101 protein-coding genes and 1 pseudogene (2 of these 102 cut by a window edge) are annotated in these 113,356 nt (G+C 72.2%); 51 read left to right on the top strand and 51 right to left on the bottom strand.

Annotated features, from left to right (window positions below; genetic code table 11):
* The 4 genes in view from M8J73_RS07465 to M8J73_RS07450 are tightly spaced (at most 19 nt apart) and all read left to right on the top strand, a layout consistent with a single transcriptional unit that may run on beyond the window.
* Nucleotides 1–1,561 carry the 3' portion of a putative PEP-binding protein gene (locus M8J73_RS07465; RefSeq protein ID WP_055537348.1) on the top strand. 1,013 nt of this gene lie to the left of the window's left edge, so 1,561 of the gene's 2,574 nt are visible here — the last part of the coding sequence; its start codon lies beyond the left edge, outside the window; its stop codon occupies nt 1,559–1,561.
* Nucleotides 1,558–2,676 carry an acyl-CoA dehydrogenase family protein gene (locus M8J73_RS07460; RefSeq protein ID WP_055537347.1) on the top strand — a complete coding sequence of 373 codons (1,119 nt, stop codon included), beginning with the start codon at nt 1,558–1,560 and terminating at the stop codon, nt 2,674–2,676. The genes M8J73_RS07465 and M8J73_RS07460 overlap by 4 nt, the downstream gene beginning before the upstream one ends.
* 19 nt (nt 2,677–2,695) lie before the next feature.
* Nucleotides 2,696–3,121, top strand: coding sequence for a Zn-ribbon domain-containing OB-fold protein (locus M8J73_RS07455; RefSeq protein ID WP_055537355.1), 426 nt, complete (start codon nt 2,696–2,698; stop codon nt 3,119–3,121).
* Nucleotides 3,118–4,272: a thiolase family protein gene (locus M8J73_RS07450; RefSeq protein WP_055537346.1), complete on the top strand. Its 1,155-nt coding sequence runs from the start codon at nt 3,118–3,120 to the stop codon at nt 4,270–4,272. The genes M8J73_RS07455 and M8J73_RS07450 overlap by 4 nt, the downstream gene beginning before the upstream one ends.
* A gap of 55 nt (nt 4,273–4,327) precedes the next feature.
* On the opposite strand, the gene M8J73_RS07445 is transcribed toward M8J73_RS07450, so the two are convergent.
* Nucleotides 4,328–4,984 carry a TetR/AcrR family transcriptional regulator gene (locus tag M8J73_RS07445; RefSeq protein ID WP_055537345.1) on the bottom strand — a complete coding sequence of 219 codons (657 nt, stop codon included), beginning with the start codon at nt 4,982–4,984 and terminating at the stop codon, nt 4,328–4,330.
* Nucleotides 4,985–5,125: 141 nt separating this feature from the next.
* On the opposite strand from M8J73_RS07445, the gene M8J73_RS07440 reads away from it, so the two are divergent.
* A complete protein-coding gene (locus M8J73_RS07440) occupies nt 5,126–5,737 on the top strand; it encodes a TetR/AcrR family transcriptional regulator (RefSeq protein WP_055537344.1) in 612 nt (203 codons plus the stop codon).
* Nucleotides 5,738–5,818: 81 nt separating this feature from the next.
* Here the strand turns inward: M8J73_RS07440 and M8J73_RS07435 are convergent, their stop codons facing one another.
* The 4 genes from M8J73_RS07435 to M8J73_RS07420 all read right to left on the bottom strand — a co-directional run bounded on the left by M8J73_RS07435 (nt 5,819) and on the right by M8J73_RS07420 (nt 10,042).
* Complete coding sequence (locus tag M8J73_RS07435; protein ID WP_063799160.1) at nt 5,819–7,462, bottom strand: dihydrolipoamide acetyltransferase family protein; 1,644 nt, start codon at nt 7,460–7,462, stop codon at nt 5,819–5,821.
* On the bottom strand, nt 7,459–8,484 hold the full coding sequence (locus tag M8J73_RS07430) for an alpha-ketoacid dehydrogenase subunit beta (RefSeq protein WP_055537343.1): 1,026 nt from the start codon (nt 8,482–8,484) through the stop codon (nt 7,459–7,461). The genes M8J73_RS07435 and M8J73_RS07430 overlap by 4 nt, the downstream gene beginning before the upstream one ends.
* A 4-nt stretch (nt 8,485–8,488) precedes the next feature.
* Complete coding sequence (locus tag M8J73_RS07425) at nt 8,489–9,490, bottom strand: thiamine pyrophosphate-dependent dehydrogenase E1 component subunit alpha (RefSeq protein WP_055537342.1); 1,002 nt, start codon at nt 9,488–9,490, stop codon at nt 8,489–8,491.
* 96 nt (nt 9,491–9,586) lie between these two features.
* A complete protein-coding gene (locus M8J73_RS07420; protein WP_240501023.1) occupies nt 9,587–10,042 on the bottom strand; it encodes a VOC family protein in 456 nt (151 codons plus the stop codon).
* 219 nt (nt 10,043–10,261) lie between these two features.
* On the opposite strand from M8J73_RS07420, the gene M8J73_RS07415 reads away from it, so the two are divergent.
* The 4 genes from M8J73_RS07415 (at nt 10,262) to M8J73_RS07400 (ending at nt 14,511) form a co-directional block, all read left to right on the top strand.
* The gene (locus M8J73_RS07415) at nt 10,262–11,536 is read left to right on the top strand and encodes an aromatic ring-hydroxylating oxygenase subunit alpha (protein WP_055537341.1); all 1,275 of its coding nucleotides are present in this window, start codon (nt 10,262–10,264) and stop codon (nt 11,534–11,536) included.
* The gene (locus M8J73_RS07410; protein WP_240501021.1) at nt 11,533–12,357 is read left to right on the top strand and encodes an SDR family NAD(P)-dependent oxidoreductase; all 825 of its coding nucleotides are present in this window, start codon (nt 11,533–11,535) and stop codon (nt 12,355–12,357) included. Before M8J73_RS07415 ends, M8J73_RS07410 begins: the two co-directional genes overlap by 4 nt.
* 32 nt (nt 12,358–12,389) lie before the next feature.
* A complete protein-coding gene (locus tag M8J73_RS07405) occupies nt 12,390–14,126 on the top strand; it encodes a PEP-utilizing enzyme (RefSeq protein WP_055537339.1) in 1,737 nt (578 codons plus the stop codon).
* A gap of 70 nt (nt 14,127–14,196) precedes the next feature.
* On the top strand, nt 14,197–14,511 hold the full coding sequence (locus tag M8J73_RS07400; protein WP_055537338.1) for a putative quinol monooxygenase: 315 nt from the start codon (nt 14,197–14,199) through the stop codon (nt 14,509–14,511).
* A gap of 306 nt (nt 14,512–14,817) precedes the next feature.
* Here the strand turns inward: M8J73_RS07400 and M8J73_RS07395 are convergent, their stop codons facing one another.
* From M8J73_RS07395 to M8J73_RS07380, 4 genes are read right to left on the bottom strand one after another with little or no spacing between them, the layout of a single operon-like run.
* Complete coding sequence (locus tag M8J73_RS07395; protein ID WP_079055300.1) at nt 14,818–15,849, bottom strand: NADP-dependent oxidoreductase; 1,032 nt, start codon at nt 15,847–15,849, stop codon at nt 14,818–14,820.
* Between the two features lie 4 nt (nt 15,850–15,853).
* A complete protein-coding gene (locus tag M8J73_RS07390; RefSeq protein WP_055543266.1) occupies nt 15,854–16,069 on the bottom strand; it encodes a hypothetical protein in 216 nt (71 codons plus the stop codon).
* Nucleotides 16,070–16,075: 6 nt separating this feature from the next.
* Nucleotides 16,076–16,390 (bottom strand): 2Fe-2S iron-sulfur cluster-binding protein, encoded by a 315-nt coding sequence (locus M8J73_RS07385; protein WP_055543267.1) that lies wholly within the window; start codon nt 16,388–16,390, stop codon nt 16,076–16,078.
* Nucleotides 16,387–17,796, bottom strand: coding sequence for an aromatic ring-hydroxylating oxygenase subunit alpha (locus M8J73_RS07380; RefSeq protein WP_055543268.1), 1,410 nt, complete (start codon nt 17,794–17,796; stop codon nt 16,387–16,389). The genes M8J73_RS07385 and M8J73_RS07380 overlap by 4 nt, the downstream gene beginning before the upstream one ends.
* Before the next feature lie 437 nt (nt 17,797–18,233).
* Here M8J73_RS07380 and M8J73_RS07375 point away from each other — a divergent pair, with 437 nt between their 5' ends.
* Genes M8J73_RS07375 through M8J73_RS07360 form a run of 4 tightly spaced genes read left to right on the top strand, consistent with a single transcriptional unit; the run spans nt 18,234 to nt 23,091 of the window.
* Nucleotides 18,234–19,376 (top strand): sugar ABC transporter substrate-binding protein, encoded by a 1,143-nt coding sequence (locus M8J73_RS07375; protein ID WP_055543269.1) that lies wholly within the window; start codon nt 18,234–18,236, stop codon nt 19,374–19,376.
* Entirely contained in the window at nt 19,373–20,884 is a 1,512-nt protein-coding gene (locus M8J73_RS07370; RefSeq protein WP_063799352.1) for a sugar ABC transporter ATP-binding protein, read from the top strand. The genes M8J73_RS07375 and M8J73_RS07370 overlap by 4 nt, the downstream gene beginning before the upstream one ends.
* 33 nt (nt 20,885–20,917) lie before the next feature.
* Nucleotides 20,918–22,051 (top strand): ABC transporter permease, encoded by a 1,134-nt coding sequence (locus M8J73_RS07365; protein ID WP_055543271.1) that lies wholly within the window; start codon nt 20,918–20,920, stop codon nt 22,049–22,051.
* Nucleotides 22,048–23,091: an NAD(P)-dependent alcohol dehydrogenase gene (locus tag M8J73_RS07360; protein ID WP_055543272.1), complete on the top strand. Its 1,044-nt coding sequence runs from the start codon at nt 22,048–22,050 to the stop codon at nt 23,089–23,091. Before M8J73_RS07365 ends, M8J73_RS07360 begins: the two co-directional genes overlap by 4 nt.
* 68 nt (nt 23,092–23,159) lie before the next feature.
* Here the strand turns inward: M8J73_RS07360 and M8J73_RS07355 are convergent, their stop codons facing one another.
* From M8J73_RS07355 to M8J73_RS07345, 3 genes are all read right to left on the bottom strand, one after another.
* Complete coding sequence (locus tag M8J73_RS07355) at nt 23,160–23,957, bottom strand: ThuA domain-containing protein (protein WP_249828372.1); 798 nt, start codon at nt 23,955–23,957, stop codon at nt 23,160–23,162.
* 3 nt (nt 23,958–23,960) lie between these two features.
* Nucleotides 23,961–24,725 carry an SDR family NAD(P)-dependent oxidoreductase gene (locus M8J73_RS07350; RefSeq protein WP_055542280.1) on the bottom strand — a complete coding sequence of 255 codons (765 nt, stop codon included), beginning with the start codon at nt 24,723–24,725 and terminating at the stop codon, nt 23,961–23,963.
* Between the two features lie 484 nt (nt 24,726–25,209).
* Nucleotides 25,210–26,490 (bottom strand): acyl-CoA dehydrogenase family protein, encoded by a 1,281-nt coding sequence (locus M8J73_RS07345; protein ID WP_055541121.1) that lies wholly within the window; start codon nt 26,488–26,490, stop codon nt 25,210–25,212.
* 194 nt (nt 26,491–26,684) lie between these two features.
* Here M8J73_RS07345 and M8J73_RS07340 point away from each other — a divergent pair, with 194 nt between their 5' ends.
* The 6 genes from M8J73_RS07340 to M8J73_RS07315 all read left to right on the top strand — a co-directional run bounded on the left by M8J73_RS07340 (nt 26,685) and on the right by M8J73_RS07315 (nt 35,507).
* Nucleotides 26,685–28,223, top strand: a complete 1,539-nt coding sequence (locus M8J73_RS07340) for an AMP-binding protein (RefSeq protein ID WP_055541122.1) — start codon at nt 26,685–26,687, stop codon at nt 28,221–28,223.
* A 49-nt stretch (nt 28,224–28,272) separates the two neighbouring features.
* Nucleotides 28,273–28,878: a histidine phosphatase family protein gene (locus M8J73_RS07335; RefSeq protein WP_055541123.1), complete on the top strand. Its 606-nt coding sequence runs from the start codon at nt 28,273–28,275 to the stop codon at nt 28,876–28,878.
* Between the two features lie 61 nt (nt 28,879–28,939).
* Nucleotides 28,940–30,130, top strand: a complete 1,191-nt coding sequence (locus M8J73_RS07330; protein WP_249828371.1) for an acetyl-CoA C-acyltransferase — start codon at nt 28,940–28,942, stop codon at nt 30,128–30,130.
* Between the two features lie 17 nt (nt 30,131–30,147).
* Nucleotides 30,148–31,257 carry a PDR/VanB family oxidoreductase gene (locus M8J73_RS07325; RefSeq protein WP_249828370.1) on the top strand — a complete coding sequence of 370 codons (1,110 nt, stop codon included), beginning with the start codon at nt 30,148–30,150 and terminating at the stop codon, nt 31,255–31,257.
* A 114-nt stretch (nt 31,258–31,371) separates the two neighbouring features.
* On the top strand, nt 31,372–34,599 hold the full coding sequence (icmF, locus tag M8J73_RS07320; RefSeq protein ID WP_055538130.1) for a fused isobutyryl-CoA mutase/GTPase IcmF: 3,228 nt from the start codon (nt 31,372–31,374) through the stop codon (nt 34,597–34,599).
* 47 nt (nt 34,600–34,646) lie between these two features.
* Nucleotides 34,647–35,507, top strand: coding sequence for a 3-hydroxybutyryl-CoA dehydrogenase (locus M8J73_RS07315; protein WP_055538131.1), 861 nt, complete (start codon nt 34,647–34,649; stop codon nt 35,505–35,507).
* 77 nt (nt 35,508–35,584) lie between these two features.
* On the opposite strand, the gene mgrA is transcribed toward M8J73_RS07315, so the two are convergent.
* Nucleotides 35,585–36,583, bottom strand: a complete 999-nt coding sequence (gene mgrA, locus M8J73_RS07310; protein ID WP_055538132.1) for an L-glyceraldehyde 3-phosphate reductase — start codon at nt 36,581–36,583, stop codon at nt 35,585–35,587.
* 127 nt (nt 36,584–36,710) lie between these two features.
* On the opposite strand from mgrA, the gene M8J73_RS07305 reads away from it, so the two are divergent.
* Nucleotides 36,711–37,604, top strand: coding sequence for a LysR family transcriptional regulator (locus M8J73_RS07305; protein WP_055538133.1), 894 nt, complete (start codon nt 36,711–36,713; stop codon nt 37,602–37,604).
* A gap of 85 nt (nt 37,605–37,689) precedes the next feature.
* Here M8J73_RS07305 and M8J73_RS07300 read toward each other — a convergent pair whose 3' ends face one another.
* Complete coding sequence (locus tag M8J73_RS07300) at nt 37,690–39,231, bottom strand: helix-turn-helix domain-containing protein (RefSeq protein ID WP_249828369.1); 1,542 nt, start codon at nt 39,229–39,231, stop codon at nt 37,690–37,692.
* 222 nt (nt 39,232–39,453) lie between these two features.
* Between M8J73_RS07300 and M8J73_RS07295 the strand changes: the two genes are divergently transcribed.
* From M8J73_RS07295 to M8J73_RS07285, 3 genes are all read left to right on the top strand, one after another.
* Entirely contained in the window at nt 39,454–40,107 is a 654-nt protein-coding gene (locus M8J73_RS07295) for a hypothetical protein (RefSeq protein ID WP_055542301.1), read from the top strand.
* A gap of 80 nt (nt 40,108–40,187) precedes the next feature.
* Entirely contained in the window at nt 40,188–40,652 is a 465-nt protein-coding gene (locus M8J73_RS07290; protein WP_055542300.1) for a hypothetical protein, read from the top strand.
* A gap of 89 nt (nt 40,653–40,741) precedes the next feature.
* The gene (locus tag M8J73_RS07285) at nt 40,742–41,257 is read left to right on the top strand and encodes a mycothiol transferase (RefSeq protein WP_055542299.1); all 516 of its coding nucleotides are present in this window, start codon (nt 40,742–40,744) and stop codon (nt 41,255–41,257) included.
* On the opposite strand, the gene M8J73_RS07280 is transcribed toward M8J73_RS07285, so the two are convergent.
* From M8J73_RS07280 to M8J73_RS07260, 5 genes are all read right to left on the bottom strand, one after another.
* Nucleotides 41,239–42,309 carry an adenosine deaminase gene (locus M8J73_RS07280; protein ID WP_055542298.1) on the bottom strand — a complete coding sequence of 357 codons (1,071 nt, stop codon included), beginning with the start codon at nt 42,307–42,309 and terminating at the stop codon, nt 41,239–41,241. The two genes, M8J73_RS07285 and M8J73_RS07280, sit on opposite strands and share 19 nt — an antisense overlap.
* A 197-nt stretch (nt 42,310–42,506) precedes the next feature.
* A complete protein-coding gene (locus M8J73_RS07275) occupies nt 42,507–42,899 on the bottom strand; it encodes a VOC family protein (protein WP_055542297.1) in 393 nt (130 codons plus the stop codon).
* Nucleotides 42,900–43,069: 170 nt separating this feature from the next.
* Entirely contained in the window at nt 43,070–44,335 is a 1,266-nt protein-coding gene (locus M8J73_RS07270; protein WP_055542296.1) for a hypothetical protein, read from the bottom strand.
* A 145-nt stretch (nt 44,336–44,480) separates the two neighbouring features.
* Nucleotides 44,481–45,848 (bottom strand): phosphoinositide-specific phospholipase C-related protein, encoded by a 1,368-nt coding sequence (locus tag M8J73_RS07265; protein WP_055542295.1) that lies wholly within the window; start codon nt 45,846–45,848, stop codon nt 44,481–44,483.
* Nucleotides 45,849–46,143: 295 nt separating this feature from the next.
* A complete protein-coding gene (locus M8J73_RS07260) occupies nt 46,144–47,031 on the bottom strand; it encodes a glycoside hydrolase family 19 protein (RefSeq protein ID WP_055540222.1) in 888 nt (295 codons plus the stop codon).
* A 240-nt stretch (nt 47,032–47,271) separates the two neighbouring features.
* On the opposite strand from M8J73_RS07260, the gene M8J73_RS07255 reads away from it, so the two are divergent.
* From M8J73_RS07255 to M8J73_RS07245, 3 genes are all read left to right on the top strand, one after another.
* Nucleotides 47,272–48,315, top strand: coding sequence for an acyl-CoA dehydrogenase family protein (locus M8J73_RS07255; RefSeq protein ID WP_055540221.1), 1,044 nt, complete (start codon nt 47,272–47,274; stop codon nt 48,313–48,315).
* 89 nt (nt 48,316–48,404) lie between these two features.
* Nucleotides 48,405–49,058: a dihydrofolate reductase family protein gene (locus tag M8J73_RS07250; protein WP_055540220.1), complete on the top strand. Its 654-nt coding sequence runs from the start codon at nt 48,405–48,407 to the stop codon at nt 49,056–49,058.
* Between the two features lie 102 nt (nt 49,059–49,160).
* Complete coding sequence (locus tag M8J73_RS07245; protein WP_055540219.1) at nt 49,161–50,078, top strand: GNAT family N-acetyltransferase; 918 nt, start codon at nt 49,161–49,163, stop codon at nt 50,076–50,078.
* A gap of 7 nt (nt 50,079–50,085) precedes the next feature.
* Here M8J73_RS07245 and M8J73_RS07240 read toward each other — a convergent pair whose 3' ends face one another.
* From M8J73_RS07240 to M8J73_RS45475, 5 genes are all read right to left on the bottom strand, one after another.
* Nucleotides 50,086–51,228, bottom strand: coding sequence for an LLM class flavin-dependent oxidoreductase (locus tag M8J73_RS07240; protein WP_055540218.1), 1,143 nt, complete (start codon nt 51,226–51,228; stop codon nt 50,086–50,088).
* Between the two features lie 50 nt (nt 51,229–51,278).
* A complete protein-coding gene (locus M8J73_RS07235) occupies nt 51,279–52,448 on the bottom strand; it encodes an SfnB family sulfur acquisition oxidoreductase (RefSeq protein ID WP_055540223.1) in 1,170 nt (389 codons plus the stop codon).
* A gap of 163 nt (nt 52,449–52,611) precedes the next feature.
* On the bottom strand, nt 52,612–53,166 hold the full coding sequence (ssuE, locus tag M8J73_RS07230; protein WP_249828368.1) for an NADPH-dependent FMN reductase: 555 nt from the start codon (nt 53,164–53,166) through the stop codon (nt 52,612–52,614).
* Between the two features lie 74 nt (nt 53,167–53,240).
* Entirely contained in the window at nt 53,241–54,380 is a 1,140-nt protein-coding gene (gene sfnG, locus M8J73_RS07225) for a dimethylsulfone monooxygenase SfnG (protein ID WP_249828367.1), read from the bottom strand.
* Between the two features lie 138 nt (nt 54,381–54,518).
* On the bottom strand, nt 54,519–54,596 hold the full coding sequence (locus M8J73_RS45475; RefSeq protein WP_359700135.1) for a putative leader peptide: 78 nt from the start codon (nt 54,594–54,596) through the stop codon (nt 54,519–54,521).
* A gap of 143 nt (nt 54,597–54,739) precedes the next feature.
* Between M8J73_RS45475 and M8J73_RS07220 the strand changes: the two genes are divergently transcribed.
* Nucleotides 54,740–55,693, top strand: coding sequence for a LysR family transcriptional regulator (locus tag M8J73_RS07220; protein WP_055539853.1), 954 nt, complete (start codon nt 54,740–54,742; stop codon nt 55,691–55,693).
* A 24-nt stretch (nt 55,694–55,717) separates the two neighbouring features.
* On the opposite strand, the gene M8J73_RS07215 is transcribed toward M8J73_RS07220, so the two are convergent.
* Together M8J73_RS07215 and M8J73_RS07210 are read right to left on the bottom strand one after the other, a co-directional pair.
* Nucleotides 55,718–57,805, bottom strand: coding sequence for an MMPL family transporter (locus tag M8J73_RS07215; RefSeq protein WP_055539854.1), 2,088 nt, complete (start codon nt 57,803–57,805; stop codon nt 55,718–55,720).
* A 160-nt stretch (nt 57,806–57,965) separates the two neighbouring features.
* Nucleotides 57,966–58,463: a MarR family winged helix-turn-helix transcriptional regulator gene (locus M8J73_RS07210; RefSeq protein ID WP_055539855.1), complete on the bottom strand. Its 498-nt coding sequence runs from the start codon at nt 58,461–58,463 to the stop codon at nt 57,966–57,968.
* A 133-nt stretch (nt 58,464–58,596) separates the two neighbouring features.
* On the opposite strand from M8J73_RS07210, the gene M8J73_RS07205 reads away from it, so the two are divergent.
* Nucleotides 58,597–60,129 carry an SDR family oxidoreductase gene (locus M8J73_RS07205; protein WP_249828366.1) on the top strand — a complete coding sequence of 511 codons (1,533 nt, stop codon included), beginning with the start codon at nt 58,597–58,599 and terminating at the stop codon, nt 60,127–60,129.
* Between the two features lie 126 nt (nt 60,130–60,255).
* On the top strand, nt 60,256–61,623 hold the full coding sequence (locus M8J73_RS07200) for a cryptochrome/photolyase family protein (protein WP_249828365.1): 1,368 nt from the start codon (nt 60,256–60,258) through the stop codon (nt 61,621–61,623).
* Between the two features lie 46 nt (nt 61,624–61,669).
* Here M8J73_RS07200 and M8J73_RS07195 read toward each other — a convergent pair whose 3' ends face one another.
* Complete coding sequence (locus tag M8J73_RS07195) at nt 61,670–62,713, bottom strand: MerR family transcriptional regulator (RefSeq protein ID WP_249828364.1); 1,044 nt, start codon at nt 62,711–62,713, stop codon at nt 61,670–61,672.
* A gap of 99 nt (nt 62,714–62,812) precedes the next feature.
* On the opposite strand from M8J73_RS07195, the gene M8J73_RS07190 reads away from it, so the two are divergent.
* The 5 genes from M8J73_RS07190 (at nt 62,813) to M8J73_RS07170 (ending at nt 67,049) form a co-directional block, all read left to right on the top strand.
* Nucleotides 62,813–63,391, top strand: a complete 579-nt coding sequence (locus M8J73_RS07190) for a sigma-70 family RNA polymerase sigma factor (protein ID WP_055543294.1) — start codon at nt 62,813–62,815, stop codon at nt 63,389–63,391.
* A gap of 312 nt (nt 63,392–63,703) precedes the next feature.
* Entirely contained in the window at nt 63,704–64,162 is a 459-nt protein-coding gene (locus M8J73_RS07185; RefSeq protein ID WP_055543293.1) for an SPW repeat protein, read from the top strand.
* A 200-nt stretch (nt 64,163–64,362) separates the two neighbouring features.
* The gene (locus tag M8J73_RS07180; RefSeq protein ID WP_240501751.1) at nt 64,363–65,565 is read left to right on the top strand and encodes an aminoglycoside phosphotransferase family protein; all 1,203 of its coding nucleotides are present in this window, start codon (nt 64,363–64,365) and stop codon (nt 65,563–65,565) included.
* A gap of 88 nt (nt 65,566–65,653) precedes the next feature.
* Nucleotides 65,654–65,917 carry a GlsB/YeaQ/YmgE family stress response membrane protein gene (locus tag M8J73_RS07175; RefSeq protein ID WP_055542832.1) on the top strand — a complete coding sequence of 88 codons (264 nt, stop codon included), beginning with the start codon at nt 65,654–65,656 and terminating at the stop codon, nt 65,915–65,917.
* Nucleotides 65,918–66,170: 253 nt separating this feature from the next.
* Complete coding sequence (locus tag M8J73_RS07170) at nt 66,171–67,049, top strand: GNAT family N-acetyltransferase (protein WP_249828363.1); 879 nt, start codon at nt 66,171–66,173, stop codon at nt 67,047–67,049.
* Nucleotides 67,050–67,065: 16 nt separating this feature from the next.
* On the opposite strand, the gene M8J73_RS07165 is transcribed toward M8J73_RS07170, so the two are convergent.
* Complete coding sequence (locus M8J73_RS07165; RefSeq protein ID WP_055540392.1) at nt 67,066–67,860, bottom strand: GNAT family N-acetyltransferase; 795 nt, start codon at nt 67,858–67,860, stop codon at nt 67,066–67,068.
* 269 nt (nt 67,861–68,129) lie between these two features.
* On the opposite strand from M8J73_RS07165, the gene M8J73_RS07160 reads away from it, so the two are divergent.
* Nucleotides 68,130–69,308 (top strand): acyltransferase family protein, encoded by a 1,179-nt coding sequence (locus M8J73_RS07160; RefSeq protein WP_055540393.1) that lies wholly within the window; start codon nt 68,130–68,132, stop codon nt 69,306–69,308.
* Here M8J73_RS07160 and M8J73_RS07155 read toward each other — a convergent pair.
* A complete protein-coding gene (locus tag M8J73_RS07155; RefSeq protein WP_055540394.1) occupies nt 69,286–70,134 on the bottom strand; it encodes a GNAT family N-acetyltransferase in 849 nt (282 codons plus the stop codon). The two genes, M8J73_RS07160 and M8J73_RS07155, sit on opposite strands and share 23 nt — an antisense overlap.
* Before the next feature lie 304 nt (nt 70,135–70,438).
* Between M8J73_RS07155 and M8J73_RS07150 the strand changes: the two genes are divergently transcribed.
* The 3 genes from M8J73_RS07150 (at nt 70,439) to M8J73_RS07140 (ending at nt 73,984) form a co-directional block, all read left to right on the top strand.
* Complete coding sequence (locus tag M8J73_RS07150; RefSeq protein ID WP_055540395.1) at nt 70,439–72,019, top strand: alpha/beta hydrolase; 1,581 nt, start codon at nt 70,439–70,441, stop codon at nt 72,017–72,019.
* A 125-nt stretch (nt 72,020–72,144) separates the two neighbouring features.
* A complete protein-coding gene (locus M8J73_RS07145) occupies nt 72,145–72,675 on the top strand; it encodes a DUF4232 domain-containing protein (RefSeq protein WP_055540396.1) in 531 nt (176 codons plus the stop codon).
* A 211-nt stretch (nt 72,676–72,886) separates the two neighbouring features.
* The gene (locus M8J73_RS07140) at nt 72,887–73,984 is read left to right on the top strand and encodes a baeRF3 domain-containing protein (RefSeq protein WP_055540397.1); all 1,098 of its coding nucleotides are present in this window, start codon (nt 72,887–72,889) and stop codon (nt 73,982–73,984) included.
* Between the two features lie 76 nt (nt 73,985–74,060).
* Here M8J73_RS07140 and M8J73_RS07135 read toward each other — a convergent pair whose 3' ends face one another.
* On the bottom strand, nt 74,061–74,474 hold the full coding sequence (locus M8J73_RS07135) for an SsgA family sporulation/cell division regulator (protein WP_055540398.1): 414 nt from the start codon (nt 74,472–74,474) through the stop codon (nt 74,061–74,063).
* Nucleotides 74,475–74,946: 472 nt separating this feature from the next.
* Here M8J73_RS07135 and M8J73_RS07130 point away from each other — a divergent pair, with 472 nt between their 5' ends.
* Nucleotides 74,947–76,371, top strand: a complete 1,425-nt coding sequence (locus M8J73_RS07130) for a PP2C family protein-serine/threonine phosphatase (RefSeq protein ID WP_055540399.1) — start codon at nt 74,947–74,949, stop codon at nt 76,369–76,371.
* A gap of 135 nt (nt 76,372–76,506) precedes the next feature.
* Here M8J73_RS07130 and M8J73_RS07125 read toward each other — a convergent pair whose 3' ends face one another.
* On the bottom strand, nt 76,507–78,003 hold the full coding sequence (locus tag M8J73_RS07125) for a DNA-binding protein NsdB (RefSeq protein ID WP_055540400.1): 1,497 nt from the start codon (nt 78,001–78,003) through the stop codon (nt 76,507–76,509).
* Between the two features lie 234 nt (nt 78,004–78,237).
* Here M8J73_RS07125 and M8J73_RS07120 point away from each other — a divergent pair, with 234 nt between their 5' ends.
* The 6 genes from M8J73_RS07120 (at nt 78,238) to M8J73_RS07100 (ending at nt 85,324) form a co-directional block, all read left to right on the top strand.
* On the top strand, nt 78,238–79,380 hold the full coding sequence (locus tag M8J73_RS07120) for an aminoglycoside phosphotransferase family protein (protein ID WP_249828362.1): 1,143 nt from the start codon (nt 78,238–78,240) through the stop codon (nt 79,378–79,380).
* Nucleotides 79,381–79,531: 151 nt separating this feature from the next.
* Nucleotides 79,532–79,666, top strand: coding sequence for a hypothetical protein (locus M8J73_RS44720; RefSeq protein ID WP_274757650.1), 135 nt, complete (start codon nt 79,532–79,534; stop codon nt 79,664–79,666).
* A gap of 104 nt (nt 79,667–79,770) precedes the next feature.
* Nucleotides 79,771–80,928, top strand: a complete 1,158-nt coding sequence (locus M8J73_RS07115) for a Tn3 family transposase (protein WP_055543203.1) — start codon at nt 79,771–79,773, stop codon at nt 80,926–80,928.
* 43 nt (nt 80,929–80,971) lie between these two features.
* Nucleotides 80,972–81,526 carry an ATP/GTP-binding protein gene (locus M8J73_RS07110; protein WP_206188082.1) on the top strand — a complete coding sequence of 185 codons (555 nt, stop codon included), beginning with the start codon at nt 80,972–80,974 and terminating at the stop codon, nt 81,524–81,526.
* Nucleotides 81,527–82,005: 479 nt separating this feature from the next.
* Nucleotides 82,006–83,118, top strand: a complete 1,113-nt coding sequence (locus tag M8J73_RS07105; protein ID WP_249828361.1) for an ABC transporter substrate-binding protein — start codon at nt 82,006–82,008, stop codon at nt 83,116–83,118.
* A gap of 229 nt (nt 83,119–83,347) precedes the next feature.
* Nucleotides 83,348–85,324, top strand: coding sequence for an N-acetylmuramoyl-L-alanine amidase (locus tag M8J73_RS07100; protein WP_249828360.1), 1,977 nt, complete (start codon nt 83,348–83,350; stop codon nt 85,322–85,324).
* 522 nt (nt 85,325–85,846) lie between these two features.
* Here M8J73_RS07100 and M8J73_RS07095 read toward each other — a convergent pair.
* The 4 genes from M8J73_RS07095 to M8J73_RS07080 all read right to left on the bottom strand — a co-directional run bounded on the left by M8J73_RS07095 (nt 85,847) and on the right by M8J73_RS07080 (nt 89,082).
* Nucleotides 85,847–86,344: a hypothetical protein gene (locus tag M8J73_RS07095; RefSeq protein WP_055543365.1), complete on the bottom strand. Its 498-nt coding sequence runs from the start codon at nt 86,342–86,344 to the stop codon at nt 85,847–85,849.
* A gap of 77 nt (nt 86,345–86,421) precedes the next feature.
* Nucleotides 86,422–87,027, bottom strand: a complete 606-nt coding sequence (locus M8J73_RS07090; RefSeq protein ID WP_079055314.1) for a CGNR zinc finger domain-containing protein — start codon at nt 87,025–87,027, stop codon at nt 86,422–86,424.
* Between the two features lie 29 nt (nt 87,028–87,056).
* On the bottom strand, nt 87,057–88,574 hold the full coding sequence (locus M8J73_RS07085; protein ID WP_249828359.1) for a hypothetical protein: 1,518 nt from the start codon (nt 88,572–88,574) through the stop codon (nt 87,057–87,059).
* A gap of 37 nt (nt 88,575–88,611) precedes the next feature.
* Nucleotides 88,612–89,082 (bottom strand): GtrA family protein, encoded by a 471-nt coding sequence (locus tag M8J73_RS07080; protein WP_055540643.1) that lies wholly within the window; start codon nt 89,080–89,082, stop codon nt 88,612–88,614.
* 92 nt (nt 89,083–89,174) lie between these two features.
* On the opposite strand from M8J73_RS07080, the gene M8J73_RS07075 reads away from it, so the two are divergent.
* Complete coding sequence (locus M8J73_RS07075; protein WP_055540644.1) at nt 89,175–90,173, top strand: glycosyltransferase family 2 protein; 999 nt, start codon at nt 89,175–89,177, stop codon at nt 90,171–90,173.
* Nucleotides 90,174–90,270: 97 nt separating this feature from the next.
* Here the strand turns inward: M8J73_RS07075 and M8J73_RS07070 are convergent, their stop codons facing one another.
* The 5 genes from M8J73_RS07070 to M8J73_RS07050 all read right to left on the bottom strand — a co-directional run bounded on the left by M8J73_RS07070 (nt 90,271) and on the right by M8J73_RS07050 (nt 94,704).
* Nucleotides 90,271–90,519 (bottom strand): DUF397 domain-containing protein, encoded by a 249-nt coding sequence (locus M8J73_RS07070; protein ID WP_055512994.1) that lies wholly within the window; start codon nt 90,517–90,519, stop codon nt 90,271–90,273.
* Between the two features lie 82 nt (nt 90,520–90,601).
* Entirely contained in the window at nt 90,602–91,768 is a 1,167-nt protein-coding gene (locus tag M8J73_RS07065) for a thiolase family protein (protein ID WP_055540645.1), read from the bottom strand.
* Nucleotides 91,765–92,814, bottom strand: coding sequence for a thiolase family protein (locus M8J73_RS07060; RefSeq protein WP_055540646.1), 1,050 nt, complete (start codon nt 92,812–92,814; stop codon nt 91,765–91,767). The genes M8J73_RS07065 and M8J73_RS07060 overlap by 4 nt, the downstream gene beginning before the upstream one ends.
* Nucleotides 92,811–93,752 (bottom strand): Zn-ribbon domain-containing OB-fold protein, encoded by a 942-nt coding sequence (locus M8J73_RS07055; RefSeq protein ID WP_055540647.1) that lies wholly within the window; start codon nt 93,750–93,752, stop codon nt 92,811–92,813. The genes M8J73_RS07060 and M8J73_RS07055 overlap by 4 nt, the downstream gene beginning before the upstream one ends.
* Before the next feature lie 151 nt (nt 93,753–93,903).
* Complete coding sequence (locus tag M8J73_RS07050) at nt 93,904–94,704, bottom strand: crotonase/enoyl-CoA hydratase family protein (RefSeq protein ID WP_055540648.1); 801 nt, start codon at nt 94,702–94,704, stop codon at nt 93,904–93,906.
* Nucleotides 94,705–94,916: 212 nt separating this feature from the next.
* Between M8J73_RS07050 and M8J73_RS07045 the strand changes: the two genes are divergently transcribed.
* A complete protein-coding gene (locus tag M8J73_RS07045; protein WP_055540649.1) occupies nt 94,917–96,536 on the top strand; it encodes an acyl-CoA synthetase in 1,620 nt (539 codons plus the stop codon).
* A gap of 142 nt (nt 96,537–96,678) precedes the next feature.
* On the opposite strand, the gene M8J73_RS07040 is transcribed toward M8J73_RS07045, so the two are convergent.
* From M8J73_RS07040 to M8J73_RS07030, 3 genes and pseudogenes are all read right to left on the bottom strand, one after another.
* The gene (locus tag M8J73_RS07040; RefSeq protein WP_372503912.1) at nt 96,679–97,044 is read right to left on the bottom strand and encodes a DUF6193 family natural product biosynthesis protein; all 366 of its coding nucleotides are present in this window, start codon (nt 97,042–97,044) and stop codon (nt 96,679–96,681) included.
* A gap of 12 nt (nt 97,045–97,056) precedes the next feature.
* A pseudogene (locus tag M8J73_RS07035) lies at nt 97,057–97,890 on the bottom strand (alpha/beta fold hydrolase); the annotation flags it as partial.
* A 70-nt stretch (nt 97,891–97,960) separates the two neighbouring features.
* Nucleotides 97,961–99,460: an acyl-CoA synthetase gene (locus tag M8J73_RS07030; protein ID WP_055540651.1), complete on the bottom strand. Its 1,500-nt coding sequence runs from the start codon at nt 99,458–99,460 to the stop codon at nt 97,961–97,963.
* Between the two features lie 229 nt (nt 99,461–99,689).
* Between M8J73_RS07030 and M8J73_RS07025 the strand changes: the two genes are divergently transcribed.
* Together M8J73_RS07025 and M8J73_RS07020 are read left to right on the top strand one after the other, a co-directional pair.
* Entirely contained in the window at nt 99,690–102,107 is a 2,418-nt protein-coding gene (locus M8J73_RS07025; RefSeq protein ID WP_055540650.1) for a penicillin acylase family protein, read from the top strand.
* An 81-nt stretch (nt 102,108–102,188) separates the two neighbouring features.
* The gene (locus M8J73_RS07020; RefSeq protein ID WP_249828358.1) at nt 102,189–103,007 is read left to right on the top strand and encodes an SAM-dependent methyltransferase; all 819 of its coding nucleotides are present in this window, start codon (nt 102,189–102,191) and stop codon (nt 103,005–103,007) included.
* A 3-nt stretch (nt 103,008–103,010) separates the two neighbouring features.
* Here M8J73_RS07020 and M8J73_RS07015 read toward each other — a convergent pair whose 3' ends face one another.
* The 4 genes from M8J73_RS07015 to M8J73_RS07000 form a co-directional block, all read right to left on the bottom strand.
* Nucleotides 103,011–104,591, bottom strand: a complete 1,581-nt coding sequence (locus M8J73_RS07015; protein WP_274757649.1) for an acyl-CoA synthetase — start codon at nt 104,589–104,591, stop codon at nt 103,011–103,013.
* Nucleotides 104,588–105,700, bottom strand: a complete 1,113-nt coding sequence (locus tag M8J73_RS07010) for an NAD(P)H-dependent flavin oxidoreductase (protein WP_055537891.1) — start codon at nt 105,698–105,700, stop codon at nt 104,588–104,590. Before M8J73_RS07010 ends, M8J73_RS07015 begins: the two co-directional genes overlap by 4 nt.
* Nucleotides 105,701–105,883: 183 nt before the next feature.
* Entirely contained in the window at nt 105,884–106,846 is a 963-nt protein-coding gene (locus M8J73_RS07005; protein WP_079054740.1) for a hypothetical protein, read from the bottom strand.
* Nucleotides 106,843–108,486, bottom strand: coding sequence for a serine/threonine-protein kinase (locus M8J73_RS07000; protein ID WP_249828357.1), 1,644 nt, complete (start codon nt 108,484–108,486; stop codon nt 106,843–106,845). Before M8J73_RS07000 ends, M8J73_RS07005 begins: the two co-directional genes overlap by 4 nt.
* A 201-nt stretch (nt 108,487–108,687) precedes the next feature.
* On the opposite strand from M8J73_RS07000, the gene sigK reads away from it, so the two are divergent.
* Nucleotides 108,688–109,272, top strand: coding sequence for an ECF RNA polymerase sigma factor SigK (sigK, locus tag M8J73_RS06995; RefSeq protein WP_249828356.1), 585 nt, complete (start codon nt 108,688–108,690; stop codon nt 109,270–109,272).
* Complete coding sequence (locus tag M8J73_RS06990) at nt 109,269–110,021, top strand: anti-sigma factor (protein ID WP_249828355.1); 753 nt, start codon at nt 109,269–109,271, stop codon at nt 110,019–110,021. The genes sigK and M8J73_RS06990 overlap by 4 nt, the downstream gene beginning before the upstream one ends.
* A gap of 105 nt (nt 110,022–110,126) precedes the next feature.
* Here M8J73_RS06990 and M8J73_RS06985 read toward each other — a convergent pair whose 3' ends face one another.
* The 4 genes in view from M8J73_RS06985 to M8J73_RS06970 are tightly spaced (each overlapping or abutting the next) and all read right to left on the bottom strand, a layout consistent with a single transcriptional unit that may run on beyond the window.
* Nucleotides 110,127–110,852, bottom strand: coding sequence for an alpha/beta family hydrolase (locus M8J73_RS06985; protein ID WP_055543066.1), 726 nt, complete (start codon nt 110,850–110,852; stop codon nt 110,127–110,129).
* A complete protein-coding gene (locus M8J73_RS06980; protein WP_055543065.1) occupies nt 110,849–111,673 on the bottom strand; it encodes a DUF1295 domain-containing protein in 825 nt (274 codons plus the stop codon). Before M8J73_RS06980 ends, M8J73_RS06985 begins: the two co-directional genes overlap by 4 nt.
* The gene (locus M8J73_RS06975) at nt 111,670–112,986 is read right to left on the bottom strand and encodes a class I SAM-dependent methyltransferase (RefSeq protein ID WP_249828354.1); all 1,317 of its coding nucleotides are present in this window, start codon (nt 112,984–112,986) and stop codon (nt 111,670–111,672) included. Before M8J73_RS06975 ends, M8J73_RS06980 begins: the two co-directional genes overlap by 4 nt.
* On the bottom strand, nt 112,983–113,356 hold the 3' portion of the coding sequence (locus M8J73_RS06970) for a class I SAM-dependent methyltransferase (protein WP_249828353.1). It continues 898 nt past the right edge of the window; the window shows 374 of its 1,272 coding nt (coding positions 899–1,272); its start codon lies off the right edge, out of view — the gene reads right to left on this strand; it ends in the stop codon at nt 112,983–112,985. Before M8J73_RS06970 ends, M8J73_RS06975 begins: the two co-directional genes overlap by 4 nt.

Here is a 113,356-nt window from a genome sequence, read left to right as displayed (position 1 = left end):
CGCCGACCTGGCACGCGACGGTGCGCTCGACCCCGAGGAGGCCGTCCTGCGGATCGGCCCCGCGCAGGTGCAGGAACTGCTGCACCCACAGCTCCGGCTGACCGGCGGGGAGGAGCTGCTGGTGAAGGGTCTGGCCGCCTCCCCGGGCGCGGCGGCCGGGGTGATCGTGCTGTCGAGCGAGCGCGCCCTCGAAGTGGGCGCGGACGGCACCCCCGTAGTGCTCGTCGCCCATGAGACGACCCCGGCGGACGTCCCCGGCATGCTGGCGTCCGCCGCCGTGCTGACCGGCAGCGGCGGTATCGCCTCGCACGCCGCGGTGGTGGCGCGGGGGGCCGGGCGGCCCGCGGTGTGCGGCGCCGACGGGCTGCGCGTGGACCGGGCCGCGGGGACCGTATCGTTCGGGGACCGGGTGCTGCGCGAGGGCGACGCCGTCTCCCTGGACGGCCGTACCGGCGCCGTCTACGCGGGCCGGCTGAGCGTCAGCGTCGCCGCGCCGCCGCCCGAGCTGTCCACCCTGCTGGACTGGGCGGACGGCATGCGCCGACTGGGGGTGCGGGCCAACGCCGACAGCGCGGCGGAGGTGAGCACCGCCGTCGCCCTGGGGGCGGAGGGGGTCGGGCTGTGCCGTACGGAGCACCAGTTCCTCGGTGAGCGGCTGCCGCTGATCCGCCGGGTGCTCCTGGCCGCCGATCCGGCCGCCCGTGACGAGGCCCTGAAGGCGCTGGAGCACGCTCAGCACGAGGACTTCCGGGCGCTGCTGGCCGCAGTCGGGAACCGGCCGGTGACCGTGCGCCTGCTGGACGCTCCGCTGCACGAGTTCCTGCCCGCCCCCGGGGACGCCTCGGACGCGGGTGAGGAACAGCGGGCCGCAGCGCTGCGGGAGGCGAATCCGATGCTCGGGCTGCGGGGGGTGCGGCTGGCGTTGTTGCACGAGCGGCTCTACCCGGCGCAGGCCGAGGCGCTCTTCGCCGCCTGGGCGGATGTCGCCGCCACCGGGGTCCGGCCCGAGCTGGAGGTGATGATCCCGCTGGTCAGCCTGCCGGAGGAGCTGGCGGCCACGGCCGTGTACGTGCGGGAGGCCGCCGCCGCGGTCGCCGCCCGCACCGGTGTGGTCGTTCCGTACCGGCTCGGCACGATGATCGAGACTCCGCGGGCCGCGCTGCTCGCCGGTGAACTCGCCGAACACGCCGAGTTCTTCTCCTTCGGCACCAACGACCTCACGCAGCTGACCTACGGATTCTCCCGGGACGACGTGGAGCGCCAGGTCCTCGCCGGGTACCAGGAGCGGGGCCTGCTGACCGCCAGCCCCTTCGCCCGGCTCGACCCGCACGGGGTGGGCGCGCTCATCGCGCTGGCCGCCGAGCGGGCGCGCGGCGTACGGCCCGGCATCAAGCTCGGCGTGTGCGGGGAACACGGCGGGGACCCCGAGTCGATCGCGTTCTGCGACGGCCTCGGCCTCGACTACGTGTCCTGTTCCCCGCACCGCGTGCCGGTGGCCCGGATGGCGGCGGCGCACAGTACCCCGCGCGAGCGGCACGACGAGAGCGGGAGCACACGATGACGAGCACCGTGACCGGTGGGACGGCCCTGTCGGACACCGAACTGGACGACCTGCGCGCAACCGTACGGTCGGTGTGCGCGGACGCCGGAGGCACCGCGACGGTGCGCCGGCTGTCCGAGCACGCCCCCGGTGTCGACGCCGGACTGTGGGACACCCTCGGCCGGCAGGTGGGCCTCGCGGCCCTCGGGCTGCCCGAGGCCGTCGGGGGCATCGGCGGCCTCGCCGAGATCGCCGTGGTCTGCGAGGAACTGGGCAGGACGCTTGCACCGGTACCGCTGCTGTCGTCCACCGTGCTGGCCGGGCAGGTGCTGGCCGGCTGCGGTACGGCCGACGAGGCGCTGGCCGAACTGGCCGAGGGCGCGGTGCACGCCCTCGCGGTCGCGGCACCGGACGGGACATGGCGGCCCGACGCCGTGCCGGTGACGGTCACCTGGCAGGGCGGGGTCCCCGTCGTCGACGGAACGGCGCCGTTCGTCCTCGACGGCGGCGATGCCCGGGCGCTGGTCGTGGCGGCCGCCGGGACCGACGGCGTGGACCTCTTCCTCGCCGATCCGGGAGGTCCGGGCGTCGCCGTGCGCCGGGTGCCCACCCTGGATCTCAGCCGGGGCCAGGCCGTGGTCACCTTCTCCGGTGCGCGGGTCCGGGCGCTGACCGCCGGGGGCGAGGGGGCGCACATCGTCTCCCGGGCCCTGGACGTGGCCCTGGTCGCCCTCGCCGCCGAGCAACTGGGCGGCGCCCAGGCCGCGCTGGACATGACCGTGGCCCATGTGCGGGACCGTACCCAGTTCGGCAGGCCGATCGGCGGTTTCCAGGCGGTCAAGCACACCTGTGCCGACATGCTGCTCCAGGTCGAGGGCGCGCGGTCGGCGGTGCTGCGCGCCGTCGACGCGGCCCCCTCGCACCGGCCGTCGGCCGAGGCGGCGGCGGTCGCCCAGGCGTGGTGCTCCGAGGCCTTTGTGTCCGTCGCCGCCGAGTGCGTCCATCTGCACGGGGGCATGGGCTTCACCTGGGAGCACGACGCGCACCTGTACTTCCGGCGGGCCCAGTCCGACGCCGTCCTGCTGGGCGGCGCCGCCTTTCACCGGGAACGGCTGGCCGGGCTGCTGAGCTGGTGACGTGAAGGGCGGAACCGGTATGACCACCCGACTCATCGACGACTCTCTGTTCGACTGTGTGGCCCCGCCGCGTCTCGCGGGGGCGCGCTGCTCCGGGTGCGGCACCGTCGTCTTCCCCCGGCAGGACTCGTGCCCCCGTTGCTCGGACGGGTCCATGTCCGGTCATGTGCTGCCGGTGCGGGGACGGGTGTGGTCGTGGACGCTTCAGGCGTTCCCGCCCAAGCCGCCGTACCGGCCACCCGCCGGCGGTCACCGGCCGTATCACGTGGGCTATGTCGACCTCGGTGAGCTGCTGGTCGAGGGGCGGCTGGCGGTTCCCCGCGCGCGGATACGGATCGGGCTGCCGGTCCGGCTCGCCATGGTGCCCGCGTATCACGACGAGGACGGGACCGAGGTGCTGACCTTCGCGTTCCGCCCCGACGACGAGGAGGAGGGGGAGCGATGAGTCGGACCGACGACGTCTACGTGGTCGGCTGCGGGATGCATCCCTTCGGCCGGGACGAGAGTGTCACCGGGATGGACATGGCCGAGCGCGCGGTGCGGGAGGCGCTGGCCGACGCCGGGGTGTCCTGGGAGGACATCGGCTACGCGGCCGGTGGCTCCGACGTGTCCGGCAAACCCGACACGCTCGTGGGCCGCCTGGGCCTGACGGGAGTGCCGTTCGTCAATGTGCAGAACGGCTGCGCGACCGGCGCCTCCACCGTGCTCATGGTGGCCGCGGCGCTGCGTGCCGGGGAGGCGTCCCTGGGGCTGGCGGTGGGCTTCGACAAGCATGAGCGGGGCGCCTTCCACGTGTCCGCGGCCCGCTACGGCCTGGGCGACTGGTACGCCGAGACCGGCATGATGCTGACGACCCAGTTCTTCGCCCTCAAGACACGGCGGTACCTGTACGAGCACGGGATCTCGGAGCGGGCACTGGCGGCCGTCGCCGCGCGCGCCTTCCGCAACGGCTCGCACCATCCTCTGGCATGGCGGCGCAAGGCGTTGACGGAGCGGGAGATCCTGGACTCCGCGGAGGTCAGTCCGCCGCTCACCCAGTACATGTTCTGCTCACCGGGGCAAGGTGCGGCGGCTCTGGTGCTGGCGCGCGGCGACCGCGCCTTCGACCTGTGCGAACGGCCGGTGAGACTGGCCTCGCTGGCGTTCCGCACCCGGCGGTTCGGTTCGTTCGAGGTGTTCTCGCCCTGGCTGCCTCCGGGACCGCACCGCAGCCCCAGCGTCGACGCCGCCGAGGCGGCGTTCCAAACGGCCGGGGTCCGGCCCGCCGATGTCGGCGTGGCGCAGTTGCAGGACACCGACAGCGGCTCGGAGCTGGTCCACCTGGCGGAGACGGGACTGTGCGGACACGGCGAGCAGGAGGAGCTGCTGGCCGGCGGGGACACCGAGCCCACGGGCCGGATCCCCGTCAACACCGACGGCGGCTGCCTCGCCGGCGGGGAGCCCGTGGGCGCCTCGGGGCTGCGTCAGTTCCATGAGGTGGTACGGCAGTTGCAGGGCCGCGCGCCGGGCGTGCAAGTGCCGGGGGCGCCCCGGGTGGGCTTCACGCATGTGTACGGGGCGCCCGGGATCAGCGCCTGTTCGGTCCTGACCGTGTGAGGGCCCGTCGCCGTGTGAGGCCGCGTCGCCGGTGCGGGGCGCGCGCACCGTCGTCTCAACGCTGTGCCGTGGTCGGCTTCCGGTCGGCGGCGACAATGCGCAGCGCCAGCGACCTGACCGCCTCCAGGACGGCCTGCGGGGGCAGCTGGGACAGCGGCCCTCCCTCCGCCCGCAGCGCCGTGACCAGCATGGTGGTGCTGATGAGCGTGCGGACCGCGAGGGCCTGCGCCGCGTGGCGGGCCTTGGCCGCCCGGGGGCCGCGTGTGTTGCCCTCGGGCAGATAGTCGTAGCCGCGCTGGATGTGCCGCTGCTCGAACTCGTCGCGCAGGACCTTGACGTTGCCGTTCGCCGAGGCGATCTGGACCTGGTACAGGCGGGCCTCGTCCGGGTTCTTCTCCACCCAGTCCCACACGGCGTCGATGACGCGCAGCAGTCCCTCGGCGTCGCCCGGCTCGGACTCCGGACGGGCCGCCTCCACCACCGCGTTCAGCTGGTCGAAGACCCGGCGCATGGCGAGTTCGAGCAGTTCCTCCTTGCCGTCGAAGTGGTAGTAGACGGCCGTGGGGACCACCTCGGCCTCGTCCGCGATGTCCTGGATGCTGGTCTCCGCGAATCCGTTGCGGCCGAAGACCCGTACGGCGGCGTCGATGATGTGCTGCCGCCGCGAAGGCCGGTGAGCGGGCTGCTTGCCGTTCTTGGTGGTGGCCATCATGCTCCCCTGCCGACTGCCGTGAACCCGCGGGCGTGGTCCCTGTTTACTGACCATGTTATCCAGTAAGTCGACTCTACCGGCCGCATAATTCCTGCTGTGTGTGGGCCTCCGGAGCGCCCTGGTACCGGCATACTTGACATCATGACGACATCCGGAACCCGCGCCGCCCACCGTCCCTCGCGCAAGCAGTGGGTGATCGAGGCGGCCACGGAGCTGTTCGCCACCCAGCCGCCCGACGAGGTGACGGTGGCCGACATCGCCGCCCGTGCGGAGATGACGTCGGCAGCGGTGTACTACCACTTCTCCTCCAAGGACCAGGTCCTGGTGGAGGGGATGCGGGTGTTCGCCGCCGCGATGTGCGCGCAGGTGGAGGAACTCGCCGAGGCGCACAAGGCGGGCTCGGACGTCGGGCCCACGATCACCGCGCTGGTGGCGTGGCTGGGCGAGCACCGGTCGGCGGCCACGGTGTTCTTCGTGTCGTCGGCCGGGATGAGCCAGGAGGCCGAGGCGCTGCGCCAGGAGAGTCGTTCGGAGCTGTTGGCCGGGCTCGTGCGGTTGATCCGCAAGGCCCGTGCGTCCGTCTCCGACGCGGAGGCCGCGGTGATCGGACTGGGCCTGCTGGCCCTGCTCGAGACCGCGGCGAACTCGCAGGTCCGGGGCGATGACGTCTATCGGTCGCTGGGCCACCGTTCCTTCGTCCGCGAGGTCGGTGACCTCGCGGAGCGGATCGCCGACCCGACCGTGGCCGCGTAGCCGCGGGGCCGGTGGCCGCCGGGCGCCGACCGCCCTCCGGCGGAGACCGGGACGGCGGCGGACGCAGGCGTCGGCGGCGGATCAGACCAGCAGCCGGAGCGGTTTGCGCAACAGCTCACCGACCGTGCGCAGATACTCGGCCGCCGGTGCGCCGTCGACGGCACGGTGGTCGAAGGTGAGGCTCAGGGTGAGCACCCGCGTCCGCCGCGGCCGGTCGTCCAACCACTCGACGCCGTCCCTCAGTCTGCCCACCCCGAGGATCGCCACGTTGCCGGGGTTGACCACGGGGGTGAAGAAGTCGACGCCGTATCCGCCCAGCGAGGTGACGGTGAAGGTGGCGCCTTCCAGGCGGTCCGGCGTGATCCGGCCCTCGCGGGCGGCCTCGGCCAGGGCCTTCGCCGTGCGGGCCATCTCGGGCAGCGGCAGTGCTGCCGCGTCCTCGATCACGGGGACCATCAGGCCACCCGGAACCGCCACGGCGAAACCGAGGTGGACGTCGTCGAGCAGATGGATGCCGTCGTCGCGCACCGTCGCGTTCAACAGCGGATGTGCGCGCAGGGCCAGCGCGGCGGCCTTGAGCAGGAAGTCGTTCAGGGTGGGAACGGGCAGGTCGGTGTCGGCCCACTCCTCCCTCAGCCGGTCGCGCAGGGACACCACGGCGTCCATCCGCACCTCGTAGCCGTGCGTCAGCTGGGCCATCTCCTGGAGGCTGGCGTGCATACGGCGGGCGATGGTGCCGCGCATCCCGGTGAGGGGGAGCACGTCTCCCGGCCGGGGGTCGGCGTTCCGGCGGCGGGGCGCCGGTTCGCGCGCCGGGTCGGCGGCGTCGAGATCGGACCTGCGGATCCGGCCGCCGGGCCCGGTGCCGTTCACCCCGGAGAGGTCGATGCCCCGCTCCTTCGCCAGCCGGCGGACCAGCGGCGACACAGCGGTGACGGATGAGACGGCGGTGACCGGCTGGTCAGGGGCTACCGGCAGGACGGGGCTCGCGGACACGACGGCGGTGACCGGCAGGCCGAAGGGGGCCGCTTCGCCGGGCAGTTCCGCGAGGAACTCCTCCACGTCCTCGGAGACGATCCGACCGCCGGGCCCGGTGCCGCGGACAGCGGTGAGATCGACACCGGCCCCGAGTGCCACCCGTCGGGCGTTGGGCGAGGCCAGGAGCCGCCTGGCAGGACCGGTGGTGGCGCCACCACCGGTCAGGGACGGCGCCGCCGACGCCCGAGAGGCTGTGCCCGTCGGCCGGGCGGGCGCGCCCGCCGCGGCCACCGCCTGCTTCGGCGCCGGGAAGCCCGTGACCGCGCCCGGCGTCGTCGGCCCGGCGGACGCGCCCGCCCCGGGCACGCCCGTCTTCGGCGCCGGGGAACCGGTGGCGGCGCCCGAAGCCGTCGACCACACGGACGTCGGCCCCCCGGCCGTGCCGGCGCCGGCCTCGGACCCGGCGGGCGTCGGCGTACCCGCCGGGTTCGGTGGCTGCTCGCCCTCGGCCAGGAGCCAGCCGATGAGCGCGCCGGCCGGGACGGTCGTCCCGGCCGGGACGACCGGGTGGAGCAGTCCCCCGGCCTCCGCCTCGACATCCACGTCGACCTTGTCGGTGGCGATCCGCAGCAGCGCGTCGCCCTCGGCGACCGCGGCGCCCGTGGGCACGAGCCATTCCTCGATCGTGCCTTCCTGCATGGTCAGCCCGATCTTCGGCAGCAGAACCTCGACCGCCACGTCGTTCACGCCCTTTCGAGGAGACGTCGGCAGCCCTGGACGATCCGGGCGCGGTCGGGCACATAGGCCTTCTCCAGGACCGGGGAGAAGGGCACCGGGGAGAACGGGGCGCCGATGCGCAGGACCGGGGCGTCCAGGTGGTCGAAGGCGGCGTCCTGGATCTGGGCGGCGATCTCCGCGCCGAGCCCGCCGAAGGTGACGGCCTCGTGCACCACCAGCGCCCGGTTGGTGCGGCGGACGGAGGCGAACATGGTCTCGGTGTCCAGGGGCTGCACGGTCCGGGGGTCGATCACCTCGATCTCCACGCCCTCGGCGGCGAGTTCGTCGGCCGCCGCGAGGGCCTCCCCCACCATGCGGCCGAGGGCGATCACGGTGACGTCGGAGCCCTGCCGGGCGGTGTGCGCCCGGCCCAGCGGGATGCCGTAGATCTCCTCGGGCACATGGCCGGTGCTGCCGAGCAGGACCTTGTTGAGCATGACGACGACCGGGTTGTCGTCCCGGATGGCCGAGACGGTCAGACCCTTGGCGGTGTACGCGTCGCAGGGCATCACCACTTTGAGGCCGGGCACATGGGCGAGCCAGGCCTCCAGGCTCTGACTGTGCTGCGCGGCGGCGCCGAGGCCGGCGCCGGAGGCGGTGGTGATGGTGAGCGGGACGGACACGGCGCCGCCGAACATGTACTTCATCTTGGCGGCCTGGTTGACGATCTGGTCGAGGCAGACGCCGATGAAGTCCATGAACATCAGGTCGACGACGGGCCGCAGCCCCCGCGCGGCGGCCCCCACACCGAGGCCGACCAGGGCGGCCTCGGAGATCGGCGTGTCGATCATGCGGCGGGGGCCGAACTCGTCGAGCAGGTTGTCGAACATACGGAAGACGCCGCCGTAGCCGGCCACGTCCTCGCCGGCGACGAAGACGTTCTCGTCCTCGCGCATGGCCTGGGCGAGGCCCTCGTTGAAGGCCTTGACGTAGGTGAGTTTGCGGACCGTGCCGTCCGGGGCGGCGGCCTGTTCCTGGGTGAGGGTGGTCATGGCGTCATCCCGAGTAGACGTTGTGCAGCAGGTCGGCGGTGTCGGGCAGCGGGCTCGACTCGGCGTACGCGATGGCCTCGGCGATCTCGTCGCGGGTGCGCTGCCAGGTGTCGTCCAGTTCAGCGCGGGTGGCCGTACCGTCGGCGACGGCACGGGCCTCCAGCAGGTCGATGGGGTCGCGGGCCTTCCACTCGGCGACCTCCTCGTCCGAGCGGTAGGGGTGGCGCAGCCCCTTGACGCCCTGATGGTCGAAGTAGCGGTAGGTCTTGGCCTCGATCAACATCGGTCCCGCGCCGGACCGGGCGCGTGCCACTGCGTCGGTGGCGGCGCGGTGGACGGCGACCGCGTCCATGCCGTCGACGATCACGCCGGGCATGCCGTAGGCGGCGGCCCGGTCGGCCACGTCGGCGAGCAGCATGTGCCCGGACTGCGGCGTGAACTCGGCGTAGCCGTTGTTCTCGCAGACGAAGACGACGGGCAGGCCGAGGACAGCGGCCATGTTGGCGCCTTCGTGGAAGGCGCCGATGTTGGTGGCGCCGTCACCGAAGAAGGTGACCGCGACGCTGTCCTCGCCCTTGTACCGGGCGGCGAAGGCGGCACCCACGGCGATCGGGACGCCCGCTCCGACGATGCCGTTGGCGCCGAGCATGCCGAGCGAGACGTCGTTGATGTGCATGCTTCCGCCACGCCCGAGGCAGGCGCCGGTGGCGCGGCCGTACAGCTCCGCGTACATCTCCCGGAAGCCGACGCCCTTGGCGACGGCGTGTCCGTGGCCGCGGTGGGTGGAGGTGATCTGGTCGTCGTCGCGCAGCGCGGCCATCACACCGGCGGCCACCGCCTCCTGGCCGACGTAGAGGTGGAGGAAGCCGGGCAGTCTGCCCGCCTCCATGAGCTTGCCCGCCTCGGTCTCGAACAGCCGGATGCGCACCATGCGCTCGTGCAGATCCTTGATGACCTGCGCGGATGTCCGGTGCTCTGCCGTGTCGGCCGGCTTCTTCTGAGCCATGTCCCGCCCCTTCGCCCGAGGGAGGTGTGCCAAGCACCCGTACTTTCTGGTGCTTGTCTACAGTAAGCAGCAGGGGCACCTTACTGAAGAGGGTCTCTAATTACTACGCCCTGAACAGGACTCTCGACCCCGCTCGTCCACCAACTCCACCGCGTTGCCCTCCGGGTCCGCCCAGAAACTGATCCGGCCACCGGGGGTCCGCACCACGATCGGCTCCGACAGGGGCCGCGCACCCGCGGCCACCAGGGACGACACCATCGGGTCGATGTCCTCCACATGGAAGGTGAGGTACGACAGACCCCGGCATCCGGCCGGCGCCGGCGCCGATCGCACGGAGTCCGCGGCCACCTGAGGCAGGATCAGCTTGACCCGCCCCCCGGAGGGCACCTGCAGCCAGACGACCAGGAGCTCACCGCCCAGCCCGGCCGGTACCGCGACGGACTTCGGTACACAGGATCGGCGCACGACAGGGCAGCCGAGCACGTCCCGGTAGAAGCGCTCCATCAGCTCCAGATCCCGTACGACCACGCCCGCCTCGAAGGGCTTCCCCACAGCCGCCACCGCCTCCCGTCGGGAACCCGGCCGCCGTCGCCACGGGGCTGGATCCGGTTTACAGAAAGCAGCGGGGATGATCCCGCGCCCCCAACACGGCAACTTCGCCACTTTCTATTGACAGAGCACACTAAGTCCTGTTGTCGTTTCGGACACAGCCCAGCTGTCGCTCTCCGAAGCCGGTCACCGGCTCGCGGCTGGGAGGATTGTGAGGACATCGTGGTCCAGACCAGTTCGCCGGGGATACGGGAAGCGGAAGCCGGGCACACGCCGCCGTCGGCCCCCGAGTACTCCTCGTGGATCAGCCAGGACCGGTCCACCGACGCCGCGTCCGTGACGATGCGGCGGGAGGCCGCCGAACTCGTCGAACGCGTGGTGGCGCACTATCGCGACGGCACCACGCACCAGGCGGACGGCCAGTGGACGGAACCTGTCGGCCACTACCTCGACGCCGACCGCTGGCGCCGGGAGACGGACGCCGTCCACCGGAGCGTTCCCCTGCCGCTCGCCATGTCCTGCGAGCTCCCCGGGCCGAACACCTACAAGGCGCTGGACGTGCTCGGCGTACCGGTGCTGATCACCCGGGACCGGCAGGGCGCGGTGCACGCGATGATCAATGCCTGCCGGCACCGGGGGGCCAAGCTCATGGAGCCCGGCTGCGGGGTGTCGAGGCGGCTGACCTGCCCGTACCACTCCTGGTCCTACGACCTCACCGGGGAGCTGCGGGGCGTGTACGCGGAGAAGACCTTCGGTGACGTTCCGCGCGAGGGCCGCGGCCTCGTCAGGCTTCCGGCCGGGGAGCGGGCGGGGATCGTCTTCGTCTCGCTGGACCCTGCCGCCGAGCCCGACCTCGACGCCTGGCTCGGTGATCTGCTGCCGCTCCTCGAAGGGCTGCGGCTGGCGGAGTGCCACCACTACTCCACCGGCGAACTGACCAGTCCCAACTGGAAGGTCACCCTCGACGGGTATCTGGAGACGTACCACTTCGCCTCGCTGCACCCGAAGACGGTCTTCGAGACGAACCTCTCCAACATGATGGCCCACGACACCTGGGGCCCCCACCAACGCATCGCACCGGCCCTGCGTCCCATCGCGCGGGCGGTCGAGCTGCCGCCGGACCAGCGGGACCCCGGGGACTGTGTCGGTCCCATCTACTGGCTCTTCCCCGGCCTGGCGATCGCCGGCGGCTGGCGGCAGAAGATCGCCGTCTCCCTGGTGCTCCCCCGGACGGCCACCGAGTCGGTGACCCAGCAGATCATCCTGCTGCGGGAACCGGCGGTCACCGAGGAGGAGCGCCAGGCCGCCGACCGGTTCGGCGAATGGTTCCACGAGGTGGTCCGCGACGAGGACTACGCGACCACCTACGGAGTCCAGCAGGGCCTCGCCGCCCTCGACGGGACCGACTTCGTCTTCGGACGCAACGAGCCCGGACTCCAGCACTTCCACCGCACCATTCACCGACACCTGGAAGACGCCGAAAGAGCCGCCAGGTGACGGACCAACAACACTCGCGGGAGAACAACATGGTGGCTACGGGCAGCCTCGACGGACGTGTCGCGGTGATCACGGGCAGCACGCGCAGCATCGGCCGCGGCATAGCCGAGGCATTCCTGGCCGGCGGTGCCACGGTCGTCCTCAGCGGCCGCAGCGAGATCAAGGGCAAGCAGGCCCTGGCGGAGCTGGACGCCGGGGACCGGGCCGTCTTCCACCCCTGCGACGCCAACAGCCAGGAGGACATCGAGGACCTGGCCGACTTCGCCGCCGAACGCTTCGGCCGGCTCGACATCTGGGTGAACAACGCCGGCGGCACCTCGGGCTTCGCCCCGGTCCACCAACTGAGCGACGAGGCCTGGCACGACGCCCTCAGGCTCAACCTCAACGCCTACTTCTACGGCACCCGGCGCGCGCTGCCGAGGATGCTGGAGGGCGGCTGGGGTCGGATCATCAACATCTCCTCCGTCGAGGGCAAGCAGGCCAACAAGCCCGCGATCAGCCACTACATCACCAACAAGCACGCCATCCACGGACTGACCAAGGCGACCGCCTTCGAATACGGCACCCAGGGCATCACCTGCAACGCCATCTGCCCCGGCGCCGTGGACACCGACCTGATGCGGGCCGCGGGACCGGCCGCGGCCGAGGCCGAGGGAATCAGCTACGAGGAGTGGCTGGGCCGCTTCGCCGAGCACGCCGCCACCAAGCAGATCACCACCGTGGAACAGATCGCGGCGGTCGCCTCACTGCTGGCGAGCGACGCCGGCGCCGGCATTACGGGCACGCTGATCAGCGTCGACGGTGGAACGGCGCAGTGGTAGGCACCGGGACGGACGACGGGAGACCTTCGGCCATGAAGAGCTGGATCACGGACTGGCAGCGCAGTGAGCGACTGCCGCACTACACCCGGGCCAACGCGGGCGAGACCCTGCCGGATCCGGCCAGCCCGCTGGGCTGGACCCTCGTCTGGGGGCGCGGACTGCACGGCTGGCGAAAGGGCTTCGTCGGCTTCGGCATCTACCGCGAGGAGGAGGTGGCCGGCCCTCGCCCGCCCTTCGTCGGGATGTTCGGCGGTTACTTCTACCTCAACCTGTCGCACATGCGGCTGTTCGGCATCCGTATGGGTCAGACGGCGGACCAGATCGACGCCGCATTCGTGGGCCAACGCTCGGACACCCCGGTGTACGTGGCACACCCGGAGGACCAGGACGCCGAACTGACCGCCAAGGCGGGCGGCACCCTCCAGCGGATGCTCGGCCAGAGCACGTTCCCGGAGGCCGACGCCGACCGGGAGCGGCTGCGCGGACTGCGCCGCGGGCGACCCGACCTGACGGAGTTGTCCGACGCCGAACTGGTGGCCCGCGCCCGCTCGTTGCTGGACGAGGTGGAGACGACCTTCCAACGGCACGTCGAGTCGTCGCTGCCCGCGTCCGTCGGACCGGCGATCCTCGGGCCGCTCTGCGCGAGCGTGGACCGCCCCGGCGCCATGCTGGACCTCATCGGGGGGCTCGGCGACGTCGACTCGGCCTCCCCCTCGGACGGGCTGTGGACGCTGTCGCGCCAGGTGGCGGCCTCGGCCGAGCTGACCGCGCTGTTCGACCGGGGCCCGGCCGCGGTGGAGCGGGCGCTCGACGGGGCGACCGGGGACGTGAAGGCGTTCCGTGACGCCTTCGAGGAGTTCCTGGCCGGGTCCGGGGACCGCGGTCCCAACGAGTGGGACATCCACGCGCTGTCCTGGGAGGCGGCGCCGGTCCAGGCGCTGGCCCTGGTCGACCGGATCCGGCACAGCTCCGACGACGACTCCCCGGCCGCCCGGCGGGCGCGCCTCACCGAGCGGCGCGAGCGCACCGCCGGGGAGGTCCGCTCCACGCTGCCCGAGGAGGCGCAGCCGATGTTCGACGCCGGCATGCACGCCTCCCGGGTATGGATCCCGGCCCGCGAGCGCACCAAGGCGAACTGCGTGACCGTCGTCAACGAGATCCGGATGGCGATACGGGAGCTCGGCCGCCGCGGGGTCGAGGCGGGGCGTCTGACCGAACCGGGGGACGTGATGATGCTGCTCGACACCGAACTCGACGACTACGTCGCCGACCCCGAGTCCTTCGGCCCCGTCATCGCGCGGAGGCTCGAGGAGTACGCGCTCCTGCACGAGCTGGAACCGCCGTTCTTCGTCGCGGACGACGCCGGGACCGAGGTCGACACCTGGCCGAGGCGCACCGAGGAGCGCGCCGAGGCCGCGGCCGAGGGTGATGCGCTCAGCGGCGTGGGCGGCAGCCACGGGACGTACACCGGCCGGGTGCGCGTGGTCACCGACCCGGCGTCCTGCGAGGCGCTGGAGCCGGGAGAGGTGCTGGTCGCGCCGATCACGGACGCGGCCTGGACCCCGCTGTTCCTGGTCGCCGGTGCGGCCGTGGTCGACGTGGGCGCGCTCAACAGCCACGCCGTGGTGGTCTGTCGGGAGCTGGGCATCCCGGCCGTCATCTCCGTCGAAGGAGCGACACGCCGGCTGCGGGACGGCATGGTGATCACGGTCGACGGAGACCGGGGCACGGTCACCGTGGAGGCCGTCCCCGCCCCGCTCGGCGTCTGAGACACCCCGGGCCCGTCGCTCCCCTTGACCGGAGCGGCGGGCCCGCGGGCATGACCGCGAAAGGACCCCCATGACCGAGGACATCATCGTCGCCGGCTGGATGGACTACGAGCCCGGCGACCGCGACACCATGCTGAAAGCCCTCGTCGAACTGGGCCGGCGCACCCGCGAGCGGGAACCCGGCTGCCTGGACTACGCCATGACCGCCGACCCCGCCGACGAGCGGCGTATCCGGGTGTACGAGCACTGGACCTCGCAACAGGCCCTCGACGAGCACTTCACGACCCCGCACATCAAGGACTTCCGGGCGGCGGTGGCGGGGCTGACGCGGCTCGGGGTCGGCCTGACGGCCCACACCGTGTCCGCGTCGCGCCCCATGCGCTGAACCCGTCGGCGGCTCCGACACGCTGAGGGGGTGCCCCTGGCCGGGGCGCCCCCTCAGGGGTCCTTTCACCATGCCCGTCCGGGGCGCGCGGCCTGGCACCGGACCGCATGGCCGGCGGCCGTGGCGTGCAACGGCGAGGCGTCGCCGATGGCGCACCTCGCCGCGTTGCCGAAACGCCCACGTGGCTCCTCCCCCACGCTCGGCTGCGCTCGCGCGGGGGCACCCCCATCGAGGGCGCTCCGGCGCCTTGCGATGCACGGCACCAGACCACGCGCCCTGATCGGACGCTCATAGGGAGAGGACCCCTCAGTCGCTGTCGTCGAGCCGCACCAGCATCTTGCCGACGTTGCCGCCGTCCAGCAGGGTCAGCAGGGCGCCGGCGGCGTTCTCCAGGCCGTCCACGACCGTCTCACGCGCGGTGATCCGGCCCTCCGCGAGCCAGCACGCGACCCGCCGCTCGAACTCCGGCCGCAGGTCGTCGTGGTCGCGGACGATGAAGCCGCGCAGGGTCAGCCGTTTGAGGACGGCCTGGATCAACTGGTTGAGGTCCGCGGACCGTCGCTCGCCGCCGAACTGCGACATCATGCCGCACAGGGCGACCCTGCCCCCGGTGCGCAGGGAGTGCAGGGCGGCGGCGAGCTGCTCACCGCCGACGTTGTCGAAGTAGACGTCGATGCCCTCGGGCGCCAGCCGGGCCAGCGCTTCACGGACCGGCTCGGCGCGGTAGTCCGCGGCGGCGTCGTAGCCGAACTCTCGCACCAGCAGGTCGCACTTGTCGGGCCCTCCGGCGGTCCCGACGACCCGGGCCGCGCCCAGCAGCCGCGCGAACTGACCGGCGGCGGTGCCGACGGCCCCGGCCGCCGCGGACACGAGGACGGTGTCGCCGGGGCGGAGTCCGGCGATCCGGGTGAGCCCGACGTACGCGGTGAAGCCGGTCTGCCCGAGCAGTCCCAGCCAGGTGGGCAGCGGGGCGAGGCGCGGGTCGACGCGGTCCGCGCCGTCGGTGTCCACGGCGTCCAGCACGGCCCGCTCCCGCCAGCCCAGTTGGTGGCGTACGTAGGCGCCGACGGGCACCGAGGAGCAGCGGCTCTCCTCGACCACGCCGAGAGCCCGGCCGTCGAGCGGTGCGCCGGGGGTGAAGTTGTGGGTGTAGTGCTTCTCGGTGCTCTCCAGCCGTCCTCGCATGGACGGGTCGACGCTCATGTAGAGGTTGCGGACGAGGAGTTGCCCCTCGCCGACGGACGGCAGCGGCCGCTCCTCGACGGCGAAGTCACCGGGTGCCGGTTCCCCCTCGGGCCGGCGCACCAGACAGACCACGCGTGTGGTCCGGGGTGTCACCGGGTCACTCCCCCGGCCGCGGGGCGCCGCGCCGCCGGGCGAGGCGCCCCACCCAGCCCGCCATCTGGAGATCGGCGTGGCGCAGTTCGCCCGACTGCCACCGGGCCTGGAAGTCGAACACGCCCCGCTTGCCGGTCCTCGGGTCGGTCACCTCGACGAGACCGTCCTCGGTGAGCCGGTACACATGCCCGGTGAGCGGGTGGATCACTTGCTTGGCCATGGGCCCTCACTCCTGCACTCGGCGGCGTACACCGCGCTTGGTCACGGTCACGGGGCCCTCGACCCGGAGCCGGCAGGCGAGCCGGGTCAGGCCGTCCACCGGCATGCGCAGGGCTTCGAGGCCCTCGCGCTCCAGCGGGTCCACGGGGGAGCAGTTCTCGGCACCTTCCTCGATCCGGACGAAGCAGGTGCGGCAGGTGCCCCGGCCGCCGCAGACGGTGGGCCAGCGGTAGCCGAGCCGCCCGGCGGCGCTGAACACGTCCTCGCCGTCGAGGACGTCGAGTTCGACGTCGGACGGCCGGACCGCCACGCGGTGGGTCACTTGTCCATCCAGTGGTCGAGGGTCCGGTTGAAGTGGCGGATGCGGCTCTCCTGGTAGTTGGCCAGGGTGATGCCCGGCTTGCGCATCGTCTTCAGTCCCTGCTGGACGTAGGGGAGGTTCTCGCAGTCCTGGTCGAAGACGGGCCCGAGCACGCCGAGTTCGGGGATGTCCGCGAAGAGCATGTCCTCGGGCACCCAGCGGATGCGGGCCGGAGGGGGGGTCTCGCCGGGCCGCTTCGGGGCCGACATGAAGATGATCTCGGCGATGCAGGAGTCCGGGTCGAGGCCGTGGGGCCGGAACCGGTAGACGATGTTGGACTTGGCGCCGCCCCACGGGTTGAAGTTGGGGAACAGCAGATAGTTGATGGCGTCCAGGAGTTCGGTGTCGGGGGTCTGCGAGAAGTCCTGGTGCGAGGTGGCCGCGAGCTGTGCGCGCATGCGCTGGGCGAGGACCTGGCGGGCGGTGCCGCCGGGCGGGATCGCGGGCAGTTCCTCACCCTCGCCCATCACCAGGTCGCGGCCCTGGGCCGCCGAGTAGAAGGCGCGTGAGTCGTAGAAGGTCTCCAGGACGTCCTCCTCCGTGACGGAGTCGGCCACGTGCGGGCTGGGGGCGCCCTGGATGTTGATCATCCGGTTCCAGTGGGGCTGGTCGGCCATCACGTCGTACTGGGAGTTGGCGTCGGCGAGCCACGGCAGCATCTGCGGGTGTGTGGCGATCACGTGGAAGGACTCGATGAAGGCGTCCTGTGCGACCTTCCAGTTGCAGGGCAGCACCTTGGCGATGTGCAGCGACTTGTAGCGGTTCTCCAGCGGCCAGATGTAGTAGTCGTCGAAGGTGCCGCGGTAGCTGTCGAAGGACTCGGCGTAGGGGTCCATGTTGATGAAGACGAAACCGCGCCAGGTCGCCACCTGGGCCTCGGGCAGTGCGAACTTCTCCGGGCTGACATGCGGGAAGTCCCAGGCGCACGGCGGGCTCTGCATGGTGCCGTCGAGGTTCCAGGCGAAGCCGTGGAACGGGCAGCGGAACTCGCCGACGTTTCCGCCGCCGGTGCGCAGTTTGCGGCCGCGGTGCAGGCAGGCGTTCACGAAGGCGCGGATCTCCCCCGGGGCCGTGCGCACGACGATGAGCGAGTCCTCACCGATCTCGTAGACCTCGTGGTCGCCGACTTCGGGGATCTCGCTCTCCAGACAGGCGAACTGCCAGACGCGGCGCCACACCTGCCGCATCTCGCGTTCGGCCCAGTCGCGGGAGGTGAAGCGTGTGGTGTCGATGTCCTCGCTGCCGAGGGGGTCGTTCCTCTCGTACCTCAGGGCGGCGGGAACGGGCCGGCTGTCCTGGTCGAGGTAGTCCTGGACGCTGGGCCCGGGGCACCGTGCGGTGACCGACTCCGATGTTTCGTCCATCATCTCTCCTCCGGCAGAAACTTTAGAGTGAGTGTAGTTACCAGCCTCGACCGGTAGCAACACTCGCGACGGCGAACCGAGCCGCATCACCCGAGGTCACTCGCGAACACCGGCGGCTCCACCGGGAATTTTTCGACCGCCCCCTCCCCAAGTACGTCCGGTCATGCCACACTCCGACGCACTTGGGGCTGTAGTGCCTCAAAAGTTTCTCGTGCCGGTGCGGCGTCCGCCCGTCCCGGCCCCCGCGCCGCGGGGTCGCTCCGGCGGCCCGCGCCGTGCCCCACGCCGGCGATCGACGCAGCCCTCGTCCCCTCAGCACCCCCCTGCGTGCCGTCCCGTCCGGGCGGCACCGGATCCGCCCGGCCCGAGCCGGTCGCCGCACACGCGCAAGCGACGCGCGGCCCGGCAGCGCGGGCACCTCACCACGGGAGTACTCGACGATGAGTTCCACACCCGGCAGCGCGTTCCGCCGCGCCCTCACCGCACTCGTGCCCGTCACCGCCCTGCTCACCCTGGCGGCCTGCGGGAGCGACTCGACGCCGGCCGCCGACACGTCACAGGCGGCGGCACCCGGTTCGCCCGGCCTCGCTGCGGCCCGCGCGGCCCTGGAGAAGTACTCCCAGCGACCGACCACGATCTCCGTCACCGAGCCCGTCGGCAAGAAGATCCCCAAGGGCAAGAGGATCGACTTCATCCTCTGCGGCGTGCAGTCGTGCAAGGACCTCGCCGACTTCTTCACCGAGGCCGCCGGGGAACTCGGCTGGAAGGTGAAGCAGATCGCGACCCAGGGAACCCCCGAGTCCGTCCAGGCCGCCTACGACCAGGCCCTGCGCGACAAGCCGGACGCCGTCGTCGCCTCGGGCTTTCCGCGTGCCGTCTACGCCAAGCAGCTGGCCCGGCTGAAGGCCGCCGAGATCCCCGTCGTCCAGTCGAACGCGGACGACCTGCTGGGCGACGGTGTCTCCCTGCTCAAGAACGGGCCGGACGACGTCGGCGTCCAGGGGGAGATGCTCGCCTCATGGGTGGTGTCGAACAGTGACGCCAAGGCGAACACGGTGTACTTCGATCTTCCGGCGTACACGATCCTGAAGCCCGTCAAGGACTCCTTCGCCACCAAGTACGGGGAGTGGTGCGACGGTTGCGGGCTGGACAACGTCGATGTGCCGATCACCGCCGTGGGCAAGGACATGCCGGACCGCGTGGTGTCGTACCTCCGGTCGCACCCGAAGGTGACCCATGTCGTCTTCTCCCTGGGCCTGCTCAACGTGGGCGTGCCGGCCGCGCTGAAGACCGCCGGCATCACCGGCAAGCACATCGTCGTCAACGTCGGTGACGCGCAGAACTACCAGTACATCCAGAGCGGTCTCACCGACGGCGCGATGGCGCTCAACTCCCACGAGACGGCCTGGCTCCAGGCCGACGCGCTGGCCCGGCACTTCACCGGCCAGCCCATGGACGTGGACCAGAAGGCCGCACTGCCCAACATGCTCGTCACCAAGGACAACCTGCCCTCGGCCGACGGCGACTTCCCGATCGTCGAGGACTACCAGGCGCAGTTCAAGGCGCTGTGGGGGCTGAGTTGACCAGGCCGGTGCTCCGGGTGGCCGCCCTGTCGAAGAGATTCGGCGAAACCCAGGCACTGGAGGACGTCGACCTGGAGGTCCGGCCGGGCGAGATCCACGCCCTGATCGGGCCCAACGGCTCCGGCAAGTCCACCCTGATCAAGATCCTCGCCGGCTACCACCACGCGGAACCCGGCGCCGTGGCCGAACTCGACGGCGAGCCCTTCGACCTCGGCCAGGTCACGGCTTCCCGGCACGACCGGCTCCGCTTCGTCCATCAGGAGCTGGGACTCGTCGGCGAGTTGAGCGCCGTCGACAACCTCGCCCTCAGCCATGGCTTCGCCCGCACGGCCCTCGGCAACATTCGCTGGCCGGAGATGGAGCGGCGGACGACCGCGCTGGTCGAACGGTTCGGTCTCGGCATCGACGTGCGCCGGCCCCTGTCGGCGGCGACCCCGGTCCAGCGCGCGGTGGTGGCCATCGCCGCCGCGTTGCAGGGCTGGGAGGGCCGGCGCGGGGTGCTGGTGCTCGACGAGCCCACCGCCGTGCTGCCGCCCGGCGAGGTGGCCCGGCTCTTCGACATCGTGCGGGAGGTCCGCGACGCGGGCGCGAGTGTGCTGTACGTGTCGCACCGGATGGACGAGATCTTCGCGCTCGCCGACCGGGTGACCGTGATCCGCGGTGGACGCCGCATCGCCACCCGCGCGGTCGCCGACCTCACCCCACGGTCGCTGGCGGCCCTCATGGCGGGCGAGGAGATGGCGACCGACCACCGGCCCGCCGCCCGTTCCGCCGCCACCGGGGCGGTGCTCGAGGTCCGCGACCTGTGGGCGGGGCCGCTGCGCGGCATCGGCTTCGATCTCGCGGAGGGCGAGCGGCTGGGCATCACCGGGCTGGTCGGCTCCGGCCACGAGATCGTGCCGTACGCGGTGTGCGGGGCCCACGCCGGGCGGGTGAGCGGACGGTTGCGGCTGCCGCAGCGTGCCGAGCGGTGGACCGACGCGCGCGACGCGGGCGGGCTGGGGCTTCCCCTCGTCCCCGCCGACCGGGCGGGCGAGGGGGTGATCGGTGACTTCTCGGTCGGCGAGAACCTCACTCTCCCCCTCCTTCACCGGCTCCGCGCCCGCGGCGGACGGCTGCACCGGCGTCGCGAGTCGTCGCTCGCCGAGGACTGGATCCAGCGGGTCGGGGTGCGTACGGCGGGGCGCGGGGCGCGGATCACCACGTTGAGCGGCGGCAACCAGCAGAAGGTCGTCATGGCCCGCTGCCTGGCCCAGAGCCCGCCCGTGCTGGCGCTGTGCGAACCGACGGCGGGCGTCGACATCGCGACCCGTCTCCAGCTCTACGACCTGATACAGCGTCAGACCGAGGAGGGCATGGGCGTCATCGTCTCCTCGTCCGACACACAGGACCTGCTCACCCTGTGCACCCGTGTCCTGGTGGTACGGGACGGCCGGATCGTACGGGAGCTCGGCGGCCGCGAGATCACCGAGCCCGCGCTCGTGCACGCCATGGAAGGAACCGACTGACATGAGCCCTGGAGTGGGAAGGAGACGAGTGACATGACATCCACCCCGACCCGGACGACGGCGCTCCGGCCATCCGCACCGGACCGGACCGGCGTGCCCGCCGCCGGGACTCCGGTACGGCGGGCTGCGGCCGCCCTGTCGTTCCGGAACATCGGCGCCGTGTACGTGTGGCTGGTCATCGTCGTGCTCTTCTCCGTCTGGGCGCCGGAGACGTTCCCGACCGTCACCACGGTCAAGCAGGTGCTCAACGGCAACGCCGTCGCCGGGCTGGTGGCGCTGAGTGTCGTTCCGCCGCTGGCCGCGCGTGTCTTCGACCTCTCGGTCGCCTACACGATGTCGCTCACCAGTGTGCTGACCGCCTACTTCCTGGTCTCCGCCGGGCTCGGTCCGTTCACCGCGATCGCGCTGGCGATGGCCGCCGCGCTGCTCGTCGGGGTCGTCAACGGGATCGTGGTCGTGGTCCTGCGCGTCGACTCGTTCATCGCGACCCTGGCGACCGGTGCGCTGATCCAGTCCCTGATCACCATGGTCACCGACGACAGTTCCATCACCGGGGTGCGGCTGCTGGCCGAGCCGTTCGCGAGCATCGCCCAGCTCGACGCGGGCGGGATCACGCTTCCGGTGCTGTACCTGCTGCTCTCCGCAGGGGCCATCTGGTTCCTGCTGGAGCACACGGCCACCGGGCGCCGGCTGTACGCGACCGGGTTCAACGCCGACGCGGCACGGCTGCAAGGGGTGCGCACGGACCGGCTGCGCTTCCTGACCCTGGTGTCCTCCGCGCTGCTCTCCGGTTTCGCCGGGATCGTCTTCGCGTCCTCCGTCGGATCGGGTTCGCCGACGGCGGGCAGCCCGTATCTGCTGTCCGCCTACGCCGCGGCCTTCGTCGGGGCGACGCAGCTGCGCGCGGGACGCTTCAACGCCTGGGGCACGGTGCTCGCGGTCCTGCTGCTCGGCACCGGCATCACAGGACTCGGACTGGCCACGAGTGCCCCGTGGGCCGCGAGCCTGTTCACCGGCTCGGTGCTCATCGTCGCGCTCGTCCTCACCGGCGGCCGGATCGCCCTGCCCGCGATGCTGCGCCGTCGCAAGGCACCCCCGCACGCCCGTCCCGAGGCTCCCGCCGAGGGGCCCGCCGTACCCGCCACCAGTGAGGAGAACCGAGGATGAGGGCAGTGCAGTACCGGACGGTGGGCCAGGCCCCCGAGGTCGTCGAGGTTCCCGTACCGGAACCCGGCCCCGGCCAGGTGCTGGTGAAGGTCACGGCGGCGGGACTCTGCCACTCCGACCTGGCGGTCATGGGCTGGCCCGAGGAGCAGTTCCCCTACGCGCTGCCGATGACACTCGGGCACGAGGGTGTGGGCACCGTCGCCGCGATGGGCAGCGGAGTCGAGGGACTGGCGGAGGGCGACGCGGTGGCCGTGTACGGGCCGTGGGGCTGCGGTCGCTGCCGCAGGTGCGCCCAGGGCAGGGAGAACTGCTGTCCGTACGCCGCCGAGCTCGGCATCCTGCCGCCCGGCCTCGGGGCGCCCGGTGCCCTGGCCGAGTACATGCTGGTGAACTCACCCCGCCACCTGGTCGCCCTCGACGGGCTCGACCCGGTGCAGGCCGCGCCCCTCACCGACGCCGGGCTGACGCCGTATCACGCGATCGTGAAGTCGCTGCCGAAGCTCGTGCCGGGCAGCACCGCGATCGTGATCGGCGTGGGCGGGCTCGGTCATCTCGCCGTGCAGTTGCTGCGCGCACTGACGCCGGCCCGGGTGGTCGCCCTCGACCTGAGCGGGGAGAAGCTGGAGCTGGCCAAGTCCGTCGGCGCCCATGAGGTGCTCCTGTCCGACGACACGGCGGCCGGGCGGATCCGGGAACTCACCGGGGGGACGGGGGCGGAGGTGGTCCTGGACTTCGTCGGGGCCCCGACGACCTTGGCGGTCGCCGCCGCGTCGGTGGCCGTCGAGGGCGATGTGACCGTGGTCGGCCTCGGCGGGGGCACGCTGGCGGTCGGCTTCGGCGGCGGACTGCCGTTCGAGGTGTCCGCCACGTTCCCCTACTGGGGCAGCCGTGTGGAACTCGTCGAGGTCATCGCGCTGGCCCGACAGGGCCTCGTCTCCTCCCACGTCGAGACCTTCTCCCTCGAGGAGGCCCCGACGGCCTACGAGCGCCTGCACGCCGGCCGGATCAACGGCCGCGCGGTGGTACTGCCGCACGGCTGAGCACGACCGGGCGGCGGGGCGGCGGGGCGGCGGGGCCGGAGAGTTTCGCCCCCGCCGCCCCGTCGTGCTCAGCGGTACGCCGAAGCCTCCGTCGGGCCCCGCTCCCCCACCGCCCGTGCCACGCAGCGCCGCAGGATCGTCAGGAACTCCGGCGTGCCCCACGGCCCGGTGTCCACGCTCCCGGTGTCCGCCACGCCCAGGTCCTGCATGTCGTAGCGGCCCCGGCAGTGGCCGAGGGTGAAGTAGCAGACCTCGCCGAGGCCGTGCCGTCTCAGATACAGCACCGGCCGGGGAGCGTTGTCGACGGCCGCCGCGTCACCCTCGGCGAAACCGCGGCACGGACCCGTGTACTCGGCGTGCAGCAGCACCTCCGACTCGCCGTGCAGCTCGCACACGTACAGCTCGTCGGTGACCGTGAACGGTTGGATCCCGGCGACCAGCGGATGGCCGGGCCGGGTCACCCGCACCTCGTACGGTTCGATCGGCGGATGTGCCAGGAACTGGCTGCCGAGTACGGCCGCCACGTCACCCAGGAGCCGCGGCGTGCTGAAGACCCGCGGCCCGCCCGGGGCGGGCGGCTCGATCACCGCGTTCGTGCCGTGCAGGGCCAGCCAGCGCCCGCCCCGCGCCACGAACCGGGCCAGTGCCGCCCCCTCGGCCGGGCTTGGCCGGACATCGCAGGTGTAGGTGATCAGCAGGTCCGCCTCGTCCAGCGCGGCGGGACAGTCGTAGTCCTGGAAGACCGTCGTACGCACCTGCGGATGTTCGCCGAGAAGCTCCAGCAGTCGGAGCCGCGCGTAGTCGAAGTCGTGCCATCTGCCTCCGCAGACCAGTACGGCGTCCGCACGGCCGGCCGGGCCCCCCACGGCTCAGTACTGGACGCGGGTCAACAGCCCGCCGTCCACCACGAGGTTGACCCCGACGCAGAAGGAGCCGGTCCGGCCGAGCAGGAACGCCACGGCGGCCGCCACGTCCTCCGCGGTGCCGTAGCGGCCGATCGGCAGTTTGGCGAGGACCTCCTCGTACACCTCCGGCCGGCTGACCCGGATGGTCTCCCAGGCTCCCCCCGGGAAGTCGATGGGGCCGGGCGAGACGGTGTTGACCCGGATGCCCTTCGGGGCGAGTGCGTGCGCGAGGGCCGACGCGTGCTGGACCACGGCGGCCTTGAGGGCGGAGTAGGAGTTGGCGCCGGCGGGTCGGGCGGTGTCGGAGGCGTTGGTGGTGCCTATGGCGACCACGGCGGCCCGGTCGGAGGCCTCCAGGTGGGGCAGGGCCGCCTCGACGAGTCCCGCGAACGGGATCAGGTCGCCACGCAGGCTGGCTTCCCACGACTCCGGGCCCTTGACGTTGCCCGCGGAGACGTTGGACACCAGCAGGTCCAGGCCGCCCAGTTCACCGGCCGCGCGCTCCACGAAGGCGGCGAGCGCGGCCGGGTCGCCCACGTCGACCGGCTCGGCGAACACCGTCGCTCCCTCACCGCGCAGTTCGGCGGCGGTCTTGGCGAGCGCCTCCTCGCCCCTGGCACACAGCGCGAGGGAGCAGCCCTCGGCCGCCAGGGTGCCGGCGATCGCCCGGCCGATACCCCGGCTCGCACCGGTCACCAGCGCCTTCGCGCCTGTCAGTCCCAGATCCATCGGTGTCACTCCTTGGTGATTGCGGAACGGTCCAGAGGGTGTCGAGCCGCCCCGCGGACGCGGAACGGCTCCGTGCGGCCGGGCCACGGCCGGCCCCGAGGGACCGGGACGCGCCGAGTTCTCGGCGGGAACGGCCCCGAGGTCGGAGGAGCGCGCTCGCGACCCGGCGGGCCTGCGGGGCTCGGGGGCCCGGCGGACGTGAGGGGGCTCGGGGGCCCGGCGGACGTGAGGGGCTTGGAGGCCCGGCGGAGGTGAGGGGCTTGGAGGCCCGGCGGAGGTGAGGGGCTTGGAGGCCCGGCGGAGGTGAGGGGCTTGGAGGCCCGGCGGTGGCGAGGCGGCTCGCAGGCCCGGCGGACCCGAGAGTTCTGGAGGACCCGGCGGAGCCGAGGGTTCTGGAGGACCCGGCAGCCACCGGGCGCCAAGGCCCCGGCGGCCTCGACGCCTCGGGCGCGGCACCCACGAGATCCTGCCGGCCCGTGCTGACTCAGTCGCCGGGCAGTTGCGAGAACGGCACCCGGTCCACCCGCGGCTCCGGCGGCAGCTTCAGTACGCGCTCGCCGATCAGGTTGCGCTGGATCTGGTCGGTGCCGCCCGCCAGCCGGTAGCCCGGGGCGCCGAGCAGGTGCTCGGTCCAGGCGAAGGTTCCCGGCTCTCCCGTGTCGGCGCAGATCCGGGCGCCCATGAGGTCGGCGGCGACCTGCCCGGTACGGGTGAGGAGGTCACTGGCCATCAGCTTGGTCAGCGACGCCTCGGGGCCGGGCCGGCCGCCTGCGGCGCTCGTCCGAGCGACACGGTCCACGGTCGCGGCTCGCAGCACGGTCCGGACGTACAGGTCGGCGAGGTGCTGTCGGACCAGCGGGTCGGCGGTGCGGCCGAGCGAGCGGGCGAGGGCGAGCACATCCGTGAAGGTGCCGCCCTTGCGCCGGTTGCCGCTGCCGGAGGCGGTCCGTTCGAAGCCGAGGGTGGCGGTGGCGACCTCCCAGCCCTGGCCCGGGCGGCCGATCCGGAGCCGGTCCGGGACGCGGACTCGGCTGAGGAAGACCTCGTTGAAGGAGGCACCCCCGCTCATCTGCCGGATGGGGCGCACTTCCACGCCGACGGCGTCCATCGGGACCAGGAAGGCGGTGATGCCCGCCTGCTTGACGACGTCCGGATCGGTGCGGGCGAGCAGCAGGCCGTAGTCGGCGAACCGGGCTCCCGAGGTCCACACCTTCTGGCCGTCGATGACCCAGTCCCCACCGCTCCCGGTTTCGTCGGCGCCGGGCTCTCCGCTTTCCTCCTGCCGGGCGCGGGTCCGCAGACCCGCGAGGTCCGAGCCGGCGCCGGGTTCGCTGAAGAGCTGACAGGCCAGCAGGTCGGTACGGAGGAAGGCGCGCGCGAAGTCGAGGCGCTGCCGGTCCGTGCCGAACAGCGAGACGGCCATCGCGACCAGGCGCACGGTGACGCTGATCAGTTCGGTGGACGGCGGCACGTCGAAGGCGGACTCCTCCTCCGCGAAGGCCGCGGCATGGGCGGCGCTCAGGCCCGCCCCGCCCCGGTCGGCGGGCAGGGTCAGCGCCTGGTACCCGGCGTCGAAGCGGGCCCGTTGATAGGCGCGGCAGCGCTCGATGAGCAGAAGTTCCCGGTCCTCGGGGAGGTTGTGGAACACCGCGAGGTCGGCCGGCTCCTCCGCGGACGCCGACGCGGACGGGTCACGCGGTTCGAGCTGCGTGGCCAGCCACTTCCGGGCCTGTGCGCGCCATGTGTCCAGATCCTGCCGGGGCATGGGACCTCCCTGAGAACACTTACCGGATGGAAGCTTGAGTAACGGAGGAGGACGAGAAGGTCGGCTCATCCTTCGAACAGGCGGATAGACCTCTGACTCGCCTCAGAGTGTTCCGCACTTTCTTGAGAAACGCTACAGTCTCGGCATCGTCCCTCCCGTCAGCCGGGAGGGGGCCGAGAGCCGCCGGAGGAGCCATGTCGCAGCTGCCACTCGACCGTCGCGCCCAGAAGACCCCGGACGAGCCCGCCCTGGTGGACGACTGGGAGGTGCTGTCCTGGTCCGGCCTCGCGGACCAGGTGGCACGGGCGTCGCTACGACTGCTGGAGATCGCCCCCGGTCCGCATGACCGGGTCGTGGTGCTCGGCGACAACGCGGCACCGACGCTGGTGGCCCATCTCGCGGGACTCCGGGCCGGTGTGGGAACCGTGGCCGCGTCCCGGCATCTGACGCCGGGTGAACTCGTGGACCAGATCATCGACTCGGGGGCGACCGGGATCGTCACCGGCCCGGCGGGCGCCGGATCAGCCCTGGACGCCGCCCGGGAACTGGGCCTTCCCCTCGTGATGCACGGAACCCCCGCGATCGGACACGCCTTCGACTGGGACCTGTGGCTGGCTGCCGCGCCCGCCGGGGGGACCGTTCCCGGGGACCGGCCCGCCCGTCCGCCCCTCGTCTACACGTCGGGCACCACGGGACGGGCGCGCGGCACCGAGGTGCGCTGGGTGAGCGGCCCGGTGGCCGACAGTTCTGCCTATCTCGCCGCGATGTCCACCCGATCCGGATTCCCTCCGGGACCGCACCTCGTGTGCGGCCCGCTGCAGCACAACGCGCCGCTGACGGCTCTGCGCCATCTGGCGGCGGGACAGCAGGTGGTCGTCCTCGGACGATACGACCCGGCGATCTTCCTGAGCCGGGTCGCGAAATGGCGGGTCACCTCGACGGTCATGGTGCCCACCCACTTCCAACGCCTGCTCGCCCTGCCGGACGAGGTGCGTGCCCGGTACGACGTGTCCAGCCTCACGCAGGTGTCCCACACGGGGTCCGCGTGCCCCCCGGACGTGAAACGAGCCATGATCGAGTGGTTCGGTCCGGTGCTGACCGAGTCGTACGGGGCCAGCGAGGCGGGCACCGTGGCCCGCATCGGCAGCGTCGAGTGGCTGGCCCATCCAGGCTCGGTCGGGCGCGTCCAACCGCCGTTCGAGGTGCTGGTGACCGACGACGACGGCCGGCCGCTGCCGCCGGGCGAACGGGGGCTACTTGCCTTCCGGGCGCCCGAGGACCGGGGCGTGCGCTACCACGCGGACCCGGACAAGACGAGGTCCGCCTATCTCTCCCCTGGTGTCTTCACCCTCGGCGACATCGGCTATGTCGACGCGAGCGGCTACATCTTCATCACCGACCGGGCCGCGGACGTCGTGGTCTCGGGCGGCGTCAACCTCTACCCGGCCGAGAGCGAGGCCGTGCTGGGGCAGCACCCGGCGGTCGCCGAGGTGGCGGTGATCGGCGTGCCCGACCCGGACTTCGGCGAGGCGCTGCGGGCCCTGGTCGTGGCGGCCGGGGACGGCGGACCCGCGGAGGAACTGGACCGGTTCTGCCGTGACCGGCTGGCCGCCTACAAGTGCCCCAAGTCCTACGAGTTCGTGTCCGAGCTTCCGCGCAACGCCATGGGCAAGCTCGACAAACGCACGATGCGCCGCCCCTACTGGCACTCCGAGCGGACCATCGCGGGCTAAGAGCTCCGGGGCGACCGACGCCCCCTGCCCCTCGTACGAAGGATCACCCATGACCGAACTCCTCCTCATCCGGCACGGCCTCCCCCTGGCGGGAGTGTTCGACCCGGGGCTGTCGCCGGAGGGCACCGCCCAGGCCGAACGCCTCGCCGCCTGGCTCACGCACGACGACATCGACGCCCTGTACACCAGCCCCTTCCGGCGGGCACGAGAGACGGTGGCGCCCCTGGAACGGCGCACCGGCATGACGGCGACCGTGCTGGACGACCTCCGCGAATGGGACACGGACGTCTCGCACCCCTACACGCCACCGGAGCAGATCGGCGCCGACGATCCCCGGGCGGCGGCACTCGCCGAGGGGCGGTACGAGGACTTCGTGCCCGATCTGGACTGGAACGCCTTCCGCGCGCGTGCCGTACGGGCCATGGAGACCGTCTTCGACTCCCATCCCGGGGGGCGGGTCGCGGCCGTCTGCCACGGCGGCATCACCAACACCTATCTGGCGACCGTGCTCGGCCTGCCCACGATGTTCTGGTTCCACCCCGGCTACACCTCGATCAGCAGGGTGCGCAGGCTGCCGGGCGGCCGGATCGTGCTGCATTCGGTGAACGAGACGGCCCACATGATCGCCGAACGCGCCCTCGACACGGTCGCCTGAACGCATCGCACCTCTCCCCCTGGGGCCCGACGCGCCCCTCGTTCCGCAGGAGGTCCCGGCCGTGCCCGGATCCGTCATCGTCGCCGGAGCCAGAACACCCATCGGCAAACTCATGGGCGCCCTGAGCACCGCCTCCGCCGTCGACCTCGGCGCCCATGCCATCAGCGGCGCGCTGGCCGCCGCGCGCCTGGACCCGGCCGCCGTGGAAGCCGTCGTCATGGGCCATGTCGTCCAGGCCGGTGCCGGTCCCAATCCGGCACGGCAGGCAGCGGTCCGTGCCGGAATCCCGTTCTCCGTGCCCGCGAGCACCGTCAACAAGCTCTGCCTGTCGGGTCTGCACGCCATCGCCCTGGCCGACCTCATGATCGCCTCCGGGCGGCACGAGGTGGTCGTCGCGGGCGGCATGGAGTCCATGTCGGGCGCCCCGCACCTGCTGCGCGGGGCTCGGGCCGGCTGGAAGTACGGCGCGGCCCCCGTGGAGGACGCCCTGGACCGCGACGCCCTCGTCTGCGCCTTCGACGGCGTCTCCATGGGCGCGGCCACCGAGCGCCACCAGCGGCCGTACGGGCTGAGCCGCGAGGAGCAGGACGAGTACAGCGCGCTCTCCCACCGGCGGGCCGCCCGCGCCCAGGAGTCCGGGGTACTGGCCGGCGAGATCGTCCCGTTCACGGTGACCGGGCGGCACGGCGAGTCGGTGGTGGACACCGACGAGGGCGTACGGCCGGACAGCACCGCCGAGATCCTGGGGCGGCTGAGGCCGGCGTTCTCCGGCGGAGGCACCATCACCGCGGGCAACTCCTCCCCACTGTCCGACGGCGCCGCGGCCGTCGTCGTGATGAGCGCCGAACGCGCCCGGTGGGAGGGCCTCACCCCGCTGGCCGAGATCGGGGCGTACGGCACGACGGCGGGCCCCGACGCCTCCCTGCTGGTCCAGCCCGCCGGGGCGGTCCGCGACGCCCTCTCCCGGGACGGCCGGTCGAAGGCCGCCGACCTGGATCTGTTCGAGATCAACGAGGCGTTCGCCGGGGTCGCCCTCGCTTCCGTGCGCGAGCTGGACATCCCCCTGGAGAAGGTGAACGTCAACGGCGGCGCCATCGCCCTCGGTCACCCGGTCGGCATGACGGGTGCCCGCCTGGTGCTGTCCCTCGCGACGGAGCTGCGGCGCCGGGGCGGGGGCCGCGGAGCCGCAGCCCTCTGCGGGGGCGGCGGCCAGGGCGACGCCCTCCTGCTGCACGTGCCCGCACACACCTGACCCCGGAGCCGACCACCATGAACGACCGCCTGCCCCCCGCCGGCACCCTCCTCGCCCCGACGAACCGCACCCCCGGGACCGCCCTCCCGGCGGCGACACCCACGACGGCCGAACGGGTCACCACCGTGTCGCGCCCCGGTCCCGCCGGGGCCGTCACCGCCGAGGCGACCCCCGACCCCGCCGGGTTCGTGCTCACCGTGGCCACCCGCGTCCTGGCCGCCGACGGTGTCGTCTGCCTCGCCCTGCGGCGCCCGGACGGCGGGGCACTCCCACCCTGGACGCCGGGCGCCCACATCGACGTCTTCCTGGACGGCGCGGACGGCGGCATGATCCGCCAGTACTCCCTGTGCGGGCGCCCCGGGGAGCGGGACGTCTGGCGGATCGCCGTGCTGCGCGAGCCGCGAGGCCGTGGTGGCTCGGCCCACGTCCACGACCAGCTGCGCGAAGGCGACGCCGTCCGGGTCCGCGGCCCGCGGAACAACTTCCCGCTGCGCCCTGCCGCCCGCCATCTGTTCGTCGCGGGCGGCATCGGGATCACACCGATCCTGCCCATGGTCGAGGCGGCCGAGGCCGCGGGGGCCGACTGGCGTCTGCTGTACGGCGGCCGCACCCGCGCCTCCATGGCCTTCCTGGACCGCCTCGCCCCGTACGGCGACCGCGTGCTGGTCCGCCCTCAGGACGCCTACGGCCTGCTGGACCTCGCCGCCTTCGTCGGCCCGCCCGAGCCCGACACCCTGGTGCACGCCTGCGGTCCGGAGCCCCTGCTGGAGGCCTTGCGGGACACGTGCGCCAACTGGCCGCCGGGCACCCTGGGGGTCGAGCGGTTCGCCCCGGTCGAGGCGACGGCCGCGGGCCCGGCGGAGGCCTTCGAGGTCGAGCTGGCCCGTTCCGGGCTCACCCTCACGGTGCCGCCGGGGCGATCAGTGCTCGAAGCGGTGGAGGAGGCCGGTGTGACGGTGGACTTCTCCTGCCGGGAGGGCACCTGCGGCACCTGTGAGACCGACGTACTCGAAGGGACGCCCGACCACCGTGACTCCCTGCTGACGGAGGAGGAGCGGGCCGGCGGCGACACCATGCTCATCTGCGTCTCCCGCTCGTGCGGACCTCGCCTGGTCCTGGACCTGTGAGCGGCACGCTCGCCCACGACCGGAGATCTCAGCACCGTAGTGGCTCCCCATAATTTACTAGGACGTCCTACTATCTGTTCGTCAGCGTTCTCCCCACCCTCCGAGAAGGCCTTCATGACCCTGCACCGACCCGTGCACCCAGTCCGCCTGATCACCGCTTCGGCTCTCTTCGACGGGCACGACGCGTCGATCAACATCATGCGGCGCATCTTCCAGTCCCAGGGAGCCGAGGTGATCCACCTCGGGCACAACCGATCGGTGCGGGAGGTCGTGGACGCGGCACTGGAGGAGGACGCCCACGGTGTGGCGGTCTCGTCCTACCAGGGCGGGCACGTGGAGTACTTCGAGTACCTGACCGAGTCGCTGCGCGAGCGGGGAGCCGACCACATCCGCGTCGTGGGCGGCGGGGGCGGTGTCATCGTGCCCGAGGAGATCGCCCGGCTGCGCGGCAGCGGGGTGACCATCTTCTCGCCGGAGGACGGCCAGCGGATGGGCCTGGCCGGAATGGTCAACTCGGTGGTGAAGGACTGCGACTTCGACCTCTGGGACGACCGACCGGTCGACGCGGCGGACGTCCTGTCCGGGGACCGCTTCGCGATCGCTCGTGCGATCACCGGCGCGGAACTCGGCAAACTGCCCGCGGACCTCCTCGGCCGACTGCGCGCGGCCGCGGGGGCCCGCAGCACGCCGGTCCTCGGCATCACCGGCACCGGCGGCTCGGGGAAGTCCTCGCTCACCGACGAACTGGTACGCCGCTTCCGCGTCGACCAGCAGGACAAGCTGCGGATCGCGGTGATCGCGGTCGACCCGACCCGCCGCCGGGGCGGAGGCGCCCTGCTGGGCGACCGGATCCGGATGAACTCCCTGGACGGCCACCGCGTCTTCTTCCGCAGCCTGGCCACGCGGGGCAGCCGTGAGCTGCCGGAACACCTGTCCGACGTGATCGACGTGGTCAAGGCCGCCGGGTTCGACCTGGTGGTCGTGGAGACCCCGGGCATCGGACAGGGCGACGCGGCGATCGTGCCGTTCGTCGACACCTCGATGTACGTGATGACGCCGGAGTTCGGCGCGGCCTCGCAGTTGGAGAAGATCGACATGCTCGACTTCGCCGACGTCGTGGCGATCAACAAGTTCGAGCGGCGCGGCGCCAAGGACGCGCTGCGGGACGTCGGACGCCAACTGGTCCGCAACCGCGAGGCGTTCGGCATGCGGCCCGAGGACATGCCGGTGTACGGCACGTCGGCGGCCACCTTCAACGACGACGGCGTCACCGCGCTCTACCAGCATGTGCGCACCACCCTGGCCGAGAAGGGGCTGCCGCTGTCCGAGGGCGTTCTGCCGAGGGTCGAGGTGCGTCACTCCTCCGGTATCCGGCAGGTGGTTCCCGCCGACCGGGTCCGCTACCTCGCCGAGGTCACCGAGACGGTCCGCCGGTACCACGCGGCGACCGAGCGGCTGGCGGAGGCGGCCCGGCGGGTGCAGCGCCTGGACCTGGTCCGGGGGGAGCTCGTCGAGTCCGGCACCGACGCCGGGAACGTGGAGTCGCTGCTCGACGACGCCCGGGGCCGACTGCCGCACGACATCGCGGCGCAGATCGAGAACTGGCCCGCGGTCGTCGCCTCCTACTCCGGCGACGAGCAGGTGGTGAAGGTCCGGGACAAGGAGATCCGCACCAGGCTGACCCGCGAGTCCCTCTCCGGCAACAAGATCCCCCGGGTCGCCCTGCCCCGGTTCACCGACCACGGGGAGCTGGTGCGGTTCTGGCGCCGGGAGAACCTGCCCGGACACTTCCCCTTCACGGCCGGGGTGTTCCCCTTCAAGCGCGACGGTGAGGACCCGGCCCGTATGTTCGCCGGGGAGGGCGACCCGTTCCGCACCAACCGCCGCTTCAAGCTGCTGTCCGAGGGCCAGCCCGCCACCCGTCTGTCCACCGCGTTCGACTCGGTCACCCTTTACGGCCGCGACCCCGACGAGCGTCCCGACGTCTACGGCAAGGTCGGCACCTCCGGGGTGTCGGTGGCGACGCTGGGCGACATGAAGGCCCTCTACGACGGCTTCGACCTGGTCGCGCCCACCACCTCGGTCTCCATGACGATCAACGGGCCCGCGCCGACCGTCCTGGCGTTCTTCCTCAACACCGCCATAGACCAGCAGTTGGAGAGGTTCCGTGCCGTCGAGGGCCGCGACCCCTCGCCCGAGGAGGCGGCAGGGCTGCGGGCGCACGCGCTGGCGAACGTGCGCGGCACGGTGCAGGCCGACATCCTCAAGGAGGACCAGGGGCAGAACACCTGCCTGTTCTCCACCGAGTTCTCCCTGCGGATGATGGCCGACATCCAGGAGTGGTTCATCGCCCACCAGGTGCGCAACTTCTACTCGGTGTCCATCTCCGGCTACCACATCGCCGAAGCCGGGGCGAACCCCATCAGCCAACTCGCCTTCACCCTGGCCAACGGCTTCACCTACGTGGAGGCGTACCTCGCCCGGGGTATGCGCATCGACGACTTCGCCCCCAACCTGTCGTTCTTCTTCTCCAACGGCATGGACCCCGAGTACTCGGTCCTCGGCCGGGTCGCCCGCCGGATCTGGGCGGTGGCGATGAAGGAGAAGTACGGCGCGAACGAGCGCAGCCAGAAGCTGAAGTACCACGTCCAGACCTCCGGCCGCTCCCTGCACGCCCAGGAGATGGACTTCAACGACATCCGCACCACCCTCCAGGCGCTCATCGCGATCTACGACAACTGCAACAGCCTCCACACCAACGCCTACGACGAGGCCGTCACCACCCCCACCGAGGATTCCGTCCGCCGGGCCCTGGCCATCCAGCTGATCATCAACCGGGAATGGGGCCTCGCGATGAACGAGAACCCCCTCCAGGGCTCGTTCGTCATCGACGAGCTCACGGATCTGGTCGAGGAGGCGGTGCTCCAGGAGTTCGAGCGGATCAGTGAGCGCGGCGGTGTGCTCGGCGCCATGGAAACCGGCTACCAACGCGGCCGCATCCAGGACGAGTCGATGCTCTACGAGCAGCGCAAGCACGACGGCACGCTGCCCCTCATCGGCGTCAACACCTTCCGCAACCCGCACGCCGGGACCGCCGAACCCGGCGCCATCGAGCTGGCCCGCGCCACCGAGGAGGAGAAGCAGTCCCAGCTGGAGCGCGTACGGGACCACCAGGCCCGGCACCAGGAGCAGGCCCACGCCGCCCTGGCCGCCCTCAAGGACGCGGCGGTGAGCGGCGACAACGTCTTCGCGGTCCTCATGGACGCCGCCCGCGTCTGTTCGCTGCAACAGATCACCGAGGCCTTCTTCGAGGTCGGCGGCCAGTACCGCCGCAACGTCTGAGGCCGCTCCCCCGTACCCCCGCGCAGCATCGTCAGAGAGGACCTCAGATGGATCCCGTCACCCGTCTCGGCGTCGTGGGCTGCGGCCTCATGGGCTCCGGCATCGCCGAGGTCGCCGCCCTCGGCGGCCTCGACGTCCGGATCGCCGAAGCCACCCATGACGCCGTCGAGGCCGGCCGCCGCCGGATCACCGCCTCCCTCGACCGGGGCGTACGGCGCGGCAGGCTCAGCGAGGAGCGGCGGGACCAGGCCCTCGCCGGGCTGTCCTTCACCCATGACCTCAGCGACCTGGCCGACCGCCGGTTCGTCGTCGAGGCCGTCGCCGAGAACCGCGACATCAAGACCGACGTCCTGCGCGCCCTCGACAAGGTGGTGGAGGACCCAGCGGCGATCCTCGCGACCAACACCTCGTCGATCCCCGTCGTCGACCTCGCGGTCGTCACCGAGCGACCCGCGCAGGTCGTCGGCATGCACTTCTTCAATCCCGTGCCCGTGCAGCGGCTGGTGGAGGTCATCCCCGCCCTGACCACCAGCCAGGAGACCGTGCGCCGCACCCGCGACTTCGCCGGGCAATTGGGCAAGCAGGTCATCCAGGCGCCGGACCGCTCCGGCTTCGTCGTCAACGCGCTGCTCGTGCCGTATCTGCTCAGCGCGGTACGGATGGTGGAGTCGGGCGGCGCCCTCCCCGACGACATCGACCAGGGCATGGAACTCGGCTGCGCCCACCCCATGGGTCCCCTGCGCCTGCTCGACCTCATCGGCCTCGACACCGCGCAGGCGGTGGCGGAGTCCATGTACGAGGAGTTCAAGGAGCCGCTGTACGCGCCTCCGGCCCTCCTGCGCCGCATGGTCGCCGCGGGTCACCTCGGCCGCAAGACCGGCCGCGGCTTCTACACGTACGACGCGTGAGGCACCCCTGACAGGAACACGCGGAGGATGCCGTGACGACACCGGTCGTCACGGCCCCCCTCTGCCGGGCCCGGAGGCTACGCCTTGCCCTCGATGATCGCGTCGATACGGGCCAGTTCGCCGGCCTCGAAGTCGAGGTTGCGGATCGCGCCGACGCTGTCCTCGATCTGGCGGGCGCTGCTCGCACCGACCAGCGCGGAGGTCACCCGGCCGCCGCGCAGCACCCAGGCGAGGGCGAGCTGGGTCAGCGACTGACCGCGCGACTTGGCGACCTCGTCGAGGGCGCGCAGCCGGCCCACCAGGTCCTCGGTGACCGCGTCGGAGTTCAGGAACGGGCTGTCGCTCGCGGCCCGCGAGTCCTCCGGGATGCCGTCGAGGTAGCGGCCGGTCAGCAGTCCCTGCTCCAGCGGGGAGAACACGATGGAGCCCCCCTGGAGCTCGTCGAGGGCGTCGAGCAGACCCTCGCTCTCGGGGCGCCGGTCGAGCATCGAGTAGCGCAGCTGGTGGATGAGGAGCGGGGTGCCCAGCTCGCCCAGGATGCGGGCGGCCTCACGGGTCTGCTCGGCCGAGTAGTTGGAGACGCCGACGTACAGCGCCTTGCCCTGCTGCACCGCCGAGTGCAGGGCGCCCATCGTCTCCTCCAGCGGGGTGTCCGGGTCGGGACGGTGGGAGTAGAAGATGTCGACGTAGTCGACGCCCATGCGCTTCAGGCTCTGGTCGAGCGAGGACAGCAGGTACTTGCGGGAGCCCCACTCTCCGTACGGGCCGGGCCACATCAGATAGCCCGCCTTGGTGGAGATGACCAGCTCGTCGCGGTACGGGGCGAAGTCGGCCTTGAGCGCCTCGCCGAACGCGGACTCGGCGGCGCCGGGCGGCGGACCGTAGTTGTTGGCCAGGTCGAAATGGGTGACACCCAGGTCGAAGGCGCGGCGCAGGATCTCGCGCTGGGTCGTGACGGGCCGGTCGGGGCCGAAGTTGTGCCACAGGCCGAGTGAGAGCGCCGGCAGTTTCAGACCGCTGCGTCCGGTGCGCCGGTAGGGCATGTCCGCGTAACGGTCGTGGTGTGCGGTGTACAACGCGACTCCAGAGGGGTTGGCACGGTGGGTCCGGGTTCCCTGAGAACCGGTGTCCACTCTTTCGCGACCTGGGGGCATTGGTCCAACAGAAGAATCCGATGGGATTCAGCGCTTACGCTTCTCAGTCATGGAGCTCCGTCATCTGCAGCACTTCGTCGCGGTCGCCGAGGAGGAACACTTCACCCGGGCGGCCGAACGGCTGCTGGTCTCCCAGTCCGGTCTGTCCGCGTCCATCCGCTCGCTGGAACGGGAGCTGCAGACGCCGCTGTTCGTACGGACGACGCGCCGGGTGACGCTCACACCGGCCGGCCGGGCGCTGCTGACGGAGGCGGAGCGGATCCTGGCGCAGGTGCGGTCGGCGCACGAGGCGGTGGCCGCGGTGCAGGGTGTCCTGCGCGGCATGCTGGCGCTCGGGTCGGAGCAGTGCATCGCCGGGGTGCATGTGGCGGGGCTGCTCGCCGCGTTCCGGCGGCGGCACCCGGATGTGGAGATCTGTCTGCGGCAGGCCGGCTCCGGCGCCCTCGCGGACGAGGTGGCGAGCGGGCGGCTCGACCTGGCCTTCGCGGTGCGGACCGCGCAGGAGGACACCGACCAGCTGCGGGTCGTCCCGTTGACCGGTGAGCCGATGACCGTGCTGTGCCATCCCAGCCACCGTCTCGCGACCGCCGGCGCGGCGGTGACGCCCGACGAACTCGGCGGTGAGGTCTTCGTCGACTTCCACCCGGACTGGGGGCCGCGCCGCACGACCGACGCCGTCTTCGCGGCCGCGGGCGTCCGCAGGACCGTGCCCCTGGAGGTCAACGACGTGCACAGCCTCCTCGACCTCGTCGACGAGAACCTCGGCATCGCCGTCGTACCGCGCCACTTCCGGCACAAGCGCGCGTCGCTCACCGCCGTCCCCGTGAAGGGCACCGACGACACCGTGTACGAGACGGTCGCCCTGCTGCCGCCCCCGCAGGCCATGAGCCCGGCGGCACGGGCCCTGCTGGGGCTGCTGGAACCGCAGATCGACACCTGCTGAGCCGACCGGCCGGCCGGTCGGCCAGTCGGTCGCTCGGTCGCGGGTCGGTCGGTTGGCAAGCGGGGTCGGTCAGCAGGTCGGTCGTTCAGTCAGCCGGTCGTCCGTCCGTCAGGGGCTCCCACTGGTGCTTCCAGGTGGCGTACATGTAGTGGGGCAGGCCCTTGATGCCGGTCGTGCGGAACGGGCGGCCGTGGTCGTCGATCCGGACCGTGCCCGTACGGCCCTCTGAGGACCACTCCAGCTCCAGGTACCAGCGGCAGTCGCACGTCGCGGTCTCCGCGCTGACCAGCAGCACCTCCGGATCCTCGGCCGACACCTTGTACGGCATGCGCACGGCCGGGATCGGCGTCCCCATGTCGCTGCCGCCGACCGGGCGGGCGATGGGCCGGCCCTTGTCCAGGTCGACGTCGAAGTAGCGGGAACTGATCGCTCCGCCGCAGCCCTGGTCCATGGCGTAGACGTTGCCCCCGGCGGGAGCGCTGCGGCCCACGACGCGTACGCGCAGTGCCTTGAGCACGACCGCCTTCGACGACCGCCCCTGCACCGAGATCTCCACGAGTGTCTGCCGGCCGTGCACCGCCTGCTGCGTCGCGGCCCAGGCACCGGCGTCCTGCGGAGGCGGGGGTGGCGGCACCTGCTTCGGCGGCTTCGCGATGACGTAGTCGTGGCTGCAGCCGATCTCCCAGACCTGGGAGTCGGCGGTCCAGGTGAGCGGCACGTCGGCCGCCGCGGGTGGTCTGCGCGCGGTGTCGTCGCCACGGGAGGGGCTGGGCTTGCTCCCCTCGGAGCCGGAGGTGGGCGAGGCCGACGTCGGTTCGGTGGTGGGCTCGGCCGAGGAGGAGGGGCTCGGGGACGGGGACATCAGCCGGTCTCCCCCGGACGGCGTACGGACCGGTACCGGACCGTCCTGCGGGGTACGGCCCGCCGGGGAGCGCTCGGACGACGACAGGGCGGTGTAACTGCCCAGGGTGGTGAGCAGTGCGACGGCCACGGCGGCGGAGGCGAGGATCGGCCGCCGACGGTGCCAGGGACGGCGTGAGGGGGACGCGGGGGAGGCGGCTCCCAGAGCTTCGGTGGGCCCCGTGGACTCGGCCTCGCGGGAGACGGAGTCGGCCCCCACCTCGGTCGCGGCGTGCGGCCCGGCGACGACTCCGACTTCGGCTTCGGCTTCGGCTTCGGCTTCGGCTGCGGCTTCGGCTGCGGCTTCGGCTTCGGCTTCGGCCTGAGCCTCTACACCGGTCTCGCCCTCTGCCCTTGTTTCCGCCTCGGTCTTCGTCTCCGCGTCTGCCGCTGTCTCAGCCCCGGTCCCTGCCCCCTTACTGCCACCGGCCCCGGTGCCCGCCCCGGCCCCCGCGCCCCCCGTCCGCGCCCGCTGGCGGGCCGCGACCGCCAGGAGCCACAGGCGGTGCAGTTCCATCCGTTCCTCCGCGGTCGCCCCGCACAGCGCGGCGAACCGCTCCACAGGGGCGAAGTCCGTGGGGACCGTGTCACCGGCGCAGTAGCGGTGCAGCGTGGACGTGTTCATGTGGAGCCGACGGGCCAACTGGCCGTAACTGCGGTCCGTGCCTTCCTTCAGTCGGGTGAGCCACGCCGCGAATGCCTGGACGTCCTGCGGTGCTGCCGACACTTCTCTCCCTGCCCTCCCCGTCCCGGGACGGCATCCCAGGACTCCATATACCTGCACGTCAGAGGGGCTGGGATGGTTCCACCCCGGTGGACGCGTCCCAGATCGTTGCGCCGGTGTCCGGTGACGGCTGAAGCTCTTGGTGTCGCACCGACCAGACCGGACGGACCACCCGGCGTCGGCGGCACCCGGACATCCACGTACTCGTTCATTGGGGGGACATCCATGCCCAAGCGCACCCGAGCAGGCGTGCTCACCGCACTCATCGCCGCATGCCTCGCGGCGGGCTCCGCGGTCACGGCGACCGCCTCACCCACGACCGGCGCAACAGCGGCCGGCGCACCGGCACCCGCGGCGAAGGCGAGCGCCGCGCCGAAGTTCCTCTCGGCGTCCCAGCTCCCGCCCCACCCGTCGTCCTCCTGGCGTGCGGGCAAGGTCACCGACGGTGTGCCCGAGGAGTTCCAGTACTGCCTGGGTGACGCCCTCCTGGCGTACGACGCCCGGCACCGCGTCTTCCGCACCGACCTGGAGACCAGCGCCAGACAGCTCACCATCGTCGTGGGCAGCGCTGCCAAGGCCAAGGCTCTCGCCGCGCGGCTGAACAAGGACTACCGGAAGTGCGCGGCCCGCATCGACGCCGACCCCGACCTCAAGGCCCAGTACCGGGACTACGGCTCGCTGCCGGTCGAGGAGGGCGCCCGCGTCCACGGGCTGCACGTCCGGACGTCCTGGGGCGCGATGGACGTCCAGCTGCTCTCGGTGGGCCGCGACGGCAGGACCGTCACCGTCGTCGACTGGGCCCAGATGGGCGACTTCGAGAGCGCGCCGGTCAAGGCGTTCAAGAAGACGACGACCACGGCCGTGAACAAGCTCCACTGAGCCCACGGCCGCCGACCGGCACCACTCACCACCCGATCACACGATCACACGACAGCAGTAAGAGAAGACCGGGGAATCACATGAACAGCACGCGCACCCTCCGCCGCACCGCTCTGGGCGCGAGCCTCGCCCTGGCCCTCGGCCTCGGCATGACGGCCACGGCGTCCGCCGGCGGTCCGCGCACCGTCAGCGGCAAGCCCTCCGACGCGGTGACCCGTATCGCCGACTTCTACGGCGCCTACATCGACGCGCAGAGCGGCCCGGCAGGCGGCGGCAAGCTCGCCGAGGAGTTGCGGAAGTACTACCTGACGGCCGATCTGCGCAAGCAGCTCAAGGCCTGGGAGGCGAAGAACAACGCGGACGGCGTTCTGCGCGCCCAGAACGTGCCCGTGTCGTGGAAGGTCACCGACAACGGCACCGCGAACCACACGGAGGCCGGGATCACCTTCACCTGGGGCAGCGGCAAGAAGACCAAGCTCGTCGTCGACATGAGCCGCGACTACAAGATCTTCCACATCGGCGCGAAGGGCGCTTCCGGCAGCTGACGGACGGGGCCACACGGGGCTCAGCGGGGGCCGGCGTGAGCGGGTGCGGGGGCGGTGCGGGCGCGGCGCCGATGGCCGATGGTGGACGTATGGATGTGAAGGACGTTCTCATCGACGCGTTCGGCCGGATCAAGGAGGAGGTCCATGCCGCGGTGGACGGACTCTCCGCCGAGGATCTCCACGCCCGCCCCGCCCCCGGCGCCAATTCCGTCGCCTGGCTGGTGTGGCACCTCACCCGGATCCAGGACGACCATGTCGCCGATGCCGCCGGACTCGACCAGGTCTGGCTCTCCCAGGGCTGGGAGAAGCGCTTCGGGCTGGGTCTACCGCGCCACGACACGGGCTACGGGCACAGCGCGGCGCAGGTGGGGAAGGTGCGGGTGGATTCCGCCGACCTGCTGACCGGGTACTACGACGCCGTGCACGACCAGACCCTCGGGTATGTGCGCGGGCTGACCGGCCGGAGTCTCGACCGCATCGTGGACGAGCGCTGGGATCCGCCGGTCAGCCTGGGCGTCCGCCTGGTGAGCGTCCTGGCCGACGATCTTCAGCATGCCGGCCAGGCCGCGTACGTACGGGGTCTGCTTCAGCGCACGGACTCGTAGCCCGGCAGCACAACGTCACGGATCAGGGCGTTCCGCTCGTCGAACGGGATGAACGCGCTCTTGAGCGCGTTGACGGTGACGGTGCGCAGGTCGTCGAGGGTCCAGCCGGCCTCCTCGACGAGCAGGCCCATCTCCCGGGTCATGGTCGTCCCGGACACCAGACGGTTGTCGGTGTTGAGGGTGACACGGAAGCCGAGGTCCTTCAGGGCGGTGATGGGGTGCTCCGCGATGGAGGTGGCCGCGCCGGTCTGGAGGTTGGAGGTGGGGCACATCTCCAGGGCGACACGGCGGTCGCGGACCCAGGAGGCGAGGCGGCCGAGCTTGCCGTCGACGATGTCCTCGGTGATGCGGACGCCGTGGCCGATGCGCTGGGCGCCGCACACCTGGAGGGCCTGGTGGATGCTGGGCAGGCCGTGGGCCTCACCGGCGTGGATCGTGAAGGGGACGCTCTCGCGGCGCAGGTGCTCGAACGCGGCCAGGTGGTCGGCGGGCGGGAAGCCGTCCTCGGCGCCCGCGATGTCGAAGCCGACGACACCGGCGTCCCGGAAGGCGACGGCCAGATCGGCGGCCTCGCGGACCCGGTCGAACATGCGCATCCCGCACAGCAGCGTGCCGACGCGGACCGGGGTGCCCTGGGCCGCCGCCTTGGCCATACCGGCGGCGAGGCCCTCCTGCACGGTTTCGACGACCTCGGCCAGCGCCAGCCCGCCTCTGGTGTTCAGCTCGGGGGCGTAGCGGACCTCGCCGTAGACGACCCCGTCGGCGGCCAGGTCGAGCACGTACTCCTCGGCGGCGCGCAGCAGGCCCTCGCGGGTCTGCAGCACGGCGAGGGTGTGCTCGAAGGTGGCTATGTACCGCACCAGGTCACCGGAGTTGGCGGCCTCGTAGAACCAGGCGGCGAGACCCTCCGGGTCGGTCTCGGGAAGGGTGTGGCCGACCTCCGCCGCGAGCTCGACGAGGCTCGCGGGGCGCAGACCGCCGTCGAGGTGGTCGTGCAGAACGACCTTGGGGAGGCGGCGGATGGTGTCGGCGTCGATGCGGGGCGCGGTCATGGCGTTCGTTCCTCGGCAGGTGGTGCGGTGGGTGTGCGGCGGGTGCGCCGGTCGGGTCCGGTGGGCGACCCGGCAGACGGCTCGGTCGATGACTGCTCGGCCGGTGACGGTCGAGCCGGGCTGCTCGGTCGGTTGGTGGTCGAGCCGGGCTGCTCGGTCGGTGACGGTCGAGTCGGGGCGGCTCAGTCGACGGTGGCTCAGTCGGCGGGCTGGAGGAGGTCCCAGCGGTTTCCGTACAGGTCCTCGAAGACGGCGACCGAGCCGTACGGCTCGTGGCGTGGCTCCTCCAGGAACCTGACGCCCGAGGCCAGCATCCGGGCGTGGTCGTGGGCGAAGTCGTCGGTGTGCAGGAAGAAGCCCACGCGTCCGCCGGTCTGGTCGCCGATCCGGCCGCGCTGCGCCTCGTCCTTGGCCCGGGCGAGCAGCAGTCCGCTGCCCGCGCCCCCGGTGCCCGGCTCGACGACGACCCAGCGGCTGCCGTCGGGCCTCGGGGCGTCCTCGACAAGCCGGAAGCCGAGCGCCTCGGTGTAGAAGCGGATCGCCTCGTCGTAGTCGTCGACCACGAGGGTGACCAGGGCGACGCGTCTCATCGGAGGGCCTCTCGGGTGGGGCGCGGTTCACGCGCGGGGCGGAGCGGGGATCTACCGAGGTTCGCTCGGGGTTCCCGGGAGGTTATACGTAACACCTGCCGGACGGCAACTGCCGAGCACGACGGAGGCCCCCTGCGGACGCAGGGGGCCTCACCGGCGGGAACGCCGGGTCAGTCGCCCGGCGAGGCCTTGCGGAGGGCGGCGATGCAGGTGTTGAGCGCCTCCTGGAGCTCCTCCAGGCGCTGGAGCATGTCGTCCTCGTAGATCGCGTCGAGGTCCACGGCGTCGTCGAGGGTCAGCTCCTCGAAGACCTTCGTCGCCTTCTGGAGGCTGCTGTAGAACTTCGTGCGGCGCTCCTGGACCCGCAGCTCGGGGTTCGACTCGACGGTCTGGACGACGAGTTCCTTGACGGTGTCGTACGCCTCCGTCGCCCACTCGCCGGTGTCCTCGTCGTCGTCCAGCTCGTCGATGAGGGACAGGTGCCGCTCGGCCTCGGCGCGCAGTTCGGCGGGGGCGTCGATGACCTGGCCTGCGGGGGTCTTGACCTGGCCGTTCTCCACGATCTGCCGGACGTACCCGATGCGGGTCGCGGCCTGGGTCTCGCTGGCGACCGCCTTCTTCAGCTCCTCCGTGCGCGCGATGTCCCGGGCGAGTTCGGTCTGGAGGGACGGGTCCTCCTTGAGCCGGTCGAGGAGAGCGGTGCGGGCCGCCTGGGCAGTGGAGGGGTCGGCGAGGATCGCGGCGCGCAGCGCGGTGGGGTTCTCGGCGACCTCCAGGGCCTTGGTGGGGCGGATGCCCTCGGCCTCGGCGGCCGCGGTGATGGCGGTGCCCCGGTCGGAGGTCGCGCTGGAGCGGGAGCTGTAGTACGACAGCCAGACGTCCGAGTCGGGCAGGTCGATCTCGGCGCCGGGGGCGAGCGCCTCGAAGTGCGGGACCATGCCGTCGTCGGCCGCCTTGTCCCATGCCTTGTAGTAGCGCATGACCCGCTCCGCCGAGCACCCGGCCAGCTCCGCGAACCGCTTCGCGGACACCTTCACGGTCTCCCCGGGCAGTTCCCCGCCGGGCCGCACGCTCCGCGCCACCTTCAGGGCGAACGCCCAGCCGCCGGTGCGGGCGTACACCCCGAAGTCGCGGGCGTCGCGGGCGACTTGCTCGTCCACGATGTCCTCGGCGTCGTCCGCGTCGCCCGGGGTGGCGGTCGCGTCGCCGTCCACAGCGGGCGGGGCCGGTCCGTCGCCCGACACCTGGGCCGGCACCTGTCCGGCGGACACCTCGGACGGGCTCTCACCGCGGGCCCCGTCCGGCAGGGCCCCGGCGTCGGCGGAGGCGCCCGGCTCGACCCAGATTCCCTCGTCCTGCGCCGGAACTCCCCCGGTCGCCTGCGTCTCGTCGGCGGGCGGTACGGCCGACACGGAGTGGGCGGTGGCTACGCTCACGGATGACTCTCCCGAGTGGTGACGAACGACAGGGCAGAACAGGCAGCCTATATGAACCGCTTGGTGCCGCTTTGCGCCCCGATCCCGCGCATGCGTGTCGCCGCTCGCCCCGCCCGGAGGAGTCCGCCGGTGAGGTAATCCCACCTTACGGATAGGTGTACGTGTTCAGGGTCGTGACCGCCGATGCCGCGTTGCCCAGGTTGTAGTGGTCGACCGCGAGGAAGTTCGGCTTCTTGCGGGCGGCCGGCTGGCAGAAGCGCTGGGCGCGGTCGGCCAGCTTCGCGTTGTCGTTGGTGGCGGTGCCGGTGATGCCGACGTCGCGGAAGTGGTTCATGACGAACAGCGGCTTGAACGCGGACTCGGTGCGGGTGAGCGGGATGTTGGTGTTGGCGTCGTACCAGCGGCTGTAGCAGGACCAGTCGGAGGAGCCGATGCCGCCGCCCATGGACCAGTAGTTCTCGACGGTCCACTCCTTCTGGTACATGACGCCGAAGGTGTCGCGGGTGAGCCCGGCGGCCTGGTCGGAGGCGCGGCTGCGGTCGGTGAAGAGGAGCAGGCGGTCGTTCGCGGCGATCAGATCGGCCATCCTCGGCCAGCCGCTGGTGCGCACGCCGGTCTGGTCGGGCCGGTACAGCACGTCGGACAGGCCGTTGACACGGGCGAGTTCGGAGCGCAGGACGGCCGGGTCGACGTAGTCCTCCAGGAACACGGTGAGGAACTGGTCGGGGTTCTGCTTGAGGAAGTCGACCATGCGCTGGATGTCGACCCACAGGGCGACGGGCCGGCTGACGAGGGTGCAGCTGTTGTGGCAGAGGATCGCGCCGTCGGGCGTCTGGTGGATGTCCAGCATGAATCCGCGGACGCCGTCCGACAGTTGCTGGTTGATGCCGCGTGTCTGGTTCGGGACGAGGTTGACGAAGGGGGGTGCGAAGCCGCCGTCGACGCCGTTGGCGTAGGCGTTGTGGGCGGTGAGGAACGTGACCTGGTCCAGGGTGCGCTGCCCGGCGGGCGGCATGGGGTTGGTGGTGGGGTTGACCGGGGTGAGGTACCAGGCGGCCAGGTCGCCCGTCCCGCCGGTGACCAGCGGTGCGGGGTAGTTGGCGCCGGAGGGCTTGGCGCCGACCGTGAGGTAGCGCTCGGCGCCGGGCACCTTCAGCCGGTGGCGGCCGGAGCCGAGGTCGGTGATGTCCCAGGCGGCGTCGCCGCTGGCGCAGGCGACCGCTCTGGCCTGGTCGCCGGAGCGGCCGAGACAACTGCCCGCGGCGTCCACGCTCTCCAGCACGTACGAGGCTCCGCTCGCCCGCAACGTCCACTGCTGACGGTCCTCGTTGCCCTTGGGCCGGTGCTGTTCCACCGCTCCCCCGCTGTCGGCCGCGTTGAGCCCGGTGACGGCGCTCTGCACGTAGTAGGCGCCCGGAGCGGGAACCGCGGCGGAGGCCGCGGGCGCGGGCGCGGCCACGACGGCGGCCAGCGCCACGGCGGCCGCGAGCGAGGTGGTACGGGGACTTGGCATGGGGGTGCCCTTCGTCAGAACGGGGACGGGAGCGGGGCCCGGCCGTTAGGGCCTGTCGTCTGGATCACGCCTGGGCCGCGGGGCTTGGCACGCACATCTGCGGCGTTGTCGTCGGTAGCCAACGCTCCGCGTTGACGCCCTCCTCCGCCTTGCAGCCGCACGCACCAAGCCCCGCTCACCGGCAGCCTTGCAGGTGCCGTAGCCCGAAGCCGGCATGATCCAGACGACAGACCCGAGTCGGGCCGGACCCCGGAGTCGAAGTCAGGTGCATGACATCACGGCGAAGGGGTCGCCGTCAGCAGTACAGGTTGCCGCCCGGCGAAGTCCCGAGGATCTGTACGAACCGCTGGTAAGCGCTCACCCTGCTCTGCACCTGCGCCGGGTTCTTGCCGTCGCACTCCAACGAGCCGTTGATGCTGCGGATGGTGTGACCGAAGCCCGCTCCGGTGACCATCGCGTTGTGGCCGGTCATACTGCCGGGGCCGGTCTGGGTGTTCCAGTACCACAGGGCGGTCTTCCAGGCGACGGCCGCGTCGTTCTGCACCAGCCAGGGGTTGCCCAGCAGGTTGAGCCCCAACGCGTCGCCCGCCGCCTTGTAGTTGAAGTTCCAGCTGAGCTGGATCGGGCCCCGGCCGTAGTAGGCCGCCTGTCCGGCGGGGCAGCCGTAGGGCCTGCTCCAGTCGCAGTAGGTGGGGTAGTTGGCGGTGTTCTGCTCGACGATGTGGACCAGCCCGCCCGTCTCGTGGTTCACGTTGGCGAGGAACGCCGCCGCCTCCTGCTTCTTGACAGTGTCGCTGCCGGTGGTGGCGAAGGCCGGGAACGCGCTCATGGCCGCCCGCAGCCCGCTGTACGAGTAGAACGAGTTCCGGTTCGGGAACATCTGGTTGAACTGCGCCTCGCTCACCACGAACCCGGAGGGGTTGGAGGGGCCGTTCTCGCAGGCGTACGGATCCCAGTACCAGGTGCTGATGGTGGGGTCGTAGCCCGGGTTGGCATGCTCGGCCATGTAGGCCCGGCCGTCGGTGTAGCGGACGATGTCACCGGCGGCGTAGGAGCGGCCCGCCACCCAGTTCGGGTAGCTGGAACAGGGAGCGGCGCTCGCGCTCTGGGCGGGCAGCAGCAGGGGTGTGGAACCGCCGATGACCAGCGCGGTCAGCAGGGCGGAGAGTCGGCGCCTCGACACGGAATCAACTCCTTCGTGGGGCACGGCCGCACCCGGGCGAGGCTCCGCAGGGCATGACGGGGACGGACCTCGCGCGCACGCGCCGGCGGAGCCGGCCACGGTGCGGGGCGGCCGTGGTGGGGGGTGTGGTGGCACACTCAACCGCGTTGGTCTGTACCAGTCAAGGGTGTAGACCAGTCAAAGACACGTCGACGACGCGAAAAGGTGATCTTCCGGTGCGGGGGCGGGGAGAATCCCCCCATGACCACGTCACCGCATCCTCTCGTCGTCCGGGCGCGCAGTCTCGCCGCCGAAGTGCTGGCGCCTCAGGCCGAGCGCGTCGATCAGGAGCAGGTGCCCGCGAGCAGCATCGAGGCGATCAAGAAATCGGGGCTGCTGGGGGTGAACGCGCCGCAGGCGTACGGCGGTTCGGGGGCGCCGAACTCCGTGGCGCGGGAGATCGCGGAGATCCTGGCGGGCGCGTGCTGCGCGACGTGGTTCGTGCAGACCCAGCACTACACGCCCGTACTGACGCTCACCAAGACAGAACTCCCGGCCAAGGAGCGGCTGCTGGCGAAGCTGGCGACGGGCGAGCTGTTGTCCGGGGTGGCGTACGCGCATCTGCGGAGGTATCCGCAGGTACCGGTCCGGGCCGTGCCCAAGCGGGGCGGCTGGCGGTTCCACGGGACGGTCCCCTGGTACACGGGGTGGGGCCTGAACGATGTGATGCTGCTGGCCGGGGTCACGGACGCGGACGAGGTGGTGTTCGCGTTCACGGAGGCCAGACAGCAGTCGGGGTTGAAAGCGTCGCCGCCGATGCGGCTGGCCGCGCTGACCGCAGCCCGTACGGTCTCGCTCCAGCTCGACGGGCTGTGGATCCCGGACGAGGCGGTGGCCCTGCACGCCCCGTACGAGAGCTGGGCGGCCGGCGACCGGCCCAAACCGGCGAACGCCTCGCCGGCGGTGTTCGGCGTCGCCGAGTCGGCGCTGGCGCTGCTGGAGCAGGACGACCCCACGACGAAGGGGCTGCGACTGCGGCTGGACAAGGTGCGGCGGCAGGCGTACGCCCTCGCCGACCATCCCGCGCCGCACGAGCACATGGAGGAGCGGCTGGCGCTCAAGACGAAGGCGTTCGATCTGATGCGGACGGCGACGACCGCCGCGCTCGTCACGGGCGGCGGGCGCGCCCTGCAGCTCGACCATCGGGCGCAACGTCTCGCGCGTGAGGCGATGTTCCTGTTGGTGCAGGGGCAGACGGCGGAGGTGCGCCGGGCCCATCTGGGGGCACTGTCGGCCGCGTACTGAAGGAGCGACGCGTCCCGAGGGGCCATCATCGACCCAGCACCGCGTCGGTCCGACGCGGCTCGAACGGCAGCGGAAAGGAGGCGCCGGCCATGTCCCTCGCCCGCGTCCACAACTTCTCCATCTCGCTCGACGGTTACGGCACCGGTGAGGGCCTGAGCCGTGACGCGCCCTTCGGCCACGCCGGTGAGAGGCTGCACCAGTGGATGTTCGCCACCCGGTGGTGGCACGAGCTGACCGGCGGGTCCGGTGGGCAGGGCGGGCTCGACGACACCTTCGCGCGGCGGTTCGCGCCCGGCATCGGCGCGGAGATCATGGGCGCGGGAAAGTTCGGCTACCCCGGATGGCACGACGACCCCGAGTGGAAGGGATGGTGGGGCCCCAACCCGCCGTTCCACACGCCGGCGTTCGTCCTCACGCATCATCCGCGCCCGTCGCTCGCCATGGAGGGCGGCACGACGTTCCACTTCCTCGACGCCTCACCCGCCGAAGCGCTGGAGCGGGCCCGTGAGGCCGCGGGCGGCCAGGACGTCCGGATCGGCGGTGGACCCACGGTGGTCCGCGACTTCCTCGCCGCCCGGCTCATCGACCATCTGCACGTCGTGGTGGTCCCGCTCCTGCTCGGCCGAGGCGTCCGTCTCTGGGACGGGCTGGAGGGCGTGGAGGAGGACTACACGGTCGAGTCCGTGTCCTCGCCCAGCGGCGTCACCCATCTGACGTTCACCCGGGCGGGCGTCGCACCGTGATGTTCGCGATCCCCTGGAGCCGGGCGCGCCACCGCCGTACCCTCGACCCCGTACCGCATCGCATGGCGGGCTTCCGACACGTTCTCCGACCGGAGGTCCCCCATGCCCGCACCGCAGGTGCGCCCGTTCCGCCGCGCCGACCGTGACCAGCTCACCGATCTGATCAACACGCATGTCGCCGCCGTCGTCCCCGGTGTGTCCGTGTCCGTGAACACGGTGCTCAGCGATCTCGAACGCCGCCCGGAGGAATTCCTCACCGACCCCTGGGTGAGCGAGCGTGTCACCCTCGTCGCCGAGCGGCGCGACCACATCGTGGCCGCCGCCCATCTGTTGCGCTACCGGGCGGACGGGGAGGTCGGCCCGCACTACCGGGACGTCGGCGAGGTCGGCTGGTTCGTCAGCCGGGTGCCGGCGTCCTTCTTGCCGGACACCGAGGAAGCCGCGGACCTGCTGATGAGCGCCTGCCTCGCGCAACTGGCCCGATGGGGCGTGCGTGCCCGGTACGCGGACGGGGGGCTGCCCGCCCCGGCCGTGTACGGGGTGCCACGGGCCTGGCCGCACGTCCGCGCCGTCTACGAACGTGCCGGCTTCCGGCACGTGGGCGACACCGAGATCGTCCTGATCGCCCAAGTCGGCGACCTGCCTTCCGCGGAGCCGAGGCGGGGCATCACGGTCGACCGCACGCTGGGCGAGTGCGGCACCCGCCTCACGGCCCGCGCCGCCGGCCGGGCGATCGGCTTCATCGAGGTGGACACGGCCCTGTTCCGCCCTGAGCGCCACACCCGCGGCTCCGGTCTCGCCGACATCGGCAACCTCAGCATCGCCTCCTCGACGCACGCGGACAATCTGGAGCACTGGCTTCTCGGACAGGCCGCCGACTGGCTGCGCCTGTGCGGCGTGGACCGTCTGCTGGCCTACGAGGCGGCGGCCGACCGGGCGGCGATCGACCGGCTGACCTCGGCCGGCTTCCGCGAACTGACCCGGACCGATCGCCACTGGGAGCACCGCCCGACGATGTGACGTCCCCTCAGCTCGCAAACGGCACCTGGGCCGGCGGCGCGGCCGGCCCGGCGGAGGGGTGCTGCCACAGGCCCTCGGCGGCGAGGCGCGGGAGGACGCCCTCGCCGAACCAGTACGCCTCCTCCAGGTGCGGGTACCCGGACAGGACGAACTCGTCGATGCCGAGGCCGTGGTACTCCTTGACGCGCTCGGCCACCTCCGCGTGGCTGCCGACCAGGGCGGTGCCCGCGCCGCCGCGCACCAGGCCGATCCCGGCCCAGAGGTTGGGGTGGATCTCCAGGCTGTCGCGGCGTCCGCCGTGCAGGGCGAGCATGCGCTGCTGGCCCTCGGACTCGCTGCGGGCGAGCCCGGCCTGGACGGACCGTACGGTCGCCGGGTCGAAGCCGTCGAGCAGGCGGTTCGCCTCAGCCCAGGCCTGCTCGGCGGTGTCACGGGTGATGACGTGCAGCCGGATCCCGAAGCGGAGGGTGCGGCCCCGTTCGGCCGCGAGCTCCTTGATCCAGGCGATCTTCTCGGCCACCAGGGCCGGTGGCTCGCCCCAGGTGAGGTAGACGTCGGCGTGCCGGGCGGCGATCTCCCCGGCGATGGGCGAGGAGCCACCGAAGTACACCTCCGGCACCGGGTCGGGCACCCGCGCCAGCTTCGCGTCCTCGACCCGCAGATGCTCGCCCTTCAGATCGACGGTCTTGCCCGCCCAGAGGTCCCGCACGATCTCCAGGAACTCACCCGTACGGCGGTACCGGTCGTCCTTGTCGAGGAAGTCCCCGTAGGCCCGCTGTTCGTGGCTCTCGCCGCCGGTGACGACGTTGAGGAGGAGCCGCCCGCCGGACTGCCGCTGGAAGGTCGACGCCATCTGCGCGGCCAGGGTGGGCGAGACGAAGCCGGGGCGGAAGGCGACCAGGAACTTCAGGCGTTCGGTGTTCTGGCTGACCATGGCCGTGGTCAGCCAGGCGTCCTCGCACCAGGCACCGGTGGGGGTCAGCGCGCCGACGAAGCCGAGGTCCTCGGCGGCGCGGGCGATCTGGCTCAGATAGGCGACCGTCGGCGGCCGGTCCCGGCCGGACTCGGTGGCGGGGGTGCCGTGGCCGCCGCCGACGACGTGGCGGCTGTCGCCGTTGGTGGGCAGGAACCAGTGGAAGGCGAGGGACACGTGGGGGTCTCCGTTCGGGAAGGTCCGGATCAGGTCGTCGGGGTTGCCGCTCAGAGCAGGCCGTGGCGTGGGGGCCGGGTGCCGCTCAGCACGTACCGGCCGATGTGCTGGACCTTCCAGCGGGCCGGGTCGTGCAGGGTGTGGGTGCGGGCGTCACGCCAGTAGCGGTGCAGGTTGAGGGAGGCGAGGGCGGAGCGGGTGCCGCAGACCTCGAACAGGGAACTCGCGACCTCGACGGCGCTCCGCGCGGCGTGCGCCTTCGCGGCGGCCACGGCGATGGAGGCCTCGGCCGCCGAGTCGTCGGTGAGATCGGCGCGGGCCGCGTCCACGGCGCGGGCGGCCTCCCGCAGCAGCGCGCGGGACGCCCGCGCCCGGACGGCGAGTTCACCGAAGCGCTGGACGAGGAGCGGGTCCTCGGCCGGCGTCTCGACCTCGGCCTCGAACCACGGCCGGCTCCTGGTGCGGACGAAGGCGACGGCCTCCGCGAGGGCCCCGTCGGCGATCCCGACGTCGATCGCCGCGTGCAGCAGCTGGGCCACGGCGCCGTGGAGCTGCGGCCCCCGGAAGGTGAGGTGGTGCGGGACGACCCGGTCGGCGGGCACCCGCACCCCTTCGAGGCGGACGGTGCCGCTGGCGGTCGTGCGCTGACCAAGGCCGTCCCAGTCGTCGACGACCGTCAGACCGGGGGCGTTCCGGGGGACGTAGGCGACGTGCGGGTGGTCGTCCTCGGCGCGGGCGAGCACCGGGATCCAGTGGGCGAACAGGGCGCCCGTGGCGTAGTGCTTGACGCCGTCGAGCCGGTAGGAGCCGTCGGCGAGCGGGGTGAGCCGGGTGCGGATGTCCTGGACGTGCCGGGTGCCCGCCTCGGACTGCGCGTTGCCGAAGCGGCGTCCGGCGAGGAGTTCACCGAAGAAGAACTCCCGCTGCTCGGGCGTCCCTTGACGGCGGATGACATTGACGTACGCGAAGTGGCTCTGCGGGATCTGGGCGAGGCTGGCGTCGGCGGAGGCGAGCAGCCGGAAGATCTCGGCCAGGGTCTCCTGGCGTACGTCCGCTCCCCCGTGCTCGGCGGGAACGGTGACGGCGAGCAGTCCGGAGGCCGAGAGCCGGTCCAACTCGGCCCGGGGCAGCCGTCGTTCGGCGTCCCGCTCGGACGCACCGGCACGGAACTCCTCGGCGAGCCTGGCGGCGACGGCGACGGCCTCGGCGTCGTCGGCGATGACCTCGGCGGCCGCAGCGCCCGCCGGGGCGTCGGTCGGCCCGTCGGTGGGAGCGTCGGTCGGGACGGCGGTCGGTGTGCTGATCTGCGTACCGGTCCGCGTGTCGGTCGGTGTGCCGGTCTGCGTATCGGTCCGCGTGTCGGTCGGTGTGCCGGTCACGGTGTCAGCTCGCCGCGGCCAGGACGGGCACGGGGCCGAGGGCGGTCAGGAACTGGTCGACGACCTGACCCAGCGCCTCGGCCGTGGCCGGGGCGACCGTGACCCTGCCGTCCTCGGCCACGGTGATGTCCTTGTCGAGGGTGAACCAGCCGGGGACGATGTGCCGGGCGCCCATGGAACTGAGGACGGGACGCAGGGCGTAGTCGAGGGCGAGGACGTGGGCGGTGCTGCCTCCGGTGGCCAGGGGCAGCACGGTCTTGCCGGTGAGGGCGTACTGCGGGAGCAGGTCGAGCAGGGCCTTGAGGACTCCGGAGTAGGCGGCCTTGTAGACGGGGGTGCCGATGACGACGCCGTCGGCGCGCTCGAACAGCGCGGCGGCCTCGACGATGGCCGGATGCGTGAAGTCCGCGCCGAGGAGGGCGTCGGCGGGGATGGTGCGGACGTCGAGCGGGACGACCTCGTGCCCGTGGGCGGTCAGGCTGGCGTCGAGGTGACGCAGGAGCCTGGCGGTGCGGGAGGAGACGGAAGGGCTGCCGGAGACGGACAGGACGGTGGCCATGGGGTTCTCTTTCTGGGGAACGGGCGCCGCGGCGAGCGCGACGTGCCGGGAGGTCGAGGGGTCGAGTGGAGCGGTCAGGCGTGCGCGGGGACGGTCACTGCCTCGCCCTCGGTTTCGGGCCCGGTCTCCGGAAGCTGCGCCTCCAGCTCGCGGACGAGGGGCAGGACGCGGCGGCCGAAGCACTCGACCTCCTCGTGGTAGTGGAGGAAGCCCAGCAGGAAGAGGTCGACGCCGAGCCTCTTGTAGGCGACGACGCGCTCGGCGATCTGCTCGGGGGTGCCGATGAGGCCCGTACGGAAGCCGTCGTTGTACTGGATCAGGTCCTCGAAGGAGGAGTCCTGCCACATGCCCTTGCCGTCGGCGGTGGACTGCCCGGCCTGCCGGACCGCTGCGCCGAAGCCCTCGACGGCCTCGCGGTCGGCGTGGGCGACGATCTCCCGGAGGGTGTCGCGGGCCTCGGCCTCGGTGTCACGGGCGATGAGGAAGCCGTTGAGGCCGAACCTCGGTGCCGTGCGCCCGGCGAGGGCGGCGGCGGCGCGTACGTCCGCGATCTGTTCGACGACTCCGTCGAAGTCCTTGCCGTTGGAGAAGTACCAGTCGGAGACCCGGCCGGCCATGGCGCGGGCCGCTGTGGAGTTGCCGCCCTGGAAGATCTCCGGGTGGGGGCGTTCGGGGGTGTTGAGGGGCTTCGGTTTGAGGGTGAAGTCGCGCAGCCGGTAGAAGTCGCCCGCGAGTTCGGTGTGGTCCTCGGTCCAGATCTGCCGCAGGGCGCGGATGAACTCCTCGGAGCGGCGGTAGCGTTCGTCGTGCTCCAGCCAGGGTTCGCCGAGGGCGGTGAACTCGCCCTTGAACCAGCCGGAGACGACGTTCACCGCGAAGCGGCCGTTCGACAGATGGTCCGCGGTGGCGCCGAACTTGGCGAGGACGCCCGGGTGCCAGAGTCCGGGGTGGACGGCCGCGATGACCTTCAGGCGCTCGGTGGCGAGCAGCAGGGCGAGGCTGAAGCTGGTGGACTCGTGCTGGAACTCGGCGCCGTAGCTGGCCATGTAGCGGACCTGGCTGAGGGCGTACTCGAAGCCGTTGTTCTCGGCGAGGACGGCGAGTTCACGGTTGTAGGCGTAGTCCCAGTCGGTGCGCTGCTCGATCTTGCTGGTGACGAGTCCTCCGCTGACATTGGGGACCCAGTAGGCGAATTTCAGGGGTGCGGCGGGCATGCGGAACTCCTGTCGCGGAATGTTTTCGGTCACGCCGAATTCACAGGGCGCGCGGGTGTCACGAAAGGCGTGCGGGCGCGCTGAATTCAGGCGGGAAAAGGGAGGGTTGCGTGGCGGATCGCGAAGTGGGGGAGGCGATCAGGCCGTGGCGCGACAGGAGGCGCTGGAGACGCGTGCGAGGTCGACATGGCGTCGCCGCGTGAGTTCCAGTCGCATCTTCATGCTGTCGATCGTGGCAGCCACCGGTGACGGCAGTCAAGGAGAACCCGACCGGTCTCGTATCGCGGACCATTGAATTTCACGAAGGTGTGACAGGGAAACCCTTGAACGGTCCGGAAATCCGCGCGCATTCTGCTGCGGTGCGAACCGAACAGCTCGAATACCTGGCGGCGGTGACGAGACTCGGGTCGTTGCGCCGCGCGGCCGAGGAACTGCGCCTGTCGCAGCCCGCGTTGAGCGAGACCGTGCGGAACCTGGAGCGGGAACTCGGGGTGGATCTGCTGGAGCGCAAGCGGTCCGGCGCGACGATGAGCGCGTCCGGCCGGGAGCTGCTGCCGCTCATCGTCGAGGTGCTGGACGCGGTGGACCGGTTGCGGGCGGCGGCGGGCGAGCAGCACCGGATCAGCCGGATGGTGCGGGTCGGCACGGTGAACGCGGCCACCGTGCCGTTGCTGATCCCCGTGGTGCGGGAGTTCCGCGCCACGCACCCGGTCACCCAGGTCGAAGTGGTCGGCGCCCAGCAGACCGACATCCACCGGGCCCTGCTGGAGGGCTCCTTCGACCTCGGCCTCGTCAACCATCTGGACGGTGACGACATGCCGGCCGGACTCGAGGCGGTCGAGTTGCTGCGGGGCCGCCCGGTCGTGGTCGTCCGCCCGGACAGCCCCCTCGCGTCCCTGCCCTCGGTGTCACCGGACGATCTGCTCGACGTGCCGCTGATCGGGATGCGTTCGGGGTATGTGATGCACCGCTACGTCCACCGGCTGCTGGAGGGCCGTGCGCCCTCCTTCGCGTACTCCACGGACGGCGCGGAGATGGGCAAGCTGCTGGTCGCGGAAGGGCTCGGGGCCACCGTCCTGCCGGACTTCAGTGTCGTCGGCGATCCGCTGGAGCGGCGTGGGGTGCTCACCCACCGGCCGGTCGCGGACGACCGGACCCGGGTGCTGCTGATGCTCCAGCGGCGCCGTGCGGAGTCGGTGCCGCGGGCGGCCCGGGAGCTGCACGAGGCGTTCGTGCGCCGGGCACGGGAGCTGGGCGCGCGGACCGAACGACAACCCCCAGCGGCCGCCGCGCTCGCCTCAACCGAACCATGACCCCCAAGGGCCCCCGCGGTCACCTCAGTCGCCGTCGGCCACGGTCGTGCCGCGGCTCATGCGGCTCGGCCACCAGGCGCGTTCCCCTATGTCCCGGACCAGGGCCGGTACCAGCAGCGAGCGCACCACGAGGGTGTCGAGGAGGACTCCGAAGGCGACGATGAAGGCGATCTGGGCGAGGAAGGCCAGCGGGATGACACCCAACGCGGCGAAGGTCGCGGCGAGCACGACGCCCGCGGAGGTGATGACGCCGCCCGTGGTGACCAGCCCGCGCAGCACGCCCTCGCGCACGCCGTGCCGCAGGGACTCCTCGCGGACCCGGGACATCAGGAAGATGTTGTAGTCGACGCCCAGGGCGACCAGGAACACGAAGCCGTAGAGAGGCACGGACGGATCGGTGCCGGTGAACCCGAACACGTGCTGGAACACGAGCGCGGAGACGCCCAGCGTGGCGAGGAAGTTCAGGGCCACCGTGGCGACCAGCAGCACCGGCAGCGGCAGCGAACGCAGCAGGCCGACCAGGATGAGGAGGATGACCGCGAGGACGACCGGGACGATCAGGGTGCGGTCGCGTTCGGCGGTGCGCAGGGTGTCGTACTGCTGGGCGGTGTAGCCGCCGACGAGGGCGTCCGCGCCGGATACGGCGTGCAGTCCGGTGCGCAGCCGCGCCACGGTGTCCTTCGCGGCGTCGCTGTCCGCCGCGGCGGTGAGGGTGACGTCGACCCGGACGCGTCCGTCGACGACCAGGGGCCGGCCGCCGGGTCGCCCGGAGCCGCTGACAGCGGTCGCCGAGGCGACCCCGTGGGTGTCGCGGGCCGCGGCGAGCACCCGGTCCAGGCGGTCGACGTCGGCGATGACCACGGCGGGGTTGCCCGAGCCGCCGGGGAAGTGGTCGCCGAGCGTCTGCTGGGCGGCGACGGACGGGGCGTCGTTGACGAAGGTCTCGTCGAGCGGTACCCCCTTGGAGGTGAGCGTCGGCGCGAAGGCGGCCCCGGCGAGCAGGGCGGCCAGGGTCACCGCCCAGACCCGGCGCGGTGCCCGGTCGACGAGGGCGGCGACGCGTCGCCACACGCCCTCGCCGGTCGACGCGGACGCGGGCCGGGCGCCGGGCTTCGCGGGCCAGTAGGCGGCGCGGCCCAGCGCGACGAGGACGGCGGGCAGGAACGTGAGCGTGGCGAGGACGGCGCAGCCGATGCCGATGGCGCCGACGGGTCCGAGCGCCCGGTTGTTGGTGAGGTCGCTGAGCAGCAGGGCCAGCAGGCCCAGCGCGACGGTCGCGGCGCTCGCCACGATCGCGCCCCAGGACTGACGGAGGGCCTCGCGCATCGCGGTGAAGCGGTCGGGTCGGGCGGCGAGTTCCTCGCGGAAGCGGGCGGTGAGGAGGAGGGCGTAGTCGGTGGCCGCGCCGATGACGAGGATGGAGAGGATGCCCTGGACCTGTCCGTCGACGCGGACGACTCCCCGGTCGGCGAGGGCGTACACGACGGCGCAGGCGAGACCGAGGGCGAACACGGCGCCGAGGATGATCAGCAGCGGCAGCAGGACGCTGCGGTAGACGAGCAGCAGGATCACCAGCACCGTGACGAGCGCGACGGCGAGCAGGAGGCCGTCGATGCCGGCGAAGGCGTCCGCCAGGTCCGACTGGCTGGCCGCGGGCCCCGCCAGCCGCACGGTGGTGCCGGGGACGCGTTCGGCGGCGGCCCGGATCCGGTCGAGGGTGCCGGCCAGGTCGTCGCCCAGGTCGGGCCGTAGCGGGACCACGCCCTGGAGGGCCTCCCGGTCGTCGGAGAGCAGGGCGGGCGAGACCGGCCCGGCCAGGCCGGGGCTGTCGGAAAGGGAAGCGAGGGCACGGCCGGCGGAGGCGCGTCGCTCGGGCATGTCCTCCCCCGTCCACACGACGATCACCGGGAGCGTCTCCTCCTGGCGGAAGGCCCGCTGCGCGGCTATGACCTCGGTGGACTCGGCGCTGCGCGGCAGGAACGCGGCCCGGTCGTTGGTGGCGACCTCGCCGAGGCGCCCGGCGTAGGGGCCGAGGACGCCTCCGACGACGAGCCAGACGGCGATCAGCAGCAGGGGGACGAGCCGGCGGGCGCGTCGGGGGGCGGTGGACATGGTGCTCCAGGCGGGCGAGAGATGACTCAACGAAAAACAATCTCAATGATTGAACTTGTTGCGGTTCGCGATCATAGGCGGTGCCTGCTCTTCCGCGGTCACCCGGTCTTCGGATGCACCCGCCGCACGTTCACGGCCTTTGGGTGCACCCGCGGCACGATCAGCGGTGGCGGTCGGCGCCCGTGCCCAGTTCCTCGTTCATCGCCGCGAGGAACCGCAGGACGACGGCCAGTTCCTCACCGGTGAAGCGGGAGCGGGCGGCCTCGGTGGCCTCCGCCAGGGGCCGGAAGTAGGTGCGGGCCGCCGAACGGGCGTCGGCCGCGTAGTACAGGTGGACCACCCGGCGGTCCGCGCTCTCCCGGACGCGGCGTACGTGTCCGGCGCGCTCCAGCCGGTCCACGCAGGCGGTGACGGCCCCGGAAGTCAGTCCGAGGTGTTCGCGCAGGCGTTTGGGAGTCATGGGCTCGTCCGCGTCGAGGATCGCCGCGAGTGCCTGGACGTCCGTCGCGTGCAGTCCGTGGTCACCCGCGAACGCGTGGACGAGCCGGTTGATCTCGCCGTTCATCCGGCGCAGGGCGACGGCGAAGGCGTGCAGATCGGTCGCCGCCGCGGCGGGGCCCTGCTCCCCGTCCTCCGTCTCCCGTCGCGGGTCGTTCACTGTGGCCACGCGGCAAGGGTAGTCGCCGTACCGATCACTCGATCGCGCGGCGCCGGGCCGCCGGTGCATCCGGGACCGGCCCCGAGGGGGAAGTGATGACCGGGGGACGCCGACGCGGAGGACCGAGGGACCGATGACGGGAGAAGCTGAGCGCGGTGCCGGGCCGCTGTGCCTGGTGACCGGTGCGACGGGATACATCGGCGGCCGGCTCGTACCGGAACTGCTGGCGGCGGGTCTGCGGGTGCGCTGTCTGGCCCGCTCCCCGGAGCGGCTGCGCGACCATCCGTGGGCAGAGGCGGTCGAGGTGGTCCGCGGGGACGTGACCGACGCGGAGTCCGTGGCCCGGGCGATGCGCGGGGTCGACGTCGGCTACTACCTGGTGCACGCGCTGGGCACGGGCGACGACTTCGAGGAGACGGACCGGCGGGCCGCGAGGATCTTCGGGGAGCAGGCGCGCGCCGCGGGCGTGGGCCGGCTCGTGTACCTGGGCGGTCTCACCCCGCACGGCGTGCCCGAGGAGAAGCTGTCGCCGCACCTGCGCTCCCGCGCCGAGGTCGGGCGGATCCTGCTGGACTGCGGGGTGCCCACGGCCGTGCTGCGGGCGGCGGTCGTCATCGGCTCGGGGTCGGCCTCCTTCGAGATGCTGCGCTACCTCACCGAGCGTCTCCCGGTGATGGTGACGCCGAGCTGGGTGCACACCCGGATCCAGCCCGTCGCCGTCCGGGACGTGCTGCGCGCCCTCGTGGGCTGCGCCCGGTTGCCGGACGACGTCAGCCGGGCCTTCGACATCGGCGGCCCGGACGTCCTGACGTACCGCGAGATGATGATCCGGTACGCGGCCGTGGCCGGCCTGCCGCCCCGGCTCATCCTGTCCGTGCCGATGCTCACCCCCGGTCTGTCGAGCCACTGGGTCGGGCTGGTGACGCCCGTGCCGGCCTCCATCGCCCGGCCGCTCACCGAGTCGCTGCGGCACGAGGTGGTGTGCCACGAACACGACATCGCGCGGTACGTGCCGGACCCGCCCGGCCATCCGGTCGGCTTCGACGAGGCGGTGCGGCTCGCCCTGCGGCGGGTGCGCGAGGCCCGGGTGACCACCCGCTGGTCGTCCGCCTCCCTGCCCGGCGCGCCCAGCGACCCGCTGCCCACCGACCCCGACTGGGCGGGCGGCAGCCTCTACACGGACCGGCGCGAGCTGTGCGTGGACGCCCCGTGCGCGTCCCTGTGGCGGGTCATCGAGGGCATCGGCGGCGACAACGGCTGGTACTCCTTCCCGCTCGCCTGGGCCGTACGGGGCTGGCTGGACCGGCTGGCGGGCGGGGTGGGCCTGCGCCGGGGGCGCCGGGACGCCACCCGGCTGCGGGTGGGCGACTCGCTGGACTTCTGGCGGGTGGAGGAGATCGAACGGGGCCGACTGCTGCGGCTGCGGGCCGAGATGCGGCTGCCGGGTCTGGCGTGGCTGGAGATGCACGCCGACACGGACGACGCCGGCCGCACGGTCTTCCGTCAGCGCGCCCTGTTCCATCCGCACGGGCTGCTCGGTCACGCCTACTGGTGGAGCGTGGCGCCCTTCCACTCCGTCGTGTTCGGCGGCATGGCCCGCAACATCGCGCGGGCCGCCGTGTCGGACGCCGCCGCCCGCGCGCGGGAGCGAGCCCCCACACGGTGACGCGCGCCGTGACGTGTGTCGCAAGACCACCGGTCACGGCACACGCCCGGCGCATCCGTCGGAGGCCGCTGCCAGGAAGCAACAGGTGATCCGTCTTCTCGCCCCCCGGAGCCACCGGAGCCCCCCATGAACGTCTCGGTCGTCCTGTTCACCTCCGACCTGCGGTTGCACGACCATCCGCCGCTGCGCGCCGCCCTCGACGGGGCGCGCGAGGTGGTCCCGCTGTTCGTACGGGACCGGGCCGTGGCGGATGCCGGGTTCGCGGTGCCCAACCGGCTGGCGTTCCTCGCCGACTGCCTCCGCGATCTCGACTCGGGGCTGCGGGAGCGGGGCGGCCGGCTCGTGGTGCGCTCCGGGGACGTGGTGCGGGAGGTGTGCAAGGTGGCCGCCGAGGCGGAGGCCGACGAGGTGCATGTGGCGGCCGACGTCAGCGGGTACGCGCGGCGGCGCGAGGAGCGACTGCGGCACGCCCTGGAGGCGGAGGGCGTACGCCTGCACGTGCACGACACGGTGGTGGGCGCGGTGGACCCCGGCGCGGTGTCGCCCGCCTCCTCGGACCACTTCGCGGTCTTCACCCCGTACTTCGGCCACTGGTCGCGGCAGCGGCTGCGCGACCCGCTGGCCGCGCCGCGGACCGTGCGGGTGCCGGACGGGGTCGGCTCGGAGGAACTCCCGGCGCGCGAGGGGCTGTCGGGGCTGTCACCGGGGCTGGCCGCGGGCGGCGAGAGGGAGGGCCGCGCGCGGTTCGCGGACTGGCTGCGGTCGGGCATCGCCGCGTACGAGGACCGCCACGACGACCTGGCGGGCGACGCGACCTCGCGGCTCTCGCCCCATCTGCACTTCGGCACCCTCTCCCCCGTCGAACTGGTCCACCGGGCCCGCCGCGTGGGCGGTCCGGGCGCGGAGGCGTTCGTACGGCAGCTGGCGTGGCGGGACTTCCATCGCCAGGTGCTGGCCGCCCGGCCCGCGGCGGCCGCCGCGGACTACCGCGCCAAGCGCGACAACTGGCGGTCCGCGCCGGAGGAGGTCCGGGCCTGGCGGGAGGGCCGCACCGGCTATCCCGTGGTGGACGCGGCCATGCGCCAGCTCCTCCACGAGGGCTGGATGCACAACCGGGGCCGCCTCCTCGTCGCGAGCTTCCTCACCAAGACGCTGTACGTCGACTGGCGGGTCGGCGCCCGGCACTTCCTGGACCTGCTGGTCGACGGTGACATGGCCAACAACCAGCTCAACTGGCAGTGGATGGCCGGGACCGGCACCGACACCCGCCCCAACCGGATCCTCAACCCGGTCACCCAGGCCAAGCGGTACGACCCGGACGGGGCGTACGTACGGCGCTGGGTACCGGAGTTGGCGGACGTGGCAGGACCGGCCGTGCACGAGCCGTGGAAGCTCCGGGGCCTGGACCGCGCCGCGCTGGACTACCCGGACCCGATCGTCGACCTCGCCGAGGGCCGGGAGCGCTTCCTGCGCGGGCGCACGGGAACGCCGTAACTCCCGGACGGCGCGCAGGACACAGGGGCGCGCGGCGCCCGGCGGCTCAGGCCCGACCGTACAGGTCGGCGAGCACGTCCACCGCCTCGCCGAGCGCCGACGGGCGGACCATGCCCTCCGCGGGGCGCCCGTACCAGCCGGGGCCGCCGAGCACGACGACGGGTTGGCGGCGCGCTCCCTTCACGCCCCAGCGCGCGGCGGCGACATGGCGGGCCAGGGGGACGCTCGCCGTGGAGCGTGCCTGCGCCCAGAGGACGACGGCGGTCGGCCCCAGTCGGTCGACCGCCGCTGCCAGGGCCTCGGCGGGGACGGCGGCGCCGAACATCCGGCTGGGCAGACCGAGTTGGCTCAGGACGGCGTTGAGGGCCTCCAACGGAAGGGTGTGCTGTTCGCCGGGGACACAGGCGAGGACCACCGGGCCGGGGGCCGCGGTCTCGTGCCGTGATCCGGCGGGTGCGGCGCAGCGGCGCAGGACCGTGGAGACGTGCCACGACAGCAGGTGCTCGACCTCGACGTAGCGGTCCCCGGACGACTCCCACTTGCGGCCCACCGCGTGCAGCGTCGGCACCATCACCTCCTGCCAGGCGACGGTGACGCCGTACCGCTCGACGACCCCCGCGAGCCGCTCCTCGACCGCCGGCGCGTCGAGCCGTACGGCGGCCCGGGCGAGCCCTCTGCGCTCCTGGCGCACATCGGCGACGGTGGGAGCGGCGGCCCCGGCGGCTGAGGCAGCGGGGGCCGGGGTCTGCGGCCGGGCGGGGGCGGGCGCTCGCCCACCGCCCACGGCCTCACCCAGGAGGTCTCCGTCCTCCTCCCAGTCGTCGGGGCCTCCTTCGCCCGCGCCCTTCTTCGCCGCGCGCGCCGCCTCCGCCGTCGGCACCCCGGCGGAGGTCAGGCGGCACATCGTCTCGACCATCGCGACGTCCTGCGGGGTCCAGCGCCGGTGCCGCCCGTCGGGGCGGACGGCGGGCCCGATGCCGTATCGCCGGTCCCAGGAGCGCAGGGTCGTGGGCGACACGCCCAGTCTCCGCGCCACGGCCCCGGTGGTGAGCCCCGCGTCGACGGGGGTTTCGTCCCTGAACAGACCCATACGACGACTATACGATGCAGAACCGATGCGAGTTGAGGACGTCTTGTCCCGCCTCGCACGATGACGGCATTCCCACCGCCTACGCGAGGAGCCGTCCTCATGAGCCCTGTCCGCACGGGCGCGCCGCCCGCCGCCGATGACGAACTGGCGCGGGGCCTGGCGGCGGGCGACGAGACATGCCTGGCGGTCGCGTACGAACGCTGGTCGGCGCTGGTGCACGCCCTCGCCCGGCGGAGCCTCGGCGACACGGCGGAGGCGGAGGACGTCACCCAGCAGGTGTTCCTCGGGGTGTGGCGCGGGCGCCACGGGTACCGGGCCGAGCGGGGCGCGGTCGGCGCCTGGATCGTGGGCATCACCCGACGCAGGATCGCCGACGCCCTGTCCGCACGGACCCGTCGGGCGGACCTGGCCGCCTCCGCGGGCACCGCGCTGGCACTCGCCGGGCGTCCGGGCCGCGGCAAGGATCCCGAGGCCGTGCTCGACCGCGTACTGATCCGCTCGGAGCTGGCCCGACTGCCCGCACCGCAGCGACGGGTCCTCCACCTGGCCTTCTTCGAGGACCTCACCCAGACGCAGATCGCGGAACGCACGGGCCTGCCCCTGGGCACGGTCAAGAGCCACACCCGACGCGGGCTGCGACGCCTGCAGGGACGCCTGACCGAGAACGACCGCATGTGACCTTCACACGAACATCCTCATTCGCTACATGAACGATGCAGACCGATCCGGCCTGCCCGCGCATTCCTGCATCCGAACCGCTCCCCGCACCGGAAGTGGATGCGGCGGGGCCGAACGGCCGCACCGCCGCCCCCGGTCGGCGCTCCCGGCCGGATCCGTCCCCGGGGAACGGTCGGCGATCCCCGGGGACGGTTTCAGCTGCTCGACGATATCTACACATAAAGGAGAAATAAGAGCAGAATGAGCGTACGCGGCCCTTTCCGCACACCCCCTCGGACGCGGTCAGGCTGCCGAGTTCAAAGGAGTCGAGTCATGGCCAACCTCTCACACAGGAGTGACATCACCAGCCACCCTGATGTAACCGAAATGCGGGCCCGGTACGACCGCATGCTCGGTGGTCGCGATGTGGCGCTCGTCGACGGACCGGTGTTCCTGCTCGGTCTGTACTGCGCCGTTTCCCCATGGATACTCCACTACACCACGAGCCAGCCCTCGCTGGTGCCCCACAACCTGATCGTGGGCATAGCGATCGGCCTGCTGGCCCTCGGCTTCACCGCAGCACCGGAGAGGATGTACGGCCTGAGCTGGGCCATGTGCGCCCTCGGAGTCTGGATGATCATCGCGCCGTGGATCGTGGGCGACAGCCCCGACGCCGGTGTCGTGGTCAACAACATCATCATCGGCGCCCTCGCTCTGGTCCTCGGACTGCTGTGCGCCGGCGCATCGGTGGCGAAGGGCGGCTCCCGGGCCTCCCGTACTCCGCCGATGTAGAACAGAAGACCCGCGAGGGGTACTGACGGCCGATCCGCCCCGGCGGGTCGGCCGTCGCCGTACGGGGAGCCGCGCGGGAGGGCCGCGTGGAGGCTGGGCGGGGGCCGCATGGGGGGGCGGGCGGGGGCTGGGAACGCGCTGCTGTTCCCCGGCCGATATTCGTTCGCCAGGGGGCCGCCCTCGCCCGCACACTGGCGGCCGTGAGTCGAACCGTCAGCGCATGGGTGACCTCGGGTGGCGACTTCGTCGGGGTCACCGGCCCGTTCCCCGTCGATGTCCCCTGGTGGGCCGAGGTCGAGCAGGTCGTGCGGCACCTGGAGCAGATCCTCCACGTGCCCGTCCTGGTCCTGCGTCTCCTCTCCGTCGACGGGGGTGAGGGCGGTCGGGACGGCCATGTGACCTACCACGTCGAGGCGTTCGAGCCGCCGAGGCCCGGCGCGCTGGAGCAGCGGCAGGTGGACCGGGCGCTGTGGAGCGGCGACGAGCCCCTCCGGTCGCCGTGGGCACGGGCCGACGGGCTGCGGGAGTTGCTCGACTGGGCCCGGCGGACACTGTCGGACCAGGGGCGACCGGTGACGGGGCCGGTCGAGCAGCGGCGGACCTGGAACCTGGCGGGGCTGTTCCGGCTGCCCACCGGACGCGGCCCGGTCTGGCTCAAGGCCACCCCTCGTTTCGCCTCCGACGAGGCGACCGTCATCGCCGCGTTCGCCGAGGTCGCCCCGGGGCTCGTCCCCACCGTGCTCGGCGCCGCCGAAGGGCGCGTCCTGCTGGAGCACATCCCCGGCGAGGACTGCTGGAACGCTGATGCCCGCACCGTCGAGGCCGGGATACGTCGCTTCGTCGCCGCCCAGGCCGCACTGGCCGGCCGACGGCCACCGGGACTGCGGGACCGGCGCGACACGACGCTCGCCGGTCTCGTGCGCCGCCTCCTGGACGGCGCCGTCCCGCTGGAGATCAGCGCGCGGGAACGGGACACGGCACGGGAGTTGACGGACCGCTGGGAACTGCTCGCCGCGTGCGGACTGCCCGACACGCTGGTACACGCCGACTTCCATCCCGGCAACTGGCGCGGCGACGGCGGCCCGCCCGTCGTCATGGACTTCGCCGACGCCCACTGGGGCAATCCGGTCCTGGACTGTCTGCGCCTGCAGGACCATCTGCCCGAGGCGGTGCGGGCGACGGCCGTCCGCACCTGGGTGGACGCCTGGCGGTCCCACGTCCCCGGGAGCGATCCCGCGCGTGCGCTCGCGCTCGCCGAACCCCTGGCGCATCTGACGTACGCCGTGCGCTACCAGGAGTTCCTGGACGGCATCGAGCCCTCGGAGCGGCCGTACCACGAGGCCGACCCGTCCACGGTGATCCGGAGGGCGGTGCGATGTGCCGCGCGTCCGGGCGGTTCGTGAAGAACCTGAAACCGAAACGGACTGCGCTCGCGTTCGAAGGGCACTCGCATGCCGCGGGGGTCACGACGAAGGGGCGGAGAACAAACAGATGGAGATCGACGGCATCATCAGTGCCATCATCATCGGCATTGTGATCGGTGTCCTGGGACGGCTGGTCGTCCCGGGTCGGCAGCGCATCGGCATCCTGCTGACGATTCTCGTCGGCATCGTCGCCGCGCTCATCGGATCCGCGATCGCCGCGGGGATCGGCGTGGCCGACACCAACGGCGTCGACTGGGTCGAGTGGCTCATCCAGATCGCACTCGCGGCACTGGGCGTCATGGCGCTGGACCGCGCCAAGGCCCGACACTGAGGTGACGTCGGGCTAGGGCAACGGAACCCGGCGCGACGACGCGGACGTAACCGGGGCGGCACCCGCTACGAACGCCGCCCCGGCGCTGCCGCGCGGTCACAGCCGCCGGTGATGCCAGGCGCCGCAGCGATAGGTGCCGGGTGCGGCCGTAATTCCGTTGTGGGACAGCCGTTGCCCCGGCTAGCGTGCCCCGACTCGGCAGCCGGGGTTACCCGGTTCGCCGCCCGCCTCGCCGACCAGCCTCGGAGCCCTCTTGCCCCCGCGTATCACCCCGCTCGCCGACCCCTCCCCCGCCCTGTCCAGCCGCCGGTTGGCCTGGCTGGCCTCCGGGGGCGACGGTGAGCCCCTCGGCTCGGCCTTCCTGCGACTGTTCACCAAAGAGGGCCAGACACATCTGGCCGAACTCGAACTCACCGTGCACCCGGCCGAGCGGCGGCGCGGTGTGGGCACGGCTCTGCTCGACGCGGCGGTCGGCGCGGCCAGGAGCGAAAGCCGCCGGACCGTCGTCGCACAGGCCCGGCAGGGCTCCCCCGGTGACGCGTTCCTCGCGGCGCGCGGCTTCCGCGACGTACTGACGCTGACGTACGCCCGCCTGGACCTCGCGGACCTGGACCTCGACCACGTCCGCCGCGTCGCGGAGCAGCCCCGCCCCGGCTACCACCTGACCGCCTGGGCCGGTGTCGTGCCCACCGATCTGGCCGAAACCTACGCGGCCTCCCGCCGCGCGATGGACGACATGCCGATGGGCGACACCGACTACGGGACGGTGGTCTGGGACGTCGAGCGGCTCGTGGCGGCCGCCGAGACGATCGAGAAGCGCGGCGACTCGCTCCACACGGTCGCGGCGGTGGACTCGTCGGACGGCACGATCGTCGGTTTCTCGGAGCTCGTGCTGCCCGCCGGCGGCGAGGGCGACGGGCAGCACTACGGCACGGCGGTCCTGCCCGAGCACCGGGGCCACGGGCTGGCGTTGAAGATGAAGGCAAAGGCCGTCCTCCACGCCCACAGCCTGTACCCGGGCATCGCCCTGCTCACCGACACGGCGGAGGACAACGCGCCGATGCGCCGCGTCAACGACCGGCTCGGTTACCGGCCCACGCACCGGGCGGTGGAGTACCAGCTCGGCCTGTGACGGACGCCAGGCGGCGTCACACCGCCCCGGCCCCGCCCACGGCGTACTCGTACGGTGTCGTCGTCGTGAGCGGCTCGAAGCCGAGGCGGGCCAGGATCGGGCGGCTGCGGGCGAGGGCGTCGACCTGGACGTAGCGGTAGCCGCGGTCGGCGGCGACCCGGGCGCGATGGGCGACGAGGGCCCGGTAGACGCCCCGGCCACGCCAGTTCTCCACGGTGCCGCCGCCCCACAGGCCGGCGAAACGGGTGCCCGGGAGGAGCTCCATGCGGGCGGCGCTCACCGGTTCGTCACCGGCGAGGGCCACGACCGCCACGACCGTGTCGGTGTCCCCGCCGAGCTGGGCGAGAAGCTGGTTCCGCATCCGGGAGCTGTCCGTGCCGAACGCCTTCTCATGGACGTCGGCCACCATCGCCACGCCCTCCGCGTCGGTGACGGGCAGGATGCGGACGCCCTCGGGCGGGTCGACGTCGAGGGTGAGGTCGGCGACCTCGGCGACCATCAGCGTCTCTTCCGGGGCGGCGGTGAATCCGGCCGCGCGGAGTCTTCTCCCCAGGTCCACGGGCAGGTCGTGTCCGTACAGCTTCCACTCGAAGTCACGGCCGAGCCCGGAGAAGTAGCGGATCTGCTCGGCGATGGCCGCGTCGGCGCCCGCCTCGTCCAGATCGGACCAGACGACTCCGCTCCAGCCGTTCTCGGAGCCGACCTGACGCACCACCCCGCCCGCGCGCTCGATCCGGGCTCCGGGACTGTCGGGGCGGGCGCCCTCGCGCATGTCCCGGTCGAACAGTGCCAGCACAGCAGCGTGATCCATACGGTCACTCCATCATCACTCGTTCGCCCTGGCAACGGGTGTCGCTCGCGGAAAGGGGTGTGATTCGGACACACGACGGAGGGTGCACCCCGCACAGGGCATTCGAACGGTCCCGAGGACGGGAGTGGTGTCGAGAGCGGGCGCGGCCGACGAAGACGAAGACAGAGACGGAGACGAAGACGGAGACGGTCGTAACCGACGACGACTGAGACTGCCGGAACGGGGCAGGCGGTCCGGGTCCGTCGTCGTTGACCGGAGAACTACTTTCGATGCCTGAAGACGTGGCGCAGCACTCCCGTCCCGCCCTGACGGCCCCGTCCGACCGGGACGGTCCCTCGGTGGGGCGTGGGTCGCGGGACCCGTACTTCGACAACGCGAAGTACCTCACCCTCGTCCTGGTGGCGTGCGGGCACGCCTGGGAGCCGCTGACGTACGGCAGCCGGGCCGCGACGGCCGCGTATCTGACGGTCTACGCCTTCCACATGCCGGCCTTCGCCCTGATCTCCGGCTACTTCTCGCGGAACTTCGACATGGCGCCCGGCCGACTGAGGCGGCTGCTGACCGGGGTGGTGGTGCCGTACGTGGTGTTCGAGACCGCGTACACGCTGTTCTACCGGTGGGCACAGGACGACCCGGGGTATCCGCTGAGCCTGCTGGACCCCTGGTACGTGATGTGGTTCCTGGTCGCGCTGTTCGTCTGGCGGGTGACCACCCCGGTGTGGCTGGCGCTGCGGTACCCGGTGCCGGTCGCACTCGGTCTGGCGACGCTCGCGGCGGTCTCGCCGGACCTCGGCGGGGACATCTCCATCCAGCGCGTCCTGGGGTTCCTGCCGTTCTTCGTGCTGGGGCTGACCCTGCGCCCCGAGCACTTCGAGCGGCTCCGCGGCCGCCGGGTGCGGCTCGGGGCGCTCGTCGTGGGTGTGGGGGCGCTCGTGACGGCGTACGGGGTGGCCCCGTGGTTCGACGCGGGCTGGTTCTACCACCGGGGCAGTGTCACCGGGCAGGGTGCCTCCCGCTGGGCGGGGCTGCTCACCACGCCCGCGCTGTTCGGTCTGGCGGTGCTGCTGACGGCCTGTTTCCTGGCCTGGGTGCCGCGTCGGCACATGTGGTTCACGGCGCTGGGCACGGGCACGATGTGCGGCTATCTGCTGCACGGTTTCGTGATCAAGTGGGCCCGCTTCCGGGACTGGTACGCCGCCGAGTGGCTCCACACCCCACTCGGGCAACTCGCGGTCACGGCCGTCGCGGTCGCCGGCATCACCCTGCTGTGCACGTCCCCCGTACGCGCCGTGCTGCGCTGCGTCGTCGAGCCGCGCATGGAGTGGGCGTTCAAGCGGCCGACCGCCGCAGAACCGTCGGCAGCCGCGCCCTCGGCGGTGGACGCGGCGTCGTCACCATCCTCGCAACGGGCGACCGCCAAGGCCGCTAGCCGAGCTCCAGAGTCGTGACCCCGAAGACGCGGTCGTGGGCGTACGGCCGGATCGGGCCGGTGTACATGCGGGCCGTCTCGAAGGACGGCGTCAGCCCGTACTCCTCGGCCAGGGAGACCGCCGCCGTGTTCTCCTCGGGAATGTCGATGGCGAACACCCGGCCCGCGGCCTCGGCGGCCAGGCCCGCGAGGAGCGCCCGGGCGTCCGCGGCGGTGTCCGCGAAGAGCGGGCCGACGCGCAGCGCGTCCCGGCCGGGTCGGATGACCCCGTAGCCGGTGAGCCGTCCGTCGACGACCCGGGCGAGGGCCCGGTGCCCCTCGGTGGTCAGCCAGCGCTCCAGGAAGCGGGGGCGGTCGGCGGCGCAGCAGGCGCTGTCGTACGCGGCGACGGTCTGAGGGTCCTCGACGGGCCGGACGTCCGCGGGCACCTCCACCCAGGGGGCCGTTCCCGTGTAGCGGAAGGTGCGGTAGGCGAACTCGAAACCGGACTGCCGGTAGTTGTGCTGCTGCGCGACCACCCCGTCGAGCCCGACGGTGCGGCCCCCGGCGTGGGCGAGAGCGGTCTTCCACGTCGTGAGGCCGTGGCCGCGGCCGCGCTGGTCGGGGCGGACGAGGTAGAAGCCGAGGAAGGCGTAGTCGGCGTCGTAGGTGACGACGGAGACGGACGAGACCGGCTCTCCGTCGACCCTGCCGATGAAGAAGCCGTCGGGGTCCTGGGCGAAGAAGCACGGCGCGTCGGAGAGCCCCGGGTTCCAGCCCTCCTCCCCCGCCCATGCGGCGACCACCGCCCAGTCGTCGAGCGTGGCCCGGCTGACGACGAGGTCCTGAGCCCCCGAAGTGGTCATCTGTGCGCTCCGTTCGATGAGGTCGCGAGTGCGGTGGTCGGCCGCACGTCCGCAGCATCCTGGTCGAATCCGGTGGCCGTCGCGACGCGGGATACGGACGAGATCTGTCGGCCATCGGGCTTCGCGGCGGCCGGATTCACGCGGACGGGTGAGAGGTGTCCGACCAGTGCCGACGGGTGTCGCGGCGCAGGCTACGGCAGGTTCGGGCAGCCCGCCCGCCGGGAGGCGTGGGCGCGGGAGCCCGCCTATCGTGATCCGGGGGTCGTCCCCGGTCGCCCCTGGCCGGGTGCCCCTGGAGGCACGCATGCGGTCCACGCGCAGACGGCGTCCGTTCAGCGGAGCCGCGGTCATGGTGCTGGCCCTGCTGGGGGCCGGGTTGCCGGCCGCGGCGGCGGGCGCCGACGAGCAGGACGACGAGCAGCCCGACCTGTCCCGCTTCTACGACCAGAAGATCAAGTGGCGCAGATGCACGGGCGTGGAGATGCCCAAGGATCTGCGCTGCGGCAAGGTCACCGTGCCCCTCGACTACGCGCGGCCCGGGAAGGGGACGCTCGACCTGGCGTTGGCCCGCTACCGGGCGACGGGCGACTCACGGGGCAGCCTGCTGCTGAACTTCGGTGGCCCCGGCGGCCCGGGCGTCCCCGAACTGGCCTACGGCGGCGCGGAGTTCATGGCCCTCACCAAGGGGTACGACGTCGTCTCCTTCGATCCGCGCGGCGTCGGCCGCTCCTCCCCCGTGAGCTGCGGCGAGGGCACCGACGAGGCCATGGAGGCGACGGACGACGGCAACGACGCGAACGACCCCGAGGTCGCGCTCAAGCAGTTGAAGAAGGCCGCCGCGGCCTGCGGCAGGCACTCCGGTCCCGTGCTGCCGCACATCGGCACGGTGAACGCCTCCCGCGACCTGGACGTGATGCGTGCCGCCCTCGGCGACAAGAAGCTCAACTACCTCGGCTTCTCCTACGGGACCCGGCTCGGCGCGGTGTACGCGGCGCAGTTCCCGAAGAAGGTGGGCCGCATGGTGCTCGACGGCGTCGACACCCTCACCGAGCCGCTGGCGGAGCAGGGCCTCGTCGGTGCCCAGGGCCAGCAGACCGCGCTGGAGGACTATCTCGACGCGTGCGCCGAGCAACTGACCTGCCCGTTCGGGCAGGACGCCCGCTCGGCCCGGGAACAGGTCGTCGACCTCGTCGAGTCGCTGGACGAGTCCCCCGTGCCGACGGACTTCGGGCCGGAGTTCTCCGGGCAGGACCTGGTGGGCGCCATCAGCCAGGCCCTCTACAGCGAGCAGATGTGGCCCGCGCTGACGCAGGCCCTCAACATGCTCGTCCACGACGGCGACACCCGGGGCGTCGTGGCGCTCGCGGGCGGTGGCATGAGCAGGCCTCCCCGGTCCGCCACCCCGAGTCCGAGCGGTGGGCTCGTCGACGAGGAGGACGTGCCGCTCGACAACGTCCCCGCCGCGCTGATGGCGATCAACTGCGCCGACGACCCCGACCGGCCCACCGCCGGCCGGATCACGGAGGAGATCGCGGACCTGCGCGCCGCGTACGAGGACGCCTCCCCGGTGTTCGGCAAGTATCGCCTCACGCAGGTGCTGATGTGCTACGGCCGCCCGAAGGGCACCGACTTCATCCGTGAGGAGGTGCGGGACGTGGACACCCCGAGGATGCTGCTGGTGGGCACCCGGGGCGACCCCGCGACGCCGTACCGCTGGACCGTGGAGACGGCGAAGCGCCTCGGCTCCTCGGCGGTCGTCCTCGACAACAAGGGGAAGGGACACACCGGGTACGCGTCGTCGAAGTGCGTGCGCGAGACGGTCGACGAGTTCCTGCTGTACGGCTCGCTGCCCGACGACGGAAGTTCATGCGGAGCCGACGACTGAGCATCAGGCGTGTAACACGGGCGGATCGGCTACAACCCTGCTCGCACCTCGCCCGTCACACTGGGTGTGCGTCGCATTTCACGCGACCCGCACTCGTATGTGACCGAACCTGGGGGAATACACCGATGCGTATCCGTTCCGTCCTCACCGTCTCGACCGTGGCGACCGCCGGCGCCGCGCTGCTCCTCGCGGCCGCGCCGCAGGGTCTGGCCGCCCAGCCGGCCGCCAAGGTTCCCGTCTGCAAGGCGAAGGTCCTCAAGATCGGCGCCAAGCAGGCGAAGGACACGAGGATCGTGCACATCACCGTCAAGAACACCGGCACCCGTACGTGCACGATCGACCGCCTGCCCGTGGTCACCTTCGGCGACCTGGACGGGTCGGCCCAGCCTGTGCCATCGGGCGAGAGCGGGCCGTACAAGCTGGGCGCCGGGAAGACGGCGTATGCGACGGTCCGCACGATCGCCGACCTCAAGGACCCCGAGGCGCGCCGCGTCGACACGATCGGCGTGTCGGCCAACCCGAACCTCGGCGGCCGGCTGTTCACGCTGAAGCAGCTGGGCGCGACCAAGAAGGTGAAGGTCTGGGAGCCGGTGACGACCTGGTGGAAGGCGTCCCAGGCCGCCGCGGACAAGTCGCTGAAGAAGGAAGTCGGCTGACACGCACGGCGGGCACCCGCCGCCACTGAACGACCGAGTCGGGCCCGTCGGGCGCGCACCCTCACCGGTGCGCGGCGGCGGGCCCGACCCGTGCTCGCCGTCGGCCGACCCATCCCTCTCACCCGCGGCCCGGTCCGGACTCCGACCTGCCGCGAAGGGTGACCTGGATACCCCAAATGCCCGACACGCGAATCAGTCCTATCGTGAAGTCATGGAGCATGCCCTCAGCCCCGCGACCCTCACCGAACTGCGCCGTCCGCGGCCGTACCCCGCCGTGTCGGTGCTGACGCCGACGCATCGGCGGGAACCGGAGAACGCCCAGGATCCGGTCCGGCTCCGCAATGTGCTCGCCGAGGCGAAGAAGCAGCTGGACCACGATCCCGCGGTCACCCGTGAGCGGCGCAACGACGTCGTAGAGCAGTTGGACCGCGCGCTGGCCGAGGTGGATCTGACGCACGCCGAGGACGGTCTGGCGATCTTCGCTGCGCCGGGCGAGCACCAGGTGTGGTCACTGGCCCGGCCGGTACCGGAGCGCGTGGTGCTCGCGGACACCTTTCTGACCCGGAACCTGGTGGCCGCGCAGGCCGCCGAGCGCCCCTTCTGGGTGCTGTCGGTCTCCTCCGACCGGGTCGCACTGTGGAGCGGCGGCGGCGACCGGGTCACGCCCGCGCGCGCCGGCGGGTTCCCGCTCACCCGGGACCGCGACAACTTCGACGCGGAGCGGCAGCAGCGGATCGGCGACATGCCGAGCGCCTTCCAGGACGAGGACACCCGGCACTTCCTGCGGGACGCCGACACCGCGATGAGCCGGGTGCTGCGTACGCATCCGCGGCCCCTGTACGTGACGGGCGAGACGGCGGCGCTGTCCCTGCTCGACGAGATCGGCACCGTCACCAAGGACGCCACCCACATTCCGCACGGTGGTCTGGCGCACGGCACCCCGGACGCGGTGTGGCAGGCGATCGCCCCGATGATCGAGGCCGAGAACCGCAGGAACGTCGACACGGTGGCCCGGCGGCTGGAGGCGGCCCGCGGCAGCAAGGCGTTCGCGGCCGGCGTCGACGAGGTCCGGCAGAACGCGGAGCAGGGCCGCGTCCAGCTCCTGGCCGTCGAGGAGAACTACCGGGCGGCCGTCCGCGCCGACGGCGGAGTCCACCTCGTCCCGGCGGAGAGCGGCGAGCTGGACGCCCGCGACGACATCGTGGACGAGATCGTCGAACGGTGCCTCGACACCGGGGCCGAGGTGCGGTTCGTGCCCGACGGCGCCCTCGGCGACGCGCGCGGCATCGCGGGCGTCCTCCGCTACTGAACCCGCCGCCCGCGTACCGAGCCCGTCGCCCCGCACTACTGAGCCCGCCGTCCCGCGCCACCGGGCGCGCCGCCGGTCAGACGCCGTCGAAGAGGGCCGTCAGGCCTCGGTCGACGGCCCGTCCGACCGGCTCGCTGCCGGAGCCGACGACGGCGAAGGTGCGCACCAGGAAGCGCCGGAGGGCGGCGGTGTCGAACCGGAGCAGGGCCATGCCGTGCGGCGAGTGCAGCTCCACGACCGTGCGGGTGCGCCCGCAGGGCCAGATGTGCACGTCCCCGGTTCCGGCGGGCTTCCGCAGCCCCTCGTCGAGCAGCTCGCGGGCGAACGTCCAGGTCACCATGGACCCGCTGAGCGAGATGTCCGCGGGAAAGTCGAGATGCACGGCCAGCGGGTCGTCGGAGGTGTAGCGCAGCGTGGTGGGCACCGGCAGCTCGCGGTCCTCGGCCGTGACCAGGAGGACTCGTGCGGGCTGTTCCAGTGTGACGGTCATGCGCGCTCTCCGTTTCGGATCCGGGTCGGCCCTGCGCCGACATGCCTCATCGGCCTCGCGAAGGGCATTCGCGCGCCACGCTTTCCTGGATTCACCGCTGTGACCCAAGTCACCCGTTTCCCCCGTACCCGAGTCCCTCGTTCCCCCGGCGGACGCCGGTTCTCCTCGGATGTACCGACACCGCTCCACAGGATCAAAGCGGCTCGCACAAACGACCCTCGAACACGGGCTTGATAGCGGCTCGGAGTAGACCCGACCATCCATCAAGTCGCGTACACCGCCTACGACTTGCCCCCTCGGGATGCGTAGCGGGATCCCGCGGCGGGCCCGGTCCGCAAGGACAGCGGCATATACCGGAAGCACCACCGTGTCGTGTCTTGCCAAATCCCTTACAGCGCGTCGCGGGCTGTGCAACAGTCGTAACCGGCCCATCCGTCAGCGTTGGTCGTACCGTCCCCCCTCGGAGTACGTGATGCCGTCCCCTCTCTCCGCGGATCGCCCCGCCGCCCAGCCGCCCCGACGCGGCACGGTCGACGCGCTCATCTCGCAGACGCGCCGACTGCGCGGCGACATGGACGCCGTACGGCGTGGCGCCTCCGCCGACGGTACGGACGCCGAGGGCCGGTGGCAGCGGGCCCTGTACGACCTGGCGCTCCATCAACTGAACGATTTGGACGACCACTTGGCCCAGCTGCGGGACGGTCCCGACGTCCCGGCGGCCGACGCGGACGAGGCCGGCGCTCCCGCCGCACCGGTCGCGGCGCGCCCGCGCGAGTCGCTGCTCAGCCGGGTCGGCAGCGCCGAGTGGAACCTCCTCACGGACGAGGCGAGCTGGTCCCGGGAGCTGTACGAGATCCTCGGGCGCGATCCGGCCGCTCCGGCGCTCACGCTCGACGAGCTGCCGTCGCTGGTGCTGGAGGAGGACCGGCCGCAGCTGACGGCGATGGTGACGGACTGTCTGATCGACGCCCGGCGCATCGACGGCGAGTTCCGGATCGTGCTCCCCGACGGGGCGGTGCGCACCGTGCACATGATGGGCGAGCCCGTACTCGACGACGACGGCAGCACCGCCTCCATGTGGGCGGTTCTGCGGGACGTCAGCGAACTGCGGCGCAGCCAGCGTGCGGTGACCGAGACCCGCGACTCGCTCGAACGCCGACGGCACATCGCCCGGGCCGAGCACCGGATCGCGGTCGAGCTCCAGGAGGCCGTGCTGCCGCCATGGCGTGGCGCCCTGCGGCTCCCGCACCGGGGCCCCGGGACCCTGGACGTGGCGGCCCGCTACCTGCCCTGCTCGACGACCGCGCTGATCGGCGGGGACTGGTACGACGCCCTCGAACTGCCGGGCGGCGAAAGCCTGTTGAGCGTCGGCGATCTCACCGGCCAGGGGGTGACCGTCACCTCGGGCATGGCGACGCTGATCGGCGCGGTCCGTGGGATGGCCATGGCCGGCACCACGCCGGGGCAGCTGATGGTCTGCCTCAACCAGTTACTCGACGCCACCGGGCAACCGGCCCTCGGCAGCGCCGTGTGCTGCCGCTACCGACCGGCGACCCGCACCCTGGTGTGGGCGCAGGCGGGGCACCCCGCCCCGCTGCTGTTCCGCGACGGGACGGGGCGCGTGCTGCCGACGCCGGACGGTGTCCTGCTCGGAGCGACCTCGGGCGCCGTCTACGGGCAGGCCGAGGTGACGCTCCGACCGGGTGATCTCCTGCTCCTGCACACCGATGGGCTGGTCCCCGGGGGCACGGCAGCTGTCCAGCGGCTGCTGGACCTGGGCCCGCGGTTCGCCGAGGCGCGGACGGCCCGGGACGGAGTACGGGCGGTGGTGGAGGAGTTCAGCGAGGGCGAGCGCGAGGACGACGCCTGCGTGCTCGTCGCGAGGGTCCTCGCCTGACGTCAGGATCGTCGTCCGACGTGGGAAGCGGTGGACTCCTGATGCCTGAGCGGTGACCTCGGTATGCCTGAGCGGTGACGTCGATGCCGAAGCGGTGACCCCCTGCTGATGCCGTGGGGCACCACCGGTCGGCGGTCACGCCGGTGCGATGCCGCCCCTGTTCCTCGACTGCGGCTTCGGCAGGGCGAGCTTGATCTCCTCCCGAAGGTCCTGGATCTTCGGATAACTGGAGTACTGACCGGTCAGTCGGTACATCTGACGCAGCCGGTCCCAGGTGCGTCCCGACGAGTTCGACCCCATCGACATCAGGGCCAGCCGGGCGTACCGGTTCGCCTGCTCGGGGTCGTCCGCGATGAAGCAGGCCGACGCCATGGAGAGATGGTCGAAGATCTTCGACCGCTCCCGGCCGTCGTTGCGCAAGGCCAGGGCCTTCTCCGCGTAGTGCTGGGCGTGCGCGGCCGCGCCGGGCTCGAACTCGGCGAGGGTGCGGTAGGCGAGGGCCTGCATGCCGTACAGATCCTCGTCCTTGAAGGTCTGCATCCAACTCGGCGGCGGTGTGTCGCCCTTGTCGGAGACGAAGAGGTCCTCCGCCTGTCCCAGGGTGCGGCGCATGGCCTGGCCCTTGCCCATGGACGCCTGCGCCCACGCCTCGATGGTGTGGAACATGGCCTTGGTGCGGGGCAGTACCCGCTCGCCGGAGCCGGACTGGGCGAGTTTCATGAGGTCGAGCGCCTCGTCGGGTTTGCCGAGGTGCACCAGTTGTCGGGCCGCCCTGGAGAGGGCCTCGCCGGCTCGGGGCCGGTCACCGCCCTCCCTGGCGGCGTGGGCTGCGATGATGAAGTACTTCTGGGCGGTGGGTTCGAGGCCGACGTCGTGCGACATCCAGCCCGCGAGGACGGCGAGGTTGGCGGCGACGCCCCACAGGCGCCGCTGGAGATGTTCGGGGTGGCGGTAGGAGAGCATGCCCCCCACCTCGTTGAGCTGTCCCACGACAGCCTTGCGTTGCAGCCCGCCGCCACGGGCCGCGTCCCAGGCCCGGAACACCTCGACGGAGCGCTCCAGTTCCTCGATCTCCTGCGATCCGATGGGGGCGGCCTCATAGCGGTCGAACCCAGCGGGGTCGGCGTGCAGGGGGTTGTCGAGGTCGGGAGCGTCGGCCTTGAGCGTCGGGTCGGTGTGCAGCCAGTCGTGCATGGCGCTGCTGAGTGCTGATCCCGCGGTGAGCGCGACGCCCGCACCCACCAAGCCGCGTCGGTTGAGCATGAGGTCCATTCCCGTGAATTCGGTGAGGACCGCGGCAGTCCGTTCGGGCGCCCACGGCACACCGTCGGGATGCTCCGCATTCCCGCCGCCCTGCCGTTTCCCCGTACGCCCGTGCCGGACCAGACCGAGGTCCTCGATGGTCACGACACGGCCGAGACGCTCGGTGAACAGCGCCGCCAGCACCCGCGGCACGGGATCGCGCGGGATCTCTCCCATGTCGATCCACCGCCGCACCCGTGAGGTGTCGGTCGCCAGCTGCGGGTGGCCCATGGCCGCCGCCTGCCGGTTGACCAGCCTCGCGAGCTCGCCCTTCGACCAGCCGGCCAGGCCGAACAGGTCTGCGAGTCGGGTGTTGGGTTGTCCGCTCACGTCAAGCCCCCAGGTTCTCGGCTGAGTTGAATGTAGCCCGCTGTCAGTTGCTGGGGGACTATTCGCCAGGCTTCGCCAGGGTGCGCTACATGGTGTGCCACGGGCCATCCGGTGTCAGGTAGGAAAGCGCCACCCCGGCCCGGTCGCCCGACAGGCACTCCCCAGGGTGTCCCCGGTCGGCCGGGGCGGGTGGCGCGTGACATCGCAGGCACACGAAGGGATCTGTATCCGCTCATGTACGCAGCATCGTCCTCCGTGTCCGCTCCGCCCCGGCCGCTCGCACCCCGCCAGCCGGGCGGTGGCGGCCCCTATCTCGACCCCACCCGTTCCGCGGCCCCCGGCCTCGCTGTCGGCCGGGCCCGGCGCGTTCCGGGGCTCGGCCCCCAACCGCTCAGCGGGAGACTCGACTTGTCCGGCCCTCAGGGCGCGCAGCTGCGCACGGCGATCGCCTCGGTGCACCGCATCTGTCCGGAGTTCGCTCCGGTCCAGGTGCTGCGCCGCAGCGGCCGCTCGGTGCTGCTCGTCGGTACGACAGGGCGCAGCACGGCCGTCGCCAAGTGTTTACTGGACCACTCCTCCATCTGGGAGGAGCGGCTCCGGCATGAAATAGCCGCATACCGCTCGTTCGTCCGGCACCGCCCCCCGGTGCGGGTGCCGAGGCTGATCGCGGCGGACCCGGACAACTGCACCCTGGTCGTCGAGCGGATGCCGGGCCGGGTGGCCGCGTTGCAGCGGCATCCGGTGGAGGCGCCGCCGCGCGCCGACATCCGGGCGGCGCTCGGCGCGATCTGCCGGCTGAACGCGTGGCGGCCACCGGCGGGCACGTTCGACGCCCCGCTGGACTACGCGGAGCGGATCTCCCGATTCCATGAGCTGGGTCTGCTCACCGACCGGGACATGGGCGATCTGCAGAAGCTCCTGCACGGCATCGCTCACGCGTCGGGCCGTCAGGGCATGGGCCAGTTCTGCCACGGCGACGCCCTGCTGTCGAACATCCTGCTCTCACCGGCCGGTCCAGTGCTGGTGGATTGGGAACACGCGGGGTGGTACCTGCCGGGCTACGACCTGGCGACACTGTGGGCGGTGCTCGGGGACGCCCCCGTGGCGCGGCGTCAGATCAGTCAGCTGGCGCAGTCCGCGGGCCCTGCCTCGCGGGACGCGTTCCTGGTGAATCTGATGCTTGTACTGACCCGTGAGATCCGTACCTACGAGACGGCCGTGCAGCGTTCGATGCACGACACGACCCCGGCGGCACCGGGCCCGGCCCACCCGGCTGCTGCGCCGTCCGGCGAGGAACAGCGGCTGCTGCTCAGGCGGCTGCACGACGACTGCCAGCTGGCCCGCAAGGCCGTCCGGGCGGCGGTCGGCACTCGCTGAGGGGAAACGAAGGCCCGCGGCGCGCCCCACACACCGGCGCCCCGCGGGCCTTCGCCATGCCGGCCCTTGCAGTAGTTGTCGCGCTGATCTTTCTGCAGGCTGTCATCCGTAAGCGCAGGCTGTCACCGCTTGCGGCTTCCGCCTCTGCGGAGTGCTCGCCGCACCAGCGGTCAGCGAGGTGGTCTCGGCCCTCACCGACCACAGCGAACAGACCCAGGTCGACGCCGCGCGGAAGAAGCCGAAGAAGCCCCCGCGGCACCAGGAGGCCCCGGTTTCCTGCCTCTGACCCACGGTGCAGAGTAGTCGTCGGCCTCTGGCCCGTCCCCGGTGCTTCGTGCCCGGCCCCTTCGTCAGGCCGAATGAGTAGTCGACGGAGGGGCGGGGGCGTTCATGCGCGGGGAGTGGTCACCCGAGGACGTGGTGGCGTGCTGGACGCCGGTAGGTCCTGACTGGGCCCTGGCCGCGAACAAGTCCGGCCCGACCCGGCTCGGGTTCGTGCTGATGCTGAAGTTCATCGAGTCGAAGGGCCGGTTCCCCCAGTTCGTGGAGAAGTTCCCGCAGGCCGCCATCGACTACGTGGCCGACGTGGTCAAGGTGCCGGCGGAGGACTTGGCGAAGTACAGCCTGTCGTCCCGCTCGGCGAGAGGGCACCGTACGCAGATCCGCGAGCCCCTCGGGTTCCGCCCCCGCCCGGCAACCCGCGCCGACGAGGAACGGCTGACCGGCTGGCTCGCCGACGAGGTCTGCCCTGGCGAGACAGTGGAAGACCGGCTGCGCGACGCCTTGCTCGTGCAGTGCCGCAGCGACCGCATCGAGCCCCCGGCTCGGGTCGAGCGGATCGTGGCCGCCGCGCGGGCGCGGGCGGACCGCGTCTTCTGCGCGCAGACCGCGGCGCAGCGCCTGGGCACGGCGGAGGCCGAGCAGGTACTACGACGCTTCAACCTCGGCGGCCCCAAGCACCCACCTACCAGGCGCTCGAAGAACTCGGGCCGCGCGGTGCGCACGATCTTCGCGTCCGACTACCTGGCCAGTCCCGGCCTGCGCCGGGAGATCCACGGCGGCCTCCAGGTCGTCGAGAACTGGAATTCGGCGAACACCGTGCTCCACTACGGCAAGGACGGCGCCCCGACCGGCCCGGACAAGGAGCACGCCGAGACCTCCATGCTCGCCCTGCACGTGTTCCAGTCCGTGCTCGTGCACGTCAACACCCCTGCTGCTCCAGCACGTTCTCGCCGAACCGGAATGGGCCAGGAAACTCGGCGTAGAGGACCGGCGCGGGCTGACTGCACTGCACCACACCGGCTCCCGAACCGTTCGTTCTCATACCAGGTTGTCAGCGGTAGTTGCCGAGACGCCGGTCGACGGGATGTACTGGAACCACGAGCGACGTCGAGCAAACTGGCCGTGGTTGCCTTGCTCAACGCCCCGGGTATCAGAGGCGTCTCCGGCACATCAGCCGTTCGAGGATCCGCCTGTGTCCCCCATCTCCATCTCCCTCTCCAGGGACTCCACTGGCTCATTGCCTCCGGCCGGAGGCTCAATCGGTGACCAGTGGGCCCTGTCTCGATCTGCAAGAAAGGGTTCTCGGATCATGCGGCGGTACGTTCTCACTGGCACGCCGGGTGCGGGCAAGACATCAATCCTGCGGTGCCTGGCCGAGCTTGGCTACGGCGTTGTCGAGGAGGCGGCAACGGCGGTCATCGCACAGGCGCAGGCCCTGGGCGAGGATCAGCCATGGACACGGGCGTCCTTCCTCGACGAGATCGTGGCTCTGCAGCGAAAGCGGCAGTTGGAGGCCACTGGCTCTGTTCAGGTATTCGATCGGTCACCGATCTGCACCCACGCCCTCGCCACCTACTTGGAGTGGCCGGTGTCTCCGGCGCTGGCCGCGGAGCTCGAACGGATCACTTCGGAGGGGGTCTATAGGCGGCAGGTGCTCTTTGTCCGCAACCTAGGGTTCTGTGAGCCGACCGCGGCCAGGCGGATCAGTTTCCAGGAATCGCTGGCCTTCGAAAAGATCCACGAAGAGAGCTATCGCGCGTTCGGCTACGAGCTCATCGACATCCCTGCCGGCGACCTGGCTCACCGCGTCGCTACAGTGAGTTCAACGATCACGCATGCCCTGCCTCAGTCACCCGCGGGATGAGCCGCATCACAGCGACTCTCTCGGAATGCAACACGCCCGCCTATATGCGGCGCGAACGTGTCCCAAACGACGCGCCTGCTCAATCGCACACCGGCTCATCCGCACACGGCCTCTGCGGACACAAGGCACAGCGCCCTGACGCACGATGCGGAGGACGGCACCTCCACCCCAATACTGCCCGCCCGCTCCCGCCACGCCTCCGTCCGCTCACTGGAACGGTACGCCCGCCCCGGCGTCGACTCGGTCGCCCGGCACGTCGCGGCGCGCGACGCCTCCGCACGTCGCAGGCACCGGTAGCGGACGTGGCTCTACCTTGCACCGTGGGTCGGAGATAGGGGACCGGGGCCCAGGAGGCCGCACTTCACAGCAGTCACTGGTCCCGTTGCCCGGTACCCATGCTCTCCCGCGGCCGGGACCAGTCGGCCACTCGCATGACTTGTCGCTTGCCCCTCGCGGCGGTCATGGATGCAATGTGCGTCATGATCACGCACATGCGCTCGCCGGGGCGGAGTGAGAAGGACCCGTCGGCCGTCCGGATCGGTGTACTCGTCCCGCTGAGCCCGCCCGGCTGGGTGGAGGCAGGTCGGCACCTGCTGGCCGGCCTCCAACTCGCCGCCGACGAGATCAACGACGGCGGTGGCATAGCCGGCAGACCCCTGGTTCTGCTGGTCCGGGACACCGCGGCCGATCCGCGGAGGGCGGCGGCGGCCGTGGACGAGTTGGCCCGGCTGGGTGTGGCCGCCCTGGCCGGGGAGTACCACAGTGTCGTCGCCCGCTCCGCCGCCGCGCGGGCGGACGCCCTCGGTCTGCCGTTCCTGTGCTCGTCGGCGGTCCTCGACACACTCTGCGACCGGCCGACGGAGCGGGTGGCACGCCTGTGCCCGGCCCAGTCCCACGGCTGGCGGATCTACGCCGACTTCCTCCTCGACGCGGGCCACCGGCGGGTCGCCGTGGCGGCCCAGTCGAGCGTCTATTGGGCAGCCGGGACCCGCATACTGCGCGACCACCTCGCCCCGCACGGCGGCTCCGTCGCCGAACTCGACATGAACGTGCTCGACCCCACGGCCGTGTGCGACGAACTCGTGCGTCGGCGAGCGACGGCGCTGCTGCTGCTCACCGGCCACCCGGAGCCGGCGGTGTCACTCGTCAGGGCCGTCCGCCGCGGCAGGCGGCTCGCCGACGTCCTGGTCGGTGCCCCGGCCGGACAACCGGAGTTCCCCTCGTGGGCGGCTCTGCTGGGCGGCGACGGTTCGGGGCTGCCGTTCCTGCGCTATCTGCCCGAGCGTCTCGGTGCCCTCGGCACACGTGTCGAGGCGGCCCTGCGCGAGCGGCTGGGCGAGGCCCCCTCGTTCGTCGCCTTCGAGGGCTACGACACGATCGCCGTCCTCGCCGAAGTGCTGCGCTCCCAGGGCACGGACCCGGCACGGATCGCCACGTCCTGGCCGCGTGTCGCGGTCGAGGGGACCCGGGGGAAGATCCGGTTCTCCCGAACACCGGGCGCCGGTGTCTGGCAGTGGGCCTGGCCGCCGGTCCAGGTCGTCGACCGGGATCCGGCGGATCCGGAGAGCTTCCGGATCCTGCGGAGCGGGTGAGCGAGAAGGGGAGGGCGGCAAGCGTGGTCGGGGTGGAGAGCCGGGTCGGGGTGGAAGGCCGGGTCGGGGTGCGAGACGACTGGCCCCCGTTCCCCGCGCCGCGGGGCCGTCATGGACAGTGACCGGCCTCCTGCCGGGCATGATTGACGGATCGTCGGCCGACCGATAGCACTGGTGCACGCTCGGCCCCGTACGCCCCGCCAACGCCCCACCGTTCCAGGAGGCCGCCTTGCGAGGATCCCCCATCGACCGCAGGCCCACCACCCGTCGCAGACGTCTTCGCGGTACGGCGGTCGCCGCCGCCCCGGCGGTGCTGATGCTGCCGCTGCTGGGCGCGGCTCCGCCCGAGAGCGAGTCGTCGTCCTCCTCGGCCCGGCTGCAGGGCGCCTTCGCGGCCGCGGCCGCCGAGTACCAGGTGCCCCGCAGTGTGCTGCTGGGTGTGTCCTACCTCCAGTCCCGCTGGGACGCGCACGGCGGTGCCCCGAGCGTCACCGGCGGGTACGGTCCCATGCACCTCACGGACGCGCGTACGGCGCTGGCCGAGGCCCCGCACCACAGCGAGGGAGCGGAGGACCCGCGCGGTGACGACTCCCGTCCGCCGCTGCGGCCCGAGGCGGCCCAGCCCGAGAACGCCGAACTCACGCCCCGCCTGCGGACCTTGCCGCGGGCGGCCGAGCTGACGGGGCTGCCTGCCGAGACACTGCGCACGGACGCCGAGGCCAATGTGGCCGGCGGCGCGGCACTGCTCGCCGCCGCGCAACGGGAGCTTGGCCGCGAGCCCAGCGCCGACCCCGCCGACTGGTACGGGGCGGTGGCGCGATTCTCCGGCGCCGACGACCGGGCCACCGCGGCAGCGTACGCGAACGAGGTCTTCGCGGTGATCCGGGACGGCGCCCACCGGGTCACCGACGCCGGCCAGCGGGTGACGCTCCCCGCCGAGCCGCGACTGGCCCCCGACACCGGGCAGTTGACGCGGGCCGGGCTGCGCGCCGCCGCGGCGGCCGGCACCGAGTGCCCGAGGACGGTGTCGTGCGAGTGGATCCCGGCGCCGTACGAGGAGTTCGGCGACAAGGACTACGGCAACCACGACCTGGCCGACCGGCCGGCGTCCCAGAGCATCCGGTACATCGTCGTCCATGACACCGAGGCCACCTGGGACACCACCTTGAAGCTGGTCCAGGACCCGACGTACGTGTCCTGGCACTACTCGCTGCGCTCCACGGACGGGCACATCGCCCAGCATGTGAAGAACAAGGACGTGGCCTGGCACGCCGGCAACTGGTACGTCAACGCCAAGTCGATCGGCCTGGAGCACGAGGGTTTCCTCGCCTCGCCGGACGCCTGGTACACGGAGGCCATGTACCGGACGTCGGCGCGGCTGGTGAAGTACCTGGCCGCCAAGTACCGCGTCCCGCTGGACCGCCAGCACATCCTCGGCCACGACACCGTGCCCGGCCCGACTACGGCGACGATCCGGGGGATGCACACCGACCCCGGCCCGTACTGGGACTGGCGACACTACTTCGAGCTGCTCGGCAGGCCCTTCGGCCCGACCTCCGGCCAGAACAGCCGTGTCGTCACCATCCTCCCCGACTACGCGGACAACCGGCCCGAGTTCACCGGCTGTGTGAACGGCGGCCAGCCGTGTGCGGTGCACGGCTCCAGTGCCGTACGCCTGTACAGCGAGCCCGACACCGCCTCCGCCCTCATCAAGGACATCGGTCTGCGGCCCGACGGGAGCCCCTCCACGATCGATGTGAACGACCTCGGTTCACGGGTCTCCACCGGCCAGCAGTACGCGGTCGCCGAGCGGCGCGGCGCGTGGACGGCGATCTGGTACCTCGGGCAGAAGGCGTGGTTCCACACCCCGGCGGCACAGCCCACGGCGGTCGGCGCGGCCGGGCTGGTCGTGACACCCCGGAAGGATCTCGCGGAGATCCCCGTGTACGGCAGGGCCTACCCGGAGAAGGAGGCCTATCCGACGGACGTCCCCGCGCAGGCGGTGTCGCCGCTGCCGTACAAGCTCCTCGAGGGGCAGCGCTATGTGGTCGGTGACCGGCTGAAGGGCGAGTACTACTACGCCGTCTCCTTCGACACGTCCGGGCACAAGGTCGTGAGGGGTGACGACGTCTACTACGAGATCCAGTTCGGACACCGGGTGGCGTTCGTGCGGGCGGCGGACGTGCGGGTGCTGCCGGCGGTCTGAGGGCGCCTTGCAGCTCGGGGCCGCGGGTTCGTTGGCGGGTGCGGGTGGGTGGGGGCCGTTCGCGCAGTTCCCGCGCCCCCGAAGGGAGCGGGCCTGCGGCCCGCCCCTTCATGAAAAGCACGGGGCGCAGCCCCGGTCGCTTTTCAGGGGCGCGGGGAACTGCGCGAGCAACCACAACGCACCCGCACCCGCACGCCCGGAAGGTCACTTCCCCTCCGGGCAACAGCTCGCTGCGGACGCCGAGTTCGCGGGTGCGTCCGGCGGTGAGGGCGATCCGGGTCGCCGTGCCCGAGGCCCAGGTGATGCGCCTCGTGCGGGGCCTGCTGCACCTCGGACTCCGACGTGGACACATCGGAGGAATCAGCGAGCTTACGGACCGCCCTAGGGCCCTGTAGCCAGGTTAGCGCGCTCGCAGATCTCAGAGGGCACGCCGCGGACCACAATGATCCGATCACTCGGTCAACAAGAGGCATGACAAAACCCGCGGACGGCGCGTCCGCGGGTCGGGGGCCCGTCTGGGGGTCAGCCCTGCTGGAACAGCTCCGCGGGGAGCGGCTTCAGCAGCGCGTACAGGTCGTCGGTGATGGGACGGTCCCACGCGGCGATGGTCACCAGGACATTGTCGTTGCGGTCGAACTGGACGCAGGAGATCCGGGACTCGGAGAGCTTGAGGCGGCGGACGATCAGGAGGTTGTCCCCCTGCATGACCGGCATGTCCTCGGTGCCGACGACGGTGATGTCCTCCTCGTTCTCCAGCGCCAGCAGCAGCTGGGCCACCTCGAAGGGGATCTCACCGTCGGCGACCTCGCGCGCCGGGGAGCCTTCCGGGAGGTTGCCGATGATCATCGCGGGGCCGCGGCCGCCGTACAGGTCGTAGCGCAGGAAGACGCCCTGGCAACTTCCGTCGGGTGCGGGCAGCAGGCCCGCGCCGAGATTGCCCGGCCAGTCGCCCGGGTCCATGGCCAGTACGTCGAATTCGGGCCCGGCAGGGGTGGCACTGCGGCGGCGGAGGAAGGACATGCCGCCATGGTACGTGTCCGAAGGTGGTCGGCGCCGGGTGGGCGAGACGATTCCCGGGACGGAGGGGAAGGCGCTCGTCACCGGCCGGCGGACGCCCTCTGGCGCTCGTGGTGGCGGGCCACCCGGGCCCGGTTGCCGCAGGCCGGTTTGCACCACTCCTGGCGGGGGTGCTCCTTCAGGAAGTAGCGCACGCAGCGGGGTGCGTGGCAGGCCCGCAGCCGCTGCCGTTCGGGGCTCGCGAGGAAGGCGATGACGGCCCGGGCGAGGGCCGCGGTGAGCGGGTCGGCGCCGGTCGCGGGCTCCTGGCGCAGGACGGGGTCGGCGCTCGGGGACCAGGTCAGCACTGGGACGGTCGGGGCCTGGGCCGCGGCCCGGTTGAGGTGCTCCAGGGCCTCGGTGAGGGGCAGTAGCCGGGCGGCGTCGGCCGGGCTGGGCTCGGCGGGGCGGACCGCACGGGCGAACAGGGCCCGGACGGCCGCCCGGAGATCACGTACGGCGGCGAGGGCGGTCTCTTCGGCAGTGAGGCCGGCGGCGCCCGGCAGGAGATCGGCGTGGGCGCGGACCCAGGCGGTGAGCCCGGCGGGCTCGGCCAGGTCGTCGGCCACACCGCCGTCGCCGTCGTGGCGCACGGTGAGGGCGAGGTCGAGGGCGAGCCGCGCGTCCGCGCTGATCGAGTACTCCATGACGTTAATGATAGGCGACGCGGCATCCATTAGATCGAGTCGGCGTCCGCTTCGTTCCCCTCCCTCCCGGGTCGGGCGGGCACACGTGGACGTCGCGCGGCGACGTCACCGGGGCTGGCCTGTTCCTCGGGGTCCGCCGGGTGATGCGCCGTCACGGCACCGGCCATGGTCACGGCGGAGCCGGTTCGGGCGGGGTTCGAGGCGGCCGGGGCGGGGGTGCTGGGGCGGCGGTCCAGCCAGAGCAGCAGGAGACCGAGTGTGCAGGCGATCGCCGACCAGTAGACGTAGCGGTAGTTCGTGGCCGGCATGGTGGGCAGGTATCCGAGCACGTAGACCATCGAGCTGACGCCCAGCGCCCGGATGGGCAGGGAGAACCGCCCCCTGCCGGGGCGGACGGTGAGGAAGAGGGCGACGGCGAGCCAGAACCAGCCCCGGAACAGCGGCCGGAGATCCGCACCCATGCCCCCGATGTACGCGCCGAGCCCGGCCTCCAGCCGGGGGTGGGACACCTCGATGCCGAGGTCGTTGGGGAAGACCCCCGCCTGGTACGAGTAACCGGTCTCGAACAGCAGGCCGGCGAAGAGCCGCAGCCGGTACTGGAGATAGCCGGGGACGTGGGAGCCCATCTCGCTCAGCCACAGGGAGGTGATGCCGTCCGCGTCCCTGGCCATCCCGTCCGGCCGGCGTTCGTAGCAGGCCCAGTAGGCGTCCGAGAGGGCACCGGTGCTGCGGCACTGCTCCGCGGCCGTGACCAGGCGGTTCCGGAGGTCCGGCGGGACGTCGGCCGACCGCAGTTCCTCCACCGTCAGAACGTGGACCAGGTCGTCGAGCATGATCTGCGCGCCCTGGCGCGTCTCCACGGGATGCGCGATCCCGGAGATCGCGACGGCGGGCACGACGAGCGCGGCCACGAGCGCCGCCGCGCACAGCACCCAGGTACGGCGGCCGGGTGCGCGCCACAGCGCGAGAACCAGCAGGACGAAGAGGGGGATCGCCGCGAGGAACACGTTCTTGCGGACGAGCATGGCGTAGGCGAGGAAGAGCACACCCAGCCCGAACAGAGCCCAGCGGATGGCGGGGGCCACGTCGCGCTCCCGCAGCCGCAGTCCCACGAACGCGACCGCGCACGCGGCGAGCAGTGCGGCGGCCGCGTGGACGTCCTTCCACACCACGCCGACGAAGGTCAGTACGGGAGGAGTCAGCCCGATGCCGAGGACGGCGAGCGAACCGGCGCGGCTCGCGGTCAGGCCCCAGACGCACCAGGCGACCACCCACAGCGCGCCCCAGAAGACGACGGACTGGAGGACGGCCATGGAGGAGGGCGTACCGGTGACGGCGATGAGCGCACGCCACACCAGGCTCAGCACGGGCGGATGCCAGTCGGTCAGCGGTGTCCTGCCCATCGCCTGCCGGAGCTGCTCGATGCTGTCGGGACTCATGTACCCCGGGGCGAACACGACGGTCGTGCCCAGACAGCACGCCACGGCGACAGCGGCCAGCCCCCAACTCCAGAGCTTTTCACCCTGAAACCACACATTTCGTCCCATGCGGCGGATGCTAACAGCGGTGACGAGACCGTACGGATCAGGGCGCGACGAAGACGTAGCGCCGGTAGGCGAAGAAGCGGAACAGGGTGGCGAGGACCCAGCCGAAGACGCGCGCGACGTTGTCGCTGAGCACCGAGTCCAGGCCCAGCAGATGCCGTGAGGCGTAGACCGTGCCCGCCGTGATGGCGACGCCGACGACGTTCGCCAGCAGGAAGAGGACCAACTCCTGGGTCAGCTTCTCGCGATGCCGGTGGCGGTAGGTCCAGTAGCGGTTCCCCGCCCAGCTGAGGAGGGCGGCGGCGCCTGTCGCGAGGACGGACGCCTGGACGGGCAGCGCCCGCATCACCCCACCCTCGGAGCCGCCGGGCAGCCCGAACACCAGCAGGTTGTAGCCGCCGTTGTCCACGACGAAGGCCAGCGCTCCGACCACCCCGAACTTGGTGACCTCACGCCAGACACCCCGGACGGCGTCACGCGCACGCAGCGCCACGGACACGAGGACCGACACCCCGCGAGAGTAACGACACGGCGCGTCCCCGCTTCCCGGACGCGCCCATATCGCATGATTTCCACCTCATATGTCGCCAATGCGGACAGGGAGTGGACGTGCCACCGACGATCGCGTGTGTCGTGCCGTGTCACAACGAGGAGGCGGCCGTCGGAAAGGTGGTGCGCGACCTGAGGGCCGCGCTCCCGGAGGCGGACATCTATGTGTACGACAACGCCTCGACCGACCGGACCGTGGAGGTCGCCCGCGAGGCGGGTGCGATCGTCCGGGAGGAACGGCGCAAAGGGAAGGGCAACGTCGTCCGGCGCGCCTTCGCCGATGTCGACGCCGACGCCCTGCTCATCATCGACGGTGACGACACCTATGACGCGTCCCGGGCGCGGGACCTGGTGGACCTGCTCTTCGAAGGACCGTACGACCAGGTGGTCGGGGCACGCCGGGAGACGGCCAGCGCCGCCTACCGGGCGGGGCACGCGTTCGGCAACAGACTGCTCACGGGCGTCGTGGGGTCCCTGTTCGGCAACGACGTGACGGACATGCTGAGCGGGTACCGCGTCTTCTCACGGCGCTTCGTGAAGTCCTTCCCGGCGCTCGCCCGCCAGTTCGAGACCGAGACGGAGATGACCATCCACGCGCTCCATCTCCGGCTTCCCACGGCGGAACTGGAGGTGGACTACCGCGTCAGGCCCGCCGGGAGCGAGAGCAAACTGCGCACCTTCCGGGACGGCTGGCACATCCTGCGGGTCATCCTCGATCTGGCGCGGCGGGAGCGACCCTCGCTCGTCCACACGGCGGTCGCGGGGCTGCTGGCTCTCATCTCGGTGGTCCTCGGCATCCCCGTCATCGCCGACTTCATCCGCACGGGCACAGTGCCGCGCATCCCCACGGCGATCCTCGCCGCGGCGGTCATGACGATCGCGGCGCTCGTCCTCCTCGTCGGATACATCCTGGAATCGCTCATGCACATGCGTCAGGAGCAGTCCCGGCTCGTGCATCTCGCGTACGCGGCGCCGACCCGCTCGCCGCGCTACACCACACATCACGTCGGGACCGGTCGGGTCCGCGTGCGGAACGTCTCCGGCGGCCTGTGACCCGCTCGGACCACGACCGCCCCGGCCGACGAGGGGCGGCGGCGGGCAGGTCGGTGAGCGGCTCGGGCGCCCACCGACGGCCTTCGCCGGGGCGGTCCTAAGTCAGGTCGAACTCGCCCTCCCTCGCCCCCGACACGAAGGCACCCCACTCCGCGGGGGTGAAGATCAGTGAAGGGCTCTCGGGGCGACGGCTGTTGCGCATGGCGATGAAGCCCTCGACGAAGGCGATCTGGACGTCTCCCCGCCCTCGGCTGCTGGACCGCCAGTCCGCGTTGCTCAGGTCGAGCTCCGCCGGCTTGCGCCAGCCGTCGAGCGATCGCTGCTGCTCCATGGTGCTCTCGGCCACGTCCGTGCTCCTCCCGGTTCGTCGTCCGCCCGCCAGACTAGCGACCGGTCCCCGCCGCGGACAGGCCACGTGAGGAGGAGGTTCAGGAGGTGGGCGGCTCGGCGCCGACCAGCCACATCGCGAAGAACTGCGAACCACCGCCGTAGGCGTGCCCGAGGACTCGGCGGGCGCCGTCGACCTGGTGTTCCCCGGCGAGGCCCCGTACCTGGAGCGCCGCCTCGGCGAAGCGGATCATCCCGGAGGCGCCGATGGGGTTGGTGGACAGCACCCCGCCGGACATGTCGACGGGGAGGTCGCCGTCCAGTTCGGTGACGCCCGACTCGGTGAGCTTCCAGCCCTCCCCCTCGGCGGCGAAGCCGAGGTTCTCCAGCCACATCGGCTCGTACCAGGAGAACGGCACGTACATCTCCACCGCGTCGATGTCCCGACGCGGATCGGCGATGCCGGCCTGCCGGTACACGTCGGCCGCGCAGTCGCGGCCCGCGAGCGGCGACACGCAGTCCTTGCCGGCGAACAGGGTCGGCTCGCTGCGCATCGCACCGCCGTGCATCCACGCGGCGGGCCGGGGCGCGCGGGCGGCCCCCGCCCGGTCGGTGAGGATCATCGCGCAGGCCCCGTCGGAGGACGGGCAGGTCTCCGAGTAGCGGATCGGGTCCCACAGCATGGGTGACGCCTGGACCTTCTCCAGCGTGATGTCGTGCTCGTGGAGGTGCGCGTACGGGTTCTTCAGGGCGTTGCGACGGTTCTTGTACGCGACGAGGGAGCCGACGGTGTCGGGGGCGCCGCTGCGCCGCATGTACGCGCGGACGTGCGGGGCGAAGAAGCCGCCGGCGCCGGCCAGCAGCGGCTGCTGGAAGGGGATCGGCAGGGACAGGCCCCACATGGCGTTGGACTCGGACTGTTTTTCGAACGCCAGGGTGAGGACGGTGCCGTGGACGCGGGCGGCGACGAGGCTCGCGGCGACCAGCGCGGTCGATCCGCCGACGGACCCTGCCGTGTGCACCCGCATCATGGGTTTGCCGACCGCGCCGAGCGCGTCGGCGAGGTACAGCTCGGGCATCATGACGCCCTCGAAGAAGTCGGGGGCCTTGCCGATGACGACGGCGTCGATGTCGGCCCACGTCAACTCGGCGTCGTCGAGGGCGCGTCGGGCAGCCTCGCGGACGAGTCCGGCGATCGACACGTCCCGCCGGGCCGCGACGTGCTTGGTCTGGCCGACGCCTATGACGGCCACGGGCTCCTTGCTCATCGGGGATCCCCTTCGAGGACGGCGACCAGGTTCTGTTGCAGACAGGGCCCGGAGGTGGCGTGGGCGAGGGCGCGGTCGGACTCGCCGCGGTGGATGCGGGCGGCGGCCTCTCCGATGCGGATCAGCCCGGCGGCCATCACCGGGTTCGCGGCGAGGGCGCCGCCCGACGGGTTGACGCGCACACCCTCGTCGAGTCGCAGCGCCTCGCGCAGGACGACCTCCTGGGAGCTGAACGAGGCGTGCAACTCGGCGGTGTCCACGGGGCGTTCGAAGGCTCCGGCGCGTTCGGCGGCGAGGCGGGTGGAGGGCGAGTCGGTGAGATCGCGGACGCCGATGCCGTGGGCCTCGATGCGGTGGTCGATGCCCCGGATCCACGCCGGTCGCTCGCACAGGTCCCGGGCCCGCTCCCCCGCCGCGAGGATCACGGCCGCGGCCCCGTCCCCGATGGGCGGACAGTCGCCCGTCCGCAGCGGCCGTACGAGGTACTCGCCCTGCGGGATCGAGCCCCTGAGCTGGGCGTGCGGGTTGGTCTCGGCGTCGGCGCGGCTGCGGGCGCCGACCGCCGCGAGGGCCGGCTCGTCGGTGCGGCCGGCGTCGATGAGCGCCTGCGCCTGGAGGGCGGCGAGGGCGATGGAGTCGGGCCACAGGGGTGCCACGTAGTACGGGTCGAGCTGCCGGGTCAGGACGTCGCGCACGGAGCCGGGTGAGGACTTGCCGTAGGAGTAGACGAGGGCGGTGTCGGCGTCGCCCGTCTGGAGTTTCACCCATGCCTCGTACAGGGCCCAGGCGCCGTCCATCTCGACGTGCGACTCGGAGATCGGGGGCCAGGCGCCGACTCCGTCGAGGGCGAGGGTGAAGGAGAAGGCCCGGCCGGCGAGGTAGTCGCTGGACCCGGAGCAGGTGAAGCCGATGTCGGCGGTCTTCAGCCCGGTCCGTGCCAGTACCTCGTGCAGCACCGGCATGAGCATCTCCACCTCGGAGTACTCGTCGCTGGTGCGGCGGTGGTCGGTCTGGGCGAAGGCGACGACGGCGATCTCCCGGTTCACAGCAGCTCCTTGTACGTGTCGTACGCGGCGTCCGGTTCGCCGGTGGGCCGGTAGTGGTCGGGGTAGCGACCGCCTTCCGTCCACACGGGTTCGACGCGCAGCCCCATCCGCACCTGGTCGTAGGGGATGCCGGCGATCCGGCCGTGCAGGGCGAGGTCGGCGCCGTCGAGGGCGATGTGGGCGTAGACGTAGGGGACTTCGATGTCGAGGTTCTTCGCCTTGATGTTGACGATGCAGAACGTGGTGACGGTGCCGCCGGGGCCGACCTCGACCTGTTCGGCCGTGGCCACGCCGCAGGTGGGGCAGGCGCCCCTCGGCGGCACGTACACCTTGCGGCAGGACGGGCAGCGCTCGCCGACCATGCGGCGCCCGGCGAGGGCGTGCAGATAGCCGGTGGTGGCGCGGCCGGGCGAGTAGGTGTAGTCGAGGCGGGCCGGGGCGACGATCCCGGTCACCGCGTCGGTGAACTCCCCGCTGTGGCTCGCCGGTTCGGCGCGCTCTCCGTCGTACGGCTCGAAGCAGGCGATGTCGGTGATGGCGCCGGTGCGTTCCCCGGCCCACCGGACCCGGACGCGCATCCCGGTGCGCACGGCGTCGGGGCCGGGGGCGTCGAGGGCGTGCAGGAGCGCGGTGTCGGCGCCGTCGAGCCGTACGAGGACCCAGGCGAAGGGGGTCGCCAGGGGCTGCCCGCGGCGGGGCGCGTGGTTCCAGGCCCAGGTGGTGACGGTGCCGGTGGGGGCGACCTCGACGAGGTCGCGGATCTCCTCGGCGGTGACGGGGTCGTACTCGACGGGTGGGACGAGGGTCCGTCCGTCGCCGGTGCGCACGCCGAGGATCACGCGTTCGCGCAGCCCGGTGAGGAAGGCGCTCTGCACGGGCCCGAGGGACCGGGTGAAGGGGAACTCGACGGTCAGGGGTGCCTTGAGGACTGCGGACATCGGCGGGGTTACTCCTTCGGAAGGGGGGCGACGCGTCCGGGGCGCGGGAGTGAACCTCCACGCGGCTCCACCGGGGGTGCGAGCGGCCGGGCACTCCATGCGGCTCCACCGTGGGGTGCCGAGCAGCCGGGAGCCGCCCCCGGCGGTGCGCTCACGCCCGTTTGTAGACGGGGGGCCGTTTCTCGGCGAAGGCGCGGGCCCCCTCCTTGGCGTCGTCCGTGTCGAAGACCGGCCATCCCCGTTTCAGCTCGGCGGCCAGTCCGTCGGTCTCGCTCATCTCGGCCGTCTCGTACACGGACGCCTTGACAGCCTCCACGGCGAGCGGGCCGCACGCGTTGATCCGCCCGGCGATCTCCAGGGCCTTCGCCAGGGCGTCGCCGTCGGGCACGACATGCCCGATCAGTCCGATGCCGGCGGCCTCGCGGGCGGAGTACGGGCGGCCGGTGAGCAGCATCTCCAGCGCGTGGGTGCGGGGGATCTGCCGCTGGAGGCGGACCGTGGAGCCGCCGATCGGGAAGAGGCCGCGCCGCACCTCGAAGAGGCCGAAGGTGGCCGACTCCCCCGCGACACGGATGTCCGTGCCCTGGAGGATCTCGGTGCCGCCCGCGACGCAGTGCCCCTCGACGGCGGCGATCACGGGTTTGCGGGGCCGGTGATGGCGGAGCATCGCCTTCCAGTGGAGGTCGGGATCGGCCTTGAGCCGGTCCCGGTACTGCTCGCCCTCCATGCCCCGGCCCGCGAGTGCCTTGAGGTCCATCCCGGCGCAGAAGGAGCCGCCGGAGCCGGTGAGGACGATCGAGCGGACCTCGTCGTCCGCGTCGGCGGCGAGCCAGCCGTCGTACAGGCCGACGAGCATCGACAGCGAGAGCGCGTTCTTGGCCTCGGGCCGGTTGAGCGTGAGCACCAGTGTGGCGCCTTCGCGCCGCACGGTGAGGTGTTCCGTGCCACCCATCGCTTCCTCCCGTGGGGCAGGGCGAGAACAGGTTCCATCTGCGGAACGAGAACAGGTTGCAGGAGGCGCGGAGCCAGTACAAGAGTTTTCTGACAGTCAGTCAGATTTCTTCTGCGCGAGCCCTTCACAGTCACGGCCCCCTTTGCTCTGATGACCGGCAACCGACGGATGGCAGCCACCCGCCAGGCGCGCCCGGGGTCAGGAGGAGCACGGTGGAGTACAACCTTGCCGACCTGTTCGAGTCGGTGGTCGACGTCGTCCCGGACCGGGCGGCGCTCGCGTTTCTCGACATCCCCGGTACGGGCGCGGACCGGCGGCTCACCTACGCGGAGCTGGACGCGGCGGCGAACCGGATCGGCCACCATCTGCTCGACAGCGGGCTGCGGCCCGGTGAGCACGTGGGCCTGCATCTGTACAACGGGGTCGAGTACCTCCAGACCGCACTGGGCTGCCTCAAGGCCCGGCTCGTACCGGTCAACGTCAACTACCGCTATGTCGAGGAGGAGTTGGTCTATCTCTACCGCGACGCGGATCTGACGGGGCTGGTGTTCGACGCGGAGTTCAGCGGGCGCGTGGCGAAGGCCGTGCCACGGACGGAGAAGCTGCGGCATCTGGTGCGGGTGGGGACCCCTGCGCCGGACGCGCCCGATCTGCCCGCGACCGACTTCACCGACGCCGATGCCTCCGGGTCGGCCGGGCGGGGCTTCCCGGCCCGCTCGGGCGACGACCTGTTCATCATCTACACCGGCGGCACGACGGGCATGCCCAAGGGCGTGATGTGGCGTCAGGAAGACTTGTTCTTCTCGGGGTTGGGCGGAGGGGCGCCGACCGGGGAGCCGGTGAAGGCACCGCAGGAGCTGGCCGAGCGGGTCGCGGCGGGCGGTGACGGGATCACCTTCTTCCCCACCGCGCCGCTGATGCACGGCACGTCGACGCTCACGGCGTTCATCGGGTTCAACTTCGGCCAACGGGTCGTCATCCACCGCAAGTTCGTACCCGATGAGGTGCTGCGGACGATCGAGCGGGAGCGGGTCACCAGTGTGTCGCTGGTGGGCGACGCGATGCTGCGACCGCTGATCGACGCGCTGAACGGCCCGATGAAGGGCACGGACTGCTCGTCGCTGTTCAGCGTGTCGTCGTCCGGCGCCATCATGTCGGAGACGGTGCGGCAGCAGTTCCAGGCCCTCGTACCGAACGCGATGCTGCTCAACAACTTCGGCTCGTCGGAGTCCGGCTTCAACGGCACGGCGACCGACGACTCGGGGGCGGGCGACGGCTTCAGGATCCGCGTCCACGCCCGTACCCGGGTGGTGGACCCGGCGACGTACGAGCCCGTCCCGGTCGGCGTGCCGGGCCGGGTCGCACAGCGCGGCCATGTGCCCCTCGGCTACTACAACGACCCGCGGAAGACCGCCGAGACCTTCTTCGAGAAGGACGGCGAGCGCTGGGTGCTCCTCGGCGACATGGCGACCGTCGACGAGGAGGGCGTGGTCACCGTCCTCGGCCGGGGGTCGCAGTGCATCAACACCGGGGGCGAGAAGGTGTACCCGGAGGAGGTCGAGCAGGCGCTCAAGGCCCACCCCGATGTGTACGACGCGCTGGTCGCCGGGGTGCCGGACGCCCGCTGGGGCAACCATGTGGCGGCCGTGGTGCAGCTCCGGGAGGGCGCGGCCCGCCCGACCCTGGAGGACATCCAGACCCACTGCCGCACCCGCCTCGCCGGGTACAAGATCCCCCGCCAACTCGTCCTCACCGACACCATCCAGCGCTCCCCCAGCGGCAAGGCGGACTACCGGTGGGCCCGGTCGGTGGCGGCGTCGGCGGACGGGTGAGAGCCCCGAGGCACGGCCGGGCGGGAGGCGATGGCTGAGGCTCCGGCCGCGGCTGCGGCTGCGGCTGCGGCTCCGGCTCCGGCTCCGGCTGCGACTGCGACTGCGACTGCGACTGCGACTGCGACTGCGACTGCGACTGCGGCTAGGCCGAAGGGCCGGCGTTCGGCTCCGGCTCCGGCTCCGGCCAAGACCCCTCAATGGCGGGCCCGCAGTCGTCCGGCAGATGGGCGACGACGAGCGCGGCGGCCTCCTCCGGGGTGGCGGTCTCGCCGAGGACGTCGGCGGACCGGGCGGCGTACACCAGGTAGCCGGTGAAGCCGGTGGCGATGTAAGGAAGGTCGTTGCTCCAGGGGAAGTCGGTGTTGCGGTGGAAGAACAGGGCGCCGTGGCTGGGAAACGGGTACAGCCCGCGGAGTCTCGGCTCGGCGAACGCCGCCTCGATCACCTCGGGACAGCCCCGGCGCGCCTCGGGGTGCCCCTCCCGCAGCATGCGCCAGGTCCGCTCCACCACCGACTCGTCACCGGCGAGGAAGGTCGTGACACGACGTACGAACCACTCGGGGTCGTCGAGCCAGGGGAAGTGCCCGGCGCCGGGCTGGATCGAGTACTCGCTCTCGGGGAAGAGACCGGCCGCCTGCCGGACGAGCTGCGGGGTCGGGCCGGTGTCGAGCGCGCCGCCGAGGTGGAGGACGGGGGCGGCCAGTTCGGTGAGGGCGGCTCGGGTGGCCTCGGGATCGTACGCACCGCCGGAGCCGTAGGCATCGGCGGCGTCGTCGTTGGTCTGTGCCACCTCGGCGGCCATGTGGGCCTCGGCGGCGGCGTCCCAGCGGCCGTAGAAGAACGGCATCATCTCGTCGTCGAAAGGGCCGCGTCCGGTCCAGGCGGCCTCGAAGTGCGGGTACGCGTCGGCGAACCAGGGCTCGTCCTCGCGGAGGCGGGCCGCCGCGAGCCGGCCCTCGACGGTGACCGGCAGGCCCAGCGCCCAGGGGGTGGCGGTGATCAGGGCCAGTCGGGAGACCCGGTGCGGGTGGCGGGCCGCGTACAGCGTGGCGAGGTTGCCGCCGGCCGAGTGGGCGAGGACGTCCATGCGCTCCAGGCCCAGGTGCGCCCGCAGGGCCTCCACGTCGTCCACCTGCCGGTCGCACCGGTACGTCGCCGGATCGGCCGGGACCGCCGAGTCGCCCGTGCCGCGCAGGTCCAGCAGGATCAGGCGACGGTGGGCGGCCAGTCCGCCCAGGTCGCCCAGGTACGCGGAGGCACGCATGGGGCCGCCGGGGAGGACGACCAGTGGATCGCCCTCGCCGCGCACGTGGTAGGCGAGTTCGGTTCCGTCGGGTGCGGTGAGGCGTGGCATGGAGTCGATCTTGCTGGCCGGGGGCGGTGCGGCGCAATGGAGTTCGACGGGAACGGCGCGGGAGCGGGGTTCAGGGTCGCGCGTACCGGTCCCTCAGTTCCCGCTTGAGGATCTTCCCGCTCGCGTTGCGCGGCAGTTCCTCCACGAAGAGCACCTTCTTCGGTGCCTTGAAGTGCGGGAGCTTCTCCCGTGCGTGGGCGACGAGTTCGGCCTCCGTGACCTCGCCGCGCGGGACGACGACCGCGGTGACGGCCTCGATCCAGTGGTCGTCGGGCAGTCCGACGACGGCGACCTCGGCGACCTGGTCATGGGTGTAGAGGGCGTCCTCGACCTGGCGGGAGGCGATGAGGACGCCACCGGAGTTGATGACGTCCTTGACCCGGTCGACGATGGTGAAGAACCCGTCGGCGTCGCGGACCGCGAGGTCGCCGGAGTGGAACCAGCCGTCGCGGAACGCGGCGGCGGTCTCCTCGGGCTTGTCCCAGTAGCCCTCGCACAGCTGCGGGGACCGGTAGACGATCTCACCGGGGGTGCCGTCGGGCACGTCCGCGCCCTTGTCGTCGACGACCCTGGCCTCGACGAACATGACGGGGCGCCCGCAGGAATCCATGCGGCCCTTGTGCTCGTAGGGGCCGAGGACCATGGCGAGGGGGCCGATCTCGCTCTGGCCGAAGCAGTTGTGGAAGGCGAGCTTCGGCAGGCGCTCCCTGAGGCGCTCCAGGACGGGCACCGGCATGATCGACGCCCCGTAGTACGCCTTGCGGAGCCCGCTGAGGTCGCGGCTGTCGAAGTCGGGGCGGTTCGACAGCGCGATCCACACGGTGGGCGGGGCGAAGAGGCTGTCGGCGTCCCCCGACTCGACGAGGTCGAGGATCCGGTCGCCGTCGGGCGCGTCGAGGATGGTGTTGGTGGCGCCGACGGCGAGGTACGGCACCAGGAAGACGTGCATCTGCGCGGAGTGGTACAGCGGCAGCGAGTGCACCGGCCGGTCACCGGCGGACAGGTCGAGGGCGGTGATGGCGCTCAGGTACTCGTGGACCAGCGCGCGGTGCGTCATCATCGCGCCCTTGGGCAGGGCGGTGGTGCCGGACGTGTAGAGGAGCTGCACGAGGTCCTCGGCCTTCGGCTCCTCGCCGTCGTACGGCTCGGTGGCGGCGAGCCGGGCGAGCAGTGAGTCGTCCGCGTCGCGCAGCGGGAGGGTGCGGGTCGCGTCGGGGAGGTTCCCGGCGAGGTCCGGGTCGGTGAGGACGAGGGTGCTGCCGGACTGGTCGAGGAGGTACGCCAGGTCGTCGCCGGTGAGGTGCTGGTTGACCGGGACATGGACGAGGCCGGCGCGGGCGGAGGCCAGGAACGCGATCAGATAGGCGTCCGAGTTGTGGCCGTAGGCGGCGACCCGGTCGCCCGGCCCCAGCCCGGTGTCGCGCAGGGCGCGTGCGGCGCGGGAGACGGCGTCGTCCAGTTCGGCGTACGTCCAGGAGCGGTCGCCGTAGCGGATCGCGACACGTGCGGGGGTCCGCCGGGCACTGCGCCGCAGCACCCCGTCGACCGTCACATTGCGTCCAGCCGTCATGATCCGCCCCTTCGTCCACCGGTTCCCGGCGTGATCCTCGTTCGGCCCCGCGAGCGGGGTCAAGCGTGCCGCGCGCATGGCCGGAATCCGGTCCGCATGGCGTGAAGCGGCTCAACTCCGCTCCCTGGTTCAAGAGTCAACCAGGGTGAAGATCAACGCACATCTGGACTACGTACGAACGCACTGTCAGGCTCAACCGTTTGTTCCCCCATGACGCCGGGAGGCCCCCATGCGCACCCGTCTGAGACAGCTCGTCGTCTCGGCCGTCGCCCTGCTCACCGCCTCGGCCGCCTTACCCTCGGCCGCCGCCACCGACGGCGACCGCGGCGGCGGGCACCATCCCTCCCACGGCGGGCTGTCCGCCGTGATCCGCTACACCGAGTACGGCATACCGCACATCGTCGCCGACGACTACGCGGACCTCGGCTTCGGCACCGGCTGGGCGCAGGCCGCCGACCAGGTGTGCGTGCTCGCCGACGGGTTCGTGACCGTGCGCGGCGAGCGGTCGCGCTACTTCGGGCCGGACACCGCGCCCGACTTCTCGCTCTCCTCGGCGACGAAGAACCTCACGAGCGACCTGTACTTCCGGGGCGTCCGGGACACCCGCTCCGTGCAGCGGCTGCTGGAGCGGCCCGCACCGGTCGGCCCGAGCCGCCAGGTGAAGGAGCTGATGCGCGGCTGGGCGGCCGGCTACAACGCCTGGCTGAGGAAGAACCGGATCACCGACCCCGCGTGCAAGGGCGCCGCCTGGGTGCGGCCGGTGACGACGCTCGACGTGTTCTCCCGCGCGTACGCCCTGGCAGTCCTCGGCGGCGAGGGACGGTTCGTGGACGCCATCGCCACCGCCCAGCCGCCCGCCCCCGGAGCGGCGCCGAAGGCCGAGGCGCCGGACGCGAAGGCCGCCGCGCGGGCCGCGAGCGAACTGTTCTCCACCGGCGACGCCGACATGGGCTCCAACGCGGTCGCCTTCCGCGGCGACACCACGGCGAACGGGCGCGGTCTGCTGCTGGGCAACCCGCACTACCCGTGGGCCGGGGGCCGCCGCTTCTGGCAGGCGCAGCAGACGATCCCCGGCGAGCTGAATGTCTCCGGCGGTTCGCTGCTCGGCTCGCCGATCACCCAGATCGGGTTCAACGCGAAGGTGGCGTGGAGCCACACGGTCGCCACCGGCACCCCCATGAACCTGCACCAGCTGACCCTGGATCCGGCCGACCCGACGACGTACCTGGTCGACGGCAAGGCGGAACGGATGACGAAGCGGAGCGTCACCGTCGCCGTGAAGGACGGCGAGCCGGTCACCCGCACCCAGTGGTGGACCCGGTACGGGCCCGTCGTCACCTCACTGGGCAGTGACCTCTCCCTGCCGTGGACGGCCGGCACCGCGTACGCGCTGGCCGACCCGAACACGGGCAACCTGCGGTTCGCGGACACCTCCCTCGGTTTCGCCAAGGCACGCGGAACGGCCGACGTTTTGAAGGCCCTCGGCCGGCACCAGGGGCTGCCCTGGGTGAACACCGTGGCCGCGGACTCCGCCGGGCACACCCTGTTCACCCAGTCCCAGGTGCTGCCCCGGATCACCGACGAGCTGGCGGCGCGCTGCTCCACGCCGCTGGGCCGGGCCACGTACCCGGCGGCCGGTGTCGCCGTCCTCGACGGCGCGCGTGGCGACTGCGCGCCCGGCAGCGATCCCGACGCCCTGCAGCCGGGGGTCTTCGGGCCGGCGAAGATGCCGACGCTGAAGGACGCCCCGTACGCGGAGAACTCCAACGACAGCGCGTGGCTGGCCAACGCGGACCGGCCGCTCACCGGCTACGAGCGGGTCTTCGGCAATGTCGGCACCCAGCGGTCGATGCGCACGCGCGGCGCGGTCGAGGACGTCGCGGCGATGGCCGCCGAGGGCGGGCTGACCGTACGGGACCTGCAGAAGCAGCAGTTCGCGAACCGGGTGCCCGCGGCCGATCTGGCCGCCGAGGACGCGGCGCGGGCGTGTGCCGCGCTGCCGGGCGGCACGGCGACGGGCAGTGACGGCACAGCCGTCGACGTGTCCGAGGCCTGCCGGGTCCTCGCGGCGTGGGACCGGACCGTGGACACCTCCAGCCGGGGCGCGCTGCTCTACGACCGGTTCTGGCGCAAGCTGACCCGCGCCGTGCCGAACGCGCAGCTGTGGAAGGTGCCGTTCTCGGCTGCCGACCCGGTGAGGACGCCGAACACGCTGAACACTTCCGCGCCGGGCTTCGCCACGGCGCTCGCGGACACGGTGACGGAGCTTCGGGCGGCGGGCATCGCGCTGGACGCGAAGCTCGGGCACCACCAGTTCGTCGTCCGTGGGGACCGGCGCATTCCGGTGCACGGCGGCACGGAGTCGCTCGGCGTCTGGAACAAGATCGAGGCGCCGTGGAACGCCGCCGCCGGCGGCTATGCCGAGGTGTCGTCGGGTTCCAGCCACATCCAGGCGGTCGGCTGGGACGGCGGCCGCTGCCCGGTGGCCCGCACGCTCCTGACGTACTCGCAGTCCGCCAACCCGAACTCACCCCATCACCTGGACCAGACCCGGCTGTTCTCGGCCGAGAAGTGGGTGACGTCCCGGTTCTGCGAGAAGGACATCCGGTCGTCGCCGAAGCTCAAGGTGGTGCGCGTGAGCCAATGATCCGGGGAGGTGTGGTGCCGTCCTTCTGTGGGACGGCACCATGCCGTTGGCATATAACCTTTTCCCGTAGGAGGCGATCCGGTGGCGCAGGACTCGTTACGCCCGGAGACCGACGCTCTCGCCAAGATCGACACGACGGTGCCGCACTCGGCCCGGATCTGGAACTACTGGCTCGGTGGCAAGGACAACTACCCCGTCGACCATGAGGCGGGCGACGCGTTCCGCGCGGTGTTCCCCGGCATCACCGACCTCGCCCGTGACTCCCGTGCCTTCCTCGGCCGGGCGGTGCGCTTCCTCGCCGGTGAGGCAGGGGTGCGCCAGTTCCTCGACATCGGCACGGGACTGCCGACGGCGGACAACACCCATCAGATCGCCCAGCGGGTGGCGCCCGAGGCGCGGATCGTCTACGTCGACAACGACCCGCTGGTCCTGACACACGCACGGGCCCTGCTCACCAGCACACCCGAGGGCATGACCGACTACGTGGACGCCGACCTCCACGATCCCGCGACCGTGCTGCGCGAGGCGGCGCGGACGCTCGACCTCACCCGGCCGGTCGCGTTGACGATGATGCAGGTCTCCGGGCACATCGCGGACTACGACCGGGCCCGCGCCATCATCGGCACCCTGTTGGGCGCCCTGCCCTCCGGCAGCTGGTTCGCCTTCAACGACAGTGTCGACACGCACAAGGCCAACGCCGAGGCCACCCGGCAGTACAACGAGAGCGGCGCCGTCCCGTACTTCCTGCGCGCCCCGGAGGAACTCGCCGGGTGCTTCGACGGGTTGGAGCTGCTGGAGCCGGGGGTCGTCCCGCTGAACGACTGGCGCCCCGATCCGGCGAAGGGCCCCGGCGGGTCCGGTGAGGTGATCGCGCTCGGCGGGGTGGCGCGCAAGCCGTGACGCTCACACGGTCCGCTGCCGTCCCTCCCAGTACGGTTCGCGCAGCCTCCGCTTGTAGAGCTTGCCATTGGGGTCGCGGGGCATCGCGTCGGTGAAGTCGACGGTCTTCGGCCGCTTGTACCCGGCGAGTTCGCGGGCGCAGTGGGCGAGGATCTCCTCGGCGAGCGCGGGCCCGGGGGTGAAGCCGGGGGCCGGTTCGACGACGGCCTTCACCTCCTCGCCCCAGTCGTCGTGCGGGATGCCGAAGGCGGCGGCGTCGGCGACGGCGGGGTGGGTGAGGAGGGCGGCCTCGATCTCGGCGGGGTAGATGTTGACGCCGCCGGAGATGATGAGGTCGATCTTGCGGTCGCGGAGGAAGAGATAGCCGTCCTCGTCGAGGAGACCGAGGTCACCGACCGTGAAGAAGTCACCGATGCGGTTCTTGCGCGTCTTGCCCTCGTCCTTGTGGTACGAGAATCCGCCGGTGCTCATCTTCATGTACACGGTGCCGAGTTCACCGGGCGGCAGCCGGTTGCCGTCGTCGTCGAAGATCGCGAGTTCGCTGATGGGCCAGGCCTTGCCGACGGTGCCGGGCTTCTTCAGCCAGTCCTCCGCGGTGGCGAACGCTCCCCCGCCCTCGCTGGCCGCGTAGTACTCCTCGACGCTGTGCCCCCACCACTCGATCATGGCCCGCTTCACATGGTCCGGACAGGGGGCGGCGCCGTGGATGGCGTGCCGCATCGACGACACGTCGTAGCGGGCGCGCACCCCCTCGGGGAGCGCGAGGAGCCGGTGGAACTGGGTGGGGACCATATGGGTGTGGGTGCAGCGGTGGGTGTCGATGGCTCGGAGCGTGCCCTCGGGGGTCCACTTGTCCATCACCACCAGCCGGTGCCCGATGTGCAGGGACGCTCCCGCGAACTGCAGGACGGCCGTGTGGTAGAGCGGCGAGCACACCAGGTGGACGTTGCCGTCGAACGGCCTGATGCCGAAGATGCCGAGGAAACCGCCGAGGTACGACTCCTCGGGGAGTTTGCCGGGCAGGGGGCGGCGGATGCCGCGGGGGCGGCCGGTGGTGCCCGAGGTGTAGTTCATCACCCAGCCGAGGGTGCGGCCCTCGGGCGGTGACTCCGGCTGCCCGTCGAGGAGTTCGGGGTACGCGCGGAATCCGTCGACCTCGCCGACCGCGTACCGGTGGCTGGCGGGGAGGCCGGCCTCGTCGGCGGCGTGGCGCGCGGCCCCGGCGAACCGTTCGTGGGCGATGAGCACCTTGGCGCCCGAGTCGGAGACGATCCAGGCGATCTCGGGGCCCACGAGATGGTGGTTGACGGGGACGAGGTAGAAGCCGGCCTGGCTGGCGGCCAGGTAGGCGGTGAGGAACTCCACGCCGTTGGGCAGGACGACGGCGAAGGCGTCGCCGCGTTCGAGGCCGGCCGCGCGCAGTCCGTGCACCAGCCGGTTGGCGGCGCCGTGCAGGCGTCCGGCGGTCCACTCCTCGCCGTCGGGGGCTACGAGCACCGGGCGGTCGGGGTCGGCGGTCGCCTGGGCCCAGAACCCCTGCGGGGCCTGCGCCTGCGTGGCGTGCTGCTGAAGGGCTTGGCTCACTGTTCCTCGCTCCTTCCGGCGATCCGGTTGACGCGGTCCACGGCCTGCTCGAAGCCTCGGGTGAGGTCGTCGAAGACGGCCTGGACGCTGCGCTCGCTGGTCATGCGGCCGACGATCTGCCCGACCGGGGTGCCGAGCAGCGGCTCCACCTCGTACTTCTGGATGCGGGAGACCGCGTCGGCGACGAGCAGCCCTTGCAGGGGCATGGGGAGGGCGCCGGGGCCCTGCGGGTCGTCCCAGGCGTCGGTCCATTCGGTGCGGAGCTGGCGTGCGGGTTTCCCGGTGAGGGCGCGGGAGCGGACGGTGTCGCCGGAGCCGGCGGCGAGGAGCTTCTCGATCAGCCGTGGCGAGGGCAGTTCGGCCTCGGTGGTGGTGAGCCACAGCGAGCCCAGCCACACGCCCTGCGCGCCGAGCGCGAACGCGGCGGCGATCTGCTGCCCGCTGCCGATGCCTCCGGCCGCGAGCACGGGCAACGGGGCGACGGCGTCCACGACTTCGGGGGTGAGGACCATGGAGGCGATCTCACCGGTGTGACCGCCGGCCTCGTAGCCCTGGGCGACGACGATGTCGATTCCGGCGTCGGCGTGCTTGCGGGCGTGGCGGGCGCTGCCGGCGAGCGCGGCGACCAGTACGTCCTGCTCGTGGGCGCGGTCGATGACATCGGCGGGCGGGGAGCCGAGGGCGTTGGCGAGCAGTCGGATCGGGTAGTCGAAGGCGACGTCCAGCTGGGTGCGGGCGACCTGTTCCATCCAGCCGGTGATGCGCCAGCCGGAGGCCTCGCCCTCGGCGAGTTCCGGCACGCCGAACTTGGCGAGGGTGTCCTTGACGAACTGGCGGTGCCCTTCGGGGATCATCGCCTCGACGTCCGCCTCGGTGACGCCCTCCACCTTCTTGGCCGGCATGACGACGTCCAGCCCGTACGGTTTGCCGTCGACATGGGCCTCGATCCAGTCGAGGTCGCGCTTGAGGTCGTCGGGGGCCGTGTAGCGGACCGCGCCGAGCACGCCGAAACCGCCGGCCCGGCTGATGGCGGCGGCGACGGCGGGGAACGGCGTGAAGCCGAAGACGGCGTACTCGACTCCGAGTTTTCTGCTCAGCTCCGTCTGCATGGTGCGCAGGATGCCGCAGTCCTCCGGACGAGGGAAGAGGTTTTCTGATGCACCGTCAGTTTTTGTGTTGTAGCGCGGACGTGTGAGGGCCGCCCAGGGCGGGGGTGAGTGCAGGTTGACGGGCGGCTGCGGGTTTGTGGGAGCTTGTCGCGCAGTTCCCCGCGCCCCTTGGGTCGGCTGCCGTCAGGGGCAGGCGTAGGTGAAGCGCTTCGTGGCCTTGTGGTCGGTGGGCGTGAGGATGTGGAGGTCGACCCGGGCCGTCCGGCGGCCCTTGCCCTCGAAGGTCCACAGGAGGTGGAGCCGGGCCCTGGTCTGGCCTCGGACCATCACCTCGCGCAGGACGCCCGATTCGGTGCCGTCGCTCCGGGTCCAGCGGTAGGTGAGGGTGCCGGGGCGGCCGTCGGTGGTGACCAGGCCGACGATGTCCACCGTCTCGTCGCAGCCCAGCGCCGCGGGCCGGGCCTTGACCGCCACCGTGCGCACCTCGACGGAGGGGCCGAGACGCTGCCAGGCCAGGAAGGCGATGACGCAGAGCAGCACGAACGCGGGCAGCGCGTGTCGGCGCAGGCGGCGTCGGCGCGGGGGTGCGGGGAGCGGTGGCAGCGTGGGCAGCGTCCGGTGGGTGCGCTGCGCGACAGTGGCCGTCACACCGGGGCCGAAACGGAGCACGGTGCCGTCGGTACGGTCCGGCTGCGGCAGCGGCGCCTCCGCATCCGACGGCCCGACCAGCGTGGTGTCCGGCCTCACCAGGGTCGTGTCCGGCTTGACGAGGGTCACGTCACGTTCGGACGGTGTCACGTCCGGTTGTTCGGACGGCGTCACGTCCGGTTCGGCCCGCGTGCTGTCGGGTTCGACGAAGGTGCCGTCCGGTCCGAACGCGACGGGGGTCGGCCCGGCCGGGGTGGCGTCCCGCGGTTCCGGCGTGGTGGTGTCCGGCTCGACCAGCGTCGTCTCGGGCTCGATCAGCGTCGTGTCCGGGTCGGGACGCTGGATCCACTGGCTGCCGAGGACGGTGGCGCTGTAGTCGGGGTCGTCGTAGCCGGACGTGTCGTGCGGGGCGGGGCGGCCGGCGGTGTCGAGCACCTGGGTGTGCTCGACGTCCTGGCCCTCGGCGGACGCGGGGTCGGGGTCGTACGGTGCGGTCATCTGATCTCACACTGCCTGGTCAGGAGTTGCTGCGAGGCGCCGCCGTCGGCGGAGGCCGGAGTGGTCGTGGCCCGCACCGCCCAGTAGCAGCCCTTGCCCTGGAAGGTGTGAACGACGGTGAGGGTGTACGTGCTCGCTCCGCTGCGCTGGAACGTCTGGGCGGCGCCGTCCGGGGCGAGCTGCCGGATCTCGCCGGACAGCCAGGAGACGGTGAGGGAGAACGGCCCGGTGCCGTCCGTGGTGATCTGGATCGTCGCGGTGGCGGTCGTCAGACCCGTCTGCCGGAAGCCCGTCACCGTGATGTCCTTGATGGCGGGCGCGCTCGGGGCGCTGGGGGACGCGCTCGTCGGGGTCGCCTCGGTGGTCGTCTCCGTCGGCGGTGTCGACTCCGTCGGCGGCGGGGCGGTGGTGTCGGACGGGGACGGATCCCCCGTCTCGGTGCTCTCCGATGCCGAGGCCGAGGCCGACGGGCTGGTGGACTCGTCGGAGGTGGCCGACGCCGACGACGAGGAGGAGGGCGTCCCGGTCGGATCGGCGGGACCCGACGACTCGGCGCCGGGCTCGAAGCTGGTGGTGGCCAGGGCCTGCGCCGCCTCCTGCGGGGTCACCGGTGTGTGCTGCACGCCGTAGGTGAGGAACGCGCCCAGGAGCAGCGCCGCGCCGGACACCGCGAGGCCCGGCCGACCAGGGCGCCACGAGCGGGCCCAGTCGCGGCGCGAACCCTGGCTCAGGACGGTGCGGGCGGTGTCGGTGGTGGTCTCCGGGGTGCTGCGGGCCGAGGGAAGCAGCAGGGCCAGCAGCGCCACCAGCGCGGCGAGCCGGCCACGGCCGCGCTCCTCCCAGTCGGGCCCGTAGGCGGCACCCGCGACCGCTTCCAGGTCGGCGACGAACTCCTCGGCGTGCGACGGGCGGTCCCCCGGATTCTTGGCGAGACCGCGCCGGACGAGGTCCCGCACCGGCTCGGGGACCTCCTCGACGGGGACGGGCGCGTCGACGTGCTGGAGCGCGAGGGCGGCGAGATTGTCGCCCGCATAGGGCTTGTGGCCGGTCAGGCACTCGAAGAACGTGGCGGTCGCCGCGTACACGTCGGCAGCGGGCGAGGCGGGCGCGCCGGTCCACTGCTCCGGGGCCATGTAGGAGGGGGTGCCGGCCGCACCGGCTTTGGTGCCGGCGTCCGCCGCGATCCCGAAGTCGACGAGCTTGGACGCCCCGTCCGGTACGACCATGACGTTCTCGGGCTTGTAGTCCCGGTGGACGACCCCGACACGGTGCGCGTCGGCGAGACCGAGCAGCGAGCCCTTCAGGATCACGAGGGCGGCCTCCGCGTCGAGGGGGCCCTCCCTGGTGAGCAGGGTCCGCAGCGAGACGCCGTCCACCAGCTCCATCACGATGGCGGCGCCGTCGGTGCTCTCGACGTACTCGTACAGCTCGGCGACGTACGGGCTCTCCAGGCCGGCGAGGAGCCGGGCCTCGGCGCGGAAGTCGCGTACGAAGCCGGGCCGGTCGCGCAGTGACTCGCTGAGGTACTTCATCGCGACCGGGACCCCGGTCTCCTCGTGCACGCCGAGGACGACCCGCCCGCTCGCCCCCGCCCCGAGCTCCAGTGACTCGGTGTACCCGGGCACCGCCCATGTGTTCATTCCAGCCCCCAAGGCCGCCGTGCCGCCGGAACCCCCACGCCCCGGACCAGGACCACGCGTCCTGAGACACATTTTCGGCCACTTCGGTTGCGGTCCGACACCCGCGTTCCAGCCCGTGGACTTTCGCCGCGGGTGCAACCGATCCGGGGGCTCGACAGGAACGGATTACATCCGGACCCGGCGCGATGGTGGAGGCCCTCGGTGAAAGAAGCGGTGCGTATCGGCAGGCATCCCTCGGCGGAGCCCGACCTTCAGGAACTGGTGGGCCTGGTGGCCCTGGGGGACGAGGGGGCGTTCGCCCGGCTCTACGACTCCGTGGCGAGTCCCGTCCTCGGTGTCGTGCTCGCGGTGCTGCGGGACCGGGCGCAGTCGGAGGAGGTGGCGCAGGAGGTCCTGGTGGAGGTGTGGCGGACCGCGCCCCGCTACCGGTCCGACCGGGGCACGGCCATCAACTGGATCCTCACGCTGGCCCATCGGCGGGCCGTGGACCGGGTGCGCTCGGTGGACGCCGCGGCCGCCCGTGACCACAAGGCGGCGCTGCTGGCGCGGCTGCCCGAGTACGACGAGGTGGCGGAACACGTCGAGGCGCGGCTGGAGCGCGAGCAGGTCCGGCGCTGTCTGCGCACGCTGACCGACGTCCAGCACCAGGCCGTCACCCTGGCGTACTACCGGGGGCTCACCCACCGTGAGGTGGCCGAGGCGCTCGCGGTGCCGCTGGGGACGGTCAAGACCCGGCTGCGCGACGGCCTCATCCGGCTGCGCGACTGCCTGGGGGTGACCGCATGAGGACCGTCGACCCGCACCGGCTGACCGGGGCGTACGCGCTGCACGCCCTGTCCCCGGAGGAGACCGTGCGGTTCGAGCGTCACCTCGCGGGCTGCGACGCCTGCGCGCAGGAGACGGCCGAGCTGTCGGCGACGGCGGCCCGCCTGGGACTCGCCGTCGCCACGGCGACCACGCCGGGCATGCGGGACCAGGTGCTGCGCCACATCACCGGCGTGCGGCAGGAGACGCCCGGCGGGCCGGGGCAGGGACGCCGGGGCCGGGCCCGGCCGCGGGCGCGGTCGGTCTCCCGCTGGGCCCTGGCCGCCTGCCTCGCGGCGGCCACGGCTCTCGGGGGGACGGCCGTGTGGCAGCACGAGCGGGCGGAGGACGCCCGCGCTGAGGCGCGGCGTGCCGCGCGAACGGCGGACGGGATCGCCGCCGTGCTGGCCGCGCCCGACGCCACGGTGCGGGCGGCCGAGCTGGCCGGCGGCGCGTCCGGTGCCGTCGTCGTCTCCCGCGGCCAGGACCGGGCCGTGTTCGTCGCCTCGGGGATGGCGCGCCCGCCGGGCGGCAAGGTCTATCAGCTCTGGTTCGACGACCGTGGCGGCATGCGGCCGGCCGGTCTGATGGACCCGGGCCGCGCCGACCAGACCGTGCTGATGCGCGGGGCCGTCGACGGCGCGTCCGGCATGGGCATCACCCTGGAACCCGAGGGCGGCTCCGACCACCCCACCTCCGCCCCGCTCACCCAGGTGCCGTTCCCGGTCTGACCGGGGAGGCCGACCACCCGAGCGGACGAAGAGGAGGCCCGCTCCCCCAGTGGGGAGTACGGGCCTCCTCTTCGTCCGCGCGGCTCACCGACGCCGCCCCCGTGCTCAGAGCACGGGGAAGCCGTCCGTGCCGTAGGACTCCTCGGGGAGGGGGTCCGGTGCGCCCGTGGGGTCGAGGAGATGGGCGACGAGAGTGGTCGCGGTGCGGTGCCAGAACTGGCGGCGGCGGAGCATCGCGTGGTCGCCGCCATGGACGACGGCCAGGCCGGCGCGTGCCGCCGTGTGCTGGGCCCGGCGCACGCAGTGCGCCGAGTCGGCGGGTGAGGTGATGCGGTCACGGTCGCCGTGCAGGGCGACGACCCGACGGCCCGCCAGGTGGTCCACGGGCTCGTCCGGCGGCCACCACGGCGCGAGGGCGACGACGCCGGCCACCTGCGGGTGACCGGCGGCGCGCAGGGCGGCACGGGCGCCCATGGAGTGGCCGAGCAGCACCGTGGGGACGGGGCCGACGCGTGCGCCGAGGTCGTCCAGGGCGAGTTCGGTGTCCCGTACGGGGTCGGCGCGCAGGTCGTTCCAGCCGCGCAGACGGTAGCGGACCTGGGCGACCAGGACCTCCCGGTCGGGCAGCGCGGCGGACAGCGCCCGGACGAAGGGGTCCATCCGCAGCGCGGCGAGCTGCCAGGGACGGGTGGGGCGGTGGCTCACGGCCTGACCGCCGTGCAGCACCAGGACGGCCGCCCTCGGCCGGGTCGGGGAGGCCCTCAGGAGGAGGGCGTCCCCCTGCCGCTGTCCGTACGTCGTCGCGCTCCCGTCCCGCTGTCCGTACGTCATCGCGCTCCCGCCCCGCTGTGCGTCCGCTTCGGCGGTCGGGGGAAGAAGCCGCTGGTGCGGGCCTGGTACTCGGTGTAGCCGGGCCGGTCGGCCATGTGCTTCTCCAGCAGCCGTTTGCCGCTGCCCCGGGTGAGCAGCAGGCTCATCACCACCGGTGATACCACGGAGACCGCGGCCGCCGCCGGGGAGTCGCAGGCCATGAGGAACAGCCCCCACCAGACGCAGAAGTCCCCGAAGTAGTTGGGGTGCCGGGTCCACGACCACAGTCCCCGGTCCATGATCCTGCCCCGGTGGGCGGGGTCGGCCTTGAACCGGGCCAGTTGGGCGTCGCCGACCGCCTCGAAGCCGAGGCCGACCGCCCACAGTGCGGCGCCGGCCCAGGTGAGGGCCGACGGCGGGTCGGGCACGTACTGCGCGGCCTGCACGGGCAGAGACACGAGCCACACCAGGGCGCCCTGGAGCAGGTAGACCATGCGCAGGGCGTACGCGTTCCGGTTGCCGGGGGCCTTGGACAGCATGGCCTCGTAGCGGGGGTCCTCGCCGTGGCCGCGGCCCCGGCGGGCGATGTGCGCCGCGAGGCGCAGCCCCCAGATCGCCGTCAACGCCGTGACCAGCAGCCGCCGCACGGGGTCGCCCTCGCCGGCGGAGGCGACGCAGGTGACGACGGCGACCGCGGTGAAGCCGACGCCCCAGGCGATGTCCACGATCCGGTGCAGGCCGAGGCGGACGGCGACGGCGAAGGTGACGAGCATGACCGCGAGGGCCGCGGCGGCGGCCCAGGCGAGGTTCAGCGCGAAGGCGCTCCACGGGAAGTCGCTCACGGCCGCTCCAGCCCCTCGTACCAGGTGTGCGTGCTCGCCGGGAGACCGCTGTCGCCGCCGGGGCCTGGCCGTACGGCCAGGATCTGGTCGACGCCCATCCGGCCCTCCTCGAACGCCAGGGCCGCGCCCACCAGATACAGCCGCCACACGCGTGCGGTCTCCTCCCCCACCAGCCGGACGAACCGCTCCCAGTGGTCCTCCAGGGTGCGGTGCCAGGCGCCGATGGTGCGGACGTAGTGCTCGCGCAGCGACTCGGTGTGCCGGACCTCCAGGCCCGCCCCCTCCAGCAGGCCCACCGTCTCGCCCAGGGGGCGCATGTGCATGTCGGGGGCGATGTACGCCTCGATGAAGGGCCCGCCGCCGGGGGCGACCCGGCCGCGGGACATCTGCTGGACCAGCACCCGGCCGCGCGGCCGGACGAGCCGGTGCAGGGCGGCGGTGAACGCCGGGTACTCGGCGTCCCCGACGTGCTCCCCCATCTCGACGGTGGCGACGGCGTCGTAGCGGCCGCCCTCGATGTCGCGGTAGTCCTGGCGGACCACGTCCACCAGGTCGGTCAGACCGCGCTCGCGGACCTGCTCCCGCACGTACGCGGCCTGTTCGCGGGCCAGAGTGACGGCGGTGACCCGGGCGCCGTACCGCTGGGCCGCGTGCAGGGTGAGCGAGCCCCAGCCGCAGCCGATGTCGAGGAGCCGGGCGCCGGGTGCCAGGGCGAGCTTGCGGCAGATCAGCTCCAGCTTGGCCCGCTGGGCGTCGGCGGGCCCGGGCTCGGCGTGCTCCGCGGCCCAGTAGCCGCAGGAGTAGGCCATGGTCTCGTCGAGGAGGAGGGCGTAGAAGTCGTTGGAGAGGTCGTAGTGGTGGCTGATGGCGGCACGGTCGCGGGCCCGGCTGTGCAGGCCGCCGCGGAGCCGGGCCTGGGAGGCGGGGGCGGGCGGCCGTGGGCCGAGCGCGCCGAGCCGTACGGCGGTGGCGACGGCGCGCGCCCGGTCGGCGGGTGAGAGCCTCGGCGGGCGCAGGCCGCGCTCCCGGTGCGCGGCCCAGACGGTCCGCAATCCCTGCGCCAGGTCGCCCTCGATGTCGAGTTCGCCGGTGACGTACGCCTGGGCGAGGCCCAGTTCGCCGGGCTGCCACAGGAGGCGGCGGAGCGCGCGCCGGGACCGTACGACGACCACGGGAGCGTCGGCCGGGCCGGTCTCGCTGCCGTCCCAGGCGCGCAGCCGCACCGGCAGGGGGCCGCCGAGGGCGTCCTCGGCGAGGGCGGTGAGCAGGTGGGCGGCGCCGGGGCGGGCCGTGGCGGGGGCGGTGGTGGTCATCGGGTCGGGCCCTCCTTGTCGAACAGGTAGTGGTGCACGTCGAGGTAGCCGGCCCGGAACCCGGCCTCGGAGTAGGCCAGGTAGAAGGTCCACAGCCTGCGGAAGGTCTCGTCGAAGCCGAGCGCCTCGACGTCGTCGGCGCGCTCGGTGAACCGCTCCCGCCACAGGCGCAGCGTCTCGGCGTAGTGGGCGCCGAACGCGTCGCGCCGTGCGAGGCGCAGCCGGGTGTGGTCGCGGGCGGTGTCCTCGATCGCGCGGGTGGAGGGGATGCGTCCGCCGGGGAAGACGTACTTGTGGATCCAGGTGAAGGTGTCGCGGGTGGCGAGCATCCGGTCGTGCGGCATGGTGATGGCCTGGAGCGCCACCCGGC

Origin of the sequence: Streptomyces neyagawaensis, assembly GCF_023516595.1 — a bacterium.
Taxonomy (GTDB): Bacteria; Actinomycetota; Actinomycetes; order Streptomycetales; family Streptomycetaceae; genus Streptomyces; species Streptomyces neyagawaensis.
The sequence above is the reverse complement of the archived record's forward strand: the minus strand, read 5'-3'. Positions and strand labels throughout refer to the sequence as shown.

Coding starts and splice junctions, on each gene's coding strand:
- M8J73_RS07460 (WP_055537347.1), top strand. CDS start 1,558: ATGACGAGCACCGTGACCGGTGGGACGGCCCTGTCGGACACCGAACTG.
- M8J73_RS07455 (WP_055537355.1), top strand. CDS start 2,696: ATGACCACCCGACTCATCGACGACTCTCTGTTCGACTGTGTGGCCCCG.
- M8J73_RS07450 (WP_055537346.1), top strand. CDS start 3,118: ATGAGTCGGACCGACGACGTCTACGTGGTCGGCTGCGGGATGCATCCC.
- M8J73_RS07445 (WP_055537345.1), bottom strand. CDS start 4,984: ATGATGGCCACCACCAAGAACGGCAAGCAGCCCGCTCACCGGCCTTCG.
- M8J73_RS07440 (WP_055537344.1), top strand. CDS start 5,126: ATGACGACATCCGGAACCCGCGCCGCCCACCGTCCCTCGCGCAAGCAG.
- M8J73_RS07430 (WP_055537343.1), bottom strand. CDS start 8,484: ATGACCACCCTCACCCAGGAACAGGCCGCCGCCCCGGACGGCACGGTC.
- M8J73_RS07425 (WP_055537342.1), bottom strand. CDS start 9,490: ATGGCTCAGAAGAAGCCGGCCGACACGGCAGAGCACCGGACATCCGCG.
- M8J73_RS07405 (WP_055537339.1), top strand. CDS start 12,390: ATGAAGAGCTGGATCACGGACTGGCAGCGCAGTGAGCGACTGCCGCAC.
- M8J73_RS07400 (WP_055537338.1), top strand. CDS start 14,197: ATGACCGAGGACATCATCGTCGCCGGCTGGATGGACTACGAGCCCGGC.
- M8J73_RS07390 (WP_055543266.1), bottom strand. CDS start 16,069: ATGGCCAAGCAAGTGATCCACCCGCTCACCGGGCATGTGTACCGGCTC.
- M8J73_RS07380 (WP_055543268.1), bottom strand. CDS start 17,796: ATGATGGACGAAACATCGGAGTCGGTCACCGCACGGTGCCCCGGGCCC.
- M8J73_RS07375 (WP_055543269.1), top strand. CDS start 18,234: ATGAGTTCCACACCCGGCAGCGCGTTCCGCCGCGCCCTCACCGCACTC.
- M8J73_RS07365 (WP_055543271.1), top strand. CDS start 20,918: ATGACATCCACCCCGACCCGGACGACGGCGCTCCGGCCATCCGCACCG.
- M8J73_RS07360 (WP_055543272.1), top strand. CDS start 22,048: ATGAGGGCAGTGCAGTACCGGACGGTGGGCCAGGCCCCCGAGGTCGTC.
- M8J73_RS07350 (WP_055542280.1), bottom strand. CDS start 24,725: ATGGATCTGGGACTGACAGGCGCGAAGGCGCTGGTGACCGGTGCGAGC.
- M8J73_RS07345 (WP_055541121.1), bottom strand. CDS start 26,490: ATGCCCCGGCAGGATCTGGACACATGGCGCGCACAGGCCCGGAAGTGG.
- M8J73_RS07340 (WP_055541122.1), top strand. CDS start 26,685: ATGTCGCAGCTGCCACTCGACCGTCGCGCCCAGAAGACCCCGGACGAG.
- M8J73_RS07335 (WP_055541123.1), top strand. CDS start 28,273: ATGACCGAACTCCTCCTCATCCGGCACGGCCTCCCCCTGGCGGGAGTG.
- M8J73_RS07325 (WP_249828370.1), top strand. CDS start 30,148: ATGAACGACCGCCTGCCCCCCGCCGGCACCCTCCTCGCCCCGACGAAC.
- icmF (WP_055538130.1), top strand. CDS start 31,372: ATGACCCTGCACCGACCCGTGCACCCAGTCCGCCTGATCACCGCTTCG.
- M8J73_RS07315 (WP_055538131.1), top strand. CDS start 34,647: ATGGATCCCGTCACCCGTCTCGGCGTCGTGGGCTGCGGCCTCATGGGC.
- M8J73_RS07305 (WP_055538133.1), top strand. CDS start 36,711: ATGGAGCTCCGTCATCTGCAGCACTTCGTCGCGGTCGCCGAGGAGGAA.
- M8J73_RS07295 (WP_055542301.1), top strand. CDS start 39,454: ATGCCCAAGCGCACCCGAGCAGGCGTGCTCACCGCACTCATCGCCGCA.
- M8J73_RS07290 (WP_055542300.1), top strand. CDS start 40,188: ATGAACAGCACGCGCACCCTCCGCCGCACCGCTCTGGGCGCGAGCCTC.
- M8J73_RS07285 (WP_055542299.1), top strand. CDS start 40,742: ATGGATGTGAAGGACGTTCTCATCGACGCGTTCGGCCGGATCAAGGAG.
- M8J73_RS07280 (WP_055542298.1), bottom strand. CDS start 42,309: ATGACCGCGCCCCGCATCGACGCCGACACCATCCGCCGCCTCCCCAAG.
- M8J73_RS07275 (WP_055542297.1), bottom strand. CDS start 42,899: ATGAGACGCGTCGCCCTGGTCACCCTCGTGGTCGACGACTACGACGAG.
- M8J73_RS07265 (WP_055542295.1), bottom strand. CDS start 45,848: ATGCCAAGTCCCCGTACCACCTCGCTCGCGGCCGCCGTGGCGCTGGCC.
- M8J73_RS07255 (WP_055540221.1), top strand. CDS start 47,272: ATGACCACGTCACCGCATCCTCTCGTCGTCCGGGCGCGCAGTCTCGCC.
- M8J73_RS07250 (WP_055540220.1), top strand. CDS start 48,405: ATGTCCCTCGCCCGCGTCCACAACTTCTCCATCTCGCTCGACGGTTAC.
- M8J73_RS07245 (WP_055540219.1), top strand. CDS start 49,161: ATGCCCGCACCGCAGGTGCGCCCGTTCCGCCGCGCCGACCGTGACCAG.
- ssuE (WP_249828368.1), bottom strand. CDS start 53,166: ATGGCCACCGTCCTGTCCGTCTCCGGCAGCCCTTCCGTCTCCTCCCGC.
- sfnG (WP_249828367.1), bottom strand. CDS start 54,380: ATGCCCGCCGCACCCCTGAAATTCGCCTACTGGGTCCCCAATGTCAGC.
- M8J73_RS45475 (WP_359700135.1), bottom strand. CDS start 54,596: ATGCGACTGGAACTCACGCGGCGACGCCATGTCGACCTCGCACGCGTC.
- M8J73_RS07215 (WP_055539854.1), bottom strand. CDS start 57,805: ATGTCCACCGCCCCCCGACGCGCCCGCCGGCTCGTCCCCCTGCTGCTG.
- M8J73_RS07205 (WP_249828366.1), top strand. CDS start 58,597: ATGACGGGAGAAGCTGAGCGCGGTGCCGGGCCGCTGTGCCTGGTGACC.
- M8J73_RS07200 (WP_249828365.1), top strand. CDS start 60,256: ATGAACGTCTCGGTCGTCCTGTTCACCTCCGACCTGCGGTTGCACGAC.
- M8J73_RS07195 (WP_249828364.1), bottom strand. CDS start 62,713: ATGGGTCTGTTCAGGGACGAAACCCCCGTCGACGCGGGGCTCACCACC.
- M8J73_RS07190 (WP_055543294.1), top strand. CDS start 62,813: ATGAGCCCTGTCCGCACGGGCGCGCCGCCCGCCGCCGATGACGAACTG.
- M8J73_RS07185 (WP_055543293.1), top strand. CDS start 63,704: ATGGCCAACCTCTCACACAGGAGTGACATCACCAGCCACCCTGATGTA.
- M8J73_RS07175 (WP_055542832.1), top strand. CDS start 65,654: ATGGAGATCGACGGCATCATCAGTGCCATCATCATCGGCATTGTGATC.
- M8J73_RS07165 (WP_055540392.1), bottom strand. CDS start 67,860: ATGGATCACGCTGCTGTGCTGGCACTGTTCGACCGGGACATGCGCGAG.
- M8J73_RS07160 (WP_055540393.1), top strand. CDS start 68,130: ATGCCTGAAGACGTGGCGCAGCACTCCCGTCCCGCCCTGACGGCCCCG.
- M8J73_RS07155 (WP_055540394.1), bottom strand. CDS start 70,134: ATGACCACTTCGGGGGCTCAGGACCTCGTCGTCAGCCGGGCCACGCTC.
- M8J73_RS07150 (WP_055540395.1), top strand. CDS start 70,439: ATGCGGTCCACGCGCAGACGGCGTCCGTTCAGCGGAGCCGCGGTCATG.
- M8J73_RS07145 (WP_055540396.1), top strand. CDS start 72,145: ATGCGTATCCGTTCCGTCCTCACCGTCTCGACCGTGGCGACCGCCGGC.
- M8J73_RS07140 (WP_055540397.1), top strand. CDS start 72,887: ATGGAGCATGCCCTCAGCCCCGCGACCCTCACCGAACTGCGCCGTCCG.
- M8J73_RS07135 (WP_055540398.1), bottom strand. CDS start 74,474: ATGACCGTCACACTGGAACAGCCCGCACGAGTCCTCCTGGTCACGGCC.
- M8J73_RS07130 (WP_055540399.1), top strand. CDS start 74,947: ATGCCGTCCCCTCTCTCCGCGGATCGCCCCGCCGCCCAGCCGCCCCGA.
- M8J73_RS07120 (WP_249828362.1), top strand. CDS start 78,238: ATGTACGCAGCATCGTCCTCCGTGTCCGCTCCGCCCCGGCCGCTCGCA.
- M8J73_RS07115 (WP_055543203.1), top strand. CDS start 79,771: ATGCGCGGGGAGTGGTCACCCGAGGACGTGGTGGCGTGCTGGACGCCG.
- M8J73_RS07110 (WP_206188082.1), top strand. CDS start 80,972: ATGCGGCGGTACGTTCTCACTGGCACGCCGGGTGCGGGCAAGACATCA.
- M8J73_RS07105 (WP_249828361.1), top strand. CDS start 82,006: ATGATCACGCACATGCGCTCGCCGGGGCGGAGTGAGAAGGACCCGTCG.
- M8J73_RS07095 (WP_055543365.1), bottom strand. CDS start 86,344: ATGTCCTTCCTCCGCCGCCGCAGTGCCACCCCTGCCGGGCCCGAATTC.
- M8J73_RS07090 (WP_079055314.1), bottom strand. CDS start 87,027: ATGGAGTACTCGATCAGCGCGGACGCGCGGCTCGCCCTCGACCTCGCC.
- M8J73_RS07085 (WP_249828359.1), bottom strand. CDS start 88,574: ATGGGACGAAATGTGTGGTTTCAGGGTGAAAAGCTCTGGAGTTGGGGG.
- M8J73_RS07065 (WP_055540645.1), bottom strand. CDS start 91,768: ATGAGCAAGGAGCCCGTGGCCGTCATAGGCGTCGGCCAGACCAAGCAC.
- M8J73_RS07055 (WP_055540647.1), bottom strand. CDS start 93,752: ATGTCCGCAGTCCTCAAGGCACCCCTGACCGTCGAGTTCCCCTTCACC.
- M8J73_RS07050 (WP_055540648.1), bottom strand. CDS start 94,704: ATGGGTGGCACGGAACACCTCACCGTGCGGCGCGAAGGCGCCACACTG.
- M8J73_RS07030 (WP_055540651.1), bottom strand. CDS start 99,460: ATGACGGCTGGACGCAATGTGACGGTCGACGGGGTGCTGCGGCGCAGT.
- M8J73_RS07025 (WP_055540650.1), top strand. CDS start 99,690: ATGCGCACCCGTCTGAGACAGCTCGTCGTCTCGGCCGTCGCCCTGCTC.
- M8J73_RS07010 (WP_055537891.1), bottom strand. CDS start 105,700: ATGCAGACGGAGCTGAGCAGAAAACTCGGAGTCGAGTACGCCGTCTTC.
- M8J73_RS07005 (WP_079054740.1), bottom strand. CDS start 106,846: ATGACCGCACCGTACGACCCCGACCCCGCGTCCGCCGAGGGCCAGGAC.
- M8J73_RS07000 (WP_249828357.1), bottom strand. CDS start 108,486: ATGAACACATGGGCGGTGCCCGGGTACACCGAGTCACTGGAGCTCGGG.
- M8J73_RS06990 (WP_249828355.1), top strand. CDS start 109,269: ATGAGGACCGTCGACCCGCACCGGCTGACCGGGGCGTACGCGCTGCAC.
- M8J73_RS06985 (WP_055543066.1), bottom strand. CDS start 110,852: ATGACGTACGGACAGCGGGACGGGAGCGCGACGACGTACGGACAGCGG.
- M8J73_RS06975 (WP_249828354.1), bottom strand. CDS start 112,986: ATGACCACCACCGCCCCCGCCACGGCCCGCCCCGGCGCCGCCCACCTG.